Here is a 111,055-nt window from a genome sequence, read left to right as displayed (position 1 = left end):
GCCGGGTGGTGTGGCCACTGCTCGGGTTCGTGGTGTTCGTCGTGCTGCCTGTCGGCTATGCGCTGGACCAGCGGATGAGCGTCGCGGACCTGCGGGAGGACTGGCTGCTCCCGCTGAGCGTCACCCTGGGTCTTTTCGTATCCGTGACGCACCTCGTGCGCTGCCTGCGGACGCGGCTGGAGGTGGTGGTGACCAACGCCCAGGTGTCCTTGCGCGGCGCCGGGGCCCTGAGCGCCTTCACCTGGGATGAGCCCCTGGCGAGCTACACCCGCCTGGACTGCGAGCGCCGCCACCATCCGGACTGGATTGGCGCCCAGGATGAGTACTGCATCGCGATGGCGCACCGGGAGGACCCCGAGCGGAACATCGTCGTGCACTGGGGCCGCGACGCGCGCCGCTTCGAGGACCGGCTCGCGCGCTACGCCCAGCTGCTCCGGCTGCCCATCCGCCGCGAGCAGCGCGCCCTGGCCGAGCAGCCGCGGCGCGCCGCCGCACGGTAGACGCTACGGCCCACGCCACGCGTCGCGGCGGACGACCATCAACAGCGCGGGCCCATCCGGCGTGACGACCCGCGCGACCGGCTGGAACCCGGCCTTCTCGTAGGCGCGAATGGCCCGGGCATTGTCGAGCGACGGGTCGGTCTGCACCTTCGTCACCGCCGGGTCTTCGAACAGCTTCGCGATGAACTGGCCCACCAGCCGGGTGCCCAGGCCCTGCCCCAGCTGCTCCGCGTGCGCGAGGAACTGGTCGATGCCGCGCGCCCCGGGGTCCGTCTCCTCGCGCCACCAGTCCGGGTCCGCGCGCATGACGTCATAGGCCTGGATGAACCCCACCGGCCGGCCGTCGAGCCGCGCGATGTACTGCCAGCTCACGTCCGCCGCGATGTCCACCTCCAGGTCCTGGCGCAGCTCATCCAGCGTGGGCGGTGCACCCCACCACTCCGCGACATGGGGCCGCGCGAGCCACTCCGCCAGCATCGGCAGGTCCGCCTGGGTGAGCCGCAGATAGGTGAAGCGGGGCTCCGTCAGCATGGGGCCCATCACAGCACATCCAGCCCGCGCTTGACGCGTCGGATATTTCCGACGTATTGATTCGAGCCATGAACGACCCGGATGTGTTTTCAGCGCTCTCCAATCCGGTGCGCCGGGAGATCCTGATGCAGCTGCGCAAGGGGCCCCGCGCGGTGAACGACCTGGCGAGCGGCTTCGCGCTGGGGCGTCCCGCCGTCTCCGAACACCTCCAGGTGCTCCGCAAGGCGCGGCTGGTCCGTGAGGAGCCCCGGGGACGCGAGCGCTACTATCACCTGGATCCACGTCCGCTGTCGGAGGTGGGCGACTGGCTCCAGGCCTTCACGCACTACTGGAAGCAGCGGCTTGCCGCGCTCGAGGACGTGCTCGACGAGGAGTCACGCGAATGAGTTCCCCCGCAATCATCCAGTTGGACCAGGTGTATGCCCATCCGCCCGCCGCGGTGTGGAGGGCCCTGACGGACCCGGTGCTCCACGCGAAGTGGTGGGCCGCGGGCGACGTGCGCCCCATCGTGGGCCACCGCTTCACGCTCGACATGGGCGCATGGGGCCAGCAGCCGTGCGAGGTGCTGGAGGTGGAGCCGGAGCGGCTGCTCCGCTACCGCTTCGCGGCGGGCACGCTGGACACGCTCATCACCTGGCGGCTCACGCCGGAGGGCAGCGGGACGCGGCTCACCCTCACGCACGAGGGCTTCAACCTGGACTCGCCCATGGGCCGGCAGGCCTTCGAAGGGATGAAGAAGGGCTGGCCCGGGGTGCTGGAGCGACTGGGCCCCGCGCTGGGGGCCTGAGCGCGGACCGCGAGTGCGGGAGCCCGCTCGCCAGCCCCCCGCTGACGCGACCCGTGGACGAGGGGGGCCATCGCGGGTACAAGGCCGCCGGTATGGAGGCCGTTCCCGTGAAGAAGCCCACCCTCGTCACTGAAATCTCGAAGGAGTTCACCTTCGAGGCCGCCCACCGCCTGCCCCACGTTCCTGAAGGGCACAAGTGCTCGCGGGTGCACGGCCACAGCTATCGCATCGAGCTCACCCTCCGTGGCCCGGTGCATCCCCAGTTCGGGTGGATCGTCGACTTCGCGGAGCTCAACGCCGCGTGGCAGCCGTTCCACGCCCAGCTGGACCACCGGCTGCTCAACGACGTGCCCGGCCTGGAGAACCCCACCAGCGAGCTGCTGGCCGCGTGGCTCTTCGAGCGCGTGAAGGTCCCCGGCGCCCAGGTGGCGCGCGTCCGCGTGGCGGAGACCTGCACGTCGTCGTGCACCGTCTACGCCGCGGAGGACTGACGCGCCCTCAGCGCTCCACCTGTCCCAGATTGGCGTGGAGGACCGCGCCATTCAGGACGGGGGTGGTGGCGCAGGTGTAGAGGACGTCCGCGATCTCGGCGGGTTCGATGAGCCGGCCGAACGTCGTCATCCCCGCCACGCTTGCGCGGACGGCCGTATCCCCGCCGATGTGCTCGCGGAGCATCTCCGTGTCGGTGAAGCCCGGACAGACGCAGGCGGTGTGCACGCGCGTCCCCGCCAGGTCCTGGCAGGTGGCGCGCATCATCCCGACGAGCGCGTGCTTGGTCGTCACGTAGGACGCCACGCCCTTCACGCCCTTCTCCGCCAGCGTGGAGCCCACGTAGAGGATGGACGAGCCGTCCGTCAGCCGGGGCCGCGCCAGGCGGTTGAGCACCAGCGGGGCGACGACGTTGACCTCCAGCACGCGGCGCAGGTGGTCCGCGTCCATGCTCAGCGCGTCGTCGTGCTCGTAGAGGGCGGCGTTGTGCACCAGGCACAGGCGGCCGCCGGAGGGGCCGTCGCGCAGCGCCGCTTCGACCGCGCCCTCCCAGCCCGGCACGGAGAGGTCCACCCGCACGTTGACGACGTCCGGCACGGTGCACGGGCCGCGCGACACGTTCACCACGCGCCAGCCCTCCTTGAGGAAGCGCTCCGCCGCGGCCCGTCCGATGCCCCGGCTGGCGCCGGTGATGAGGAGCTGGTCAGACATCCCGCGTCCACTCCCAGGAGGCCCACTGTCCGGGCCCTGAAGCGCACTTCACCAGCAGGTGCGTGACATGGTCGCGCGCCATCCCGCCGCCATCCCCCACCAGCGCCTCGCCGAAGACGCGCGCCAGCTCCTCCAGCGACACGTTGGCCACGGGCAACACCGTCACGTCGCGGGCGAGGAAGCGCAGCTGCTCGCCGTTGAAGTGCGCCACGTAATCGCCCTTCGCGTCGCGCTCCAGCCGCAGGTGCGGGGAGCGGCCAGGCAGGAAGAAGGTCTCGTTCCAGGCCTTGCAGCGGGCGATCACCGCCTGCTTGAGCGGACCGTAGTCCGAGAGCAGACCGTCGTCGGACACCTCCCCCGTCAGGGCGACGTAGACGGAGAAGTTGTGCCCATGCAGGTTCTCGCGGTGCGTGGCGGAGAAGATGGTGAAGTGCCCCGCGGAGAACTTCATCTCTTCCTTGTGCAACTCAAGGGTCGTGGTGCGCGCCATGGGATGGCCCAGGGCTTAGCACCAAGGGCCGAGGCCGGACTAGAAGAGGAAGTCCGTGGTGAGGAAATCGGACTCACGCCGGGTCAGGATGGATTGGACCAGGGACGTGTTGGCCGGCGTCGTCTTCGTCGCCACCAGCGTGCGGATGGAGAACACCCGAAGCGCGTCCGCGACCGACAGGGTGCCCTCCGCGGAGTCCTTGCGGCCGTTGAACGGGAACGTGTCCGGGCCACGCTGGCACTGGCAGTTCAGGTTGATGCGGCCCACCTGGTTGGAGAACGCGTCGATGAACCGGCCGATGCGCGCCGGGTCGTTCCCGAACAGGCTCAGCTGCTGGCCGAACTGCGACTCCACCACCAGCCGGACGGCCTCCGCGTCGTCGTCGAACACCCGCACCGGAATCACCGGCCCGAACTGCTCCTCGTGCGCCAGCCGCATGCCGTCCGTCACCGGGTACACCACGGTGGGTGAATAGAACGACCGGGCCGCCTGACCGCCCGTCTGGTTCACCACGCGGGCCCCCTTCGCCAGCGCGTCGTCCACCAGCCCCTGGAGGTACGCCGCCTTGCCCGGCTCCGGCAGCGGCGTGATGGCGACGCCCGGGTCCCACGGCATGCCGGGCTTGAGCGCGTCCACCGCGGCGGTGAACTTCGCGAGGAACGCGTCCACGATGTTGCGGTGCACCACCAGCAGCTTGAGCGCCGTGCACCGCTGGCCGTTGAAGGACAGCGTGCCGGTGATGCACTCCTTCACGGCGTTCTCCAGGTCCGCGTCCTCCAGGATGATGGCCGGGTTCTTCGCGTCCAGCCCCAGCACCGACTTCAGGCGGTGTGGCCGGGGGTGCATCCGCTTCAGCTCGCTGGCGCCCTTGTTGGTGCCGATGAAGGCGAACAGGTCCACCTGGCCGCTCTCCATCAGCGCGCCCACCGTCTCCCGGCCGCGGCCGTAGATGATGTTGATGACGCCCGGTGGGAAGCAGTCGCGGAACGCCTCCAGGAGGGGGCGCACCAGCAGCACGCCGAACTTCGCCGGCTTGAACACCACCGTGTTGCCCATCAGCAGCGCGGGGAAGAGCGTGCTGAAGGTCTCGTTGAGCGGGTAGTTGTACGGACCCATGCACAGGGCCACGCCCACGGGCGCCCGGCGGATCTGCGCCATGATGCCCTGGTCCTGGACGAACCGGGACGAGGTGCGATCCAACTCCTTCAGCGCGCGGACGGTCTCCACGATGAGGTCGACGGTGCGGTCGAACTCCTTCTCCGAGTCCGGCTGCGTCTTGCCAATCTCCCACATCAGCAGGTTCACCACCGCCGTGCGCTGGGCGCGCATCGCGGTGAGGAAGCGCTCCACGTGCTCGATGCGCTCGGCGACCTTCAGGGTGGGCCACACGCCCCGGCCCAAGTCGTAGGCCTTCACCGCCGCCGCCAGGGCGTCCAGGGATTCGCGCGAGGTGAGCAGCGGGGTCGCCCCCATCACCTTCTGCTGGAGCCCCTCCGGAGTCCGGACGAACACGGGGCTCAGCACGGGGTTGAGTTCACCCGCCCAGGTGCGCAGTTCTCCCCCCACCAGGTACTCGCGCTGCTCCAGATACGCGGGGAGCCGCACACCGGGGGGAATCTGCTCTTCTGCGGGAAAGAGCCTCTCGAGTGCCGTCATGGGCGCCCTTTCTAACGAAGCCGTCCTCGACCGGCACGGTTTCCCGTCATGATGAAATCATGATGAGGAGACAAGGCTCCCATGCGCTTCGATGCGGGGCGCATCCGGATGATGTCCCCACCCTGATGCCTCAGAGGTGGCCCATGACGAAGCGCGTCCTGCGATGTTCCCTGTCCCTGCTCCTGCTGCTGTTCGCCATGCCCGCGCTGGCCGGGCCCGACACCGTCACCCTTGGGAACAGCGTCATCACCGGCACGGTCATCGACGCCACCACCAAGAGGCCCCTCGCCAGCGTGGTCATCACCGTGACCTCGACAGCCCTGACGGAGGAGCAGACAGCGGTCACGGACTCGCTGGGCTACTACCACGTCCCCGGACTCCCCATGGGGGCCTTCATCCTGCGCTTCGAGAAGGAGGGCTACAAGCCGCACACGCGCTCGGAGGTCTCGCTGGTCATGAACCACACCGTCTGGGTGAACGTGGGGCTGCTCCCGGTTGGCGTCTCGAAAGGGATGGAGGCCTCGGCGTCCGCGCCCACCACCGACGTGGGCGCCTCGAACATGAACGCGAACGTCGACCAGGAGCTCATCAAGCGCATCGCGGCGGCGCGGCCCGCCGAGGAGAAGGTCGAGTCCGGCTACGTCTTGGACGGCCTGAGCACGCGTGACCCCGGATTCGGAGTCAATCCCAGCACAGCCCCACCCGGCGCCCCTTACGCCGTGAGCAGCCGGAGCAACAGCTCCGAATCCCTGGCCGGGGGCGCCGCGAGCAGCAACAGCGACCGGCAACGTGCACCGTCCTGGGCCCTGCCGTACATGCACATCTTCATCGCGGACGGCACGCCGCAGACGACGTACCGCTCCCCCGAGACCCCGCCGCCCGAGCTCGCGTCGGAGCGCACCGTGGCCCCGAAGGGCCCGCCCTCCTTTGATATGTACTTCAAGGGCTACGGGGTGAACCCCACGGTGGACACCGAGGAGGAGCGCTTCTCCACCTTCTCCGTGGACACGGACACCGCCTCGTATTCGCTGACGCGCGCCTACCTGGAGCGGGGGGCGCTCCCGGACGAGCAGGCCGTGCGCGTGGAGGAGTTCGTCAACACCTTCGACTACGGCTACACCAGCGCGAAGGACGCGCCCCTCAGCGTGAACGTGGAGGGCTTCCCCTCCCCCGCGCGCAAGGGCTACCAGGTGGTGCAAATCGGCGTGAAGGCCCGGAACGTGAGCCGTGCCCAGCGCAAACCCAGCCACCTGGTCTTCGTCATCGACGTGTCCAGCTCCATGGACCTGGAGAGCCGGCTGGGCTTGGTGAAGCGCTCCCTGCGGCTGCTGGTGGATGCGCTGGATGAGCGGGACCGGGTGTCGCTCGTGGTGTACGGCAGCGAGGCACGCCAGGTGCTGCCGCCCACCAGCGCCACTCAGAAGGCGCTCATCCTCACCGCCATCGACACGCTCCAGCCGGAGGGCTCCACCCACGCGCAGGCCGGCCTGGAGCTGGGCTACGCGCTGGCGGCGAAACACCTGCTGGAGGGAGGCATCAACCGCGTCATCCTCTGCTCGGACGGCGTGGCCAACAACGGCATCACGCAGGCGGACGGCATCTGGGAGCGCGTGAAGGAGCGCGCGGCGGCGGGCATCACCCTGTCCGCGGTGGGCTTCGGCATGGGCAACTACAACGACGTGCTGATGGAGCGGCTGGCCCAGGTGGGTGAGGGCAACTACGCCTATGTGGACAGGCTGGAGGAGGCCCGCCGCATCTTCGTGCAGAACCTCACCGGCACGCTCCAGGTGGTGGCCAAGGACGTGAAGCTCCAGGTGGAGTTCGACCGCAAGGCCGTGTCCCGCTACCGCCTCATCGGCTACGAGAACCGGATGCTCACCCGGCAGCAGTTCAACGACGACCGCGTGGACGCGGGCGAGGTGGGCGCCGGCCATGCCGTCACCGCCCTCTACGAAGTGAAGCTGCGCGACCCCGCCCAGCCGTCCCTCGGCACGCTGCGCATCCGCTACAAGGCCCCCGAGGGCGGCGGCTCCAAGCTCATCGAGAAGGCGCTGCTCGCATCCCTCCTGCGCCCGGCCTATGCGCAGGCCGCGCCCCCCACCCGCTTGTCGTATGTCGCGGCGGCCTTCGCGGAGAAGCTGCGCGGCTCCTACTGGGCGCGGCCCCTCACCTACGACGCGCTCGTGTCGCTGTGGGAGGAGCTGGGCCCGCCGCTGAAGGCCCGGCAGGACGTGGCGGAGCTGGGCGAGCTCATCCGCCAGGCCCGGACGCTGGACCGCCGTGAGGACCGCTTCGAGTCCATCTCGCCCGTGCGCACCATGGACGCCGACCGCGTCCCGAACCTCAAGTAAGGCCCCTCCGGATGATGCGCAGGCTGCTGCCCACCCTCGCCGCACTCGTGCTCGGCCTCGCCGGACTTGGGGTCGGCCTGGGCTATCTCCACCGCATCTTCACCGCCGAGCGCGAGGACGCGCGGGCCACGCTCCAAGCCCGGCGCGAGGCACTGGAGCAGTACGCCCGCGCGTCGCTGGGGCAGGCCCTGCACGAGGGGCTGGAGGGCGCGCGCGCCATCCTTCAGGCGGCGAAGGCGGACCCGCTGATGGCGGCCCCGGGCCTCTACCTGCGCGAGAAGGAGGAGCAGCTGCTGCCCCGGCTCGCCCTCTTCGACACGGCGGGGGATGCCCCCGCGAAGGAGCGCTACGTCCGGCTGCGCGCCGGCACGGAGACCGCGGAGGAGGACGAGGGACCGTGGCGGGAGCGGCTGGAGCGGATGGCCCTGGTGGAGCGGGCGCTGGCCACGAAGGACCGCCGGGCCACCCTGCTGGCGCTGAGGGCCCTGCTCGACCACCGCGCCCGCTTCCTGCTCGCGTCCACGCGCGACCTGCCCTCGCTGCTGGTGGTGCTGGAGGACGTGGCGGCGCGAGGCGACGCGGTGCCCGACCTGATGCGGGCCCTGGTGCGCGACGGCCTCCTGGAAGGACAAGGCGCTGGACGGATGGAGGGCTTGCAGCGGCTGCTGCTGCTCAAGCGCTCGCGCCTCACGCGCGAGGACTTCGACTTCCTGCGAGACCGGGTGACGGAGCTCTCCACCCGCGTGGGCGCGCCGGTGGCGGACTTCGAAGCGCGCTCGCGGGAGCTGGCCGCCTCCGCGCTGCCGCTGCCCGGCGACCTCCCGGAGCCGGTGCTGGTGCGCTCCGGCTGGTACCTGGAGCCGGTCGCGGAGGGCGACACCCGCGGGATGACCCTGGACCTCCCCGGGCTCATGGAGGGCCTCACCCGGGAGATGCGCGAGCGCGGCCTCCTGGAAGCGGACGGACGCGTGACCCTGCTGGGCGACGCGCCGGTGATGGCGCTCACGTCGCTGCCGGTGGTGGTGGAGTCGTCCACCTGGGCCCGGGGGGAAGCCGCGCTGGAGAGCCGCTATCGGCTCAAGTCGCTGATGCTGACCCTGTGCGCGGCGCTGGCCCTCACCATCGCGGCGCTGGCCTTCGTGGCGCAGCACCGCAAGTACCGCTTCCTGGAGCTGAAGAGCGACTTCGTGGCCACGGTGTCGCACGAGCTGCGCACGCCGCTGGCCTCCATCCGCCTGCTCGCGGAGACGCTGGAGTGGCGGGTGGCGGAGGGCGCGGACGCGAAGGACTACCCCGCGCGCATCATCCGCGAGGCGGACGCCCTGGGCTTCCTGGTGGAGAACCTGCTGTCCTTCAACCGCATCGACAAGGGCCGCTGGGTGCCGAAGCTCGCGCCCGTGCGGCTGGACGAGCTGGTGTCGGGCCTGCGCCGCGACCTGGAGGCCAGCGCCCCGATGCCCGTGGAGCTGACGGCGGACGTGGACACGCGCGAGCTGAACGCGGACGCGCAGCTCTTGCGGTTGCTGCTGGCGAACCTGGCCCGCAACGCGTGCGCGTACAACGAGCGGAGCCCCGTGCGCCTGCACGTGGCGACGCTGCCGCGAGGGCGCGTGCGCTTCACGGACAACGGCACCGGCATCCCGAGGGCGGAGTGGGAGCGCGTCTTCGGAGAGTTCCACCGGCTGTCCGGCCAGGGAGGCCGCGAGGTCCCTGGCAGCGGGCTGGGGCTCGCGCTGTGCCGGAGGATCGCCCGGCTGCATGGGGGAGCGCTGCGCGTGGCGGACTCCAGCCCCGAAGGCACCACGTTCGAGCTGACCCTTCCTGAATACCCACCCGGAGAGCGAAACCCCGCATGAACCCTTCCGCCCCCGCGGTCCTCGTCGTGGAGGACGATCCAAACCTGCGGCTCGCGCTGCGCGACAACCTGGAGCACCAGGGTGGCTACTCGGTGCAGGAGGCCGCCACGGTGAAGGAGGCGCGCGAGCAGCTGACCCGCCGCGACTTCCAGCTCATCCTCCTGGACGTGATGCTGCCGGATGGCGACGGGTACGCGCTCTGCCGCGCGCTGCGCGAGGAGGGCCTGGGCATCCCGGTGCTGATGCTCACCGCGCGCACGCTGGAGGAGGACGTGGTGCGCGGCTTCGAGTCCGGCGCGCAGGACTACCTGGGCAAGCCCTACCGGCTGCGCGAGCTGCTGGCGCGCGTGGGCGCGCACCTGAAGCGCGGGGGCGTGGCGCAGGCGAAGCACCTGCGCTTCGCGGGCTACAGCGTGGACCTGGACCGGCGGCGGGTGGAGTCGCCGGAGGGCGCGGAGGTGGAGCTGACGCGCAAGGAGTTCGACCTGCTGGCCTTCTTCATCCGTGAGCGCGAGCGGGCCCTCCCGCGCGATCAGATCCTGGATGCCGTGTGGGGCACGGACGTGGTGGTGGATCCCCACACGGTGGACAACTTCGTCTCCAGCCTGAAGCGCAAGCTCAAGTGGACCCCCGCGTCCCGCTTCTCCATCCAGACGGTGCGCGGCGTGGGCTACCGGATGGAGGTGGAGCGAGCCTCCTGAGGTCCGGCCGCGCGGCTTGTCACGGCTCCGGGGGCGGGAAAGACTGGCCGCATGGCCTCCGCCCGCCGCGTCCTCGTCCCGCTGCCCGACCATGACTTCGACGTCACCGAGGTGGCCGTGCCCTGGCGCATGCTCACCGACGCGGGCCACGAGGTGGTGTTCGCCACGGAGCGAGGCCACATGCCCGCCGCGGATCCCCTGCTGCTCACCGGGGTGCTCTTCGGGAAGCTGGGCGCGGCTCCAGAGCCCCGGCGCTTCTATGGCGACCTCACCCGGACGGAGGGCTTCCAGAAGCCCCTCGCCTGGGACGCGGTGACGCCGTCGGACTTCGACGCGCTCCTGCTGCCCGGAGGCCACGCGCCGGGCATGCGGCAGTACCTGGGCAGCGCGGCGCTCCAGGCGAAGGTGGCCGCGTTCTGGGCGCTCCAGCGGCCCGTCGCGGCCATCTGCCACGGCGTGCTGGTGCTCGCGCGGGCCAAGGACCCCGCCACGGGCCAGAGCGTGCTCCATGGCGCGCGCACCACGTGCCTGCCCAGGTACATGGAGCGCTCCGCGTACCTGCTGACGGCCTGGAAGCTGGGGCGCTACTACCGCACCTACCCCGCCTACGTGGAGGAGGAGGTCGTCGCCGCGCTCGCGGACCCGGGCCACTTCCAGCGCGGCCCCCGCGTCCTGTCGAAGCGGGGCACCGCGACGGACCACGCGCCCGCCTTCGTGGTGGAGGACGGCCGCTACGTGTCCGCCCGCTGGCCGGGCGACGCGTACCTCTTCACGGAGCGCTTCCTGACGCGCCTATGAGCCGCGCCTGGAGCGGAGCCCGGGTCAGGTCTCCCGAGGCGTGGGCTGGTTGCGCCAGATGATCAACACCTGGTTGATGGTGTTGACCCACCGGCGCGCCGCCGCCGCGTCCTCGTGGATGGCGTCCTTCATCAGCTTGAAGACGAAGTCGTTGCCATCATGGAGGAGCAGCCGGATGCCGTCGCCCTTCCAGAAGCTCTCCCGCACCTCCGCGCGGTCGATGTCCTTGAGGTAGTAGTTGAAGAGGAGGGTGCCGTCGGCGTCCTCGGCGAAGATGCGCCGGCTGGTCATCGTCGCCAGATAGGTGCCGTAGAGCGTGTCGTCGGCCCTGCGCGTCGACACCAGCGACTGCAACTGGATGTCTTCCTTGGGTGCCAGCTGGACCTTGGACTTCATTTCTCCCCCTTCTCGCTGCTGCCGGACTCGAACAGCAGTCCTTCCTTGTACAGCTCCGTATAGCCACACGAGTCACACACCGCGGCGAACAGGGTGAGGACCTCCGGTTTCCCGAAGCCCGCATCCGGCTTCAGGTGGAAGCGGCTGAGGGGCATGTTGAGCAGGGTGTCCGGGCAGTTGACGCACAGGAGCGTCTTCGAGCCCGGCTGGGTGGGATGGGCGCGGATGGGCATGGCGCTCAGTCCTCGGTGAGCTTGTTGTGACCCCGGGGCGTGGTCTGGTTCACCTTGTCCCGCGCCGCCTGGTCCTTCATCCGCGCGATGTCCTTCTGCGTCTGCTCGTGGCGGTTGGCGTCGTCGCGGTCGTAGGCATCGTCGATGACGTTCCCCAACCCACGCCCCACCGTCGCGGCCCCCTTGATGGCCGTCCCGACCCCGGCCACGACCTTTCCCGCCCCCGGGTACACGAAGTCCGCGACAGGCGCCGCGTAGCCCACGTTCCGCCCAATCTTGCCAATGACGTCGTAGGTCTTGTCCCGCTGCTGCTGGTGCGGCTGCCGCGCGTCCCCCACCGCCTCGATGCCGCCCAGCGGGGCCTCTTCATCCTCGGAAGGCTCCTCGGAGCCAGACGCGCCGAAGGGGTCCTCCTCCGGAGGACGCCCGGACTGGTTCCCCCCGAAGAATCCCCCTCCATCATCCGGCGGCATCACGGCCTTGATCTGCGGCTCTGGCCGGGCGCCGGGCCTGTGGATGCGCGGCTGCGCGCCTTCCACCTGAGCCCCGTTGGACGGCGAATCCTCTTCGTCGAAAAAGCCAGACATGTTTCCCCCTCATGGGATTATTCCCACGGCGCTGCACGCGGAATCCTGGGCCAGTCCATGCGACACCGTCAAGGCAGCGAACGGGACTGAACCCAGCAGGTCCTCCGCGAGCCAGGCAACCCCAAAGGGAGCCAGCGCATCTCCACCGCGACCACTTAACAGACTAATCTTTGATTGCTCGTTTTGCTGCGTTCTGTCTTATGGTCCTGGCGCCTCGATTCACGGGAGAGCGCGTCATGACCAACACGCTGATGTTCCGCTGTCTGTCGTTGCTGGGGATGGTGGGTGCGGTGGGGGGCTGTTCGGGACCGGAGATGGGTGGAGAGCCCCCGGAGGCGACCGGGCGGGTGGAGAGCCCCGCCATCGTGTCGACCATCACGGAGGGGGACTACGTCATCCGCTCCGCGCGGACGAACAAGTGCATCGACGTGGCCTCATCCAGCACGGCGGACGGCGCCACGGTGCAGCAGTGGGACTGCAATGGCACCAATGCCCAGAAGTTCCACATCTCGCCCACGTCGGGCGGGTACTTCAAGATCATCAACGTCAACAGCGGCAAGGGGCTGGACATCAAGGAGGTCAGCACCGCGGAGAACGCCCTCGTCCATCAGTGGAGCTACGTCGGCGGCAACAACCAGCAGTTCCGGTTCGTGAACCGGGGCGGCACGCAGTTCAGCTTCCACCCCCGTCACACGGACATGGCGGTGGACCTGTCGTGGGGCTCCCCGGACAACGGCACGCTGCTGGTCCAGTACCCCTACCAGGACCGGGACAACCAGCGCTGGACGTTCGACCTGGTCTCCGGCGGTGGCGGAGGAGGCGGTGGCTCGGGCTTCGCGGGCATCCTCACCCGCGACACGTTCAACGCCATGTTCCCCAGCCGCAACGGCTTCTATACCTACGACGCGCTGATCGCCGCCGCCGCGGGCTTCCCGGGGCTCGCGACCACGGGGGACACCGACACGCGCAAGCGCGAGGTGGCCGCGTTCCTGGCCAACGTGTCGCATGAGACGGGCGGGCTCGTGTACATCGAGGAGATCAACAAGGCGGACTATTGCGACACGTCGTGGGGTCCGCCGGGCTGCGGCTGCGCGCCGGGCAAGCGGTACTACGGGCGCGGTCCCATGCAGCTGTCGTGGAACGGCAACTACTGCGCGGCGGGCAACGCGCTGGGCCTGCCGCTCCAGGCGAACCCGGACCTGCTCGCGCAGGACGCGAACGCCGCGTGGCGCACGGGGTTCTGGTTCTGGACCACGCAGACGGGCGCCGGCTCCATGACGGCCCACAACGCCATCGTGAACGGCGCGGGCTTCGGTGAGACCATCCGCACCATCAACGGCTCGCTGGAGTGCAACGGCCGCAACCCCACGCAGGTGAAGAGCCGCGTCGACGCGTACAAGAACTTCTGCGCCCTGCTCGGCGTGAGCCCCGGCAACAACCTGGAGTGCTGACCCCGGCGCGCGCCGGGGTCGCGGGTCCTCCTGCCGCCCCGGTGCGGCCCCAGGGTCAGGGAATCTGACCCAGCACCTCGAACAGGGCCTCGCGCGTCGGCCCCGAAGCGTCGCGGACCACCGTCTCCAGCATCCCCTTCGCCCGGCCCAGCTGGGACGGATCCGCCTCCTCCAGCGCGGCCACCGCGGCCTCCTGGAGCTCGCGCGACGCGGCCGGCCCCAGCTGCCCCCTCAGCAGGAAGAGGGCCTCCGCCGACGGTGCTCCCGAGCGCACCAGCGCCACGGCCGCACGGGCCGCCACGAAGGCGCTCTCATCCCGGAGGTGCTCGCGCAGCGCCGCGACCGCCACCGGCGACAGGGGCCCCGTCAGCCCCAGCAGCGACGCCGCCTCCTGGCGGATGGGCGGCTCCGGCGCGCTCAGCGTGCGCAGCAGCGCTGGCTCCAACCCCTCCAGCACCGGCGCGGGCCGCGCCTCGCCTTCCATCGCCTCCAACAAGCCGCGCAGCGACACCAGGGACAGGTAGAGGCGAGCCCCCTCCGTCTTGCGCACCTGCTCCAGCAGCCGGGGCGCGGTCCTCTCAGGAGCCAGGGGCGCGAGCGCCGCCAGGGACTCCAGCGCGGAGAGGGCCACCGGCTCCTCGTCCTCCAGCAGGGTCAGCAACCCAGGCAGCAGGGGCAGAGCGGCCCGCCCCACCCGCCCCACGACGCGCGCCATCGCGCTGCGGACCGGGGCGCTGGGGTGCTGGAACATCCCGCCCAGCACGGCGAGCTGGGACGCATCCACCCGGCACACCAGCGAGAGCACCGCCGCAGCGTTCTCCAGCTCCGGCGTCTCGGCCTCCATCCGCGTCAGCGCGGTCAGCACGCTCTGGACGGCGAGCGCGGTGAGGCCCGCCTGGGGAGGCCACCAGCCGCGCTGCAGCAGGAACAGCAAGGGCTCGGCCAGCTTCGTTCCGGGCCGCCCCAGCTCCTCCAACAAGGCCCGGGCCGCCCGCTCACGCGACGCCGCGTCTCCGGACGCCAGCGCCTCCTCCAGCGCGGACAGCGCTTCCTCCCGCGCTCCGCCATCGCGGGAGGACAGCCGGGGAATCCACTCCTCCGCCGTGCGGACACGGCCCCTGTCGCGCTCCGAAGACATGCCCTCGAAGGTAGCAACATCGGGGAGCGGCGGCGCTACGGAGAGGCCTCGGTGACGCGCCCGTCCGCGTCCACGTCGAAGTGGAGCGTTCCCCGGTTCTTGCCCACCACGAACAGCGCGTAGCGTCCCCCGGCCTGGAGCGCCCGGGGCTCCTCGACCACGGCGAAGCCGCTCGGCGCCTCGCCGTACGTCAGGGCCCCCACGCTGGCCAGGTCGCCGAACGGTTCGGCCCGCAGCTGCCAGTAGACCGCCCCCGCCCGGTCCAGCACCTGGACGGTGTTGTAGCGGGGGCGGTCCGCGTGCTCCGGATCCTCCACCTGGAACCGGGGAGCGGGCAGTTTCTGCGCGCCGTCCGCGAGGGACACCTGGAGGACCGGACGGCACGCGGTGAGGACGAGCAGCAGGAGGCCCCAGAGCCAACCCGGCGGAACGAAGCGCGGCGACCTCATGGGCTAGGGGGCTCCTTGTCCGGCGCGGACCTGCGCGATGGCGGCGTTGATCTGCGCCGTGTAGTCCTTGCCATTGTAGTGGAAGCCGGCGGCCGGGTTGGCGAAGTAGCCGGCGAGCTGGGCCTGCTGAAGGAACTCCGCCTGCTGCTCCGGGTTCAGCTCGCTCCAGGCCTTGCCCGCGTCCAGGCCCTTCTCGAAGTCGTAGCCGTCCCCGAGGTACTGGGCGACCAGCGCCTCGCTCATGTAGTCCGTGCCGCCGTTCTGGTGCTGCCAGACGTGCGCCGACTCGTGCACCAGCAGGTCCGGCGTCAGGGGCAGGTTGTCCGGCGGGATGTAGATGGTGTTGCCATGGGTGAACGCGCGGCCGGTGGTGCTGAACAGCCCGGAGCTGCCCTCCTTGATGCGCATCTGCGAGTAGTCGATGGAGTCCCCGTACACGCTCTTCAGCGTGGCGATCTCACTGTCGCTCAGCTTGCGTGCCGGCGGCTCCAGGCCAATCAGCGTCTGGATGGCGCTGACGCCGCGGCCGGCCATCATCAAGATGGCGTCCACGGGGGTCTGCACGACGGTCTTCAGCAGGCCCAGGCCCATCTGCTTGAAGCCCTCGCCGAACTTGCCCTGGAACAGCTTGCCGATGCCGCCGAGGAAGGTGCCCACCCCTTCCCCGATGTTGCGGAACGCGCCCACGACGGTGCTGACCGCGCCTGACAGCAGGCTGCGCACGCCGTCACCCACGCGCGTGGCCACCGTCTTCACGCCGCTCCAGACCGTCTTCGCCGCGGACCCCACCCAGTTCGCCGCGGTCGTCACCGCGCCACCCACCGCCTTCGCCGCGGTCGTCACGGCACCGCCCACGGCCTTGGCCGCCGTGGTGACAGCCCCGCCCACCGCCTTCGCCGCGGTCGTCACGGCACCGCCCACGGCCTTGGCCGCCGTGGTGACGGCGTTGCCCACGGCCTTGGCCGCGTCACCCAGGGCCTTGAAGGGATTCCAGAACTCGACCTCCTTGTCCTTGCCGTCGATGTGGATGATGCCCTTGTCATTCTCCGCGCGGATGTCCGCGATCTGCTTCGGCGACAGCTTCTCCCCGGACAGGATGCGCCGGAACAGCTCGCCCTCGTCGCCCGCGGCGTCCTCGGTGTTGAGCTTCGTGTCCAGGTGGTGGCCCGCCTCCTCCACGTAGGTGGAGGCCGCCAGCGCCGGGTCCAGGGACGCGTTGATGAGCACCGTGCCGGACTCCGCGTCGTAGGCGCCGTTGGCCCCGTTCAGCGTCTCGGCGGGCACCGTCCGCACCGGCGGCAGCCAGCCGAAGTCTCCCTTCAGGGCCTGCTGCCGGAACTGCTCGGCCTTGGCGGAGTCATAGCCCTCGCCGTAGACCGTCTTCATCGTCTCGTGGAACCCCTGCTTGTCCGCCGCCAGCGCCCCGAACTCGCGCTTGAACGTGGACGTCACGTCCGGCTGCTTGGAGATGAAGGCGCTCTGCTCGGAGAACCCCGCCCGGCGCGCCGCCGCCTCCGGTGCGCGCGGCGGCGTTCCCCTCGCCGCGCTCCCCTGCGCCGTGCCCGAAGGCTGACCGCCCGCCGTGAGCGCCTTGCGAGGCTCCTGCGGCGGGACCCTGGTTTGAATCCGCATCGTCATATGTCCCCCTCGATGAAGCATGTTCAATCAGGACTCACAGTAAACACTGACGGACAATGGGTGACATACGACAACTGACCGATGCGGCCTCAGACCTGCGCCATCTGGATGAGGTTGCCGCAGGTGTCCTCGAACACGACGGCGGTGATGGGTCCCATGGCCGTGGGCTTGCCCCGGAACACCACCCCGAGCTTCAGCATGCGCTCATATTCCGCCTGGCAGTCCTCGACGCCGAACGACGCCGCGGGGATGCCCGCGTCGAACAGCGCCTTCTGGTAGACGCGCGCGGGCGCGAAGCCCATGGGCTCCAGGAGGAGCTGGGTGCCCTCCGTCGCGTCCGGCGCGACGACGGTCAGCCACCGGTACTCCCCCACGGGGACGTCCACCTTCATCACGAAGCCCAGGACCTCCGTGTAGAACTTCAGGGCCTTGGCCTGCTCATCCACCATCACGCTCGTCACGTGGATCCGCATCGCATGTCTCCAGGGTCGTGGGTTGCTTCAGTCCAGCCACTGCGCGAAGTGCTTCTCGAACACCGGAGAGGCCGCGTCCACCGCGGCCCAGGTATCCGCCTCCAGCTTCGGGGCGCCTCCCGCGTCCTTTCCGAAGACCTTCAAGAGGTCCGCGTCGATCCACAGACCGTTCATGTTGTGGAACCAGCGGTAGGCCCGGAGGCGCAGGCCCGGCAGGTCGCGCAGGTGCGCATCCCACAAGCCACGGGGCAGCGCGGCCTTCATCAACTCCGAGCCTCGCGCCTCGCGCCGCCGCACGGCCGCCAGCTGTTCCGCATGCGCGGCGAAGCGCGACGGCTCCAGCAGGCCCCGCGTGGCCGCCCAGCCCACGAACAGCGCGGTGCCCACGCTGGAGAAGGGGTCCAGCGCCCGCGCTTCACGCACCTGCAAGGTGATGGTGCGCACCTTGCGCAGGGAGACCACCAGCTCCGTCGTCCCCGTGCTGTCCAGCGGCCGCACCCAGTGCGGCACCGTCAGCGCATCCGTGAGCATGGAGCTGGGACGCAGCTCGGTCGGTGGCCCGAGCTTCTTCGTGATGGCCTCCTCCGTCAGGTCCGTCGCGTCGAGCCCCAGCACGGGCTCCGGGAACTGGGGCCGCACCCACGCCAGCGACAGGTACGGCACGAAGGTGCGGGCCGTCTTCGGAATGGGCGGGAAGGCCTCGTGGAGGACCTCATGCGTGAAGTTCAGCTCCACGCCCGCCTTCGGCGCCTCCAGGTTGATGGAGTCCGTCTGCGGCGTCGTGGACCGGGGCGCCGGCTTGCCCAGGACCTCCTCCGCGTACCTGACGACCTCCGGCGAGTCCGCGCGCTGTCCCAGCAGCGACACCAGCCGGCGCAGCGCCGGCCCCATCGCCTTCACGTCGTCGGTGGGCGTCCCCAGGCCCGCGACGGGCGCCACCTCCGGGGTCGGCGCCTCGCCGTCGAGCCACGCCGAGAAGTCGAAGCGCGGCGCCTTGGGGACCCGAAGGCCCCGGGCCTGGATCCACGCGGCGAGCGCCTCGCGGCCCGAGGACGCGTCGTCGTCATCCAGGTCGTAGATGCCCGTGCTGCCCTCCGACCAGGCGACGAGGAACGCCTCCAGCGAGTCCGCGACGGTGCGCGTCTCCCCTTCGGAGCCCAGCAGCACGACCGCGTTCTTCAGCAGCGCCAGCAGGGACCCATCCGGGAGCTTCAGGAAGGAGAAGCCCGCGGCCTGAAGCCGCTTCGCGTTCTCGGGCGAGTACTCGCTGGGAATCGCATCGAAGCCAAACACGTCGAACCAGCCCAGGGTGCCATGGTCCTGGGTGCCCACGAACGCGCCGACATCGCGGAGCAGCGGGGGGATGGTGTGGCCCTTCGGGGCCTTGGCGATCTGGGTGGTGTATTGGGACATGGAGGCCGGATGCTTCCCCATGCGAACCCTCCCCGTCCACGACGGAAACAGGCCCCCGTGGGGTCATCCATGATGCCCGTCGCCTGCATCCACGCGGACGGCCTCGAGCCCGAGGCGCGCTGTGTTAAAACCGGGTCGCGCCATTCGAGGACCCCATCATGCACGCGCTGGTTCTTGCCCTCTTCTTCGCCTTCCAGGCTCCTGAGCTGAAACAGCCCCCGCGGTACAGCGCCGAGCTCGAGGCCGTGCGCCAACAGGCCGACGCCGCGTTGGACCCCACGGGCGGCAATCCCATCGAGGCGCGGCAGCACATCCAACGACTGCTCAAGGAGGCCCCGGAGAATCCCCAGACACACTTCCTGCTGGGGCGCATGCTCGTGCAGCATGGCGAATACGAGGAGGCCCACCGCGCCATGGAGCGCGCGCTCGAGCTGGGCCTCGACGGGAACGACCGCATCGAGGCCCAGAACTGGCGGGACTCCTTGCAGCGACAGATGGCCGCGTTCGACGAGGCCCAGAGCGCGATGTCCGAGCAGCTCCGGAAGGATCCCAACGACCTCGAGGCGCATAAGGCGCTCGCGCTGTTCGCCTACAGGAAGCGAGACCTCGCGGCCGCCCGGACGCACGCGGCGCGCGTCACCGAGCTGCGGCCCGACGACGGGGACGGCCACGCCCTGCTCGGCGCCATCCTCCTGGACCTGGGCGACGAGGACGGTGCCCGCGAGCAGGCGCGACAGGCCCGCGCCATCGGCGACTCCAACCAGGTGCAGTCCCTCGAGGCCCGCCTCCAGTCGCTGAGCCAGAAGAGGCTCTTCGTCGCCGTGCCCCTCGGACTGGTGGCCGTCCTGGTCCTGGGGCTCGGCGGCTACTGGATGTCCCGCCGCCGCAACCGCCGCGCTTCCAGTGCGGGAGCGGCCTAGGCATTCAGCTCGGCCCCTGGACGAGCACAACGGCACCGCCCAAGCCCCCGAGCCGCCTTCGGCTCAGCGGTGCCGCACGCCGTGCCGGAAGCAGTCCACCGTGTGGTCATCCACGATGCCCGTCGCCTGCATCCACGCGTAGACGATGACCGGCCCCACGAACTTGAAGCCGCGCTGCTTGAAGGCCTTGGAGTACGCCTCCGACAGCTCCGTCTTCGCCGGCACATCCCCCCGGCCCTTCCACGCGTTGCGGAGGGGCTTTCCGCCCGCGAGGTTCCACACGAACGTGGAGAAGTCCTCGCCCTCGTCCTGCATCTTCAAGTAGGCGCGGGCGTTGCCGATGGTCGCTTCGATCTTCGCGCGCGCACGGACGATGCCAGCGTCCCCCATCAGGCGCGTGACGTCCTTCTCCGTGAAGCGCGCCACGACCTTCGGGTCGAAGCCCTTGAACGCCTTCCGGAAGGCCTCGCGCTTGCGCAGGATGACGATCCACGCGAGCCCCGCCTGGAAGCCCTCCAGCATCAACATCTCCCAGAGCGCGCGGCTGTCCCTCACCGGAACGCCCCACTCCTCGTCGTGGTAGGTCTGGTACAGCGGATCACTGCCCACCCACGCGCAACGCTGTTGCATCCGCGCTCCCATGCATTTCGGCCCGCGGCACCGCGGGCGCGCGCCGCAGGGCTACCACAAAGACTGAACAGGCGACCAGTCCCGTTATCGCCTTCCGCCCGGCCGGGTCAGCAGCGCGAACAGCCCGTCGCTCCACCACCGGCCGCGCAGGCCGGGCAGCAATCGCTGCCAGTACACGCTGCTGCGCGGGATGCGCCCGGGCAGCGGGTAGTCGAACGCGATGGACTGGAAGCCCGCTTCGACGGCCATGCGCCGCGCGTCCAATTCAGTGATGGGGGTGATGTGGCCGGAGTCCCGGTAGTCCTGCTCACAGAACGCGGGGAAGTAGCCCCGCACCAGGAAGGACAGGCGCGCCGTCAGGCTGTCGTTGTTCGGCGTGGTGAAGAAGAGGTGTCCTCCGGGCTTGAGCACGCGAAAGGCCTCCTTCACGAAGTGGCGCGGGTTGGCCAGGTGCTCCAGCACCTCGATGGCGAACACCCAGTCCACCGACGCGTCACCCCAGGGCAGTGCGTCGCGGGACACGTCGCGCTGCTGGAACTCCACGCCCGGCAGGCGGCTGGCCCCCGCGTCGTGGATGTCCGTGCTGAGGATGCGCTCGACGGCCGGGTTGCGCTGCAACCGGCGGATCCACCCTCCACTGCCCGAGCCCACGTCGAGCACGACGCCAAAGGCACGCTGCCCCGCCACGCTCCAGGCCGCGTCCCGCAGCGGCTCCGGCGACAGGCCCTCCTGACGCTGCGCGTAGGCAGCGGCGTCATGTCCCAGCGGTCCGGCGTTGCCCTTCACACCCGAGTCCATGCGGCGGACTCTACCCTCCGGAGGGCCGCGGCGCCCGGCCGGCCCCCGGGCCCAAGGCAGGGGCCCCTGACGGACCCGCCCCCGCTCCGTCCCCTGGGTGCTCCGGAATGCGCTTCCTTCAATGAATGCCCGGTCGCGGCTCCATGCTGGGGCTCCGAGGGGGCAGCCCCGGGGTCTCCACGTCGTCCTTGAGCGAGGTGCGGATCATCTCCCGCAGCTCGGGGGTGTCCTGGTGGCCGTGGACGGACACCGCGTGTTGCGTCGCGGCGCGCACCACCTCGTCCTCCTCACCGGCGATGGTGAGCGTGCAGTTCGATTCGCTGGGCGTGTCCCGGCAATCCATCATCTTGCGTGACATGGCTGATTCACCTCCCCGCTTCTGAGGTGCGCATGTGAAGGGCCCTGCGCAATCCACGCGAACGGCTATCATTCGCGCGCTCAGCGCTACCTGGAGGCACGGGATGGGACAGGAAGTGGACGTCATCGTCGTGGGTGGGGGGCTCGCGGGCCTCGTCGCCGCGACCGAGCTCGCGGATGCCGGCAAGCGCGTCGCCGTGGTGGACCAGGAGGCGGAACAGAACCTGGGCGGGCAGGCGTTCTGGTCGTTCGGTGGCCTGTTCCTCGTGGACTCGCCCGAGCAGCGGCGCATGGGCATCAAGGACTCCCACGCCCTGGCGCTGGAGGACTGGATGGGCACCGCGGGCTTCGACCGCGAGGAGGACCGCTGGCCGCGCAAGTGGGCGGAGGCGTTCGTCGGCTTCGCCGCGGGGGAGATGCGCCCCTGGCTGGCCCAGCAGGGCATGCGCTGGTTCCCCGTGGTGGGCTGGGCGGAGCGCGGCGGCTACGGCGCGGTGGGGCACGGCAACTCCGTCCCCCGCTTCCACGTCACCTGGGGCACCGGGCCCGGCGTGCTGGAGCCCTTCGTGCGCCGCGCGAAGGCGGCACAGGCCCAGGGCAAGCTCACCTTCCACTTCCGGCACCGCGTGGACGAGCTGCTCACGCAAGGGGGCGCGGTGGTGGGCGTGCGCGGCATGCGGCTGGAGCCCACGGACGTCCCACGAGGGGCCAGCAGCTCACGCGTCACGGTGGGGGACTTCGAGCTGCGCGCGGGCGCGGTCATCGTCACGTCCGGCGGCATCGGCGGCAACCATGAGCTCGTGCGCAAGGCCTGGCCGACGCGGATGGGCCCCGCGCCGAAGTTCATGATTCAAGGCGTCCCCGACCACGTGGACGGGCGGATGATCGCCATCACGGAGGCCGCGGGCGGCAACCTCATCAACCGCGACCGCATGTGGCACTACACGGAGGGCCTGCGGAACTGGAACCCCATCTGGCCCCGGCACGGCATCCGCATCCTGCCGGGCCCCAGCTCGCTGTGGCTGGACGCCACGGGCAAGCGCCTGCCGCCGCCGCTGTTCCCCGGCTTCGACACGCTGGGCACGCTGGAGCACATCCTGAAGACGGGCCACGAGCACACGTGGTTCATCCTCAACCAGTGGATCATCAAGAAGGAGTTCGCGCTCTCCGGTTCGGAGCAGAACCCGGACCTCACGGGCAAGGACTGGCTGGGCGTGCTCAACCGCGCCGTGGGCAAGAAGGCCATGGGGCCGGTGGAGGCCTTCAAGGAGAAGGGCGAGGACTTCGTCGTCTCCCACGACCTGCGTGAGCTGGTCGCCGGCATGAACGCGAAGACAGACACGCCGCTGCTGGACTTCGCCACGGTGGAGCGCGAGGTGAAGGCCCGCGACATGCAGTTGGACAACCCCTTCAGCAAGGACCTGCAGCTGGCCGCCATCCGGCAGGCGCGCGGCTACCGGGGTGACAAGCTGGTGCGCACCGCGAAGCCGCACCGCATCCTGGACCCCAAGGCGGGACCGCTCATCGGCGTGAAGCTGAACATCCTCACGCGCAAGACGCTGGGCGGCTTCGAGACCGACCTCCAGGGCCGCGTCTTCAACGCCCAGGGGCAGACCATCCCAGGGCTCTATGCGGCAGGCGAGGTGGCGGGCTTCGGAGGCGGTGGCGTCCACGGTTACCGCGCGCTGGAAGGGACGTTCCTCGGCGGCTGCATCTTCTCCGGCCGCGCCGCGGGCCGGGCCGCCGCGGGGACTGTGTAGTCATGGGGAGTGACGGGCAGGGGGCGCTGAAGGGCCCCCGCCCCTCCTGGGGTGCCGTCAGGAGACGGTGGGCTGGAAGGGCCACGGCGTGGAGCGCAGCCCCGCCGCCCAGTTGTCGTGCCGGCCGTCCCAGTACCCGAAGGTGAGCAGCGACGGATCCACGTCATCCAGGGTGTTGACGTAGATGGAGACGAACTTCCCGCCCAGCTCCGGCACGTCGCCGTCGCCAAAGCACACGACGCCGCAGTTCTTGCAGAAGCTACGGGTGTTGGGGCTGCCGTCGCGCCCGTACTTCTTGATGGCCTCCTGGCCCTTCAGGAGCCGGAAGGCGTCCGGCTTCATCCCCGTGCCGCCGCCGTAGCCGTACTTCATGCAGATGGTGCAGTTGCAGCGCGTCACGCGCGCCAGGTCCACGGTGGCCTCGTAACGCACGGCGCCGCACAGGCAGCCGCCCGCGTAGGTCTGCAAGCCGCGCTGGGCAGGGTTCTTCTGCTGGGTGTCGTTCTGGGTCATGGCGTCTTCTCCGGTGCCGCGTTGAGGGAACGCACCCCTTATCCCCCCGGCCAGTGACAGCCTTATGTCAGGTTTGTCCGGCCGCGCCGCGCGCCCCCCAAGCCCCCCAGTCCCTGACCGGGGCGGCTTTACAGTAGCTGCATATACAGCTATTCATGCCGACGTGATGGGTTCCGCGCGCTGGCCGTCCTCCTGTCTGCCCCTCCTGCTGGGCCTGAGCGTCCTGATCGTGGGGTGCGCCGCCGCGCGTCCCCCCGCCGCGGACATCCCGCAGTCGCCGTTCCCGGAGGTGCATGAAGCGGATGCGATCTTCACCGGCCACCGCTTCCAGGACGGGATGGTGCTTCCGGAGGTGCGCATCCACTACGCGACGCTGGGCACACCGCGCAGGGATGCGTCCGGCGCGGTGACGAACGCGGTGCTGATGCTGCACTGGACGGGGGCAAGCGGCGAGGTGTTGCGCGGCAAGCCCTTCCAGGACGCGCTGTTCGCGCCGGGGCGCCCGCTGGACGCGACGAAGTACTTCCTCATCTTCCCGGACAGCGTGGGCCACGGTCGTTCCAGCAAGCCGAGCGACGGCGCGCGCATGAAGTTCCCTGCCTACGGCTACAGGGACATGGTGGCGCTCCAGCACCAGCTCGTCACCGGGACGCTGGGCATTTCGCGCCTGCACGCCATCGTGGGCCTGTCCATGGGAGGCATGAACGCGTGGCTCTGGAGCGAGCTGTATCCAGAGGCGGTGGAGGGCGTGATGCCCATCGTCTCGTTGCCGACGCGCATCGCGGGACGCAACCTGCTGTGGCGCCGCTTCGTGTCGCGCCAGATTCGCGAAGACCCGGAGTGGAGGAACGGTGACTACACCGCGCCGCCCCGAGGCTGGCGGGAGGCGTTCCCGGTCTTCCGGATGATGCTGGATGGGGTGCCGCACCTCCAGGCGACGCTCCCGGACGCGCCGGCGGCGGACGCCTTCATCGCGTCCGCCATGGCGCAGGCCGAAGGCATGGATGCGAATGACATCCTGTACTCGCTGGAGTCTTCCCGGGACTACGACCCGGAGGCGGGGCTCGGGGCCATCCAGGCCCGCGTGTTCGCGCTCAACTTCTCCGACGACGAGTTCAACCCCGTCTCGCTGCGCACGCTGGAGGCGCTGATGCCCCGGGTGAAGCACGGCCGCTTCGTCGTCCAGGCAGGCGATGCGCGCTCCTTCGGCCACTTCACCCAGGCGCACCCGGAGCTGTGGGCGGAGCAGGTCGCCGCGTTCCTCGCGTTCCTCGAGGGGGAATGAAGCCGTGCGGATGCGCTCAGCGACGGCGGCGGGACGCGGCCGTGGGGGCCAGAGGGGCTTCGGCTTCGGCTTCGGCCTCGCCCTGGCCCAGCCCGGTCCGGGCGACGGTGGCCAGCAGGTCCCTCAGCGCGGTCGCCTGGGTGTTGCCCACGGCGCGCTCGAAGTCGGCCTGGGCGCGCAGCCAGAGGGGCCGGGCCTTGCGGTAGACGCCCTGCCCTTCCGGGGTGATGGCGATGGCCCGCTGGCGCCGGTCGGTGCGGCCCACCTCCAGCACCACGAGCCCGTCCTTCAAGAGGGGCCGGAGGTTGTGGGTGAGCGTGGAGGGGTCCATCACGAGCTGGTCCGCCAGCGCGTTCACCGTCAGCGGCCCCTGCGTCTGGGCACGGTGGAGGATGGAGTACTGCGTCGTCCGGATGCCGCTGGGCGCGAGCACCTGGTCATAGAACTGGGTGACATGGCGGCTCGCCTGCCGCAGCGCCAGACAGTTGCAGAGGGTGCGCAGGGGGTCGTCTTGGGACATCGCGGTTCCAGGAAGCGGGCGCGTCACGTCGACACACCGGCGGAAAGTATACGTGGGGCACGGCGTGCCCGTATCGAGGAGACACCGTCATGAGGACCCACCGCGTTCATTATGCCTGGGTGGTGGCCGCGACCATCTTCGCGGTGCTCCTCTGCGCGGCGGGCGTGCGCGCGACACCGAGCGTCTTCATCGTCCCGCTGGAGCGGGAGTTCGGCTGGAGCCGGGCGCTCGTCTCCTCGGCCGTGTCGGTGAACCTGGTGCTCTACGGACTCGTGGGGCCGTTCGCCGCCGCGCTGATGCAGAAGTTCGGCATCCGGCGCACGACGCTGGTCTCGCTCTGCATCATCACCCTGGGCGTCGCGCTGACGAACTTCATCCACGCGCCCTGGCAGTTGATCCTCTTCTGGGGCGTGCTGGTGGGGTTGGGCACGGGAACGACGGCGATGGTGCTGGGCGCCACCGTGGTCCAGCACTGGTTCGTGGCGAGGCGCGGGCTGGTGATGGGCCTGCTCACCGCGAGCACCGCGACGGGGCAGCTCGTCTTCCTGCCGCTGCTCGCGATGCTGGTGGAGCACCACGGCTGGCGCGTCGTGTCCTTCACCGTCGCGGGCGTGGTGGCCTGTGTCATCCCGCTGGTCGCGTGGCTGGTGCGCGACCGTCCGTCGGACGTGGGGCTTGCGCCCTACGGGGCCGCACCGGACGCGGAGGAGGCGAAGGGCTCCAGCGTCAACCCGCTCGCCAACGCGCTGGGGGCGCTGAAGCGAGCGTCAGGCAAGCGCGACTTCTGGCTGCTCGCAGGAAGCTTCTTCATCTGCGGCGCGACGACGAACGGGCTGGTGGGCACGCACCTGATTCCCGCGTGCATGGACCACGGCATCCCGGAGGTGCGGGCCGCGGGGCTGCTCGCGCTGATGGGCATCTTCGACCTGGTGGGCACCACGGCGAGCGGATGGATGTCGGACCGCTTCGACAACCGCTGGCTGCTCTTCTGGTACTACGGCCTGCGGGGGCTGGCGCTGCTCTATCTGCCGAGCGCCTTCGAGCTGTCCGTCTTCGGGCTGCCGCTGTTCGCGGTGTTCTACGGCCTGGATTGGATCGCCACGGTGCCGCCGACGGTGCGGCTAACGACGCAGACGGTGGGCGTGGAGGACGGGCCCATCGCCTTCGGCTGGGTGGTGGCCGCGCACTAGGTGGGCGCGGGCCTGGGGGCCCTGGGCGCGGGCGTCATCCGCACCTCGCTGGAGACGTACACCCCCGCCTGGGTGGTCGCGGGCGTCATCTGCCTCGCGGCGGCGGGAGTGGTGCTGCGCATCGGACGTGGGAGCGTCCAGGCGCCGCCCGTGGTGGGCACGGCGGCGCCGCGCTGAAAGGCTCAGTCCTCCGAGACCAGCACGACCTTGCCCACCGTGCTCCGCCCCTCCAACTGGCGGTGGGCCTCGCCAGCCTGGGACAGCGGCAGCGTCAGGCCCACGACGATGCGCAGTCGCTTCGCCACGACCTCCGCCAGCAGCGCCTCGCGCGCCCGGCGCTGCACCTCCGGGGATACAGGGGTGCGCAGCCAGTACGCGCTCACGGTGAGCGACTTCGCGTAGAGGGACTCCACCTCGACGAGCGGCGGCGGGCCACTGGCGTTGCCATAGCTCACCAGGTGACCGAAGGGCGCCAGCGCGTCCACGCTGGCCTGCCACGTGCTCGCGCCCACCGAATCCAGCACCCACTCCACCCCGCGTCCCTGGGTCAGCGCCTGGACCCGCGCCGCGACGTCCTCCTGGTCGTAGCGGATGACGTCGTCCGCCCCCACCTCCCGCGCGAGCTTCGCCTTCGCCTCGCCCGACACCGTCCCGATGACCCGCGCGCCCGCGGCCTTCGCCAGCTGCACCGCCAGCACTCCCACGCCTCCGGCCGCCGCGTGGATGAGCACCGTCTGCCCCGCCTCCACCCGCCCCACCGTGTGCACCACGTGGTACGCCGTCAGCCCCTGCACCAGCAGCGCGGCGGCCTCCGCGAATGACACCTCCGGTGGGAGCGCCAGCAGCTCGCTCACCGGCGCGAGCGCGGCCTCCGCGTAGGCGCCCTTCGTCAAGGCCACCACCCGGCGTCCCACCCAGGACGGATCCACGCCCGGACCCACCGCGCGCACCACGCCCGCGGCCTCGCTGCCCAGGATGCGCGGCAGGGGAACCTGGGCGTCGTACAGGCCCCGGCGGCGCTCGGTGTCCGCGAAGTTCACGCCCGCGGCATGGACGCGCAACAGGACCTCTCCCGGCCCCGGCACGGGCTCCGGCGTGTCTTCCCATTGGAGGACCTCCGGCCCTCCCACCTGGTGATAGCGGATGGCTTTCATGCGCGGATTCCTAACGACCGCGACGCCTGCTTGTCAGGACTGAATTTCCGCCCGCGTCCCTCGGGAGCGAAAGGAGCGGTCCCCATGCGCACGGCGACGAAGCAGGCCCCGATGAACCTCAAGCACCCGAATCCTTCCGGTCACGGCATCGAAGCGTCCTCGCGTCCCGGCCCGGTCACCGCTCCTTCCCCGTGCCGCTGGCGGGACTTCGCGTCCTATCGCATCGCCTCGCCCGGCTCCTGAAGGCTCCGCGCTCCGTCCCTGACGGCGCACGGCACCTGGAGGCCGGGCTTCCCCCCAAGGGAACCCGGCCTCTTTCGCGTCCGGGCTCCCGCGCACCTTCCGGGGACGTAGAGCGTTACGGAGACGCGCTGGCCTGTAGAGCCAGAGCCCTTGAAAGCCCGCTGGGTTCGACTCCCAGCGTCCCCACTTCCACTCAGAGGCCGTGCACCGGGTGCGGTCTGGACTCCAAATCCAGATGCGCGGGGTTCGACTCCCTGACGGCCTGTCCCGCCCGAAAGGCCCCGTGTCATGGAAACGCTGGTGCTGAGCCAGTCCTATGAACCCGTCGCACGCATCCCGTGGCAACGCGCCGTCATGCTGCTGTTCCAGGGCAAGGTGGAGGTCGTGGAGGAGTACGAGGATCGCGTCATCCGTTCGGTGACGGTCGAGCTGCGCATGCCGTCCGTCATCCGCTTCGTGCGCGCCCTGTGGAAGGGCCCGCGCGGCATCCGCTTCAGCCGGGAGAGCGTCTACCAGCGCGACCACTGCCGCTGCCAGTACTGCGGCCACAAGGTCACCCGCCCGGAAGCCACGTATGACCACGTGCTGCCGCGCGCCCAGGGCGGCCGCACCAGCTGGGAGAACATCGTCATCGCCTGCGTGCCCTGCAATCAGCGCAAGGGGAACCGCACCCCGGCCCAGGCGCGCATGACGCTGCGCACCGTGCCCTCGAAGCCGAAGCGGCTGCCGGAAGCCGTGGCCCTGTCCTTCCTCGTGGAGAAGGGCATGCCGCTGTCCTGGCGCAAGTTCCTGAGGGACGTGGCCTATTGGCACACGGAGCTGGAGGCGTAGTCCCGGGCCAGATGGGCCGGGACTTCGCTTCCGCGCCGCAACGGTTAGAGTGCCGCACGTCGAGGGGGCGTTCCGGACCACACCATGGCGACGAGGAAGAACGAAGATCAGGAGCGGCTCATCGACCGCGACCTCACCGCGATGGCGCGCGAGGGGAAGCTCCCCGCCGCCCACGGCGTGGACACCGCCGTGACGGAGGTGCTGGGCCTGCTGGCTCGGGGCGGCAAGCACCCGCTCCTCGCGGGCGAGCCCGGCGTGGGCAAGAGCGCGCTCGTCCAGGAGGTGGCCCGCCGCATCGCGGAGGGCCGCGTGGACGGCGACCTGGCCCATGCGCGACTCGTGGAGGTGTCCGTCGCCAACATCCTGGCGCGCAGCACCCAGCGTCAGGCGGCGGAGAGCTTCGAGGAGCTGCTCATCCACCTGGGCCGCCACCCCTGCCCCATCGTCTACATCCGGGACCTGCCGGTGGCCCTGGGCGGCCCCCTGGCGCCGGTGGCCGTGCGCGCGCTGCGCACCGGCGGCCTCCGCTTCATCTTCGAGACGGAGCCCAAGCGCGTGCAGGAGCTGCTGCGCGCCGACGAGGCCCTGGCGGAGCGGCTCCACCTGCTGCCCCTCCACGAGCCCCCGCTGGACAAGGCCCGCTGGATCGTCGGCCGCGTGGCGGAGGAGCTGGAGCGCGAGCTGCGGCTGCCCATCGACCCGGCCGCGTGCGACCTGGCGCTCCGGCTGTCCGCGAAGTTCCTCCTGGCGCAGCACATGCCACGCAAGGCGATTGAGCTGCTCAAGGAGACGGCGGCGGAGGCCGCGGGCGTGGCGCGCGACCACGTGGGGCCGGAGGACGTGCTCACGCGCTTCTGCGCCGCCACGCGCCTGCCCCGCTTCGTCGTGGACGACGCGATGCCGCTGGACCTGGAGGAGACGGAGCGCTTCTTCGGGGAGCGGCTGCTCGGCCAGACGGACGCGGTGGCCGCGGTGCTGCGCTCGGTGGCGCTGCTCAAGGCGGGGCTCAACGACCCGCGCCGCCCGCTGGGGGTGTTCCTCTTCGCCGGCCCCACCGGCGTGGGCAAGACGCAGCTGGCGAAGCTGCTCGCGGAGTACCTCTTCGGCTCCGCGGACAGGCTGGTGCGCCTCAACATGGCGGACTACCCCAACGACGGCGACGAGAGCGTCCCCTTCGGCGCGTCGTGGGCCCCCGCGCTGGAGACGCGCCGGGGAGAGCTGTCCGCGCTGCTCGACGGCAAGGTGTTCACCGTGCTGCTGCTGGACGAGTTCGAGAAGGCCGCCCGCAGCGTGCACGACCGCTTCCTCCAGCTCTTCGACGAGGGCACCTTCGTCAACGGCGCGGGCGAAGCGGTGTCCTGCAACAACACGCTCATCGTGGCCACGTCCAACGTGGGCTCGGAGGTGTACCGCGAGGCGGGCCTGGGCTTCGCCGCGCACAAGCGCGCCGACGAGCAGGTGTCGGAGGTGGACCGGCGCATCGCGGAGGCCTTCCGTCCGGAGTTCCTCAACCGCTTCGACGCCATCTGCCACTTCCGCCCGCTGTCGCGCGTGGACATCCGGAAGATCGCCCAGCGCGAGGTGGGCCGCGTGCTGGAGCGCGAGGGCATCCGCGCCCGGGCCCTGGACGTGGAGGTCACGCCGGAGGTGGTGGACCGGCTGGTGGAGCGCGGCTACTCGCCGCAGTTCGGCGCGCGCTACCTGCAGCGCGAAATCGAGAAGACGCTCACCGCGGCGCTCGCGGTGGAGATCGCCCGCAGGCCCCTGCCCCCGGGGACGCCCGTGCGCGTGGAGTCCCGTCCCGGAGGCCGGGTGGTCGCGGTGGCGGAGCCCGTTCCCCCGCCCCGCGAGGTGACGGCGCAGCTGCTGCTGCCCACGCCCAAGGCCGCGGCGGTGAAGCGCCGGCTGGACCGCAAGTCGCTGCTCATCGAGATGGACCGGCTGGTGGGCCGCGCCCGCGCGCTCGCCGTCTCCGCGGGACGGCCGGAGCTGGAGGAGCGCCGCGCCGCGCTGCTCGCGGAGACCCAGGCGCCCAACCTCTGGGACGATCCACTGCGCGCGGCGGACGTCATCCGCGCATTCCGCACGGTGGAGGCGCAGTTGGGCGAGCTGGATCGCCTGGAGGCCGCGTGCCTCTTCGGGCGGCGGCTGGTGCGCGAGGCGAAGAACGAGGTGCAGCTGGGCTCCGCGGCGAAGCAGGTGGAGGAGGTCGCGCGCGAGGTGCAGATGGCGGAGGCGCTCCGGGCCGCGGGGGCCACGCCGCTGGACAACGAGGCGCTGGTGGACATCTGCGCCAGCGATGCCTCCGAGCAGCAGGCCGCGTGGGTGCAGGAGCTGGCCACCATGTACCTGGGCTGGGCGCAGCGCCGGGGCTACGAGGCCATCGCCGTGGCGGAGGCGGAAACGCCCGCGCGCGTGGTGGTGCGCATCGCCGGGCCAGGGGCCTATGGGTTCCTCGCGGGTGAGGCGGGCCTGCACCGCCGCCTGGAGGACGAGAAGCGCCAGCGCGCGTACGTGCGCGTGCACCGGGGCGGGCCGCTGGAAGAGGTGGAGCGGGCGCTGTTGGTGCTGGAGGGCCGGCCGGTGAAGAGCCGCGAGGGCGAGTACCTCCAGCGCGTGCGCAACGAGGTCACCGCGAAGGACGAGGCGACGGGGCGCGTGCTGACGCTCATCGGCGCCGGGGAGTTGGACGAGCTCAAGGGCATCGCCGCGCGCGTCGTCGCCGGCCAGGGCGCCAGCACCGACGAGGCCCGCCGCTACTTCCTGGGCCGGGGCGCCCGCGTGGAGGATCCGCGCACCGGCGCCGGCACCCCGCGAGTGAAGGACGTGATGCGCGGGGAGCTGGACGTGTTCATCGCCGCCTGGATTTCACGGCCGCCGCCGGACGGCTCCACGCCGCTCGTCTGAGGCGTCAGGGCAGCAAGCCCTGCACCACGCCCAGACGCATGGCCTCCGCGAGCACATCCAGGCCCTGCGCGGTGTTGATGCGGGAATGGGACGTGGTGCCGCTGACCACCTGCACCGCCCCGCCCAGCACGAAGGGCAGCGGCCGGCGTCCCAGCCGCAGCAGCCGTTCGTCGTAGAAGGCGGAGGGCGCGCGCTCGCGCACCAGGCGCGACAGGGCGACCATGTTCGCCGTGCGCGAAGGCTGCATCGCGGGGCCCAGGCAGGAGAAGTCGAGCCCCACCTCTGGCAGCACCGCGCCCCGGCCCTCGCGGTCGAAGAGGAAGAGCACCTGCGACGTCTCCTCCTGGGAGCCGCGCACGCTCTTCTCCGTGGTCTTCGTCATCTTCAGGCCGCCGGTGATGAGGGCCGTGCCCAGCGCCACCTGGGTCGACTTCTCCGTGTGCTCGCTCTGCGTGCGCAGGGACGACGCGCCCCGGAGGATGACCGTCACATCCTCCCAGGCCAGGGTGAGCGGAGCGCCCGCGCGAGGGGTGAACGTCCCCTCCGTGGGGCCGAACGTCGCGGTCCGAGCCGTCACGCGCTCCACGACGCCCGCCTCGTCGATGGCGAGCGCCGCGAGCCCCGCGTCCCGGAGCGTCTGGACCAGGACATCCGCCGCCTCGGGAGCCAGCCGCGCGAGCAGGGCGGGAGGCTCCGGTGCCAGCCGCATGCGGGCCTCCGCTGGAGCCATGCCGGCCGCGGCCGCGAGCACCTGGGCTGCTTCCGGCACTTCTCCCGCCGGACGAACGAGCGCGACGATCTTCATGGCGTTTCCCCACCCTTGTGCTGACCGCCGCCATCCTCGCGCGAAAGCAGGGTGGCGTACATCCGAACCCCGGCGCCCCGGCGACATTCCCCAGGGCGCCTGAAGCAGATCCAACAGACCGCGGTGCGAGGGAGGAGCGCACCCTCCCCGCGCGAGCGACGCTCAGTCGAGCAGATGCGGATTGCGCAGCAACAACACCCCCGCCTGCACGGTGGCGGTGTAGCTGTTCAGCTTGCCGGTGCGCGTCAGCTCGCTCACGTCACGCACGCCGGTCTCCGTGACGGCGCGGTCCACCACGGCCTCCCCCTGGTTGTACGCCGCGAGCGCGAGCCGCCAATCGCCATAGCGCGAGTACAACGCCTGGAAGAGCGCCGCGGCGGCCTCCGTCTCACGCGCCACGTCCAGCCGCTCGTCGCGCCCCGCCTCCACCTTCAGCCCGAAGCGTCGCGCCGTCTCCGGAATGAACATCCACACGCCCGCGCCCCGGGGCCCCGGGGCCATCGAGGGCTCGCGCGACGTCTCCGGCAGGTTGCTCACCGCGGACTCCACCATCGCCACGGCGAGCAGCCCCTCCGGAAGCGAGCGCGAGCGCAGCGTGCCCACCATCGCCTCGCGGTGCGCCGCGAGGTTCGCCAGCGCCTTGCGCATGAAGTCGCGCCCCTTCGGCGTCGTGATGAACCGGTTGAGCTGCTCCACCACCGCGGCATCCACCACCACGGGCAGGTCCCCCTCTCGCGGCCCTGCCTCCGCGAGCGCACGGGCCTCCGCGAGCGACACCGCGCGCCCACGCACCGCGCCCTGCGCCCACAGCGCCAGGGGCGCGAGCACCAACGCCAACGAGAGAGACAGGCCCAGCGTGCGCACGGAACTGCGGGGGCGGGGTTCGAACAACATGCGGATCCTCCTGACTGTGGGGTGGGACATGCCGGTGACTCCGGCGGGAAGAGAGAAGGCCGCGGGGATCCGCAGCGAGGCCTGGAGCAGGCAGCGCGCGTACGCCTCCGTGGGCACGTGTTTCGACATGACGAGCGCCTCGTCACAGGCGAGCTCCTGGTACTCCGCCAGCCACCGCGAGAACGACCGCGCGAAGGGATGCCAGAAGAACGCGCTGTCGAAGCCGAGCCGCGCGTACGCGAGCACCGTGTCGCGCTGCCGGTGGTGTTGCAGCTCATGCCGCACCGTCAGCCGCAGCGCCTCCGCGTCCTCCAGCACGTCGGAGGGCACCACCGCCCACGCGCCGCCCCCGGGGAACCAGACCGAGAACGCGCCGCCCGCCACGTCCCCCAACACCACGCGGACGCGGCCCACGCGACGAAGCACCGGCAGCGCCTCCAACTTCCGCCGCAGCCTCGCGTACCGGCGCAGCTCCCACGCCAGGAACGCCAGCGCCCCCACGCCCAGCCCCACCGTCACCCAGGGCATCCCCGTGCGCAGCCCCCCCTCCACCGAAGAAGCCCCCTGCACGGGGCCCCCCAGCGGCCGAGCCACGGCGGGCGCCAGCGGCGCGGCGTAGCGCACCAGCGAGCGCTCGAAGGTGAAGAGGGGCCCCGCCGGCAGGAACTCCCGCGCCACGAGCCCGGCCCACGGCAGCACCACCGCCAGCCCCAGCGTCACCCGGCCCACGCGAAGCGTCTGCCGGGCGCTCAGGCTCCGCTCCACTCCCAGTGCCAGCGCGGCACGCAGCAGCCCGAAGCCCACCGCCACCAACACCGCCGAGATGACGTACGCGGCCAGCACGTCCTGGAACAGGGCGCTCATCCCCGGCCCCCCTTGCGGCCCAGCAGCTTGCGGATCTGCTCCACCTCCTCCGCGGACAGCGGCACCGCCTCCACCAGCCTCGCCACGAGCGACGAAGGCGTCCCGTCGAACACCGTCGCCACCAGGTGGCGCACACTCTGGGCCTCGTACGCCTCGCGCGACAGCCGCGCCGAATACAGGTGCCCCCGCCCCTCCTTGCGGCTGTGCACCACGCCCTTCTGCTCCAGGATGCGCAGCACCGTGGACACCGACGTGTAGGCCAGCTTGCGCTCCGGCGGCAGCGCCGCGAGCACGTCCGCCACGCTCACCTCCCCCAACCTCCACACCCACTGCATCAGCTCCAGCTCCACCGGCGTGAGCGGCTTGGACTCCTCTGCGGACGGCGACCTGGACACGGGGCGGACCTCCACGGCTTCGAACTAAGACCTTAGTTCGAATACAACTAAGCCTTTAGTTTAAATCCGTCAAGCAGGCGGGCGCTGGAGTTCGAAGCGCCGGAGTGCGGATTCCCACGCACGGGACGGGCAGGGCCCTTAGACTCCAGGCCACATGCTCCACGTCATACCTCTGGGCGGCCTCGGCGAAATCGGCCTCAACGCCATGGTGCTCGCCTGTCGAGGGGAGATGCTGCTCATCGACGCCGGCCTGATGTTCCCCTCGTCGGGAATGCCCGGCGTGGACATCATCGTCCCGGACTTCACGCACCTGAAACGCAACGCCGCGCAGCTCAAGGGCGTGCTGCTGACTCACGGGCACGAGGACCACATCGGTGCGCTCCCCTACCTGCTCGGCGACGTGTCGGTTCCCATCTACGGCACGCGCTTCACGCTGGCCCTCGCGCGCCAGCGCCTGGAGGAGCTGGGCGTGGAGGCGGACCTGCGCGAAATCGAGCCGCGCACGCCCTTCCCCGTGGGCAGCGCCTTCCAGGTGGAGGCCACGCGCGTGACGCACACCGTGCCGGACGCGGTGGGCTTCATCGTCCGCACCCCCGAAGGCACCATCATCCACACCGGCGACTTCAAGCTGGACCCCGACCCCATCGACGGCCTGAAGACGGACCTGGAGCGCTGGGGCGAGGCGGGCGACGAGGGCGTGCTGTGCCTGCTGTCGGACTCCACCAACTCCGAGCACACGGAGGAGACCGGCAGCGAGCGCGTGGTGCAGACCACCTTCGAGCGCCTGTTCCACGAGACGAAGGGCCGCATCGTGGTGGCGCAGTTCTCCTCCAACCTCCACCGCGTGCGGCACCTGCTGGACCTGTGCGAGCGCACCGGCCGGCTGGTCGCGCTCCAGGGCCGCAGCATGGTGCGCAACGTGGAGCTGGCGCGGGAGATGGGCTACCTGGACGTGCCCGACTCGCTCTTCGTGCACCTGGACTCCGTGCCCAAGCTCGCGCCCCACCGCGTGGCGGTGCTCACCACGGGCGCCCAGGGCGAACCCCGCGCGGGCCTCACCCAGCTGGCCCAGGGTGACGGGCCCGTGCGCCTGGAGCCCGGCGACACGGTCATCGTCAGCGCCCGTCCCATCCCCGGCAACGAGCGCTCCGTCGGCGCGCTCTTGGATCAGCTCCACTGGCGCGGCGCGCGCATCGTCTACGCCCAGGTGGAGCCCGGCGTGCACGTCTCCGGACACGCCAGCCGGCCCCAGCAACGCCGCGTTCTGGACATCGTGCGCCCCAAGAACTTCATGCCCGTGCATGGGGAAGTCCGGCACCTGCACCGACACCTGACCACCGCGCGCGAGGCGGGCATGGCCCCGGAAGGGCTGCTCCTGGCGCACGACGGCGACGTGGTGGCCTTCGAGGACGGGCAGGGTCGCTTCACCGGCAGCGTGACCTCCGGACGCATCCTGCGTGAGCGCTCCGGGGATGGGGTGGTGACGCCGGAGACGCTGGCGGAGCGCAACCGCCTGGCGGAGACGGGCGTGGTGGCCGCGGCGGTGGTGCTGCGGCGGGACACCCAGGCCCTGGTGGCGGGGCCCCAGCTGTCCGGACAGGGGCTGAACCCGGACGAGCAGGGCGTGCTGTCCCGGGTGGCCCAGGATGCGCGGGCCTTCTTCGAGGAGCTCAACCCCCAGCTGCGCGGGGACGACGCCCTGGCGCGCGAGGAGCTGGTCCGGGCGGTGAAGCGGGCCTTCAAACAACACACCTCCCGGCGGCCCCTGGTGGTGCCCTTGGTCGTCCGGGTGTAGGTATGGTAAGGGCGCGAAAAGGTCCCCCCCATGCCCTCCTTCGACGTCGTCTCCAAAATCGATCTGGCTGAGCTCGACAACGCGGTCAATCAGACCAAGAAGGAGCTCAGCACGCGGTATGACTTCCAGGGCGTCAATGCCGACATCGTCATCGCCCCGGACCACACCTCGCTGACCGTGAAGGCCAACAGCGAGGACAAGGTCCAGGCCGCCAAGGAGGTGCTCCTGGCGAGGCTGGCCAAGCGCAACATCAGCCTGCGCACCCTGGAGTTCGGCGACATCGAGAAGACGGGCCTCCACAACGTGAAGCAGCCCATCAAGCTCCAGCAGGGCATCCCGGTGGAGAAGTCGAAGGAGCTCATCAAGATCCTCAAGGAGTCCAAGCTCAAGGTGCAGGGCTCCATCCAGGCGGATCAGCTCCGAGTCACGGGCAAGAACCGCGACGACCTGCAGGCCGCCATGGCGCTGTTCCGCAAGGAGCAGGACCGGCTGAGCCTGGACATGCAGTTCACCAACTTCCGCGACTAGAGACACCCTCCGCCATGCACGCTGCCCGTCTGGCCCTCCTGCCCCTCTGTCTGCTGTTCGCCCCTCCCGCGCTCGCGCAGGACCCGGCGCCCAGGCCCAGCAAGCCGGTGCCCGTGCTCAAGAAGGCACCGCAACCGGAGAAGGGGCTCAAGGACTTCGGTTCGCCGCTGATCATCAAGCCGCTGTCCGTCGAGGGCGCCACCGCGAACTTCTCCGCCCGGGTGGGCTGGCGCAAGGACACGCTCTTCGTGGGCGTGGAGGCCACGGACAACCAGCTGCTGGCGGGCGACCTCATCACCCTCACCCTCCACTTCCCGGATGCGGGCCCCACCTCCCCTGGCTACACCTACCGCTTCGCCTTCGACGGCCAGCGCACCTCCGGGGCCGACAGCGGCACGCCCCAGTTCGCGCAGTCGCTGGTGAACGCCGCGGTGCACCGCCAGGGCGACACGCTGTCGGTGGTGGCGCTGATCCCGGTGCGCGCCCTGCCGCGCTTCCCCGCGGTGGATCCGCTCGTCATGGACCTGTGCATCACCTACGAGGACCAGGACCAGGTGGGCGCCAAGGCGGTGCCGGTGTCCAACTGCAAGGGCGGCACGCCCCCGGAGGGAGAGGCGCTGCGCCTGCCGGACGAGGCGCGCAAGAACCTCAAGCTCAAGCCCCCCGCGAACGTCACCACCCTGGAGGCCGCGCCCACGGGCTGGCTCGGGTGGGGCGTGCTGAGCTACCCCGAGTGGGCCCAGGGCGACGCGCCGCTCACGCCCGCCTCGTTGCGCGCGCTGGTGGCGCCCAACGCCGTGGACGCGTCGAAGATGGGCGTGAACCTGCCGGAGACGTTGAGCCTGCCGGACGGGCGACCGGTCGTGACCGTGCTCACCGGGAAGAATCCTTATGCCGTCGAGGGTCAATGCGACTCCGACGACGAGCTCCGGATGGGGCTCTACGTGGTGTCGGGCAAGACGGCACAGCGGGTGCTTGATTGGCCGGCCGCCACCTGTGCGCTGGGGCGCGCCACGTCCGTTGAACTGGATGAACAGGGGGCGCTGGACATCGGTTACTCGAACGGCGCCATCATCAACTTCGTTTGGAGTGCGGACCACTTCGAGCGGACGCAACTGGGAAAGCGGTAGACGCGAGTGGAAGACACCAAGAGCCTGTACATGATGACCCTCGGCTGCCCGAAGAACCGGGTGGACTCCGAGGTGATGCTGGGCACGCTTCGCACCCGCGGCTACTCGCTCGTGCAGGACCCCACCGAAGCCCAGGTCATCGTCGTCAACACGTGTGCCTTCATCGGCCCGGCGAAGCAGGAGTCGGTGGACTCCATCCTGGAGATGGCGGAGCTGAAGAAGACGGGCGCGTGCAAGACGCTCGTCGTCACCGGCTGCCTGTCCCAGCGCTACGGCCACGACCTGGCGCAGGAGATGCCGGAGGTGGACCACTTCCTGGGCACCAGCGCGTACGCCCAGATTGGCGACCTGCTGGCCGCGGAGGCCTCGCCTCGCCAGGTCATCCCGGATCCGGACTACATCCACAACGCGGAGACGCCGCGCATCAACTCGATGCCGAAGTACACGGCGTACCTCAAGATCTCCGAGGGCTGCGACAACGCCTGTGCGTTCTGCATCATCCCCACGCTGCGCGGCGGCCAGCGCTCGCGCACGGTGGAAGACATCATGGCGGAGGCGCGCAAGCTGGCGGACAGCGGCGTGCAGGAGCTGAACCTCGTCGCGCAGGACCTGACGGCGTACGGGCATGACCTGCCCGGCAAGCCCAAGCTCCACGAGCTGCTCAAGGAGCTGGTGAAGGTGGACGTGAAGTGGATCCGCCTGCACTACGCCTACCCGCGCGTGTTCCCGGACGAGCTCATCGACGTCATCGCGTCCGAGCCGAAGATCGCCAACTACCTGGACATGCCGGTGCAGCACGCCAGCGACAAGCTGCTCCTGTCCATGAAGCGCGGCCGCAACTCCAAGTTCCTCAAGGAGCTGCTCACCAAGCTGCGTGAGCGCGTGCCGAACCTGGTGATGCGCACCTCGCTCATCGTCGGCCTGCCGGGGGAGACGGAGGAGGACTTCGAGCTGCTGAAGGAGTTCGTGAAGGAGCAGCGCTTCCAGCGCCTGGGCGTCTTCCAGTACTCCGACGAGGAAGGCACCTCCGCGTTCGACCTGCCGAACAAGGTCCCGGCGAAGACCATCGAGCGCCGCTGGCGCGAGGTGATGGCCATCCAGAAGCGCATCAACCGCGAGCAGAACAAGAAGCTCGTGGGCCAGAAGCTCACCGTCCTGGTGGAGGGCCCCAGCGAGGAGTCCGAGCACCTGCTGGTGGGCCGCCACGAGGGCCAGGCGCCGGAGATCGACGGGCTGGTCTACATCAACGACGGCCTGGCGTACCCGGGCGAGTTCGTCACCGTGGAGGTGACGGAGGCGCACGACTACGACCTCATCGCCCGCGTGGTGGAGCGTCCGGATCCGAAGCAGCGCGCGCACACCCCGCGCGAGGCCCCGCCCGCGCCCGTGCCGATGAAGGCGCTGGTGCGTCCGCCGGAGCCGCGGCCGGAGTAGCCCTCCCGGCGACAGCGCGCTTCAGCCTCACGGGCCCCGGCCCGCCCTCCTCGCCGAGGGCGACCGCGGGCCCGAGTCATTGCGGGGCGACGCCGCGCTTCCGCGCCACGGACCGTGGAGCGCCCGCAGTCGCGCCAGAGCCACCAGTTCGTCACGGCGGGGCGATGCCGCGCTTCCGCGCCACGGACCGTGGAGCGCCCCTTGTCCCAGCAGCGACAGGCTTGGGTCCGGCCCGGACCGTGAAGCGCCCCTGCCCAGCGGAGGAGGTGGACAGCGCTACTTCGGATCCTCGGGCTCCAGCTCGCGCTCTTCCACTGGCGGAGGCCGCGGGCCTGTCCCCTGGGTCGGGACCGCCACGCCCTCGCCCAGCGGCGTCGGCTGGCACTCGCACACGGTGCGCCGCGACGCGGTCTCCGTGACGAAGGCGCAGGTGGTGGGGCACTCGGGCTGGCGCCCCTCCTCCACCAGCGACACCGCGTAGCTCCGGGCGCCCTGGAGCGCGGCGTGGCAGGCGGGCAGGCTCTTCGCCAACGACCCCCACGGCAACCGATGCTGCGTGTTGGCGCCGCGCGTGGCGGTGGGGAAGCTCAGGCCCACCTGACAGCCCGTCTCCAGGCGCTGGCCCTCCGCGCCCCGAGGCTCCACGTACAGGCGCACGCCTTCCGGCAGGTCCCGGTACACCGCGCCGGAGAGGGCCACCGCGCCATCGGGCTCCGCGCGCACGAAGACGCCGTAACAGGCCTCTTCGCTGAAGGCTCCGCCCTCGCCCGCGCACTCCTGCCGTCCGCCGCCCTCGGGCATGCGCACGTGAGGCCTGCGCAGCACCAACGCCCCGCCCTGCGCGTCCACGGTGGCGGTGAAGCGGCCCCACACGTCCGGGCCCAGCCGGCCCAGGCTGCTCTGTGACGGCCAGCGTCCCGCCGCCTCCATCACCAGCGGCCGCACGCCCAGGCCGTCCGCCACCTCCACCGCGTCCACGGCGAAGGTTCGCGGCGGCAGGCCCGCGGCGGTCTCCAACGGCTGCAGTCCCTGCCCCAGCGCGGGCTCCACCGCCAGCCGGGAGAAGGGCTCGCGCGTGCCCAGCACGAAGGGCCCCGTGAGGCTCGCCTCGCCCTGTGACACCTGCACGGCCAGCAGCGGCCAGTCCCCCTGCGGCTCCCGGCTGAGCTCCACCACATGGGACTCGCGCACCGCGTCCGTCGCGCGCAGCTCCGCGTCGTAGGCCTCACGGGGACGCGAGGCGGTGAACGTCACTTCGCGGCGCAGCGGATCCACCGTGAGGGCGTACGGGGCCAGCACGTCCTGCCCCAGCGTCACCGAGCAGCCCTGCTCGCCCGACAGCAACAACGTGCGCAGCGGCGGCGCGACAGGGCCCACCGTCAACAACGGGGCGGGGACCTCGGGCCAGGAGCGGTGGCCTCCGGAGGGCTCGGGTACTCGCGCCGTGCCGGCGGGCGCGGGCGGTGCGCCGTCGAAGCATGGAGTGGAGACGAGGGACAGCGGCCGAGTGACATCCAGCACCACCGGCACGACCCGGCCCCCGAGCCTCCCCGCCACCGTCAGCCGCAGCGCGGGCGACGACAGGAGCGGCAGTGTCTGTCCCACGAGGCTCGTGGGACGTGAAGGGCCCGCGGGCGCGGAGGAGTGACACCCGGCGCCCATGAGCACGCATCCCGCCAGCAGCACGCCACGCATGGGAGGTGGCGGCTCCTACTGCGCCTTCTTGGTGAAGTCGTCCACGCGGGTGCCCTCGGGCGGGTTCAGCTTGAAGCTGTCCGCCGCGATGCCCACGTTCGTCTTCAGGTCCAGGAAGGCGATGGTGTTCTCGCTGCCGTCGGGATCCACCACGGTGCTCTTGAGCACCTGCGCCGTCGCCGGGTCCACCTCCAGGCGCACCTGGCGGAAGCGCGGCTCGTTCTTCAAGGGGTCGAGCACCAGCAGCGTGCCCTTGCAGTCCTTGCAGTCCCCCTTGGAGATGGCGAACTCGTCCGCGAGCTTGCCCTGGCCGAAGAGGAACGTCACCGACGCGGACAGCTGGCTGGTGTCCACGGCGGCCACCGTGAGCGTCTGCGCGTCCGGGTCGTACGCGTACACCTTGTTGCCCGCGAGCACGAACGTGCGCGTGGACGGGTTCGTGTACTCCCAGCGCATCAGGCCCGGCTTCTTGTACGTCACCGTGCCCGACGACGACTGCGTGCGGCGGAAGGTCTTGTACTTGTAGTCCTGCTTGAAGCCCGCCTTGAAGTCGCCCGTCTTCTCGTAGAACGCCTGCATCCGGTCCACGAGCGCCTTCACCTCGGGCGTCATCTTCGGCGCGGGCTTCGTGGCGCTGGAGGCCGTGCCCGTGTCGGGCGGCTTCGCGGCGGCGGGCGCGGCGGCCACGCCAGCATCCGAGGGGGCCGAGGGCTTCGGCGCGGCGGCGGTGGCCGCGGGCTTCGGCGTGGGGGCGGCGGTGGTGGGGGCCTGCGGCACGGCGAGCAGCGTGAAGAGCAGGGATTCCAGCAACATGGCGTGCGCCTCCGGAGCGGGCACCCGAGGTGCCCGCAGGGTCCATCTACCGCATCCGGACGGCCCCCGGGGGGCCGGCATTCACCGCTGTGTGGCTTTGACCAGACGCTTCCGCTGCTTCACGCCCAGCAGGTAGAAGCGCTCCCGCAGGGCCTGGGCCTCGTCGGGAGACAAGTCCCCGGAGCTCCCCAGGTGCTCGTCCCGCCAGGCGATCGCCCGGGTGATGCTGGCGGACGCCGCCGCGGAGATGTTCAGGCTCTGGCTGAAGCCCTTCATCGGGACCCAGAAGGTGCCGTCCACGCCGGTGAGCACGTCGTCACTCACCCCGTAGCGCTCGTTGCCGAACACCATGGCGAACTTCGTATCGAAGCGCAGGCTGTAGAGGTTCGTGGCCCCCTCGCGCAGCGCCGACGCGTAGAGGCTGAAGCCGCGCTCCTTCAGGTGCGCGCGGCACTCCGCGAACGTCTTGTAGAGGTGCACGTCCAACCACTTGTCGCAGCCCTGGGCCACCCGCGAGTTCGGGATGAAGGGCGCTTCCGGGTTGATGACGACGTGCACCTCCTGCACGCCCATGGACTCGCAGGTGCGCAGCACCGCGGCCATGTTGAAGTTGTCCTCCAACCGGTCGAGCACCACCGTGAAGTTGCGCGTGCGCTGGCTGACGACGCGGTCGATCTTCTCCTTCCGCACGTCGAGCAGGAACTGCTCCGGCTCGACGACGTCGCGCTCGAACTTCTCGTAGCGGGGTCCTCCACCAGCCATCGACTCAGCGCCTCCCGCCGGACTTCTTCGTGGCGGACTTCTTCGCCGGGGCCTTGCGCGCGGACTTTCGCGAAGCCGCCTGCTTCACCGGGGCCTTGCGCGCGGGCTTCTTCGCCACCGGCGTGCGCGAGGAGGCCTTCTTCTTCGCCACGGGCTTGCCAGCGGCCTTCTTCGCCAGGGCCTTGCGAGCCACCTTCTTCGCCGGAGCCTTGCGCGCCGCCTTCTTCGCCGAGGCCCTGCCCGCGGATTTCTTCGCCGGAGCCTTCGTCGCCGAGGCCTTGCCCGCGGCCTGCTTCGCCGGAGCCTTGCGCGCCGCCTTCGTCGCGGCCTGCTTCGCCGGAGCCTTGCGCGCCGCCTGCTTCGCCGGAGCCTCCACATGGAGCTTGTCGGTGCGCCCCGTGAAGAGCACCTCCGCCACCGCATCCATCAGGGCCTGCATGCCTTCGCCCGTGGCGCAGGACACCGGGTACACGCGGATCCCCCGGCGGCGCAGCGCCTCCGTGAAGGGCCCCAGCCGCTCGCGGGCCTCCGTCAGGTCCTGCTTGTTGGCGGCCACCACCTGCGGCTTGCTGGCCAGCTCCGCGCTGTACTTCTTCAGCTCCGTGTTGAGGATGTTGAAGTCGTCCAGCGGCTTGCGGCCCTCGCCCTCGGCGCCCATGTCGATGAGGTGCACCAGCACCTTGCAGCGCTCCACGTGGCGCAGGAACTGGTGCCCCAGGCCCACGCCCTCGCTGGCGCCCTCGATGATGCCGGGGATGTCCGCCATGACGAAGGACAGGTTGTCCTTGTACTGGACCATGCCCAGGTTCGGCACCAGCGTGGTGAACGGGTAGTCCGCCACCTTGGGACGCGCGCGGCTCACCCGCGAGATGAACGTGCTCTTGCCCGCGTTGGGGAAGCCCAGCAGGCCCACGTCCGCCAGCAGCTTCAGCTCCAGCCGCAGCGTGATCTCCTCGCCCTGCGTGCCGTCCTGCGCGAAGCGCGGCGTCTGGCGCGTGGAGGTGGCGAAGTTCATGTTGCCCAGGCCGCCCCGGCCGCCCTTGGCCGCGACGAACTCCTGGCCCGGGTCGCTCAGGTCCACCAGCAGCTCGCCCGTGGCCTCGTTGCGGATCAGCGTGCCCACCGGCACCTGGAGCACCAGATCCTCGGCCCCGTGACCGTTGCAGTCACTGCCCATGCCGTGCTCGCCGCTCTTGGCCCGGTGGTGCTGCTGGTAGCGGTAGTCCAGGAGCGTGGTCAGCTGCGGGTTCGCCACGAACAGCACGGAACCCCCGTTGCCGCCGTCGCCGCCGTTGGGGCCGCCCCGCTCGATGAACTTCTCACGCCGGAAGGACACGGCGCCGTTCCCGCCATCTCCCGCCTTCACGTAGATGCGTACTTCGTCGACGAACTTCATGGGGCGACCGCCCTCCTGGAAAAACACAGAGCGGGCCGTCCTCGCATCCGACCGTTCGCGAGGAACGGGAGGACCGGGAACGACCCGCTCGGGGATGCCCGTGCCCGGGGTTTCCCCCAGGGCAACCGACTAGGCGCTCGCCTGCGCGGCGGCCGGGTACACCGACACCTTCTTCTTGTCGCGACCGAGGCGCTCGTACTTCACCACGCCGTCCACCACCGAGTAGAGGGTGAAGTCGCGGCCGAGCTTCACGTTCGTGCCCGCGTGGATCACCGTGCCCACCTGGCGCACGAGGATGCTGCCCGCGGAGACGGCTTCGCCGCCGTAAACCTTCACGCCACGGTACTGCGGGTTGGAATCACGCCCGTTGCGCGAAGAACCCTGTCCCTTTTTATGGGCCATGACACCTTGCTCCTTGGAAGTTCGTGAGTGGAATGACCGGGACGACTAGCCGGAAATCGAGGTGACCTTCACCTCGGTGTACGGCTGACGGTGGCCACGGCGACGGGTCCAGCCTTCCTTCTCCTTCCGGAAGTGCAGAACACGGCGGTGCTTGTCCTGCGCCAGCACCTTGCCCACGACCTTCGCGCCCGCCACCGTCGGCTGGCCCACCTTCGGGCTCTCCGAGCCACCCAGCAGGAGAACCTCGGTGAACGAGACCTCGGCGCCGATGTCACCGGCGATCTTCTCGATCCGGACAACGTCGCCCTCGGCGACGCGGTACTGCTTTCCGCCCGTACGAATGACTGCGTACATCGTCGAACCCCTGTCAGCTTCGGGTTGGGTCAACCCATGGAATCCAACGCGCATTTCGGACGGCAGGCCGTCCGGCGCGCTAAAAGACGGCGGGACTTACGGGAAACCCGGGGGGGAGTCAAGGCAGTTGGCGGATCAGCCCGCCACCCGCGCCCCTATTTACTTTTGAATAGAATTCCCGGAATAAAGTCCACTGGACCGCAAGCGACGCCGCGTTAGGATGCGCGCCGTTTGCGATCCACCTGTACCTCATCCCTGAGGGGGAGTACCACCATGAAGAAGATCCTGTTCGGCCTCGCGGCCATGGCTTCGCTCACGCTCACCGCTTGCGGTGGCAACTACTGCGACGACGCCGAGAGCGCGTCGAAGGACCTGGTCAAGAAGGCCAAGGAGTGTGGCCTGGAGATCACCGACCCCGGCGAGGCCACCGACGCGGAGCGCGACGCCTGCAAGAAGAGCCTGGACAGCTGCTCGGACGCCGACAAGGACAAGCTCGACTCCTACGTTACCTGCGTGAACGACGTGAAGAGCTGTTCTGACAAGTCGTCCAGCCAGCAGCAGGCCTTCTCGGCCGCCCTCGTGGCGTGCTCGGCCCACCTGTCGGGCCTGAGCACCGCCTGCACCTTCGCGGACTGAGCGCGAACGCGGCCTCCGCCGCACTCAGGGCCCGGTTCCCTCCCCAGGGAATCGGGCTCGTTCATTGCGGGGCGCCATCAACCGCGCGCCCAGCGCCCGGTCCACCACGCGGCGGCGCTGCTGGAACTCCCATTCCAGCGGGTCCAGCTGGAGCCCCCGCTCATAGGCCTCCAGGGCCCGCTTGAGCTGGCCGTCGCGCTCCAGCGCGCTGCCGGTGAGGAAGTGCACCCGCGCGGTGCCCACCGACCGGGGATGCTCGGCCAGGTATTCGCGGCGCAGGGCATCCGCCTGGATGGCGGTGAGCCCCGCCTCCAGGCACCGCGCCACGCCCCGGGGATTGCCCAGCCGGGCGTCGTAGCGCGCCCGGCGCAGCGGCACCCCCAGGGTGTCGCCGGCGTCCCGCACGCGGATCAGCATGGCCTCCAGGCGTGCGCGCTGCCCGCGCGACAGCGACCGTTGCCGCAGCGCGGACAAGAGGGTCCACAGCTCGCGCGCCCGCTCCCGGGCGGACTCCAGCTCCACGTCCGGAGCCAGTCCCAGCACCGCGTAGTGGGTTCCCTCCCCGCCCAGCTGCTCTCGGTAGGTCCCCAGGACGCGCTCGGCCTCGGCGTCCTCCGGGAGCTCCCGGGGACCCGGCGGCGGCGAGGCCTGGGCGCCCGAAAGGTGATGCTCCACCCGGGCCTTCAGCGTGGCCGAGGGCGCGAGGAACTGGACGCCAAAGCCCGGGCGCATGCTCCAGGCATGGGCCTGCTCGGGGGAGACGTGGCGCACCACCTCGCACGTGACGACCAGCGGCCCCGTGGACAGCGGCAGCACCACCTGGACGCGGGCGAACAGGGGGGGCAGGTCCCCCGTCGCGTGGAGGAACACCCCGCCGCGCGACAGGTCGGAGCCCGTGAAGGACCGGGGCTGCGTGCCGGGCTGGAGGATCACCTGCACGGGCACCGGCAGGGTCCTGCCCCCCATGGCGCCGGGCGGACCGGGAGGGGCCAGGAGCTGCGTCCGCCGGAGGCCGCTCGGATCAGCGGTGGCGGCGGGACGGGGGCTGCCCACGGCCGCGCGCGGCGGCGGCGTGCGCCCGACCAGGGCCTGCTCCAGCGCGGTGCGCAAGGCGAGCGCGTTCGCGTAGCGATCCTCCGGGCTCTTCGCCAGCGCGCGCAACACCACCGCCTCCAGGGCGGGCGGCACCGAGGGGCAGATGGTTCGAGGAGCCGGCGGCCACCGCGTCTGGTGCGCCACGAGCTGGGCGGTGAGGCCCTCGTCGGGAAAGGGCAGCCGCCCCGTGAGCAGCTGGTAGGCGATGACGCCCACCGCGTACAGGTCCGCGCGGCCGTCCAGGCGCCGGCTCAGGGACTGCTCCGGGGCCATGTACTCCGGCGTCCCCACGATGATGCCCGCCACCGTCTCCGGCATGCTCGCGTCCACCAGCTTCGCGATGCCGAAATCGAGCACCTTCACGAACGGCATCCCCCGCCCGCGCTTCACCAGGAAGATGTTGTCCGGCTTCAGGTCGCGGTGGACGATGCCCCGTGCGTGCGCCGCATGCAGCGCGTCACACACCTGGGCCAGCATGGGCACCACCGCCCCCGCCGACAGGGGCGTCCCCACCCAGGCCGACAGCGGCGCGCCCTCCAGGAACTCCATGATGAGGTACGGCCTGGGCGCCGCGGCGTTGAGGTCGAAGATGCTGACGATGTTCTCGTGCCCGATGAGGTTCACCGCGCGGGCCTCGGCGTGGAAGCGCTGCACCAGCTCCGGGTAGCGCGTCAGGTGCTCATGCAGCACCTTCACCGCCACCCGGCTGCCAATGGACACGTGCTCGCCCAGGTAGACAGAGCCCATCCCGCCCCGGCCCACCCGGCGCACCAGCCGGAAACTGCCCATCTGCGTCCCCAGCAGCGGATCCACCTCCTCCACCATCGACGGGGCCACCGGCTCCGCCCCAGCACCGCCCACGCCGTCACCCGCCTCCCGGACGAGCGTGTCGCACGACGTCTCCTCGCCATGTCTCCGCCCGCACGCAGAACACGTGCGCTCGCTCCTCACGACCTCGGCCATACCGCCCCCCTGGCCTAATTCCCTGTCCAATCTGCACATCCGGTAAGCCCCGCATCCACTGCCGACAAGGGTGGTTGTCGCAAAGTGAGGAGGGTCCCCCGCCCCGGGGCCGGGGTGACGGTTGGGCGGCGGACTGCGACGTGTCAGGAAGGTGTCACGCGGATAGGATGCGCGCATGTCCCGCTCGGCCCGACGCATTCCCACCGTGAACCTGTCCCACTACCGCTCCGGAACTCCCGAGGAGCGGGCCCGCTTCGTCCAGGTCTTTGGCGACGCGCTCAAGGAGTTCGGCTTCGTGACCGTGGAAGGACACGGCATCGAAGACGCGCTCATCCGCCGCACGTACGCGGACGTGGAGCGCTTCTTCCAACTGCCGGAGTCCACCAAGACTCGCTACGCGGTGCCGGAGCGCCCGGGCCAGCGCGGCTTCATGGCGTTCGGCCAGGAGCACGCGAAGAACCGCAAGGTGGGGGACATGAAGGAGTTCTGGCACGTGGGCCGCGAGCTGCCCGCGGGCCACCCCTACCGCGACGACTACGGCGCCAACGTCTGGCCGGAGGAGGTGCCCACCTTCCGCGACCACACGCTGACGCTCTACCGCGAGCTGGACGACGCGGCGACGGTGATGCTCCAGGCGCTCGCTGACTATCTGGGCATCGCGCGAAACACGTTCAGCGACATGACGGTGGACGGCAACTCCGTGCTGCGGCTCATCCACTACCCGCCGCTGAAGGACCGCTTCATCCCGGGCGCGGTGCGTGCCGCGGAGCACGAGGACATCAACTTCATCACGCTCCTGTGCGAGGGCACGTCCGGCGGCCTGGAGCTGCTCACGCGCGACGGCGAGTGGATCCCCGTGGACACGCTGCGTGGGCAGATCGTCGTGGACTCGGGCGACATGCTCAGCCGCGTGATGAACGGCACCATTCCGTCCACGACGCACCGGGTGGTGAACCCGCCCAGCACGGAGCAGGACACCGTGCGCTACTCGATGCCCTTCTTCGTGCACCCGTTCTCCGACTGTGTGCTGAAGCCGCTGCCGCAGACGGAGACGCCGGACAACCCCGCGCGCCATCCGCCCATCACCGCGGACGCGTTCCTCAAGCAGCGCCTGCGCGAGCTGGGCTTCCTCAAGTAGCCGCTGCCCGGGCCATCAACTCCGGCAGGTCCACGCGGAAGTGGCGCGTCCCTTCCGCGCCGTGGAGCCAGGCGCCTCGCCCCTTGAGCCACGTGGGCCGCCACGGACGTCCCGTCTCGTCCGTGAGCACGACGCTGGCCACGGGCCCCAGGCGCTGGTGGCCCCGGTCATACAGCGTGAAGAGCTGGAGCGAGTGCGCGTCCTCGTAGCCGCCCCCGAACAGCACGTGCGTGTCGCTGACGACGATGACGTGCGCCCCTCTCACTGGCGACCGCCAGACCGTGGACGGGCGCCCCGGCCGCATGCGCACGAGCGGGAAGTCCGTGTAGCTGTAGAACCAGGTCTCCTGCTCCGACGCGACGTTGAGCGCGTAGCAGTCCACGATGCGCTCTTCCAGGCCCAGCGCCATCGACACGCCGCTCTCCTGCCGCTGCCCCATCGCATCGAAGCGCACCAGACCGTCCGCGCCGATGGGCACCCGTGAAGCGTCGCCGCCCCAACCCCGGTTGCCGAAGACGCCTTCGTCGAAGTAGCTGACCCAGACCTGCCCGTCGGCCGTCGTCTGCACGTCCGCGATACCGTCCCCCAGGGTCAGCTCCCGAAGCCACGTGCCGTCCCGCGAATAGACGTGCGCGTTGCGCTCGTGCTGCTTGTCGGAGCGGTAGCGGCACCGCGCGTTCACGAGCAGCACGTCGTCCCCGGGAAGCGGTTGGATGTAATGGAAGGCCGGTGCCCCGCGAGGCAGCGCGAACCGCTCCCAGGTGTCCCACGCGTCCGCGTAGTGGAGGACCTCCTCCTCATCCTCCGTGAGCCACCAGAGGCTGTTGTCCGGCCCCACGCCCCGGGCCGTCACCTCCCGTCCCGCGAGCGCGTCGCCCACATCGACGAATGGGCGCACTTCGATGCCGAGGGTCCTCTGCCTGGATGTCACGGGCTCCTCCTCCGCGCTGACGGGCAGCGCCCCGACGCCGGCACTCCCGGAACCTGACGGTCCATGGCCACGAGGCTCGCTCCTTCCAAGGGCCGATGCCATCCTCCCCCCACCGTGGCCACCTCCCTCGACCTGTTCGCCATCCAGCCGCGCGTCACGCTCGACGACTACGCCACGCCGGAGACGTTCGCCTCGCACCACCGGGCGCTCGCCGCTCGCGCGGACGCGCTGCGCGCCCGGGACGCTTCCGGCCGCCCGCTGAACCCCGCGCTCGCGGTGTGGCCGGAGATGGTGGGCGCCGCGCTGGGGCTGATGGGCCACCTGTCGCGCGTGCGCCGCCGCAAGACGACCCACGGCGCGATGACGCGCGTGGCGCTCGCGGAGTGGCGGGAGATGTTCCGCACGTGGCGCGCCTTTCGCCCACCGACGCTGGAGGAGTGCCTCTACGCCACGGTGGCGCCCCGCGTGCACCGGGCCATGTTCGAGACCTTCTCCGGCATCGCACGCGACTTCGGGCTGTGGGTGGTGGCGGGCAGCGCGTTGCTCCCCACCAACCGCCTGGGCCCGGACACGCCCGAGTACGAACCCGCGGGCGCGCGCACCTTCAACACCAGCTACACGTTCTCACCGGAGGGGCTCTGCGTGGGCGTCACGCGCAAGGTGAACCTGGTGCCCACGCAGGAGGACGTGCTGCACCTGAGCCCTGGCCGTCCGGAGGACCTTCCCGTGCTGGACACGCCCTTCGGCAGGCTGGGCACGCTCGTCTGCTACGACGGCTTCCGGGAGCCGCACACGTCGGGCGAGCCGTGGTTCGTGCCGTGCGCGCAGTACCTGGACGCGCTGGGCGTGGACGTGCTCGCGCAGCCGTCCGCCAACGCGTGGGCCTGGGACGCGCCCTGGGCGTTCAACGCGCCGGGCGAGTCGCAGCTGCGCCGTGAGCAGTGGTTCAACGAGGGCCTCTTCACGCAGCTGCGAACCCTGAAGCGCGTGCGCTACGCGGTGAACCCGCAGCTCACCGGAGGCTTCTTCGACAACACCTTCGAAGCCCCCTCCCTCATCCTGGAGCGACGGGGACCGGACGACGTGCACGTGCTCGCCCAGGCCGCGGATCCACGCGGCGAGGACGTGCTCCACGTCACCGTCCCCCGCTAGTCCCCCAGCTTCTTCTTGAGCAGCTCGTTGACGAGGCCAGGGTTGCCCTTGCCCTTCATCGCCTTCATCACCTGGCCCACGAAGAAGCCATACACGCTCTTCTTGCCGGCCTTGTACTTCTCCACCTCGCCCGCGTTCTTCGCGAGGATGTCGTCCACCACCGCCTCCACCGCGCCCACGTCGCTCACCTGCGCGAGGCCCTTCTCCGCGATGATGTCCGCTGGCGCCCGGCCGGTGCGGAACATCTCCCCGAGCACGTCCTTCGCCGCGTTCGCGGACACCGTGCCCTTCTCCACCGTGGCCAGCAGCTCCCCCAACTGCGCCGGCGTGAAGCGCAGCGCGGACAGCGGCGTGCCCTCTTCCTTGAGCAGGCGGCTCAGCTCGCCCAGGAACCAGTTGGAGAGCTTCTTCGCGTCCGACACGTGCGCGGCGCAGGCCTCGAAGAAGTCGGCCAGCGGGCGCTCGGCGGTGAGGATGCGCGCGTCGTAGGCCGGCAGCCCGTACTCGCTGATGAACCGCGTGCGCTTGGCGCGCGGCAGCTCCGGCAGGGACTGACGCTGCGAATCCCGCAGCGCGTCCGACACGCGCAGCGGCGGCAGGTCCGGCTCCGGGAAGTAGCGGTAGTCGTGCGCGTCCTCCTTGGAGCGCATCGACCGGGTGACGCCCTTGTTCACGTCCCAGAGGCGCGTCTCCTGCTGCACCTTGCCGCCGGACTCGAGGACGTCCACCTGCCGCGCCGCCTCGTACTCGATGGCCTGCTTGAGGAAGCGGAACGAGTTGAGGTTCTTCAGCTCGCAGCGCTGCCCGTAGGTGGTGGAGCCCTTCGGCATCACCGACACGTTGGCGTCGCAGCGGAAGCTGCCCTCCTCCAGGTTGCCGTCGTTGACGCCCAGGTACACCAGCACGTCGCGCAGCGCCTTGAGGTACTCCACCGCCTCGTCCGCGTCGCGCAGGTCCGGCTCGCTGACGATCTCCATCAGCGGCACGCCCGCGCGGTTCAGGTCCACCAGGCTCTGGCCCGCGGACGCGGACGCGTCGTGCACGCTCTTGCCCGCGTCCTCCTCCAGGTGGATGCGCCGCACGCGCACCGTCTTCTCCCCGGAGGGCGTGTCGATGACCAGCTCGCCCCACTCGCAGATGGGCTGGTCGTACTGGGTGATCTGGTAGCCCTTGGGCAGGTCCGGGTAGAAGTAGTTCTTCCGGCTCCACACGCTCGTCGGCTTCACCGAGCACCCGAGCGCCAGCCCCGCGCGCACCGCGTACTCCACCACGCGCTGGTTGAGCACCGGCAGCACGCCGGGCATGCCCAGGCACACCGGGCAGGTGTGGTGGTTGGGTTCGGCGCCGAACGCGGTGGAGCAGCCGCAGAAGATCTTCGACTGCGTGAGCAGCTGCGCGTGGACCTCGAGCCCGATGACCGTCTGGAAATCACTCAGGGGCATGGCGATGTCACCCTTGCCTCGCGCCCGCTAGACGGGGACGGCGCGGCGGAAGAAGTCATGCTCGCGCTCGAAGGCGCGGGCGATGCGGAGCAGGCGGGCCTCGTCGAACGGGCGCCCCAGGAGCTGCATCCCCACCGGCAGCCCGCCCTGCGTGAAGCCGCACGGCACGGACAGGCCGGGCAGGCCCGCCAGGTTGCATGGCAGCGTGTAGACGTCCATCAGGTACATGGACAGCGGGTCGCCCACCTTGTCGCCCAACTTGAACGCGGGCACCGGGGACGTGGGCGACACGATGGCGTCCACCTGTCCGAAGGCCCGCGTGAAGTCCTCGCGGATGAGCGTGCGGACCTTCTGCGCGCGCAGGTAGTAGGCGTCGTAGTAGCCGGCGGACAGCGCGTAGGTGCCCAGCATGATGCGCAGCTTCACCTCCGCGCCAAAGCCCTGCCCCCGCGTCTGCGTGTACAGCTCCTTGAGCCCCCGCGCGTCCTTCGCCCGCTGCCCGTAGCGGATGCCGTCGTAGCGGGCCAGGTTGCTGGAGGCCTCCGAGGAGGCCAGCAGGTAGTACGTGGCCAGCGCGTACTTCGTGTGCGGCAGGGAGATGTCCACCAGCGTCGCGCCCAGCTTCTCCAGCTCCTCCAGCGACGCGCGCAGCGTGCCCGCCACCTCCGGGTCCATGCCGTCGGAGAAGTACTCGCGCGGCACGCCCAGCCTGAGGCCGCGCACCCCGTCCTCCAGGCCCGTGAGGCAGTCCGGCGTCTCCACGTCCGCGGAGGTGGAGTCCAGCGGATCATGCCGCGCGATGAGCTGGAAGAGCGCCGCGGTGTCCCCCACCGTGCGCGCCATGGGGCCGGGCTGATCCAACGACGAGGCGTAGGCGATGACGCCGTAGCGCGACACCCGGCCATAGGTGGGCTTGAGCCCCACGGTGTTGGTGAACCCCGCGGGCTGGCGGATGGAGCCGCCGGTGTCCGTGCCCAGCGCGCCGAACACCTCGCGCGCCGCCACCGCCGCGGCGGACCCTCCGGAGGACCCTCCCGGCGTGCGCGTCAGGTCCCAGGGGTTGTGCGTAGGAAAGTAGGCGCTCGACTCGTTGGACGAGCCCATCGCGAACTCGTCCATGTTCAGCTTGCCCAGCAGCGGCAGCCCCGCCTCCTTCAACAGGCGCACCACGGTGGCGTCGTAGGGCGGGACGAAGCCCTCCAGCAGGCGCGAGCCACAGGTGGTCTCCAGGCCCTCCGTGAGGAAGATGTCCTTGAGCCCTACGGGCACGCCGTCGAGCGCGCTCAGCGGGCTGCCCGCCTGACGGCGCGCGTCGCTGGCCTCGGCGGCCTTGAGCGCCCCGGCCTCGTCCACGCGCAGGAAGGCGCGCACCTTCGGATCGACCTGGGCGATGCGCGCGAGGCTGGCGCGGGTGGCCTCCACGGAGGACACCTCACGGGCGGCCAGCTTCGCCCCGAGCTCCAGCATCGACAGGTCGGTGAGCGTCGACGACATGGCGGGCTACTCCAGGATCTTCGGGACGGCGAAGGCGCTGCCCACCTTCGCGGGCGCGTTGGCGAGCCCGGCTTCCGGGGGCAGCGACGGCCGCAGCACGTCCTCGCGCAGCAGCGAGGACGCGAGCGTCGCGTGGGAGGTAGGCTCCACCTGGCTCACATCGAGCGCTTCCAGCTCCGCCACCGCGTCCAGGACCCGGGACAGCTGGGTGGCGTAGCGCTCCTCCTCTTGCGGCGTCAGCGACAGCCGCGCCAGGGTGGCCACGTGCCGGACCTGCTCGAGCGTGAGGGCCATGGGGAAGCCTCCTCCCAAAAAGGGCGGGACTACGAACGCTTGAACAGGTTGAGGATGGCGCCCATCACCTTGCCGCCGCCATCGTGGCCGTGGTTCTTCACGATCTGCTCCAGCTCGCCCGCGTCCAGCCAGACGCCGTGGCAGTTGAAGCAGCTCTCCAGCTCCACGTTGCCCTGCTTGAGCGTCTGCAGGTCCATGCCGCACTTGGGGCACTTCATGTAGTGCAGCTGCTTGAGCGCCTCGCGCTGCTGGGCCGCCGTCTCCTGGGCCTGCTGGAGGGCGAGCTTGCGCTTCACTTCGATCTCCTCACGCGCGAAGTAGTCGTCTTCGTTGTGGGAGGGCTTGTCAGGGTGCAGGTCGGACATGGTCTTGGGTTCTCCTTGGCGGCAGGCACCATAACCCTGTCGCCAGGGGGGTGCGCCCGAAATGTAGGCCCTGTCCCGCCCTCTCGGATGCCTGCCGGAAAATTGACCCCGCCTCCTCCCTCCCTATTCTCGCCGGGCGGATTGCTACAGCTCGCTACGCGGCTGGAATCGGGCAGAGGGAACCAGGGGTCCATGACAGCGGCCAAGAAGGGTGGTCGGGCGGAGAAGACAGTCCTGTCCCGACAGGAGATCGCGAGCCGCCGCAAGGCACTCGCGAACAAGAAGATGAAGGCGCCGGGCGCGGCCAGTCCGGCCAAGCGGGCGCTCGTGGGCGTCTTCATCCTGGCCGCCTCGCTGCTGGCCTTGCTGGCGGTCGCCACGTTCGACGCGCACGACCGGGTCGGGCCCGGCTTCCACAACGCGGTGGGCCCCATGGGGCACCTCATCGCGGAGACCCTGCGCGGCGCGCTGGGCGTGTGCGCGTACCTCATCCCCGTGGGCGGCATCTACACCGCCGTGGTGCTCTTCGTGGGCAACCGCGAGCGCCGCCGCCTGCCGCAGGTCATCTCCCTGGCGCTGCTCACGTGCAGCGTGTCCGTGCTCGCGCAGCTCATGTTCGCCAAGGACCGGGGCTGGGCCCACCCGCCCGGCGGCGCCCTGGGCGCGGGCCTGGGCGGCCTGATGGAGGGGATGTTCTCCACCGTCGGCACCATCATCCTCGTCACCGCCATCAGCGCGGCGGCGCTCATCGTGGGCACGCAGTACACGTTCTTCAAGCTGTGCTCGCTGGTGTGGGCCGGCCTCACCGTGCTGGGCCGCCGCCTCTCCGAGGCCGCGCACGTGTTCTGGGAGCAGCAGAAGGTCAACTACGCGGCCCGCCAGGAGCGGCTCGCGCAGGAGAAGGAAGAGGAGGCCGCGTTCCTCGCGGAGCTGGAGGCCGAGGAGGAGGAGCTCTCCGAGGCCGAGCGGCTGGCCGAGGAAGCCGAAGCCGCCGAGGCCGAGAGCCTGGCCGAGGAGGCCGTCCGCCTGGCCCGGCAGAACGAGAAGGAGCAGGCCGCCAACGCGAAGAAGGCGCTCAAGGAGCAGCGCGAGCGCGAGAAGCTGGAGAAGAAGACCGCCCGCGACGAGCTGCCGGAAGAGGACGACGCGCCGGAAGAGCAGCCCTCCCTGCCCCCGGAGCGCGCCGAGCGCCGCTCGCCGGGCGCGGATCCCGCCTGGGCCGCGTCCTTCCTCGCGCCCCAGCCGCAGCTGCCCGCGAACGCGGAGGCCGCCGAGCCGCCGCGCCGTCCGCGCAAGACCCCGCAGATCGTCACCCCGCCCTCCGCCCCGTCCACCCCGCCCGTGCCCGCCGCGGCGCTCGCGCCCCCGGTGGCCGAGCCCGTCCAGAAGCCCGTGGTGGCGGAGAAGCCCTCGGCCGCCGCGCCGGGCAATGCCCTCATCCCCGCGCCCCCCGCCGCGCTGGCGCGCATGCCGCTCATCGTGGAGCCCAAGGCGCCGCCCAAGCCCACCGCCGTGAAGCGGCCGCAGGACCAGTTCGAGTTCGTGGGGGACCGCAAGAGCTTCTCGCTGCCGCCCCTGGACGTGCTGGAGGCGGACAAGAAGGAGCGCTCCGCGCTGGACAAGGACGCCTTCCTCGTCACGGCGGAGAAGCTGCGCGCGAAGCTCGCGGACTTCGGCATCGTGGGCGAGGTGGTGGAGATCCGCCCCGGCCCCGTCGTCACCATGTACGAGTTCCTGCCCGGGCCCGGCATCAAGGTCAGCAAGATCGCCGCGCTCCAGGACGACCTGGCCATGGCGATGGAGGCCATGCGCGTGCGCATCGTCGCCCCCATCCCCGGCAAGGGCGTGGTGGGCATCGAGGTCCCCAACCGCGACCGCGAGACGGTGTTCCTCAAGGAGATCGCCGAACAGGACACGTTCCAGAAGAGCAGCAGCAAGCTCACCATGTGCGTGGGCAAGGACATCGAAGGCATGCCGTACGTCTTCGACCTGGTGAAGGCCCCCCACCTGCTCATCGCGGGCACCACCGGCTCCGGCAAGTCCGTGGCGGTGAACTCGATGATCATGAGCATCCTCCTCAAGGCCACGCCCGAGGAGGTCCGCTTCATCATGGTGGACCCGAAGATGCTGGAGCTCTCCGTGTACGAGGGCATCCCGCACCTGCTGCTCCCCGTCGTCACCGACCCCAAGAAGGCCGCGCTCGCGCTGCGCTGGGCGGTGGAGGAGATGGAGCGCCGCTACCAGATGCTGTCCGAGGCGGGCGTGCGCAACATCGCCGGCTTCAACAAGCTGGTGGAGACCCAGGCGGCGGAGGAGAAGCCCGCCGCCGCGCCCGCCGCGAAGAAGAAGGCGAAGCCCAAGAAGATGTTCGTCGTGGACGTGGAAGGCAGCACGGCGCAGGCCTCCGCTTCCGCCAGCGACGGCCTGGGCGTGGCCGCGCCGCGCGAGGATGACGAGGACCTGCGCGAAGCCATCGTCTCCGACGCCGCCTCCGGCCTGGACGCCGACGGCGAGGTGGACGCGGAGTTCGAGGAGGATGACGCCGACGGGGCCCCGCAGGCCGAGGCGGCGCCCGCCGACAAGAAGGAGCTCAAGAAGCTGCCCTACATCGTGGTCATCATCGACGAGCTCGCGGACCTGATGATGGTCGCCAGCCGCGAGGTGGAGACGTACGTGGCGCGCCTCGCGCAGATGGCGCGCGCGGCGGGCATCCACCTGATGGTCGCGACGCAGCGTCCGTCCACGGACGTCGTCACCGGCATCATCAAGGCCAACTTCCCCACGCGCATCAGCTTCATGCTGCGCTCGAAGCCGGACTCGATGACGATCCTCGGCACGGTGGGCGCGGAGGCCCTGCTGGGCATGGGCGACATGCTCATCATGCCGCCGACGAGCGCCCACCTGCAGCGCGTGCACGGCGCCTACGTCTCCGAGCACGAAATCAAGAAGGCGGTGGACCACCTCAAGGCCCAGGGCAAGCCCGTCTTCGACGAGTCCATCCTCAAGCCGCGAGACGAGGACGTGGAGGGCGGGGGCGAGGAGGACGAGCTGTCCGACGAGCTCTACGACCAGGCGCTCGCGGCGGTCAGCGAGATGCGCTCCGTCTCCATCTCCATGCTCCAGCGCAAGATGCGCATCGGCTACAACCGCGCGGCGCGCATGATTGAGCGCATGGAGCGCGACGGCGTGGTGGGCCCCGCGGACGGCGCCAAGCCCCGCGAGGTGCTGCTGCGCGGCCTGGGCGACATGCCCGGCGCCGGGGCGATGTAGCCCGTCAGGGCGAAGCCGGGGAACGGGCACCCGTCCCCGGAGGTTTTCCCCTCGGGGGCGTTCCGGAGCAGCTCCGGGCGCCCCCGCTCTCCTTCCCGGGCCCCCCGAATGATTGTCGCCATCTCCCGCTTCCGGACGTCGCCCCAGGACGCGGAGGGCTGGGTCCACCGCCTCCAGGAGCGCTCGCGGCGCGTGGACGGCTACCCGGGCTTCCTGGGCCTGGAGGTGCTGCGCTCGTTCGAGCCCTCGCCTGAAATCCTGCTCGTCACCCGCTGGAGGGACCGCGAGGCCATGAAGGCCTATTTCCAGTCGGAGGACTTCCAGCGGGCGAAGGGGGCCAGCGCGTCCCAGGAGGGCGCCACCTTCACGTTGTACGAGGTCGTGGGCACCTGAAGGCCGTGTTGCCAGTTCCCAATCGCCCCGGGGTCGTCTAAGGGCGGTGCACCATGGCTGAACGTCTTGCCCTATTCGCCACCGCCGCTCGCGGCACCGAGGACCTGCTGGCCGAGGAGCTGAAGGAGCTCGGCGCGAAGCGCATCCGCCAGGACCGGGGCGGCGTGCGCTTCATGGCCGCGCTCGACGAGGCCCTCAACGTCTGCCTCTGGTCCCGCATCGCCATGCGCGTCCTCTACCCGCTGGGCGAGTTCGACGCCCCCGGCGCCCAGGGCCTCTACGACGCCGTCGCCAGCGTGCCGTGGGAGGAGCACCTCACGACGAACGTGACGTTCGCGGTGGACGCGAACCTGAAGGACACCGAGCACGCGCACTCGGGCTTCGTGGCGCTGAAGGTGAAGGACGCCATCGTGGACCGCCTGCGCGGCAAGCTGGGCTCGCGGCCGGACGTGGACACGCGCAACCCGGACGTGTCCGTGGTGGCGCACCTGGTGAAGGAGAAGCTGTCCCTCTCCCTGGACCTGTGCGGTGAGCCGCTGCACCGGCGCGGCTACCGCGTGCGCCCCACCCCCGCGCCCCTGAAGGAGAACCTGGCGGCGGCCCTGCTGCGCGCGGCGGGCTACACCGGCACGGAGGCCCTGGTGGATCCGATGTGCGGCTCGGGCACGCTCGTCATCGAGGGCGGCCTCATCGCGCGCAAGCGCGCCCCGGGCATCAACCGGAGCTTCGCGGTGGAGCGCTGGCCGCACCTGGGCCTCCGCGCGAAGGAGCTGCTCGCGGACCTGCGCGCGGACGCGCGGCGCAACGAGCGCAAGGTGGAGGTCCCCATCCTCGGCTTCGACAAGAGCGACGAGGCCCTGGAGGCCGCGGACCGCAACGTGAAGGCGGCGCGGCTGGGCGAGGAGATCACCCTCGCGGAAGGGGACGCGACGAAGCTGCCGCCCCTGCCGGACGGGGGCGGGCTCATCCTCACCAACCCGCCCTACGGCGACCGGCTCGGCTCCGGCGGCCAGAAGGGCATGAAGACCTTCTACTTCAAGCTGGGTGACTCGCTGCGCGCGCTGCCGGGCTGGCGCGTGTGGGTGCTGTCCGGCAACCCCGCCTTCGAGAGCGCCTTCCACGCGCGCCCCATGGCCCGGCGCGACGTGTGGAATGGCCCCATCCCGTGCACGCTCCTGGGCTACCGCGCCCCGCCCCTGCCCCCCGGCTCAAAGCCGGTGCTCGGTGCGCCGGGCGAGTCGCTGGAGGTTGCTCCGGTGCGTCCAGAGCATCAGGACGAATAGGCCCGCGGTGAGCAGCACGTACTCGCGGGCGTGCGCGGTGAGGAACGCGGTCACGATGGCGACGACCGCGGCGGACAGCGAGCCCACGGAGCTCACCCGCCACCGCGCCACCACCAGGCCGTAGATGATGGCTCCGGCGAGCGCCGCCTCGGGCACCAGCACGACCAGCACGCCCAGCGCGGAGGCCACGCCCTTGCCGCCCTGGAGCTTGAGCCACACCGGGTACACGTGGCCCAGCACCGCGGCCAGCCCCACCAGCACATGCGCCCGCGCATCCCCGGGCATCCAGTACACGGCGAGCGCCACGGGCAGCACGGCCTTGAGCGCGTCCAGCAGCAGCACCACCGCGCCCAGCTTCTTGCCGGCGACGCGCGTGACGTTGGTCGCGCCGATGTTGCCGCTGCCGCTGGCGCGCACGTCCACCCCGCGCACCCACCGCGTCAGCAGCACGCCAAAGGGGACGGAGCCGCAGAGGTAGCCCAGCAGGAGGAAGGCGGAGAGCACGGAGGAGAAGGGAGCGCGGTCCTACGACAGCAGGTGCGGGAAACGGGTGTGCACCACGACGTAGGCGTAATTGGCGAGCAACACCAGCGGGAACGCGATGCGCACCCACCGCCACTCGCGCTCTTCCAGCGTCACCTCCGGAATGGGCAGCGCGAAGAGGAAGTGCAGCACCGTCGCCACGGCGGCCAGCGCGAACAACAGCGCGCACACGGTGCCCAGGGGATTGGCCTCCCAGGCGCCCGGGATGTTGAAGTGCGCGACGCGGTCCGCCACCCGGGTGAGCCCACAGCCCAGGCAGGGCCAGCCTGTATGCTGGCGCAGCACACAGCCCCAGAACGGGATGAGCCGGGCCACGGGGATGTAGCGCCCCACCAGGAGTCCCCCGAGCCCTACGAGCCCGAGCCATTCGAATGTACCCAACCGGCGGTTGGGAGCGGGGATGGTGACCTTCATGCGCACCTCGCGCCGAGTGTGCGGGACAAGCCGGAAGGATGGAAGGGGTGCCTTGCCCGGGCGCGGAAACCTGGGCTAAGCGAACGGGCATGCACATGCTCCGCACCGCCCTCGTGACGTTGGTCGCCGTTCCCCTCGTGGCCCTCGCCGCGGAGAAGACGCCCGCGCCCGCCAAGGCCGCCGCCGCGTCGAGCGACTGCCATCACCCCGCCGAGGCCAAGGCGCCCGAGGCCACCCAGGCCGCGAACACCGGCTGGACGCTCACCCGGGGCGAGGCCCTGAAGGGCGAGCCGACGGTGAAGCTGTCGGAGCTGCTCGCGAAGCCCCAGGCCCACGACGGGAAGGTCGTGCGCGTGGAGGGCCAGGTGCGCAAGGCCTGCGAGAAGAAGGGCTGCTGGATGGAGCTGGCGCAGGACGCCAAGAGCCCCGGCGTGCGCGTGACGTTCAAGGACTACGGCTTCTTCGTCCCGCTGGACTCCGCGGGTTCTCAGGCGCGCGTGGAGGGCGTGGTGAAGGTCGCGGAGCTGAGCGACGCCCACGCGAAGCACTACGAGGCGGAGGGCGCCATCGTCCCGCGCGGCACCGACGGCAAGCCGCGCGAGGTCCAGCTCGTGGCCTCCGGCGTCGAGCTGCGCCGCTAGCCGCGATGGGAGGCCGCAGCTTCAGCATGCGCGGAGTGCAGGGCGCGGCCGACCGCGCCGTGCAGCACGCCCGCGCGTGGCTCCTGGAGACGGAGCCCGGCTCGCGCGTGCACGACGTGCAGTTGGATCCCCGCTTCCAGCACCGTGGCGTGGATCTGCTCTGGGAGCTGCCCTCCGGAGAGGTGCGCGGCATCGAGGTGAAGGGAGACCGTCAGGCCACCCGCCGCCGCTACTTCTTCGAGCTGGTCTCCAACCTGGAGAAGGACACCCCGGGCTGCTTCCTCTACAGCGGCGCGGACCTGATGCTGTACGTGTTCCTCACGCAGGGCGAGCTGCACGCGCTGCCGCTGCCCCGGGTGCGGGAGTGGTTCCTCCCCCGCGCCCGCGAGTACGCCCTCAAGCACGCCTTCACCCAGACCGGCGCCATCCGCTACACCACGGTGGGCGCCGTGGTGCCGGTGCGGGACGTGGCGGAAGGAGTGCCCGGCGTGACGACCGTGAAGCTCAAGCGCCCGAGCGCCGAGCGGCCCGCGACGCCGGACGCGGAAGGTCCGAAGGCCTCCGAAGCCAGGCCCCCCGAAGCGCCCGAGGCCCCGGGGTCCCAGGGCCCCCAGCGCACGGGGACGTGAGCCCGCGCGCCTAGCGACGGCGCTGGGGCTGCGCGTGCTGGTGACGGTGCGCCCGGTGGCCCGGGTGCATCTTGTCGTGCAGCGCCTCCAGCCGCTCCTGCGTGCCCATCAGCTCCAGGAGCGCGGACCGGTCGTTCTGCTGCTTGAAGACGTGCTCCAGGCGGGGCACCAGGTCGAGCGCCAGGTGGATGTCGCTGGCCTTCTCCGCCTCCGCCAGCAGGCCGCGGCCCTCGACGGACGCGTCAATCCACGCCTGCAGGTGGATGAGGCCATCCACCGCCAGCAGCCGCGAGATGGGCGCGCGCGCCGTGTCGTGGATGAGGTTCTTCAGGTCCTGGATGGCCGGCTCGCGCTCGCCCTTCGCGGCGCGGACCACCGCCTGGGAGATGCCGCGGCGGTCGGGCAGCAGGAACTCCTCCACGTCTGCGAACGCCGCCGCGTCGTCCAGGTGGCCCTGGGCGGCCAGCGACTCCGCCAGGCTGTCGAACAGCTCGGCGTCCTTCTCGGAGAAGGGCGCCAGCGCCTCCTGGAGGAACGGCGCGGGCAGCACGCCCTTGTCATCCACCGTCAGCTTCGAGCGCAGGGACTTCACGTGCTCGAAGGCGGAGGCCGCCGGGGCCTCCTTGGCGCCGTTGAGCTTGTGGACCAGCACCTGCATCAGCGTCGCCAGCCCCTGGGTGAAGTCCTGGGGGGACACGCGGTCCGGCATCCACCGGCGCCACAGCTCCACGGCCGCGGCCACGACGTAGTCCTTGAAGGGGCCGGTGCCCTTCCACTTGCCCGCCCACTGCTGGGCGATGCCGAGCGGGTAGGCCGACTCCGCCAGCTTGCGGTAGTCCTCCTCGCTCACGGGGACGCCGTAGTGCCCCAGCGTGCCCAGCAGGGCCTCCGTCGAGTAGTCCTTGAGGCCCGTCTTCTGCCACGACTTTTCCACGCGCTGCGTGCTCACCAGATGCTCTCCGAGGCCATGCGAGTGCCGGCCATCGGCCCCGCTGGCCGTCTTCTAGCGGAAAGCGGGGCCCGGCGAATACGGCCTTCGCGGGCCCCGTCAGGCGGCGGACGGCTGGAGCGGGGGGCGGCCCGGGACGATGGGCCACACCGTGGGCTGGCGCCGTCCGTCCTCCACCCGGCGGGCCATGTACGGCTCGCACCCTCGCTCCTGGAAGGCCCGCTTCCACGCGGCGAAGCTCCCTCCAGCACGCCAGGCGTCCATCGCCGCGAGCCCCGCCTCCGGGCCGCACTGCGCCAGCATGTACTCCACCCAGGCCCAGCGCGCGGACGTGGGCCGGACCTCCGCCCTCCCGCGCAACCCCTTGCGCAGCCGCTCCAGCTTGTTCTCCACCTCGCGCAGGCCCGCGAAGGGCGCTCCGTCCAGCGGCGTGTTGCGCTTGGCCACGAAGGGCGCGACCCCCAGGGCCACCGGGAGGATCCGCGACAGCTCCGTGGTGAAGCGGATCAGCTCGTCGATGTCCGCGTCCTCCTCGTGCGGCAGGCCCACCACGTTGTAGACCTTGAGCTGCTTCATGCCCGCCGTGCGGGCGAACTGGGCCGCGCGGACGATCTGCTCCTCGGAGTGCTTGCGGTCCACCAGGTCACGCATCTTCTGGGATGCGCCGTCCGCGGCCACCGTGAGGTTGGTCGCCCCACCCCGCCGGAGCTGATCCACCAGCTCCTGCGTGAGCCGGTCCGCGCGCAGGGACGACACCCCCACCTCGCGCCCCGAGTCCACCAGGGTGCGCAGCAACTCCACGATGCGCGGATGATCCGTCACCGCCGCCCCCACCAACCCCACGCGCTTGGCGTGCTCGGGGATGAGCGACAGGATGCGCTCCGGGGGCACGGTGCGCATGCCACCGTTCGTCGTGCGGCGCATGACGCAGTAGTGGCAGCCGCGCGAACATCCCCGCTCCGGCTCGATGAGGAACATCGAGCGCAGCTCCGTGTGCGGCGTGATGATCTGCGTGCGCGCCGGCAGCCGGGCATCCGTCGCCTTCGCGACATGGTAGCGCGCCCCACCGCCCCGTCCGGGCACCCGGAAGCCAGGGATCCGCGACAGGTGATCCAACAGGGCCTCGCGCTCCATGGAGGCCGCGGCCTCCAGCAGCACGTGGATCAGATCCTCCGCCTCCCCTTGGACCAGCACGTCCACGAAGGGCTCCAGCGGATCCGGGTTGGAGAACGTCAGCGGGCCCCCCGCCACCACCAGCGGATGTCTGGCATCTCGCTCGGAAGAAAGAACCGGCAAACCAGACAACTCCAACATTGTAAACAGCCCTGTGAGCTCCAACTCATACGCGACAGAGAATGCCAGCATTTCAAAGGCAGACACCGAAGCCTGGGATTCCCAGGTAAACAATGGCGTCCTTGTTCTCTTGTATGTCTCGACATCATCGGGAAGAAACACACGCTCGGCGGTCGCCCCTGGGTGTGAATGGACCTCCCGGTAGATGGCCTGGTAGCCGAGCGAGCTCATGCCCACGTGGTAGGGGCTCGGGTAGCAGAGCGCGACCCGGTAGGGCGCCTCCTTGCGGAGCGTCCCGACTTCGTCCGCCAGAAGCGAGCAGACGTGCTCGATGAGTTCGTAACGGCCCTCCATGGTCCTCCCGACTGTGGAATCCAGACTCCAACAACACCGCGGCCCCGGACCGCCACTCCCACGTGGGGGAGAGGCTGCCGGGGCCGCAATGGACCTTCAGGGTCGCTCAGTGACGACTACTTGAACGACGGGATGGCCTTCGCCGGCGTGCAGAACTCGGTCTCCGCGTCGCAGACGAGCGCGAAGTCCGGGTTGATGCCGGAGCCAGGACCGCACGTGTCGACGAAGTTCGCCTCGTCGCTCGGGTCCAGGGTGGGGTCGCACGGGGTGGCGGGCCACACCGCACGCACCACGTACTTCGAGGTGCAGTTGTTGTTCGTGTAGGTCAGCTCGCCCGTCAGCTGCGTGCCAGGAGCGCCCGGGTTCGAGTACACCCGGACATTGGCGAACTGATAGGTGATCTTCTCCGGAGCGCTCGCGAAGACGCCCTGGTTCGCGTTGACCCCGGCCGTGTTGAACTCGCTCGCCGTGCAGAAGTCGTTCGCGTCCGTGGTCGTCGTCAGGTTGCCCGTCGCCTGCAGCCCGTCGAAGGTGTTGGTCGCGTCGTACTGGCCCAGCGCCGCCAGGCCCAGCGGACGAATCACCAGCTTCGCCGTGTTCGCCACGGGGTCCGCGAACTTCCAGATCCCCATCCGGTCGCCAACCAGCGGCTCGGAAGCCGCGCAGTCAGTGCCCGTGGGCGCCTCGGTCATGTCGTACTTCGCCCACCAGAGGGCGAAGGACGCGTCCTGAACGATGCACCCAGCGCTCGGCTGCTCGAAGTTGCAGGCGGTGAGGCTGCCGGCAAGGCCTACCGCAACCACCGTTGAAAGAATGCTCTTGCGCATGTTGCTTATCTTCCTCACGTGGTCGGGTGGACTAGAACGTGTACCGAACACCGAAGCGGACCTGCCGCGGCGCCTGGTAACGATCCGGGTTCTTGAAGTTCTTGTTCACGTCGTCAGCGGACAGGTAGCCCGAGCCATCCGCGAGCGGGACCTTGTCCAGGTCAGCCACGGAGCCAGAGGTCTTGGTCTTCGGATCGTAGATCGGCAGCACTTCCGCGAAGGTGTACGAGCTGTCGACGCGGTCCGCCGTCTGGAAGTTGAAGAGGTTGAACACGTCCAGGGTGAAGGACACGACGCTGTCCTTGCTCACGCGGTAGTTGACGCCCACGTTGGAGTCGACGCTGTTGACCCACGGGGTGCGACCGCCGCTGCCGCGCGGCAGGATGAACGTCTCATCCTGGCCGTAGCCCGGGTAGGCGCCGAGGTAGTTGATCGGCGTACCGGAGTTGCCGCGGTAGGACAGACCGATGCTCGCCGACAGCGCGTTGGAGATGTTGAACTCCTTGGCGCCGAACACCTTGACGGCGTGCGTACGGTCGAAGGGCAGCAGACCCGTGCGGTTGTTGAGGAGGGCGATCAGGTCGAAGTCCGCGAGGATGTTCGGGTCGAGCTGATTGTTCTCCGGGCGGAACAGACCGGGGTAGTTGCCGTACAGGCGGGACCACGTGTAGCTCGCCTGAGCCAGCCAGCCGTCCGAGAACGTACGGTTCAGGTAGACGGTGACCGCGTCGTAGTCACGCTGCGGGGTCGGGAACTCCTTGGCGAAGCCGCTGCCGGGGTTGCCGAGGAAGTACGTGTTGCCGTCATCGCGGCTCATGTCCTCGATGACCTTGTTCATGTCGCGGTGCGTGTAGCTCGCGCCCAGGCGGGTGTTCGCCAGGAGCTCGTACTCGCCGCCGACCACCAGTTCGTCGGAGGACTGGGGCTTGATGTCCGGATCGACCGGCTCGCTCTGCACCAGACCGCCGCTGTAGAGCTGGTTCGCGTTGGAGGTGTTCTCCGCGCGCGGCGCGATGAACGCCGTGTCCGCGCAGTTGCCGCGCTGACCTTCCAGCGTGGAAGGGTCGCAGCCACCCGCCTGGCCGGGCTCCGCCAGGTAGCGACGCGCGCTGAAGCGGCGCTCACCCGGGAAGGCGCGGTCCATCATGTTGAGCGGAACCTGCTCGTAGTAGCGGGCGAAGTTCACGTACAGCTTCGCGCGGCCGTTGGCGAACGGATCCACCACGGCGCCCACGCGGGGCGACCACTGGTTGCCGAGCTTCAGGGCCAGGTTGCCGTCGCCGCCGTACATGGACTGCACGTCGTAGCGCACGCCCAGGTTCAGGGTGACGCGGTTGGCGATGGACCAGCTGTCCTGGAGGAAACCACCGATGGTGGTGCCGCTCGTCGAGGACTGCTGCAGGGTCTCGAACACCGGCGTGTCCGGGGCCGTCTGGTAGCCGTAGCGACGGCTGTCCGTCCAGATGCGGCGGCCGTTCACCAGCGAGCTGCTCTCCGCCAGGAACACGCTGCCGGAGTAGGCCTTCTTCTGGTCGAAGGTCAGGAACTCCGTGTCCACGCCCGCCTTGAAGACGTGCGTGCCCAGCGCGTTCAGCAGGTACGTGGCCTTCGCGTTGATCTGGTAGCGGTCCAGCGTGGCCTCGGACATGAAGCCAGGGCCGCCGACGAGGTAGTTCGTCGCCGGGCAGCGCAGGAGCTGCTCACCCACGGACTCGCCGCAGAACTCCGACGCGTTCGGCACGGTCTCGAACGTCGACAGAGGACGCGTCCGGGTGTACTGCGCCATCGCGTAGCCCGCGATGCCCGTCGTCGATCCGATGGCGGTGCCGTCCGCGGGGGTCGTCCCGGCGGTCTGGTGGAACCAACCGAGGTTGGCGTCGACCAGGATCTTCTTCTCCATGAACGCGCCCGCGTACTTGAGGGCGAGCGCCGTGCTGTTCGCGCGCTGCTCGGTCTGGCCGATGTCCTCAGGACGCCGAGCCTGGGCCGCCGGCAGACCGCCCGAACGGGGGTCGATCCGCAGCTTGCCCAGACCACCCGACACGGTCGGGGTGCCGTTCAGGGCGAACGACACGTTGTGATCCTGGTTGATGAGGTAGGTCAACTTACCCATGAACTGGATCGTGCGAGAGTCCGCGAAGTAGTTCTGCTGCGACCCCGGGATCTGCTGGACCTTGCTGAAGCCGTTCGCGTCCGTCGCGATCTCGTTGTCGCCACCCTCGACGTACGGGGCGGTCAGATCGAAGGCGTTGAGCGAACGCGTGTGCTTGTAGCGCTGGAACGACGGCGCGAAGCCGGCGAAGAACCAGAGCTTGTCCTTCAGGATGGGGCCGCCGAGGGTGGCGCCGAAGTCGCCCAGGTTGCTCAGGGCGTTCAGGCCGCTGACCGTGGAGCCGTCCTCGATGATCAGCTTCCGGTTGCCTTCCAGGGCGCCCGGCGTCCAGTTGGCGAACACGGAACCGTGGAACTCGTTGGAACCCGAACGGGTCACCGCGTTGATCACACCGCCCGTGGAGCGACCGAACTCCGGCATGTAACCGCCGGTGATGATGTTCACGTCCTGCACGAACTCGATGCTCAGCGGGCTGGCGTTCACGCCGAAGGCCGGATCGTTCGTGGACAGACCGTCCACCACGTAGCCGTTCTCAGGCGAGGTCGTCCCGTTGATGGACACGCCGTACTGGTCGTTCTGGGCGCCCGGGGCGAGCTCGGCCAGGGACTCGAACGAGCGCGTGCCGCCCGCCTTACCGCCAGGACGGGCCACCGCGATGCGCTTGATGAACTCCTGATCGACGTTGACGCCCTGGCTCGTGGAGCCGACGTCGATCGTCGGCGGCGTGCCAATGACGTCCACCGTCTGCGTGAAGGAGTCCGGCAGGAGCTCCACGTTCACGCGGATGGTGCGGTTGAGGAGCAACTGGATTTCGGGACGGGCGTAAGGCTTGAACGTCTCCTTCTCGAACCGCAGCGTATACGTGCCCGGCGGCAGCTGGGGAATACGGTAGTTACCCTGAGCGTCGGTAACCACGGTCTGCTCGCCCTGCAGGTTGGGCGAGGTGGCCGTCACAACGACATCGGCTGCCGGCTTCTTATCCTCAGTGTTGAGGACAGTGCCGATGATGACGCTGGACTGCGCGAAAGCCGCGGATCCGTACAACAGACCCGCAGCAAGGACGACTCCGGTTTCCCGAAGTACTTGTTTCACTTGCATACCAAACCCCTCCAAGGTGGGCTGCAACCGAAAATGACTTGGGAAAATATCCGAGGTCAAGCAGTTGTCAATAGACCGTTGCTTTTTGGTGACCAGTGGGGCATTGGCCGATCACATCGGTCGGCGGTGCCAGACACGGTTGCTTGAACCCGGAACCCTTTTCTGTATGGTGCCGGCCTTCGATCGGGCAGGGCGGGGACGGGCAGTCCACTGGTGAAGAGGAGTTAAGTGCATGTTCGATTCAGTCCTTGACCGCGGGCAAGGACCCAGGTCGCGCTTCGGCGTTGGTGCTGGCATTTCCACGCTGCTCCACGTCGGCCTGCTGGGTCTTGTGGCCTATCTCTCCACGCGCCCACCTCCCGTGGAGGAGAAGGAGGTCGAGGTCACGCTGAAGGCGACCATGGCGCCGCCGCCGCCCCCGCCGCCTCCTCCCCCTCCGGCGTCGAAGCCGAAGACGGAGAAGAAGGTCACGCCCAAGAAGCCGAAGGACGTGATCGTGCAGCCGAAGGAGATCCCCCAGCAGAAGCCCCAGGAGACCGAGACCGCGCCCGAGCCCGAGCATGAAGAGGCGAGCGAGGCGGAGGTCGAGGGTGGCGTCGAGGGTGGCGTGGCGGGTGGTGTCGTTGGAGGCGTGGTCGGCGGTGTGATCGGCGGCGTGGTGGGCGGCCAGCTGGGCGGAACGGGCACGGACGTGCTCGCGTTCGGTCAGGGCATGACGCGTCCGGAGAAGGTCGCGGGTCCAGAGGTGTCCTATACGCGTGAGGCCATCGAGGCCCGCGTGCAGGGTTTGATGATCGTGAAGTGCGTCATCACGACCGAGGGAAAGGTCGAGCGCTGCCGCGTCATCAAGCCGCTCCCTCACATGGAGCAGGCCGTGATGGACGTACTGGCCGCCTCACGCTACAAGCCGGTCACGTTCCAAGGCAGGCCGGTCGAAGTCCAGTACACCTTCAACTTCAACCTGAAGCTGCCGCGCTGATCCAGCCAGGCAGCACCCGCTTGAGCAGTCCGCTGAACATCACCTCGCGCTCGTGAGGAGGAGCGCTCCACAGCCATGCAATTCACCCTGCTTGATATCTGGCAACACACGGGCCTCTTCGCCCGCATGATCATCTTCACCCTCGCCATCATGTCGGTGGCGTCGCTGGTCGTCATGGCGGAGCGGATCATCGTCTTCCGCAAGACCCGCTCGGACAGCCGCAACTTCGCCGCCAAGATGGGCGCGATCCTCGCGAAGGGCGACCTGACCACCGCCGCGAGCACCAACCTGGGCAAGGACGTGGGCCACCTGGGCCGCGTGATCAACTCGGGCCTGACGGCGTACCGCATCAGCCCCGGGAACAAGGACCTGGCCGTTGAGTCCGTCGCCCGCGCGTTGGAGCGCCAGGCGCAGCGCGAGGTGCAGAGCCTCAAGCGCGGACTGGGCCTGCTGGCCACCGTGGGTTCCACGGCGCCGTTCGTCGGTCTGCTCGGCACCACGATGGGTATCGTGAACGCCTTCCAGCTGATGGCGGCCGCGGGCTCCGGCGGTCTGGCGACCATCTCCGCGGGTATCTCCGAGGCGCTCATCACGACCGCGTTCGGCCTCCTGGTGGCGATCCCCGCCGTGATGGCCTACAACTTCCTGCAGGGCTGGGTGGATGCCCGTTCCGTGGACATCTCCGAGTCCTCCAACGAGTTCCTGGACGTGGTGGCGCGGCACGTGGGCGGCGGTTCGTCGCACGCGGCTTAGTCGAAGCCTCCCATCCCTGGGACATCTCCACCCATGAGGGCGGCCCGGCTGTGAAGCCGCGCTGCCCCAGGGTGGACGTCCCATCCAGGAAACAGGTGCACGCATGGGAATGTCAGCAGGCCCCAAAGGGGGCATCAAGAGCGAGATCAACGTCACGCCCCTGGTGGACGTGGTGTTGGTGCTCCTCATCATCTTCATGGTCGTGACGCCCATGCTCCAGCGCGGCAAGTCCGTGGAGCTGCCCAAGGCCACGGAGATCGAGAAGGAAGGCAAGGAAGCAGACCCCCTGATCCTCTCCATCACCCCGGACAAGAAGATGTTCGTGGAGAACGATGAGGTCGACGAGAAGGGGCTCCAGGAGAAGATCGCCGCGGAGCTGGTGAAGGATCCAGGCAAGAAGATCCTGCTGAAGGGCGACAACGCCCTGAACGTGGGCGACGTGCGCAAGGTGCTGGACACGGCCCGCAAGGCGAAGGCGAAGCAGATCGCCCTGGGTGTCGAGGAGAAGAAGTAATGTCCCGAGGACACAAGCAGCGTCAGTGGGTCAAGCCCGCGTCCGCACCGAACTCGGAGATCAACGTCACGCCCCTGGTGGACGTGGTGCTGGTGCTCCTCATCATCTTCATGGTGGTGACGCCCCTCCTGGAGAAGGACATCCTCGTCCGGGTCCCGGAGACAGAGGTGGAGGAGAACCAGCCTCCGCCGGAGCCTGATGATCAGCAGATCGTCGTGCAAGTGGACAAGAGCGGTGCCTACTCCATCAACACGGAGCAGATCCCCGCGTCGGACTACGTCGCGCGCCTCAAGCGGATGCTGAACGCCAAGAAGCCGGACGAGAAGGTCGTCTTCTTCATGGCGGACGATGCGGCGAACTACGGCAAGCTCGTGGTGGCGCTCGACGGAGCGCGCGCCGCGGGTGCGAAGATCCTGGGCATGGCCACCGAGCTTCCCCAGAACGCCGTCATCCAGGGCACGCAGACGACGCCTGAGGGCGCGCCCGCGCCGACGCCCTGATCCGTTCCTCCCATCAGGGCTGACGCGGCGAAAGCCCGTCACCGAATCATTCGAGGCCCGCTGGCGTTCCGACGCCAGCGGGCTTCTGCTTTTGGGGCTCCTGGGTCCCCGCGCGGGACTCGGCGTCTGATCCGGCGGATGGCCAGCCCAGTGGCGGCTCGCAAGGCCAGCGGCCCGGTACGGGGATTGCTTTTCCGTTCTCCGGAGCAGGTGGGGAGGGGGTAACGATGCTGGCGCGGGTTCGGTCGGGGGCGTTGATGGGCATCGACGCGGTGGTGGTGGAGTGCGAGGTCGACATGGCCCTCGGCCTGCCCTACTTCAACGTCGTGGGGCTGCCAGAGGGCGCGGCACGGGAGTCGAAGGTCCGGGTTGTCTCCGCGCTGAAGAACGCGGGCTTCGACCTTCCGCAGAAGCGGATCACGGTGAACCTGGCGCCCGCTGATCTCCGCAAGGAAGGAGCCGCCTTCGAACTGCCCATCGCCCTGGGGGTCCTGGCCGCGGCGCGCCTGATGGAGGAGGAGCCGCTGGGCGAGTACCTCTTTGGTGGAGAGCTGTCGCTGGATGGATCCATCAAGGCCATCAAGGGAGTGCTCCCTCTGGCCGTGGCGGCCCGGAGTGGTGGCTTCAAGGGGGTGATGGTGCCCTCCGCCAACGCGGCGGAGGCCGCGCTGGTGGAGGGACTCCAGGTGTTGCCGGTCACCCATCTGAGAGAGGCCGTGGGCCACCTCACCGGCAGTGCCCCTCTGGCGCCGCTGACACGCACGGGAGCGTCCCCGAGGGGCCCTCGCAAGGCAGGCGCGGACATGGCTGACGTACGCGGGCAGCCGGAGCTGAAGCTGGCGCTGGAGCTCGCGGCGGCAGGTGGGCACAACGTCCTGATGGCCGGCCCTCCTGGTTCAGGCAAGACGATGCTGGCTCGACGGCTGCCGGGCATCCTCCCGGAGATGACCTTCGACGAGGCCTTGGAGGTCACGAAGGTCTACTCCATCCAAGGCCTCTTGGGAGACGAACAGGCGCTGATGCGCGAGCGCCCGTTCCGCGCGCCCCATCACACGCTGTCCGACGCGGGGCTCGTGGGTGGTGGACCCGCCGCGCGTCCGGGCGAGCTGTCCCTCGCCCACCACGGCGTGCTGTTTCTCGACGAACTCCCCGAGTTCCGGAAGAACGTCTTGGAGGTGCTGCGCCAGCCCCTGGAGGAGGGCGCCATCCATCTGGCGCGAGCGAACCAACACATCACCTATCCCTGCCGGGTCATGCTGGTGGCTGCGATGAACCCCTGCCCGTGTGGCTACTTCAACGTCCCCGGGCGGACATGCACCTGCGCGGAGCACCGCGTCTTCGACTACCACGCGCGCGTCAGTGGGCCGCTCCTGGACCGCATCGACATCACCGTGCAGACACGGCCCGTGGAGTACCACCAGCTCGCGGCGAAGACCCAGGAGCCGCCGAGCCAGTACTACCGGCAACGTGTGGAGGCCGCGCGAGCGCGGCAACGTGCTCGCTTCCACGACGCTCCCGGGGTGCACTGCAACGCCCAGATGCCTTCGCATCTGCTGCGCCGCTACTGCGCCCTGTCACCGCGCGCGGAGCAGATGCTGGAGCTCGCGGTTCGCCACCACGGCCTCTCCGCCCGGGCACATGACCGCATCCTCAAGCTGGCGCTGACGCGCGCGGACCTGGAAGGGCACGGACGCATCGAGGATGTGGACATGCAGCTCGCGGTCGACTGCCGGATGCTGGACCGCCGGGGGTGGCTGCACGCCAACACCCACGGGACGGCGAACACTTCACGCCTCCCCTCCCCTTCCTGGCGTCAGGGCGTCGAGGGCTTCGGGGGACGAGAGTCCCCGTTCGAGAAGGACTGACGTCCCACCCATGGGTAACGCCCCCGCGACGCGGGCATCCAAGCGGGGCGCGGGACCGGTGATGATGCGCGCCGAGCTGCCGAACGTCAGGTAGGCGTAGGCCCAGTTGAGCAGCACGGCCAGCTTGCTGCGAAAGCCAATGAGGAAGGTGAGGTGGATGAAGAGCCAGGCCAGCCAGGCGACGAATCCGGATTGCTGGACGCGGCGGAAGGCCACGCCCACGGCACGGCCTCTTCCGATGACCGCATAGGTGCCTCGATCCCAGTAGCGGAAGGGCTGCATCGGCTGGCCCTCGAGCTGGCGGCGGAGGTTGAGGACGGCGTGCTTGCCCTCTTGCATCGCCGCGGGCGCCACTCCTGGAACCGCGCTCCCATCGTCCAGCTTCACGAGCGCCAGGTCCCCCACGACGAAGATGTCGGGATGCCCCGGCACGGTCAGCTCGGGCGTCACCGGGACGCGCCCCGCCCTGTCCAGCGTCACGCCCAGCGAACGGGCCACGGGAGAAGCCTCCACACCCGCGGCCCAAAGCACCGTGCGGGCCGCCAGATGCTCGGGGCCCATGTCCACGCCTCTCGCGTCGATGTTCGTCACCCGGGTGCCAGTGCGGATCTCGACCCCAAGCTTCTGCAGTGACCGGCGGGCCTCGCCCGAGAGGCTCTCTGGATAGGTGGGGAGCACTCGATCCATTCCCTCGATGAGGATGACGCGCGCGTCCCTCGGGTCGATGTTCTGGAAGTCGCCTGACAATGACTTGCGGCTGATCTCCGCCAGCGCGCCCGCCAGCTCCACTCCCGTGGGGCCCGCGCCAATGATGGCGAAGGTGAGCAGCGCGCGGCGGCGCTCGGGATCAGGTTCGCGCTCGGCCTGCTCGAAGGCGAGCAGCACGCGGCGGCGGATCTCCAGGGCGTCCTCGACCGTCTTCAGCCCCATCGAGTGCCGCGACCAGGCATCGTTGCCGAAGTACGAGTGCGTCGCACCGGTGGCGACGATGAGGAAGTCATACGTCAGCTCACCATCTGACAGGAGGACGTGCTTGCGCGCGGTGTCCACGCCAGTCACCTCCGCGAGCAGCACCTGGACCTGATCGCGTCCGAGCATCGCCCGCAGCGGCGCGGCGATGTCGCTTGGGCTGAGCGTCGCCGTGGCCACCTGGTACAGCAGGGGCTGGAAGAGGTGGTGGTTGTGACGATCCACCATCGTGACGCGGACCCCTGCCTTTCGCAGGTAGCGGGCCGCGTAGAGGCCGCCGAAGCCGCCTCCCAGGATGACCACATGGGGAAGGTTCTCACGGGTCGTTTTCACGTGAGGACACATCACGCCGAGGTGCTCAGGATTCAATGCAAAGCCTTCCATCCCACCAAGGTGGGCTGTCACGTGCCCCCGTGTCTGCTTATGCGGATACGTCCTCACCTCAAGCTTTCTCAACGTGCGGGAGACAGCCACGCCGCTCCGCCATTTCGGACGGACCGGGCGAACCTGGACGCCCTTGCAGGGTCCGCGCGCTGGAAACCGCGCGGCATGTCCGTTGCTGTGTCCATACGCCAGAGGCATCCAGCCCGCAGGGCGGCGAGGGAGTCAGGCGAGATGAGCAAGCTGACGGAGAAGTTGAAGGCAGTGGCGGCGGCGGTGGCGTCCATCGAGAAGCAGTTCGGCCGGGGCGCGGTGATGACGCTCGGCGCGGATGCACCGGAGCAGAAGGTGGCGGTCATCCCCACCGGCTCGGTGGGTTTGGACCGGGCGCTGGGCGTGGGCGGCTATCCACGAGGCCGCGTGGTGGAGCTGTTCGGCAATGAGTCCTCCGGCAAGACGACGCTCACCTTGCATGCCATCGCCCAGGTGCAGGCCGTGGGGGGCGTGGCGGCCTTCATTGATGCGGAGCACGCACTGGACCTGTCCTATGCGCGCAAGCTGGGGGTGCGCACGGATGAACTGCTCGTGGCGCAGCCGGACACCGGGGAGCAGGCGCTCGAAATCACCGAGCAGCTCGTGCGCTCGGGCGCGGTGGATCTCATCGTGGTGGACTCGGTGGCCGCGCTGGTGCCTCGCGCGGAAATCGAAGGGGAGATGGGGGACGCGCACATGGGCGTCCAGGCGCGCCTGATGAGCCAGGCCCTGCGCAAGCTCACGGGCGCGGTAAGCCGCTCCGGTACCTGCATCATCTTCATCAATCAGATCCGCATGAAGATTGGCGTGATGTTCGGCAACCCGGAGACGACGACGGGTGGCAACGCGCTGAAGTTCTACGCATCGGTGCGGATGGAGATCCGCCGCACGGGCAACCTGAAGGAGGGCGAGGCGGTGGTGGGCTCGCGTGCCCGTGTGAAAGTGGTGAAGAACAAGCTGGCGCCTCCGTTCCAGGAAGCGGAGTTCGACGTGCTCTATGGCACGGGTATCCACCGCGCCGCCGAGGTGCTGGACCTGGCCGTGAGCGCGGGCGTGGTGGAGAAGTCCGGCAGCCACTTCAGCCTGCGGGGAGAGCGCATCGGACAGGGCCGCGAGCGGGCCTGCGAATGGCTGCGGGCACACCCGGACGTCCTGGAGACCCTCGCCCGAGAGCAGGTGGGCGCCACGGCGCCTCCGATGCCCCCCGCCTCCGTCGAGGCGGCCTAGGACACAGCCCGTAGCGCATCCAGCGAGAGGGGGACCTCCCATTGGTGTCGACCCGCGTGAAGCACCAGCTGTCCCTTGGGGCCTTCTTCCAGCAGCTCGCCGAACTGATACTGCGCGTCGCGGGAGAAGCGCGCCTTCGCCCTGCCCTGCTTCACGCGGCAGGTGAGGACACCGTCGGGCGTGAGCTGGAGCGCCCCCAGGTCCAGCGCCTCCGCCGTGCGGTCGCTCAAGCGCAAGGACACACGCTCGTCCGGCGTGACGTCCACGGTGCGCACCTCGTAGGCCGCGTCCTCCACGTGGACGTAGCACCAGTCCGAAGCGATGCGGAGCTGGTAGCGCCCGTCCTCGTCCAGGACCAGCGAGGCGTTGAAGAGTTCGATGATCTTCGGGTGCTCGATGGGCTCGTCGTCGTGCCACCAGCGCAACGCGGCATCGAGGCGGATGCCGCTGTCCTCACGCGTATGCCAACGCTTGCCTGGAGGGGGCTGACCGGTAGGAGGTTGCATGTCGCCCTTGATGTGCGGGGGAAGTCCGGAGAATTCAAGCCACCAGAACCTGGAGGACTACCAATTCCGCACGAACTCCGTATAGCCACGGAAGGCCACGGCCCCCCAGAAGTTCACCAGCACGCCAAGCGCCAGCACGGCCACCACCGCGCGGTTGCGCAGCGACCATCCACCAATGGCGAAGAGCAGCAACAGATAGGGCGTGTAGTCCAGGCTGAATCGGAAGCCGAACTGCATGTAACCGGTGTTCTGGTAGAAGAGCCCCGGCAGCGCGCACACCGCCACGGTCAGCCACAAGGGCCAGTGCAGACGGGGCCGCGTCCTGGGCATCAGCAGGAACACCAGCAGGGGCAGCGTGAGCAGCAGCGTCAGCCCATGCGGGTCGTACGACAACCGCGGCGGAGACAGCGACACCTGGGGCAGCTTGAGAAACGCGGCCTGAAGGTTGCGCGACAGGTACTCGAGGTTGAAGAGCCCGAAGCGGTCGATGTCCGCGTTCACACGGTTGTTGTAGAGATACGAGTGACCGAACTCGCCCAGCTTGCCAAAGCGGTAGACGTTGTAGGCCGCCGCGAGCGACGCCAGGGGCGCGGCCCCCACGCCGAAGAGCCCGAGCTTGCGGAGCGCGGGCTTCCACGTGGTGGGAAGCGCCTTGAGCTGAGCCAGCCGGTCCGGCCCCGGGCAGAGCGCTTCCAGGACGAAGAAGAGGCCCGCGAACACCAGCGGCGTGCGGGTGAGCACCGCCATGGAGAAGAAGAGCCCCGCGAGCAAGGGGCGCCGTGCCTTCACGGCGTTGCGCACGTACAGGCACGTGAGCGCCACCCCCATCACCTGTGCGCTGAACCAGACCTCCCCCCGGATGGAGCAGTAGAAGAACAGCGTGCCGAAGGCGAGCACGAGCGACAGCGCTACGTTGTCGCCGCGGTTGCGCTCCGTCTCCCCTTCCTGGGCGAGAAAGCGCAGCAGCGAATAGAACAGCGCCACCGCGAGCGCCCCCACGAAGACGCCGAAGGACGTGTCGTTGAACTGGTAGCCGTGCAGCGCGACGAAGGGGAGCATCACCACGGCGGGGAAGGACGGGAAGCTGACGAACCAGGTGTCGTCGCGGAGCGGGCGGCCCTCGCAGCGCACCTTGTGCCCATCCAGCACCCGCACACAGGCCCAGTCCTCCAGGTTGGGCAACACCTGGGGATCCACGTCGAGCCGTCCATCCAGCCAGGATTGCGCCTGGTAGATGAAGTGCGGCGCGGCGCTCTGCCGGAGGAAGCGCTGAGAGCTGAAGCTGGACAGCACCGCGAACGCCACGAGGAACAGCACCACCTCCACCCGGTAGGCCGACAACCACAGGCGCACCGCGCCCAGCACCGGATGCGCTCTGGCTGGCGCCGGGGGCGAGGGAACACCCGTGGTCTCCGCCACCGCCATGGGGCTGGAGTGCGGTGGGGGAGAATCGGGCATGGCCTGGACGGGCTCACCCGCCATGACGGGGGCGGGGGGAGCTTCCGGGGTGGACGGACGGGGATGCTTTGATTTGGAGCGACTCATGGAGACACGGGGGCGGCGAGCAGGTGCAACCTCAACATTTCCAGCACATGGGACGCGGCGAACAGGCGCACACGGTCCCGGTCACCCGCGATCGAAATCCGCTCACAGCGGGGCTCCATGTCCGGGCCCGCCAACGCGCAGTACACGGTTCCCACGGGATCCTCGGGGGTGCCTCCGCCGGGACCGGCGTAGCCCGTCACCGACAGGCCAAACGTGGCGCCGCAGGCAGTGCGGACTCCTTCGGCCATCGCGAGGGCCGTCTGCGGGGACACCGCGCTGTGCCTCGCGAGGATCTCCGGCGCGACCCCCACCCAGGCGGACTTCATCTTCTCCGAGTAGACGACCGCACCGCCGAGGAACACCTGGCTGGCGCCCGGGATGGCGGTGAGGTCCTGCGCGATGAGGCCCCCGGTGCAGCTCTCCGCCACCGCGAGGGTATGACCGGCGCGCGCCAGCAGGTCCAGCAGGACCGGGACGTATTCGTTGCCATCCGCGCCGTACACATGCGTGCCCAGCACCTGCCGGCATGCTGCCTCCGCGGCGGCGAGCACGACATCTGCTTCCGCCTGCGTGGGCGCTTCGGCCATCAGCTTCAAGTGGTTCTCCGGCGCGTGCGTGCGGAAGCCGAACACCACCCGCGGATGGTGGGGAGCCAGGGGCATCACCTGTTCGTTCAGCACCGATTCCGGCAGGCGCACCGTGCGCAGCAGGCGGAAGGCGCGGAACGTGCGGTTCGGTTCGGAGGCGAGCCAGTCCCGCACGCGCGGCAGCACCTCGCCGTCCACCAGGGCGCGGTATTCGCGTGGGACCCCTGGCAGGAAGAACAGGTGGGCACGGCCGAGCCGCTGGATGACCATCGGCGCGGAGCCCTGGGGGTTGCGCACCGGCTGGGAGCCCGCGGGGATGCGTGCCATGCGCAGGGCCCCCGGGTTCATGGGCATGCCCCGTGCGGCGTAGCGCTCCCTCAGCCAGCCGAGCACCGTCGCGTCCTCTTCCATGGACACGCCCGCGGCCGCCGCGGCGCACTCCAGGGTGAAGTCGTCCGCCGTCGGCCCCAGCCCCCCCGAGACGATGACGACGTCCGCGCGCGCCGAGGCCTCCAACAGCGCGCCCGTGATGTCCGGGCGCACGTCACCCACCACCGTGACCCGTTCGACCTTCACACCCAGGTCGAAGAGGCGGGCCTCCAGGTACGTGCTGTTGGTGTCCGTGATGAGGCCGGTGACGAGTTCATCACCGGTGCACAGCAGCTCGACGCGCATGGGGCGGACATCCTAGCGGTCCCGGGCCGGGAGGGCACGGTCCGCGTCCTGCCTCCCACGCCTGGTTGCTCAGAGGTACGCGGGGCCGTCGTCGGGGGCGTTGGCTTCGGAGTCCTCGTCGTCGTCCTCGTCGAGCCCCGAGGCCACGGCCACCGCCGCGACAGCGCCCGCGCCCACCTTGCGCGACGCCAACCGGCTGCGCACCGAGACCGCCGACTCCACCAACCCCATCAGCAGGTACGCGAAGAAGTACGTCACCAGGACCCAGGCCGGGTGGAACTGCTGGGCGATGAAGGCCCCCGCGAGCGCCATGACCATGAAGACGAGCGCCGTCTTGCGGCTCGGGCGCGCGTCCTTGAAGGTGCGGTAGCGCACCGTGGACACCATCAACAGCGAGAGGGCGCCGACCGCCACCGCCACCGGCACACGAGCGCCATCCCCCAGCGCCTCACCGTCGGAGGCCACGTGATGGGAGATGATGAGGGAGACCAACACGCCCGCGGCCAGCGGAATGGGCAGCCCCACGAAGAAGCCACCACCACCGCCGTGCGGGTTGCGCATGGCGAGCACGTTGAAGCGCGCCAGCCGCATGGCGCCACACGCCATGAACGCGAAGGAGATGAACAGGCCCCAGAAGCCCATGGGCGCCAACGCCCACTTGTAGACGAGGAGCGCCGGCGCTGCGCCGAAGGACATGACGTCCGCCAGGCTGTCGAGTTGCATGCCGAAGTCGCTCTGCGTCTTCGTCAGCCGGGCCACCCGCCCGTCGAACCCGTCGAAGAACATGGCGAAGAGGATGGCCAGGGCCGCCTGGTACAGCTGCACCGGCTCCGCCTCACCCGAGCACAGGGTGATGGCGTAAAAGCCACAGAAGATGGAGGTGACGGTGAAGAGGTTCGGGAGCACGAACATCAGTTTCCGCAGCTTCATCGTTCCCTCGACTTCCCCAGGTGGTCGGCTGCCCATGTGGCAGAAACGGCGAGGGAACGGACCTTAGCAGGGTTTTATTCGCGCCGGAGTCAGTCCCGGGTCGCAGGGGAGGAGAAATGCCGTACGGGCAATGGGCCCTCTGGGGATTGGCCTTGGCGGCCGTCCTGCTGCTGGTCAACGTCGGGTGGGTGCTGCTGGTGCGGCGCTGGTACCGCCTCAAGGGGCCCCAGCCCGAGATGCTGCGCGCGCGTTGCGCGGATGGGTGGGAGCTGGCCGTGCACGTCCGACGGGCCCCGGTGCGCCGCTTCGCGGAGCCCGTCCTGCTGTGCCACGGGCTGGCGGCCAACCGCTTCACCTTCGACTTCGAGCCCCCCTACTCCGTGGCCCACGCGCTCACCGAAGCCGGCTTCGACTGCTTCAGCGTGGAGTGGCGTGGCACCGGGCACTCGCGGCGCCCGCCCCGGGGACGGCGGCCCACGGACTTCACCGTCGATGACCACATCACCCACGACGGCCCAGCACTGCTGGAGCTGGCGCTGAAGGAGACTGATGCGAAGCAGGCCTTCTGGCTCGGCCATTCGCTGGGGGGACTGGTGGGCTACGGCGTGGCCCAAGGCCCCGAAGGCGGCAGGCTGGCGGGCCTGCTGGAGCTGGGGGCGCCGGTGTACTTCAAGTCGGAGCCGCTCCTGCGGACGCTCATCTCGCTCGGGGTGAGGGCCGCGTGGCCCGGGAGCATCCGCCAGTCGTGGGTGAGCGCCAGCATGGCCCCCTTCCTGGGCTACCTCGCCCTGCCCCTATCGGACATCGTGGTGAATCCCCGCCACATCCCGCCGCGCGTCCTGCGGCAGCTCTCCGTCAACATGATGGCGGCGATGAGCCGCAAGGTGCTGCTGCAGTTCCAGGATTGGATCTCCCACGACACGTTCCGCTCGTACGACCGCAAGACCGATTGGCGCGCGGGCATCGCGAAGCTCCAACAGCCCGTGCTGGTGATGGGCGGCAGCGCGGACCGGCTGGCCACCGCGGCCAACGTGGAGGCGCAATACGCGCTGCTGACGTCCCCGGACCGAACCCTGCACGTGTTCGGGCGGGACCGCGGGGACAAGATGGACTACGGGCACGGCGACCTCATCTTCGGCACCGGCGCGCCAATAGAGGTCTACCCCGTCATCCGCGAATGGCTGGAGCGACGCGCCACCCCCCTGCCGCCCACGCCTGCCTCCTCCCCCACCCAGGGATGATTCGCGCCTCCCGTGTTCAGGGGCTCCGGGCTGGCGGCTCGAGCTGGACACAGGGGGAGGACACGCCTCGCGTGTTGCTTGCCTCGACGTGGCGGAGCTGGACGCGCGTCCGGCCCTCGCAGTCCGCGGAGATCAGCTCCCCCTGGACCTCCCTCGCGGTGAGGTCCTGGACTCGCAACTGGCCCCCCTCGATGGCCAGCAGGACGGCGCTGGCGGTGTCGCGCACCTCGATGTTCCGGGATTCCAGGGTGGCCTGCGTGTCCACCGCCAGCGCCGCGAGCCCGCACGTGGAGAGCCGGGCATTCCGGAGCGTCACTCGCGCCCGCTGCGTCGCCAGCACGCAGGAGCCCTTCGCGCCATGCACCGTCACGGTGTCGACGTCCGCCTCCACCTGGCGCAGGTGGAGCCCATCTCCCGCGACGCCGTCCGCCATGCTCACGCCCGTGAGGACGCCGTCCCGCAGGCGCACGCGGCCCTGCACCGCCACGACGCCGTACTCCCGCGAGCCCTCCAGCCGGAAGCGCCGGACCTCCAGGTCCGAGTTCGTGAGCTGCAGGGCCCCGTAGTCGCCCGCGTCCCTCACGACCACGTCCTCCAACAGGCCGCGTGTCGCCGTGAGTCCCAGGCCCGCGCGCGTGGCGTGCTCCGAGGTGAACCCCCGCACCGACAGCCGGGACTGGTTCGTCGCCACGCCGTACTCGTACCCTCGCACCCGCACGTCCACGAGCTTCAACGTGCCCGCCATCGTGGAGAACGCCGTGCCCGTCCCTCCCGAGGCCCAGGCCCGTTCGACCTCCGCAACACCCCCCTCCTGGCTCAGCGCCACCCGGGGCCCCTGGAAGCACACTCCCGCCAGGTGGACCGTGGCCCCGCCCCGGCCCCGCACCGCTCGCTCGAAGGCGCCCGCGAACGTGCTGTCCCGCAGGAGCAGCGAGGGCGCGGAGGTCTCCCCTTCCCGGGCTTCCACGAGCACCCCGACCGCGACCGTCGGCGCGGACGCGCCGGTGGAGGGATGTGCCCCCTCCTCCGCCGTCAGCGTCCCATGCCCTCCGGGCTCCGGCGCTTCGCGAGGACGGACCTGGCGAACCGCGAGCACGGGCTCGGTGGGAGGCTCGCGGGCGGCCCCGATGGACTCGGGACACGAGGCCTCCGGCCGAACCGGCCCGGCGCCTCGCGCCTCGAAGCGCAGTCCTCTTCCGTCGAGGCTCCCGGCTCCAAGCCGGATCGCCCCCAGGGCCTGATTCCGGAAGATGACGCCCTCGATTCGTAGCGCGCCGCCCTCACCGGCCAGCCCCCAGCCGCCCCCTTCCACCGTCAGGGCTTCCAGGCCAACCTCCCCTCGGGCCCCCACCACGGCGGCGCCGGGGTCGCTGGCTCTCAGGACCGTCGAGGAGCCCTGGCCCACCAGCCTCGTCCCCGACAGCATGCGAAAGGGGCCCTCGTAGCGCCCGGACGCCAGGTGGACGAGCAGCGGGCCGGGACGGGCCAGGGCCTCGGACAGGGAGCGCAGGGGGCGCTCCCGGGTGCCGTCGCCCCCCGCCGACGCCCCGTCCACCCAGAGTTCGCCCCTGGCAGGCCGCCCCAGCGACGGCCGTGAGCAGGCGCACAGCAGGGCCAGCAGCCATGGCAGCAGTCGGGAGGGCACGCAGGCAGGCACTCTAGCCCCTTGATGGCGCCCCGCCGGAACTGGATCAGCCCTGGCGGCCAAGTGATCGATTTTTCAAAGACTTTCATCCGCAATCGATCACTTGTGGATCATTTCCCCCATCTGAAAAAGAAGGGGTGTGAGGATGTATCAAAAGATGCGATCCTCCCTCTCTCTACAGGGTGTATTTCCAGAGGCCAGTTTTCATCCGGAGGCCGATTTTCCGGCCCGGGAGCGGGTGGCGCATTGACAGTCGAAACCTCGATTTGTTACCTCCGCCATCCGCTCGTTCAACGCCAGACAACGCAAGAGGGAGGGGTGTCATGACCAAGGCAGAGCTCGTGGAAGTGGTGGCTGCGCAGTCGAAGCTCACGAAGAAGTCCGCCGCCCAGATCCTCGACATCGTCTTCAACAACATCGGCAAGGCGGTGAAGAAGGACACGCGCTTCAGCTACCCCGGGTTCGGCACGTGGTCGCTGCGCTCGCGCAAGGCGCGGAAGATTCGCAACCCGCAGACCAACGAGATGATGAAGCTCAAGGCGTCGAAGACGGTCGGTTTCCGTCCCGCCAAGGAGCTGAAGAACTCGCTGTAGGCAGCAGAGAAGGGCCTCTGTCCCCCTCAGGGGCGCGAACCCGCGTTCGGGTGGCGCCCCTGGGACGTGAGGACGGGGGACTCCGCCGGCATGCGAGCCACGGGGCGCTCCTCGTCGGAGGCGTCCGGGGCCGCCTCGGGGGCAACGAGCGCCTCCAGCGGATCCAGCGAGTTTCCGTCGTGCCAGAGCTCGAAGTGGACGTGGACACCGGTCGCCAGCCCCGTGTCCCCCGCGAGCCCCACGACGTCGCCTCGCGCCAGCACCTCGCCGGTCGTCACCAGGACCTCGGACAGGTGGCTGTAGCGCGTCACCCACTGGCCGTCGTGCTGGACCTCCACCATCTTCCCGTGGTCGCCGTTCCAGCCGGCCCGCAGGACGACGCCCTTCTCCGCGACGCCGACGGACTGTCCGCGCCGGGCCGCCAGGTCCACGCCCGAGTGACGGCGGAGCTGTCCGGTGATGGGGTGCCAGCGGTCGCCATAGAGGCTGGTGATGGTGACCGGCTCCACGGGCCAGGCGAGGCGCGGTGGACCGGAGGGCTCCTCCGAGGGCAGTTCCCAGCGGCGCAGCGTGGACGCGCGCACGATGAGGCGGCCGACCCGCACCACCACGGCCTCCGCGAGCGGGCCCGGCATGTCGCCGTAGAGGCGCGCGTCCTGCTCCAGTTCGGCCTCCATCACGCCCCGGGCGCGCGTCAGGTCGCGGGTGTCGGTGTGCTCCACCGGCCGGGACAGGAAGGCGTCCAGGGCGGCGTTCATCGATTCCCAGTTCCGAACCTGGTCGACGGGCATCACGCTGCCGCGCTGGACCTTCTCGCGGTAGGCCCGGGCCTTCTCCGTGAACACGGTGAGCGCGGCGTCGAGTTCGGGGGAACGCTCGGGAGTCAGCGGGCCCCGGGCGCGGTCCGGTTCGCGGGGGAGGAAAGGCGAGGAGTCGCTGGTGGGGCCGCTGTCGCCCGAGGTCGCGTACAGTTCCTCAAAGCTCATCTTGCCCGGACGCGGCGTCGCGCAGGCGGAGAGGGCCAGTAGGGCGAGGACGGCGGATCGGCGCACGGCGCGAGGAGCCTACCACGCACCGGCCCGTTCACCTGTTCCAGGCCGTGGATCATCCCGCGACGCCCAGGTGCGTGCTGCCCGCACCCGCCACGACGGGGACAGCGTGGCAGGAGTCACCCCAGGGTCATGGGCGACCGTCCACGAACGTACAGGGACGTTCCGTCACGGGCCCTGCGGCCCTGTGCGGGTGGCGGCTGCGGATTCGGGCCCCCCGGCTCCGCGTCAGGATGGGCACCCGGGGCGCCTCGCCTGCGGGCTCCGCCTCCTGATTCGAGGCGAACCGCTGCGTGCCTCGTGCGGTGCGCTTCGCTGGCCTCGCTCGGGGGGCATCCGCGTTCGGGACGTCCGTCATCGAGGCCGCCGCTGTCAGGGGTTCGAGGCGAACCGCCCCTTCGTGCGGAGTGTGGCCGCGGAGGCGTCCGTGTTCGGGACGCGGACACCTGTCATCGATGCCCCTGCTGTCAGCGTTTCGAGGCGAACCACCGCACGCCCCTCGTGCGGCGTGCTTCGCTGGCATCGAGGGCGTCCGCGTTCGGGACGTGGACACCCGTCATCGAGGCCCCTGCTGTCAGCGTTTCGAGGCGAACCGCCGCACGCCCTTCGTGCTGCGTGTGACCTCGGAGGCATCCGCGTTCGGGACGCCCGTCATCGAGGCCGTTGATGTCATCGTTTCGAGGCGGACCTTTGCGCGCTCCTCGTGCGGCGTGCTTCCTGGCATCGAGGGCGTCCGTGTTCGGGACGCGGGCGCCCGTCATCGATGCCCTTGCCGTCAGCTCGCGAAGGCGGTGCGGACTCGTGCCAGGGCGTCGTCGATGTCCGCCCTGGACACGTCCAGGTGGCACACGAGGCGGATGGAGTGCGGACCGGTGGGGTTGGCCAGCACGCCCTGCTTCAAGAGCAGCGCGGAGGCCTCCGCCGCGGGACGCACGAGGTCCGCGAACACCATGTTCGTCTCCACCCGCGACAGGTCCACCTTCACTCCCGGCACCTGGGCCAGGCCCTCCGCGAGCCGGCGCGCGTTGGCGTGGTCCTCGGCCAGACGCTCCACGTGGTGCTCCAACGCGTACAACGCCGCCGCCGCGAGGATGCCTGCCTGCCGCATGCCTCCCCCCAACCGCTTGCGCAGCCGCCGCGCCTCGCGGATGACGTCCGCCCTGCCCGCCAGCGCCGAGCCCACTGGCGCCCCCAGGCCCTTCGAGAAGCACACCGACGTCGAATCCGTCAGCGATGCCCACTCGGATGCCGGCCTCCCCGCCGCCACCTCCGCGTTGAACAGCCGCGCGCCATCCAGGTGCACCGCGAGGCCCGCCTTCCGTCCCGCCTCCACCACCGCCCGGAAGCGCTCCAGCGGCCACACCGTGCCGCCCCCTCGGTTGTGCGTGTTCTCCAGCGACAACAGCCGCGTGCGCGGGTTGTGCACATTGTCCTCGCGCACCGCCGCCGCCACCGTCTCCGGCTTCAACAGGCCCCGCTCCCCGGGCAGCGCCGCCGGCTGCACGCCCCACAGCGCGGGCACCGCGCCGCCCTCGTAGTGCAGGATGTGGCTGCCCTCCTCCGTCAGCACCTCGTCACCCGAGCGGCAGTGCGCGCCGATGGCGATCTGATTCGCCTGCGTGCCGGACGGGACGAAGACGGCCGCCTCCAGTCCAAGCCGCTCGGCCACCCGTTCCTCCAACCGGCGCACCGTGGGGTCCTCGCCGTAGACGTCGTCCCCGACCTCCGCGTCGGCGATGAGGCGCCGCATGGCCGGGGTGGGCTTCGTCACGGTGTCGGAGCGGAAGTCGATGGGCTTCATGGTTCTCCTCGCGGCAAGAAAGGGGGGCCGCCGTGGCGCTTGGGCCGGGCCCTCCCGTGACATACAACGCCCGCGTGGCCCGGCGAGAGACAGTGGCGGAGAAGCGGAGTCGCGCGGTGGCGGTCCTGGACGGTCTGGAGGCGGCCATGCCGGACGCCCGCATCGAGCTGGACTACCGCACCCCCCTGGAACTGCTGGTCGCCGTCATCCTGTCCGCGCAGTGCACCGACAAGCGCGTCAACCTGGTGACCCCCGCCTTGTTCGCCCGCTTCCCGGACGCCCAGGCCTACGCCCGCGTCGAGGCCGCCGACGTGGAGCCCTACATCCGCACCTGCGGGCTGTACCGCGCGAAGGCGAAGAACATCGTCGCCACGGCGCGCGCGCTCGTCGCCGAGCACGGCGGACAGGTGCCCCTGGCGCGCGACACCCTGGCGCAGCTGCCGGGCGTGGGGCTGAAGACGGCGGGCGTGGTGTGCATCCACCTGGGCGGTGACGCGGCCTTCCCCGTGGACACGCACGTGAAGCGGCTGGCCTACCGGCTGGGCTTCACGACCCACGAGGATCCGGACAAGGTGGAGAAGGACCTGCAGGCGCTGCTGCCCCGCGAGCGGTGGACGCTGGGACACCAGCTCCTGGTGTGGCACGGGCGGCGCACGTGCTTCGCGCGCTCGCCCGCTTGCGACACCTGCGTGGTGGCGGCGCGGTGCCCGAAGAAGGGCGTGCGCGCCACCGCGAAGGCCTAAGCGGACGCCGGGGCGCCCTGGTCGCGCGACGTCTTGAGCTTCTTCATCCGCTTGCGGATGAGCTCGCGCTTCAGCGTGGAGACGTGGTCCACGAAGACGGTGCCGTCCAGGTGGTCCGTCTCGTGTTGCACGGCGATGGCCAGGAGGCCGTCACAGCGCAGCAGCTGCTCCTGGCCGTCCTCATCCAGGTAGCGCACGGTGGCCACGGCGGCGCGGTCCACGTCCTCGGCCTCGCCGGGGATGGAGAGGCAGCCCTCCGTGTAGGTCGTCTCCCCCTCGAGCGAGACGAACTCCGGGTTGATCATCGCCAGGGGCTTGGACTCCGGCTGCTGCGGCCGGGTGTCCAGGACGATGATGCGCTGGAGGACACCCACCTGCGGTGCCGCGAGGCCCACGCCCTCGGCGGCGTACATCGTCTCGAACATGTCCTTCACCAGCGCACGGACCTTGTCGTCCACCTTCGCCACGGGCCGGGCCTTCTGCTTCAGGATGGGATCGGGCCAGATGAGAATCTCGCGAACCATAGGGGGACTCTTAACCCCTCCGGACCGCACCGGGCAACCGTTCCACCGGGCATCAGTCGAGCAGGTTACGGGCGTACTCGCCCCGCAGCCGGTCATCCCCGAGCGCCCGAGCGGCCTCGGTCAACACCGCGCGGATCTGCTGTGCGCGGTGCTGGAGCGCGGGGTCCGGGTGGCCCGCGAAACGCAGGGGGTGGAATTCGGCCGCGAGCAGCGCGTACGCCCGCTTGACCTCCTCGCTGCCCGCCGAGCGGGCCAGCCCCAGCACGGTGAAGTAGTCCGCTTCCTGGATCTCCTCGAACTTGGCCTCCAGGCGGTGAACATCCAACTCCGGAGGTAGGTCGCCCTGGGCGTCCTCCAGGGGAGGATGCAGGGTGATGAGGCCCAGCGTCCTCGCCACCGCGAGCGTCTTGAGCGCTCCGTCCTGGGGCAGTCCCGCGCTCAACAGCAGCGCCTCCAGTGTGCGCTCGCCATCCACGCCTTGCAGGAGCTGAAGCTCTCGGGTGGACAGTCCGAAGTCCGACGGGGCCACGTGCGCGTCGCCTCGCGACACCTGGGCGCGCAGGGAGCCGGCCGCGTCCAGGAGCGACTCCGCGGTGAGGGTGTTGCGCAGCCCCTCCGCCAGCAGGTGCAGCGGTGGGCGCGTGGCGGCGGCGAGCGCCACCTCGTGCGGCGCGGGCTCCGGAACCAGGCGGTAGAGCGTGGACGGCTCCGCGAGCGCGTCCAGGAAGACCTGTTCGGTGTAGCGCTGCACCAGCGGGACGGACTCGGCTTCGCGCACGTAGCCCCGGCCCCGCAGGGCTTCCAGCAGCGTGCCCGTGGTGGCGCTGCGCACGAGCCGAAGCTCGGCTTCCTGTCGCGCGTCGATGAGGCCGTCCGCGCGGGCCCGGTCGATGAGGGATTCGCCCTGCGCCGAGGACGCGGCGCCCACCAGCACGCCGTCGCGCAGCCACAACACGCGCAAGGCGTTCATCACCTTGAGCTCCAGGCGCACTTCCATGCGCGCGTCGCACAGCCGCAGCACGAGGCGCGCAAGGCCCTCCTGCGTGAGGCTGCCGCTGCGGGCCACGGCCATCTCCGGACGCCCCGGCGATTCGAGGGGGATGAGCGTGGCGCGGGCCTGCGCCGCGGCCTCCTCCGCGTCCCGCTGCGCGCGGGCCTCGAGTTGTTCGCGCTCGCGTTCGGACTGGAGGCGCTGTTCGACGGCTTCGGCTTCGACCTTCGCTCGGGCTTCGCGCTCGCGGGCGAGCTCCTGGTGGAGCGCTTCGAGCTGCGCTTGCAGGGCGTCTCGCGCCTGCGTGAGGGTCGTGGCTTCGGACTGGGTGCGCGCTTCGGCTTCGGCGCGGGCCTGGGTCTCGGAGGCGAGGCGGGACTCCGCGGCGGCGCGGGCCTGGGCCTCGGTTTCGATGCGTTCCTCGAGGCCCTGGCGGGCGCGGGACTCCGAGTCGAGGCGGACTTCCAGCACGGTGCGCAGGCGGCTCTCCGACGCGGCCTTCGCGGTGGCTTCGGCGGCCTTCTGCTCCGCCTGGAGGGCGCGAGCCTCCGCGGCGGTGCGCGCCTGGAGCTGCTGTTCGGCGTTCGCCGCGGCTTCGGCGCGGGCCTGCTCGGCCTGGTGCCCGCGGGCCTGCGCGAGTTCATCCGCGCGGCGCTGGGCCTGGGTCAGGTCCTGGGCGAGCTGTTCAATCCGGGCCTGCGCCTGGGTGAGCTGTTCGTCGCGGCTTCCCGCGGCGGACTGGGACTGGTTGAGCTGATCCGCGAGGCGCGCTGTTCCGGCCCGTGCCTGCTCGAGCTGTTCGCCGTTGCTCTTCGCCTCCGTTTGGAGCTGCCTCAGCTGCTCCGCTCGGGCTTCCGCTTCGGCCCGCGCCTGTTCGAGCTGTTCAGCGTTGTTCTTCGCCTCCGCCTGGAGCTGCTTCAGCTGCTCCGCTCGGGCTTCCGCTTCGGCCTGGACGTGCGCGAGCTGTTCCTTCGCTTCGGCCTGGAGCTGCGTCAGCTGCTCCGCTCGGGCTTCCGCTTCGGCCTGGGCGTGCTTGCGCTGTTCGGCGCTCTTCTTCGCTTCCGCCTGGGTCTGCTTGAGCTCTTCGACGAGCTTCTTCGCCTCGGACTGGAGCTGCTTGAGCTGCTCGCCTTGCTTCGCGGCCTGAGCCTGGAGGTGGCTCAGCTGTCCGGCGTTGGCATCGCGGGCCTGTTCGGCCGCGGTGGCCCGCGCCTCGGCTCGCTTCACGGCTTCAGACAGTTCCCTGGCGCGGGCTTCGGCCTGGAGCAGCGCTTCCGCGGGCTGGGCGGCCTTCGCTTCCGCGCGCTGGCGGGCCTGCTTGAGCTGCTCCATCCGGGCGTTGGCCTGACCCAAGGTCTCCGCGAACCGCGACTCGGTTCCCTTCCGGATCTCCTCGGCCTGCTCCGCCTGGGCGTGGGCCTCGGCCAGGGCTTCTTCCGCCTTCACGGCCCGGGCTTCCGCCTCCGCCAGCCGCTCCGCGTTCCGCTCGGCGGTGGCTTCTGCGCTGGCGCGGGACTCCTCGGCCTGCGTGGCCCGCTGCTCCGCCTGACTCACCGCCTGCGAGGACTGCTTCGCCTTCGCCTCGCCCTGGAGCAGGACCTGGGCCAGTTGCTGCGCTCGGGCTTCGACCTGCGCCAAGGACTGCGCGGACTGCTTCGCCTTCGCCTCCGATTGCGCCAGCGCCTGCGTCGCCTGCTGCACCCGCGTTTCCGCCTGGGCCAGGGCCTGCGCGGACTGCCTTCCCTTGGCTTCGGACTCGGCCAGCGATTGGGCCAGTTGGTGCGCTCGCACCTCCACCAGCGACAACGCCTGCGCGGAGTGCTTCACCTTCGCATCCGCGACGGTTCGGGCCTTCGCCTCCGCTTCGGCCCGGGCTTCGGCCTCGGCGCGCCGGGCCTCCAGGTCCGCACGGAGCGCGGCCTCCTTGCCGTCACGGCTTTCGATCCGCTGACGCGCCTGGGCCTCGGACTCGGCGCTCCGGCGCGCCTCCTCACGGGCCTGGGATTCGGACTCCGCCCTGGCTTCGGCCGCGCGCCTTGCTTCAGCCTCGGTCGCCACTTGGGCCTCGGCCGCGCGCCTTGCTTCGGCCTCGGCCTCCAGGCGTGCTTCCACGTCGGCCCGCGCCGCCTGCTCCAGTTCGGCGCGAGCTTCGGCCTCCTCGCGCGTCTGGGATTCCTGCCGGGCCTGGAGCTCCGCCTGCTCGCGCGCCTGGACCTCCGCCGCGATGCGCTTCTCGAGCTCCGCCAACTCGAGCCGCGCCATCTCCGCGACGGCCTCGGCTTCGCGGCGAGCGCGCGTCTCCGCGTCCGCCCGGGCCTCCGCCTCCACCCGGTCTCCCGCCTCGGATGCGAGCCGGGCCTCCACTTCCGCCAACGCCTGCGTCGCGGATACAGCCCGGACTTCCGAGTCCGCGTGGGCCGCCGACGCCTGCTTCAACAGGGACTCGGCGCGGGCGCGGGCGTGGACCTCCGCTTCGGCCCGCACCTCCACGGCGCTCCGGGCCTCGACCTCCGCCTCCGCTTCGAACCGCGCGTCTTCTCTTGCTCGGGCCTCGCCCTCAACTCGCTCTTCCAGCTCGACTCGGAGCGCCTGCTCCGATTCGGCCAGGGCTTCCGCCTCCGCGGCCCGGGTCTCCGCCTCCTCGATGGCGGTGTACGCCAGGGCGAGCTCCTCGCGCAGCGCCTCCAGCTCCGCGGCCAGGTCCGACCGCGGCTCGGCCGCGTCCGCGCGCGGCGCCTGCTCCTGGGTTGTGGTCGCGGTCCGCGACTTGTTCGCCCGCTGCAGTCCGCCGGGCACTGGCAGCGGCGAGGCGTTCGCCTGGACTTCCAGCCGGGCCGAGGCCTGTGCATCCACGCCTCCCGGCGGTGAAGCACCACCACTCGAAGCCGACGCTTCGGTGGATGCAGCCGCATCGCTCGGGCGCGCGGATCCGCCACCTGCCTCAGCCGCTCCGCCTGCCGCGGACTTGTCGCTCGGGCGCGCGGATCCGCCACCTGCCTCAGCCGCTCCGCCTGCCGCGGACTTGTCGCTCGGGCGCGCGGAGTTGCCCTCGGAGCCTGCCGCATCGGCTGCTCCGGACTTGCTCCCCGTCCGCAGCGGGACGCGCGCGGCCACGCGCAGTTCCTTCCTTGCGCCCGCGCGGCCGGAGGTGCTGTCCGCGGACGTGGCTTCGCTCGATTCCGGCGCTTCGCCGGGGCGGGCCGTGACCTGGCTCGCGGAGGACTCCTGGCCCGACTTCGCCGTGTCGCCCGGCCTCGCCGAGCTACCGCTCGCAGGGCCCGCATCCCGGGACTCCAGCGCGCCACTCGCGCCTCCGGGACGCGCGGACTGACGGCTCGCGAAGCCGCCCGACGCCGTGCCGCCCGCGCCCGGCGCGTCCGGCCACTGGAGCGGCTTGGAGCCTTCCGACTTCGCGTCGTCGACGGTCTCGGAATCGAACCAGTCCGAGCCCACTGGCTTCTCGGCGTCTCCGGACGCCTCTCGCTCGCGCGCGTCCACGGAGGCCTTGAGCTCCGCCTCCAACACATCCCAGTTCGACAGGCCCGCGGCCGCCAGCTCCTCCGCGGTCGGCTCCGACGACGAGGCATCGTCCTCCGTCTCGGAGGAAGCACCGGACGCCGGTTCCTCCTCGGTCGGCTCCGACGACGCGGCACCGTCCTCCATCCCAGCGGAAGCAGCGGCCGCGGCGGCCCGCTCCTCCGCCGCCACGTCGTCCGCGACCGAGCCGAAGTCCGTCTCGTCGGAGTCCTCCACCACCGTGGCCGCATGGCCCTTCTGGCGGGCTTCCAGCTCCGGATCCGGCGGCAGCTCCGTCCAGGCCAGCGGCTCCGATGCCTCACGTTCGGGAGCCTTCGCGGCGCCCCCATCCTCTTCTGAATCAACGTCGAAGAAGCCCTCGTCCCCCAGCTTCGGCGCGGCCTTCACCGGCTTCAGCCCAGGAGGCGTCAGCCGCTCCTCACGGAACGCGAGCCTCCCCGGCGGCAGCTCCGACTCCACGTCTCCCGCGACCTCCGCCGACGCCCCGCCCGCCCGCGGCGCGACCTCGTTCGGGAAGGGAAAGCGCAGCGTGGTGCGCGCTCCCGGAGGGCGCACGTCGGACGCGTCGTCCGCGCGCGGCGGCTCCGCGTCCCACTCGTCCCCCACGCTCGCGTCCGGATCCTCGCCGCTCCAGTCCCCTCCGGAGTCCGCGCCCTCCCCTCCACCGGTCCACTCCGACTTCGGGCCCACCGACAGCGCCGAGTCGATGGACGCCATCGCCTCCGCTTCCACCTCCAGGTGCGCCTGCTCCAGCGCGATGTTCATCGCTAGGTGCGTGCTGCGCTCGCGCTGCTGGTGCACGACGTGCGCGCTGCGCTCCTCGCGCGTCATCGCCGCCACTTCCCAGTCCGTCTGGTTCAGCGGCGCCAGGTCCCCGAACAGCGCGTTGGCCAGCGCCGGGTCGCCCCCCACCGCGTGCGGCGCCGTCGCATGCCACGCCTCGTCCGCCCCAGGCCCGCTCCCCCGCACCGGCTCCGGCAGCGTCCGGTTCTCCACCACACGCCAGCCGTCCGCCTCCGCCGGGGCACGGATCAACGTGTCCACCAGCGTCACGAAGCTGGGGCCATCCAGGGGCAGCGGCGCCACCGGCGCGGTGAAGCCCTCGATGGCCTCGCTCAGCAGCAGCACCCGCGCCTTGTGGCCCTCCGGGTGCTGCACCAGCTCCTCCAGCACCACGCGCCCGCGCCCGCTCTCCACGCCCGGTGCGAGCACGATGAGCTCTGGCAGGTGATGCCCGAAGGCGATGAGCGCATCCGCGGCGGAGGTCGCGAGGATGACCTCGTGCCCTTCGCGGGACAGCAATCGCCGGACGGCGGCGATGGTGGCGATGTCGTCGTGTACGAGGAGGACCGAGGCGCCCATGGGGGAGCCGCGGAGTCTACAGCATGGCCCCGGGATCCACGTCGATCACGACCTTCACCCCGTTGGGCACATCCGCCAACGCCGCCTCCAGCCGGGCGAGCAATGGGGCGAGCGCCGCATGCGTCGGCGCCTTCAGGAGCAGCTGCCAGCGCGTCTTCCCCCGGATGCGGGCGATGGGCGCCAGGGCCGGCCCCAGCAACCGCACCCCCGCCGAGGCCGGCGGCATGTGCCGCCCCACCAGGTTGCCCAGGAAGCGCGCCACGCCCGCGGTCTGCTCGGGGTGCTCCCCCTCCAGCCGGACGGCCGCCATCCTCGCGAAGGGCGGATAGGCCAACGCCTTGCGCCACTCCAGCTCCTGATTCGAGAACCCGTCGAAGTCGTGCGCCAGCACCCGCTTCACCGGCTCCGCGTCTGGATTGTAGGTCTGCACCAACACCCGCCCCGGGTCCTTCCCCCGCCCCGCCCGCCCCGCCACCTGGGTCAACAAATGGAAGGTCCGCTCAGCGGCTCGGAAATCGGGAATCGCCAGCGACGTGTCCGCCATCACGACGCACACCAGCGTCACGCCCGGGAAGTCGTGCCCCTTGGCGACCATCTGCGTGCCCACCAGCACGTCGATTTCCCGGCGCGCGAACGACGCCAGGAGCTCCGTCAGCCGCTCCGCGCTCGTGGCCGAGTCCCGGTCCAGCCGCGCCACGCGTGCGTGCGGCATCCGCTCCAGGACCTCCGCCTCCACGCGCTCGGTGCCGATGCCCAGCTTGAGCAACGGACCCGTGCACTCGCGGCAGCGGTCCGGCACGGGGAACGCGACGCCGCAGTAGTGGCACACCACCCGGTTCTGCGAGCGGTGGTGCGTCAAGCACACGTCACAGTCGTGGCACTTGAGCGACAGGCCGCACACCTCGCACAGCAGGATGGTGCTGTGGCCCCGGCGGTTGAGGAACAGGATGACCTGCTGCCCCTTGGCCACCGTCTCCTCCATGGCCTGGAGCATCTGCGGGCTCAGGATGGGCGCCTCTTCCGTCACCTGGCCCTCGCGCGGACGCTCCACGCGCAGGTCGACCAGGTTGATGGTGGGCATGGGCCGGTCATCCACCCGGTTTCGCAGCTCCAGCAGCTTGTAGCGCCCGGAGCGGGTGTTCTGGAGCGTCTCCAGCGAGGGCGTGGCCGAGCCCAGCACCACCACCGCCGAGGCCTGCTTGCCGCGCACCACGGCGAGGTCGCGCGCCTGGTAGCGCAGCTTCTCATCCTGCTTGAAGGACGGGTCGTGCTCCTCGTCCACGACGATGAGTCCCAGGTGCTCCACCGGCGCGAACACGGCCGAGCGGACGCCCACGGCGATCTTCACCGTGCCCTTGCGCAGCGCCTGCCAGTGGAACAGCCGCTCCCGGTCCTTCAGCCCCGAGTGCAGCACCGCCACGTCCCCGCCGAAGCGGCTGCGGAAGCGCCCTACGAGCTGCGGCGTCAGCGCGATTTCAGGAACCAGCACCAGGCTGCCCAGGCCCCGCGCGAGCGTGTGCTCCACCGCGCGCAGATACACCTCCGTCTTGCCGCTGCCGGTGACGCCGTGCAGGAGGTACGGCTGGAAGCCGCCCACGTCGACGGCGGCCTGGAGCTCCCGCACCGCCGTGTCCTGCTCCGGGGTGAGCCGGTCCGGGCGGTTCTGCACCAGCCCCTCGCGCACGCCAGGCTCCAGCGTCACCTCCACCCACTTCACCATCTTGCGCGTCGCCAGCTTCTTGAGCGTCTCGCGCGCGCCGGGGATGGCGTGCGTCACCTCCTCCAGCGGCGCGCGTCCTCCCACCGCCAGGAGGTACTGGAGCACGGCGGCCTGGGCCGGGGCCCGGGCGAGCAGCGGAGGCACCTCCGTGACGAGCGCTTCGACGAAGAACTGCACGTCCGCCTTCGCCGCCTTCTCATCCACCGCGGTGGAGAGGCCCGGCGGCAGCGCGCCCCGGATGACCTCCCCCAGCGGGTAGCGGTAGTGCTCGGCGGCGAAGCGCAGCAGCGCGATGAGGTCCTTGGGCAGCGAGGGCGAGTCCTCCAGCACGCGCTGGATGGGCTTGAGCCGCACGCCGCCCTCCACCGGCGCCTGGGCCGGCCCCAGGTAGAAGCCCAGCGCCATGCCGCGGCCGAAGGGCACGAGCACGCGCTGGCCGGGGGCCAGCTGGCCCGCGAGCGCCTCTGGGACCAGGTAGGTGAACTCCCCGCGCACGGGGCGGCCCACGGCGACGGACGCAAGGAGGGCGGGGGTGGCACTCACGACGGGGCGCACTGTAGCGGCGTGCTCCCGCTGCGACAGTTCCCTTCCCACTTCCGTACGGCGCGTCCGCAAGGGGATGGAACCGCGAGAGGAAACCTCTCCCTGCGTCCGCGTGAAACCGCCCAGCGCGAAGTGCTCCTGCTCCATGACCGCACCCTCTTGCCGCCTGCTCCCCGACCCCGTCCGTCCTGCACCCGGGATCCACTGTGCCCGGGGCGTCTGACATGCAGGGGCCTTTGGGAAACGCGAAGGGCCCCTCCCGCCCCTGGAACCAGGGAGGCGGAAGAGGCCCGGTCGCCTGCCGCTGGAGCGCGGCGGAAGGCAGACGGTCGCGCGGCTACTTGCCGAAGGCCTTCTTCACCGACGGCCGGCTGGACACGCGGTCCCACCAGGCCATCACGTTCTTGTGCGGGGCGATGAGGCCCTGCTCGCCCATGGCGAAGAGGTAGTCCACGTACGGCGCCCAACAGATCTCCGCGAGCGAGAAGTCCTTGCCCGCGAGGAACGGCTGCTTCGCGAGCACCGCGTCGATGACCTCCAGGGGCTTCAGCACACCTTCGCGGCCCTTGGCGATGTTCGCCTCGTCGTTGGTGCCCCGGAAGCGCTCCATGACGATCTTCATCGCCGGGGGGGAGAAGTAGGACTGCTCCACGCCCATGAACTGCTCCATGAGCGCATAGCTCTTGGGGTCCGCGGGCGTCAGCGCCGGACCCGGCAGGGTGCGGTCCAGGAAGCGGATGATGGCGCGCGACTCGTACATCACGAAGCCGTCGTCCGTCTCCAGCGCGGGCACCACGCCGAAGGGCTGGCGCGCCAGGTGCGCGGGCGTCTTCTGCTCGCCCTTCATCAGGTCGATGTGGATGAACTCGACCTCGTGGCCCTTCTCCCCCAGCGCCACGAGGACCTTGCGGGTGCAGGTGCTGAACGGGCTGCCATAGAGCTTCATGTGAATCGCCTCCGCACCGGAAGCCAGGGGAATCCGAGCTTCGGGGCGGGCGGGACTTTCAACCGCGAGTCCCGCCCACGGCAAGCGATTCGAAGCGGCGCCGCTACGGCGTGAAGAGCTTGTCCGACACCGCCGAGCGGTTGTCCGCCTTGAGCGCGGTGAAGCGCAGCACGCGCTGTCCCGCGCGCCAGACCTCCACCGTGCGGGGCATCCAGTCCCCGGTGGCCGGCGACGCGTAGTCCACGAAGCGCACATCCCAGGCCGTGCCCGCCGGGTCCGCGTAGCGCAGGCGCGCGGGCCGGAAGGCGTCCTTGTAGACCCAGAACTGGGGCTTGCCTTCAGCGGGGTCGCCCAGGACGAAGGCCACCTCGCCGCTGAAGCGCGCGAGCGAGGTGAGCTTCGTGTTGACGCCCAGTCCCTGGAGGTACGCCTCCTGGGCGAGCCGGGTCTCCTGCACGCTGCCGGAGTCCTGCGCGAGGATGGCGCACACCTGGGTGACGAGCACGGAGATGGCGGCCACCTCCTTGCCCTCCACGCGCTTCCTGCCGGAGGCCAGCACCGACGCGGCCTTGTTGCTGCTTTCGGGCGAGGTGGCGTCGAAGCGGCAGCGGCCGGGAATCTTCACGCTCAGCACGCCGTCGCCCTGGAGCTCCGGGCGGTCGGAGGTGACGTTGAGGGCGGCCCCCGCCTCTGGCACGGCGGTGGAGGAGAAGATGACGGAGCCCTCCACCCGGAAGGCCGACAGGTGCTTCTCCTCCCGCGCGGCGACCATGCGCCGCAGGATGGAGCCACCGGGCAGCACGTAGGCGCCGGCGGCGAGAGAGACGAGGACTGCGGACACGGCGATGAGACGCTTCACGGCTTCTCCGTCTTGACGACCTCGCGCATGTACTCCAGGAGTCCTCCGCGCAGGTCGGGGCGCTTGAGCGCATAGGCGATGTTCGCCTTGAGGTAACCCACCTTGTCACCGGCGTCGTAGCGCTGGCCCTGGAACTTGTAGCCCAGCAGACCTTCGGTCTTCTGGAGCGTGGCCAGACCGTCGGTGAGCTGGATTTCACCGCCCACGCCGGTGGTCTGCTTCTCCAGGATGGGGAAGATGGACGGGGGCAGGACATACCGCCCGATGACGGCCAGGTTCGACGGGGCGGTGCCCTTCTTGGGCTTCTCCACCACGTGGTCGATTTGAATCACGCCGTTGCCCAGGTCCCTGCCGGCGGCGATGCCGTACAGGTGCGTCTCGCTGTCGGGGACCTCCATCAGCGCGATGACGGCCTTCTGGTGCTGCTGGTAGACGCGCGCGAGCTGCCCGATGCCGGGCTCCTCCGCGTCGATCATGTCGTCTCCCAGGAGGACGCCGAAGGGCTCGTCGCCGATGACGCTCCGAGCGCACAGCACCGCGTGGCCCAGGCCCAGCGGCTCCTTCTGGCGGATGCTGATGATGCGCACCAGGTTCGCGATGGCGCGCAGCTTGTCCGCGTCCGCCGTCTTCCCGCGCGCGCGCATCGTGGTCTCCAGCTCGAACCCGATGTCGAAGTGGTCCTCGATGGCGCCCTTGCCGCGGCCGTTGATGACGACGACGTCCTCGATGCCGGCGCTGACGGCCTCCTCCACGATGTACTGGAGGGTGGGCGTGTCGACGATGGGCAGCATTTCCTTGGGAACGGCCTTGGTGGCCGGGAGGAAACGGGTGCCCAGGCCGGCGGCGGGAATGACGCACTTGCGGATGAGCTTCGCTGCCTTCGTGTCAGGAGAGGACATGGGGCGAGGAATCTATTGGTGGCCCAGAACCCCAGCAAGCCGGATAGATTCCCTGGCGCCATGCCGCTCCGTGCCATCCTTGCCGCCCTGTCGTTGACGCTGTCCGTGCTCCCCGTCGTCGCCCGGGCCGCTGGCGAACCCGCCGACGAGCTGCGCAACATCGCGAATGCACGGTCCCTGGGCATGGGCAGCGCCTTTCGGGCCACGGGCCTGGGTGCGGATGCACTCCTGGGTAATCCGGCGGCCATGGCGCTGTTTCCGGCCTACCGCATCGAGGGCACGGGGGCGTACGACCCGCGCAACAAGCAGGGCTTCCTGGGCGTCACCCTGGCGGACTCCAGCAGCGGCCGGCTGGCGTTGGGGGTGGACTACCACTGGCTGTCCCTGGGGCGCGGCGGGACGCGGACGACGGCGAACCTGAGCACGTTGGGCGCGGCGCTGCCGCTGGGACAGTCGCTGCTCATCGGCATGTCGGGGCACTACCTGCGGTTGAACGGTCAGTCGCGCTTCGCGAACTCCATCACGCTGGACGCGGGGGTGCTGATGCGGTTGACCGAACAGCTGACGCTGGGCGTGGCGGGGTACAACCTCATCGACACGGACAACGTGGAGCTGACGCGCTACTTCTCCGCGCACGCGGGCTACGTGGGGCAGGCCACGGTGGTGGCGCTGGACGTGCGAGGGGACTTCGAGTCGCGTGACTCGGCGGTGCTCACGTACAACGCGGGCGTCGAGTACATCCTGAACGAGGTCGTTCCGGTGCGGGTGGGCTACACGTACGACGGCTTCCAGAAGGTCTCGCGGGTGACCGCGGGCCTGGGCTTCCTGTCACCCGGCGGCGGCGGCGTGGACCTCGCGTACCAGCACGACCTGGGCGGGCTGAACGGGCGGCTGCTGGCGCTCACGCTGCGCGTCTCGGTGAACTGAGGGGCGCGGGCGGCGCCCCGCGCGCTCAGGCTCCGGAGCGGCCCGCTTCCGCGGGGTCTCGCAGGGCGAGGTAGCGCTCGGAGGCGGCGAAGCGGACCAGCTCCTCCAGCTCCGAGTCGTGCGGACGGCGGGCGCGCAGCACGGTGAGCGCGGGCCCGGGGCCTCCGCAGGCGACGAGCCCCGCGCGATTGGCGGAGTCGCGCGCGGCGGCGACGAGCAGGGTCGCGTCGAAGTCGCGCGTGCCGGGCTCCATCAGCAGGGCGGCGCGCTCCAGGGCTCGGGGGGAGAGGGATTCGCGCACCACGCGGGCGTCGTCGCCGGCGTCCTTGGGGTTGCGGAGGACGGAGGACAGCAGCGCGAGCGCGCGCAGCAGGTGGTCCTTGCGCAGGGCGCGCAGCGCGAGCAGGTCCGGCGACAGCGAGAACAGGGCGCGGCCGGCGTGGAAGCGCAGCTCCGCGGTGGACGGAGGCTGCTGGACGAGGAGCCGGCCGACGACGAGGCGCGGGACGGTGGTGTGCACCGGGGTGATGTGGGCGGTGTCGTCGTCGCCCGCGACGAGTTCGGGCAGCGGCACGCCCAGCAACCGCGCGACGGTGTGGAGCGCGTCCAGGACGGCGGAGGCGCCCGGGCCCGCGGAGGCGCGCAGGGGCTCCGAGGTGCTGGCGATGCGCGCGGGCGACGGGAACAGCCGGCACAGGGCGATGCCCACGCACGCGAGCAGCTCACCGGACGGGGTGCGCAGGCCCGGGTGACGCAGGCCCGCGCGCTCCTGGTTGGTCAGGGGGCCGCGTTGGACGCGGGGCGCGGAGACGTCGCGGGCATCGAGCGCGTCGGCGAGCTCGCGCATGAGCGCGGCGCGGGTGGTGTCGCCGCGCTGGTCGAAGTGGTCCACGAGGCCGCGGTAGGGCTTCGGGTCGAGCGGACGCTCGCGCACGAGCTTGAAGACCAGCGGCTCCGCGGAGGTGGCCTCGGCGGGCGGCGCGGCGGCGGCGTCCGGGACGGCGGGCGTTTCGCGGGTCTCGGCGGCGCCGACGATGGTGCGGCCTCCGCTCGGGGGGCGCGTGGGGGCCGGGCCGGAGACGGTGCCTTCGGGACGGCCGGCGCGGTGGATGCGGCGCACGGGGTCCATGCGGCCGGGAGGCGCTTCCCAGGCGATGACGCTCGTGGCCTCCACGGGCCCGCCGCCAAGTTCCTCCGAGTCCTCGTCCTCGTCCGGAATCTGGTCGAGGGTGGGAATGAAGGGCGGTGCTTCAGGGGCGCCTCTGCCGCGGGCCGGTGGCGCGGCGGGACGCGAGGCGCCAGCGATGGCGCGGGGCGCGGCGGCCGGGGGTTCCACGCCGCTGGCGGACAGCGGAGCACGGGCCGCGGCGGCCGGGGGCTCCACGCCGCTGGCGGACAGCGGGGCGCGGGGCGCGTGACCGGCGCGGGGGGCGCGCTCCACGCGGGGGTTGGGCAGGGCCTCGCGGACCTGGGTGCCCGCTGCGTTCCTGGCGGCTCCGGAGGAACGGGCGGACGGCCCGGAGGGCGGGGCGCCTTCGTCTGGGGCGGACGCGCGATCCGCGGCGGCCGTGGGGCTCGGGGCGGACGCCTTTCGCGGCGTGGGCGGGAACGCGGCTGGCGGTGGCGACTCGCGTTCCGCCTCTGGCGAAAGGGAGGCTCCGAATCCCGTCGTGCTTTCCCGGGGCGAGGCGGGGGCGCGGGATTGGTGGTCGGGTGTATCTGCTTCCGAGGCGTGCCCCGTGCTTGCCGAGGTCCCGCGCGAGGGCTTCGAGGCCCGGGCCATGGTGCTCGGTCCCGGCACGGCCTCCGCGAGCGAGGGAGGGCTCTCCGTGGGGGCCTTCGCGGATGGGGCGCGACGGGGGGCCTCCGCCTTCGGAGTGGGGCTCGCCACCGAGGCGGGCCGCCCCGCCGTGGCCTGGGGCTCGTGCTGTGCTTCTGGATTCTGTGACGGGGCACCTGCTGGCGCGTGCCGTCCGGACGGCGACTTCGGCTGGCGTGGGGCGGCCGTCCCCGCAGACGCGGTTCCCACGGGAGCATGGCTCCCCGACGGGGACTTCGGCTGGCGCGGGTCGGGCGTCCCTGCCGAGGCTGCTCCCACGGGAGCATGGCTCCCCGACGGGGACTTCGGCTGACGCGAGGCTTCCGCCCCCCGCGAGGGTTCCGACACCGAGTCATGACGTCCTGAGGGCGTCTTCGGTCGTCGAGCTGCTTCCGCACCCAGCGACGCATCCGCGACTGGGGGCTGGCTTGCCTGCGAGGCTTTCGATGGAGCGGCGACCCCGGTGCCAGCTGCGGCGGCTCCCACGGGAGCCTGGCTCCCCGACGGTGCCTTCGCGGACGCGGCCTTGCCCCGCCCCTTGGGCGATGCGGCGGCCCCCGACGCCTCCGGAGATTCACCCGTCGCCCGTGCCTTCCGCGCCTTGGCGGCGGTGGGCGACGCCGTGCCTGCGTCCGCGGACTTCCGGGCCGAACCCTCCTTTGTCCGGGACGAACGCTTCGCCGGCGCCTCCGCGGGCGGCGCCTCTTCAGCGCCCATCAAGGATTGGACGTCCGTGTTGGACGTCACTTCGTCGGACAGGTCCTTGCGATTCGCGGGCGCGCGCCCCGTGGCGACCGGCGGCGCCACGAGCACCGACGGCGGAGGCATACCGCTGGCCTGTGGCGGCGCGGGGCGCGGAGGCTCAGGAGGCGGCGGACGGGCCCGCTGCTCGCGGGATTTGCGCAGGCTCTCCGCGCGGCGCGCGTAGGTGCGAGCACGGTCGGTGTTGTGCAACACCTCTCGGCAGAAGAGCGCGAGCCGCTCCCACGTGTGCTGGCGCTCCTCGTCGTCCTCCGTCGCGGTGGCCGCGTTCTCCAACGCCCAGGCGGCCTCCCCCATCTGCTCGCGCTCGGTGCAGCGGTCCGCGAGCAACAGCCAGGCCTCCTTGTGCCCCGGCTCGAAGCGCACCGCCTGGCGCAGCTCCGCCAGCGCCGCGCCCGCGTCCCCCATGGCCTCCAGCGTGGCCACGCGCTCCAGGTGCGCCTTGCGCGCGGCTGGTCCCCGAGGCTCGCGGGCGAGCTGCGCGTGCAGCAACTGGCTGAGCGCGGGCAGGTCCCCCAGCCGGCGTGCGAGCGCGAGCAGGTGCTCCCGGGGCTGCTCGTTGTCGGGGCTCTCCGCGAGCACCTCGGCCCAGGCCCACTGCGCGATGCGCAGGTCGCCCAACGACTCCTCCGCGACCTGCGCGAGCACTCGCAACGCATCCAGGCGGTCCGGTGCGCGGCGCGGCGCGGCGGCGCAGGCGGCGCGCAGCCGCTCGACCTGGGCGAAGCGCTCCTCGTCGGAGACACAGCGCACGAGCCCCGCGAGCACGGGCAACATGCCCGGCACGAGCGCATCCGCCGCCTCGAAGTCCACGCGCGCCTTGGCGGGCGCGCCCATGTTCAGTTGCCGCTCGCCTCGCGTCAGCAGCGCGACGGCCCGGGCCCGCGACGTTCGCGCTCGAGAGATCGCGTCATCGAGCGCTCGGCGCACCAGCGATGCGTCCTCGCGCTGGGACAGCAGCCGCACCTGTTCGCGCAAGGCCGTGCGCTCACCCGTCAGCTCGACGATCTCCCGGTACATGCGCGCGGCGCCCGCGGAGTCCTGGAGCTCGTTCTCCATCACCTCCGCGAGCCGCGTCAGGGCCTCGGCGCGCTCTGGCGCGTCCTTCGCCCGGTCCGCGCGCTTGAGATAGAGCTGGGCCAGTTCTCGCCACGCACGGCGCGCGATGAGTTGCGCCTCCTGGCGCTGCGACTGCGCCCGCTCCGAGCCCTCTTCCGCGGTGCGCACGGAGGATGACGCTTCCGGATTCGTCCCCCGCTCAGCGGGCGTTCCCGAGGCGATGTGGCTGGAATCGCGTTCGGGGCCTGACGGGCTTCGAGGCGTGTCCGATTCAACCTGAGGGGGGACTCCCTCCGAGGTCGATTCCTCCTCCTCGAAAGCCGGGTTCGAGGCAGCAGGAACCAGCACGGTGGCCCGGCGCGCGGAGGCAGGAGGCTGTGCGCGCGGCTTCTCGTCACGGGACAGGGCGGACGCGGAAGGAGCCTTCTCCGACTCGACACGTTCGGGCGGAGTGATCTCCGAGGTCGCTTCGTCCTCGTCGAACGCCGTCGAGGGTGCTCCGGGCACCAGCACCGCACCGGGCGCGCGCGGCGCCTGCGTCTTCGACGTCGATGCATCCTCGCCCGACACCTTCGGAGTCGACTCCGACGTCGACCCGTCCTCGCCCAACGCCTTGGAAGACTCGCCCGGCACCCGCACCGCATCCGGCGCGGCAGGGACGTGGCTGGGGCCGAGGGTCGCGGCGCCCGGTGTTTCAGCGGAGGCCTTCGGTTCGCCGGTGAAGGGAGCGGCACTTGATGCCGCCTCGGAATTGCCGTCGGAGGCAGGCAACTCTCCGACCGGTGAAGCTCCGGTCGCGGCCATCATGGGCTTCTCGTCGAGAGCCCGCGCGCCATCCGTTGACAGCGGCTCCTCCGCCGCCACCACGAGTTTCTTGCCGAAGGCCTGCGTCACCTCGAAGACCCGCGGCTCGGCCGCCGCCGCTGCGGGCTTCACCTCGGGTGCGGACACCCCATCGACTGGCGATGACACGTTCGAGGTCGGAACGGCGTGCTTCTCAGAGGCTGCCGCGCCATCGAACGGCGACGGCTCGCCTAGCGCCTGTGGAACATGCACAGGCGACGATGCATCCGCTGCCGTGGCGGTCCTGACGTCAGAGAGCAGCGCCGCGTCAGACGACGCACTTCCGCCCGATGCGGCGGAGACGTTCTCTCCAGCCGTCCGCTCCACGGGCGCATGCATCCCCTTCGACGATGCATCCTGGCTTGAGGCTGTCGCCACCTGCACAGAGGCCTGCGCCACATCCACTGGCGAGGACACGGAGGCATCGGCGAACGGCGTCCCAACGTCAGACGGCATGTCCGCCGACAACGGCTCGCTCGATGCGATGACGGACTTCCCGGGCAACGGCTCTGCATCGGCGGACACCGGCTCACGCAGGCGCGACGTGGCCGCTTCTTCCGATGCCGCCGTCGCATGGGTGGACGAGGGTCCATCCGACTGAGCCACGGGCATCTCTTCGGGCGCCGGCACCCCATCGACGGGCGATGAGACGCCCGAACTCCCAGGGCGCGTTCCTTCGGACACCCGCGCCGTATCGGACAGGAACGACTCGCTGGACTTCGCGACGGGCTCCACTTCAGGCGCCCGCGCCGTATCGGCCAGGGACGACTCAACGGACTTCGCGGCGGTCCCCACTTCGGACGCCCGCGCCGTATCGGCCAGGGACGACTCAACGGACTTCGCGGCGGTCCCCACTTCGGACGCCCGCGCCGTATCGGCCAGGGACGACTCAACGGACTTCGCGGCGGTCCCCACTTCGGACGCCCGCGCCGTATCGGCCAGGGACGACTCAACGGACTTCGCGGCGGTCCCCACTTCGGACGCCCGCGCCGTATCGGCCAGGGACGACTCAACGGACTTCGCGGCGGTCCCCACTTCGGACGCCCGCGCCGTATCGGCCAGGGACGACTCAACGGACTTCGCGGCGGTCCCCACTTCGGACGCCTGTGCCGCACTGGCCAGGGACGACTCGCCGGACTTCGCGGCGGTCCCCACTTCGGACGCCCGCGCCATATCGGCCAGGGACGACTCGCCGGACTTCACCCCGGGCTCCGCTTCCCACGCCCGCGCCGCGGCAGCCAAGGCCACCTCGCCCGAGTTCACCCCGGGCTCCGCTTCCCACGCCCGCGCCGCATCCGCCGACGTGGGCTTGTGCGAAGCCGCTGCCTCCCGGCCCACCATCACCTGCACCCCATCCGCGGGAAGTGACGTGCCCGATGAAGCAACGGCCCTTGCACGCGACGCCAACTCCGCGTCCGGCACAGGCGACGTGCTCGATGGCGCAGCGGACCGCCCAGCGTCGGGTGACGACTCCACGGACCGCGCCAGGACGGGCGGCAACGACCCCTGCCCTCCCAAGGCCCCAGCCGTCGCCCCACCGCCCGAAACCCGCGCCCGCGCCGCTTCTGGTGGCGTCACCACCCGCGCCCGGCCCGGCCCGTCGTCCTCCCAGGGGAACTCCGGTCCTCGCGCCGCGGCCCTTTCGAGTCCCGCCCACTCCCCCAGCGGGACCTGCACCGTGACGGCTCGCGGAGCCTTCACGGGCGAGACCGGCACCGCGACCACCGGCATCTCCACCACCGGCATCTCCACCACCGTGTTCCCAAGCTCCGGATCCGACAGCGCCAGGGCGGACACCTCCACGGTCTTCGTCCGGGACTCCTCGTCCTCCCCGGGATGCTGCCGCGCCGCCTCCTCCTTCGCCTTCGCGACCCGCTCACGCAGCACGTCGAGCACGAAGCGCGCCCGAGCGTCGTCCGGCGCGTCCATCAGCAACCCGTTGAGCACCGCCGCCGCGCGCGCCTCCTGTCCCGTGCGCCGCAACACCCGCGACAGCTGACGGCGCACCTCGCGGCGCACCACGCCCCGCTCGGACACCATCGCCGCGTCCAACAGGGTGACGACCGCGCGCTCCGTGCCCGCCTTCAACGCGCACCGCACCAACACCGCCGCGAGCCGCGGCGTCATCGGCAACGAACGGCTGGCGGCCACCAACCCGGAGTACGCCCGGGCCGCCTGCCCCTCCCGGACCAACCGGGCGGCATCCCGGCAGACCTGGGCCACCGCGCCTCGCACGTCTTCCCCTCGCGAGGCCATCCCCGGTCCGCGAAGCGAAGGCTCCGGCGTCCCAGGGCCCTTGCCGTGTCTCCCGCCACCCATGAAGTCTCCAGTCTACACACGATGCGAAGCATGGGGGGACCCCTCTCCACCCCCACCCCGTGGGAAGGCCCGAACCGGCCATCCCAGGTGTCAGGGCGCGGCCGCGGCCACGATGGGGCCCTCCGGCACCCGCACGCCCGCCGCGGCGAAGAACGCCCGCAGGTCCTCCGGCACCTCCGCCTCCCATCGCATCGGCCGGCCCGTGCGCGGATGGCCCAGCTCCAGCGCGTGCGCATGCAACAGACAGCGCGGCGCCGCATGGCCTCCCGCGCTCGCCGCGCCTCCGTAGCGCGCGTCCCCGAGGATGGGCGCGCCCAGCGCCGTCAGGTGCGCTCGGAGCTGGTGCGTGCGCCCCGTCCGGGGCAGCAGCTCCACCAGGCAGAACGCATCGCTCGCGAACAGCGTGCGGTAGTCCGTCCACGCGGGCACGCCGTTGGCCGCGCGGGACGCCCGCCAGCGCCCGGGCCTCGAGGGGTCCTTCGACAGGGGCAGGTCCACCGTCCCCGCCGCCGGCAGCCCCGGCCCCGTCGCCGCCAGGTAGCGCTTGCGCGCGGTGCCCTCGCGGAAGGCCTCCGCCAGCGCCGAGGTGGCGGGCGCGGACTTGCCGAACACCGTCACCCCGGAGGTCTCCCGGTCCAGCCGGTGCACGAGTCCCGCCGGCCGCCCCAGGTGCTCACCCACGAGGTCCACGAGGCTTCCCCCCACGCGCCCCTCCGTGGGCTGCGCGTTCAGGCCCGCCGGCTTGTCCACCGCGATGACGTCCGCGTCCTCGAACAGCACGCGCAGGGGCGCCGCCGGCTTCGCGGCCTCCAGGGGACTCTGGCCCGCCTCCTCCAGGACCACCGTCACCACCTGCTCGGGCTGGAGCCGGACCGCCCCATCCCGCGCGCGGCGCCCGGCGACGTACACCGCGCCCACCTCCACCAGCCGCCGCGCATCCGCCACCGGCAGGCCCAGCTCCGCCTCCACCGCCTCCACCAGCGTGCGGCCCTGGTTCGCGCCCTCCACCCGGAACGTCCGGCGCTTCATGGCGCCCCCCTCCCTTCCCGAAGCACAAGGGGGGCATGCAGCCAGGCGGCGGACGCGGAGGACATGGCGCGACACTCTATGCGCGCGGTCCCTGCCCTGACGCGGGCTTCCTGTTACCTTCCGCGCCGCCATGGACCGCCCCCTGCTTTCCGTCCGGTCGCGGCTGGATGACTTCCTCGCCGAGCTGGCCACCCTCCAGTACCGCTACGGCGCCGGACTCGCCCCGGACCTCCCCGTCGCCCCCCTGTATTCCTCCTTCCCGGAGCTGTCCTCGCCAGAGACCTTCGCCGCCGCCAACGAGGCGCTGGCCCGGGCTCGCGGCAAGGACGACCCCGTGGCCCTGCTCCGCATCACGCGGGTGCGCGAGCTCATCGCCACCCAGGTGGAGGAGGCCCTCGCCGTGCGCGCGGCGGACGCCGTCGTCGCGCTGGAGGCCCGGTCCCACATCCCCGCCGACGACCAGACGCTGTCGCTCGCGCAGGCCCTGGCCCAGATTCCCCGCGAACCCCACCGCGCCCGCCGCGCCCTCCTGGAGCGCGGCGCCGGCAACTTCCTCTGGGAACACCGCGGCCCGTACGGAGACCGGCGCGACGCCACCCTCCAGGCCGCGGAGGTGCTGGGCTTCGCGGACTACCCCGCGCTGCGCCAGGACGTCACCGGCATCGACGCGGCGAAGCTCGCCGAGGCCGCCGAGGAGACCCTCCGCCGCACCGAGGACGCCTACCGCGACGTGCTCGCCTACGTGCTGCGCAAGCTGGAGCCCACCCTGCGCCCGCTGCCCGGCGGCGAGGCCCGGCGCCACGACGTCCAGGCCGCCATGCGCGCCCCCTGGATGGACGCCTTCTTCCGCCGCGAGGACACCGTCCCCGCCGTGATGCGCTGGCTGTCCGACTGGGGCCTCCACCCCGAGGCCGGCGGCCGCATCCGCCTGGACGACGAGGCCCGCCCCGGCAAGGCGTCACGCCCCTTCGTGGCCGCGGTGCGCGTGCCCCAGGACATCCGGCTGGTCCTCCAGCCCCGGAGCGGCATGGACGCGCTGGGCGACCTGCTCCACGAGCTGGGCCACGCGTGGCACCTGGCCCACGTGGACGCGGACGCCCCCATGGAGCTGCGCCGGCTGGGAGATGCCTCCGTGACGGAGGCCTTCGCGGCCACCTTCGAGCGGCTGCTCCTGTCCCCCGCCTGGCTCAAGCGCTACCTGCACCTGCCGTCCAGCACGACGAAGGACGCCGTGCGGCTTGGCGCCTTCCAGGCCCTGGCCGTGCTGCGCCGCCACTGCGCGAAGCTGTCCTACGAGCTGTCCCTGTCCACCAAGGGCGCCTCCGCCGACCGCGCGGACGAATATGCCGACGGCCAGCGCCGCGCCCTCTTCGCGCAGCCGCACCCGGGCTTCTTCCTGCATGACGTGGATTCGCAGCTCTACGTCACCCGCTACCTGCGGGCCTGGGCCCTGGAGACCCGGCTCACCGCGCACCTCCTGGAGCGGTTCAACGAGGACTTCTGGCGCAACCCCGCCGCCTTCACCTGGCTCCGGGGGCTGTTCGCGCGGGGCGGCGCCGCCGACGCGGAGGGACTGGCCACGGAGGTCTCGGGCACGCCGCTGGCGCTGCCCGAGGCGGGAGCGCGCCTCGTGGCCATCCTCAACCAGTAGGGACGAACGGCCCCTACTTCTTCTTGGCGCGAAGCGCGCGGACGATCTTGTCCTTCGCCGCGTTGGCCGGGGCCTCGCGGGTACGGACCGGAGCGGCGGGCGCCTTCGCGGCGGTGGCCGCCGTGCGCGTCTGGCCGGTGCGCGCGCGCAGGGCCTTCATCAGCTGCATCTCGATGACGAGCAGCTCGTCGGCCAGCTCCGCGTTGGCGCCGGCGGCGCGGGGCAGCGGCGCGTTCTGGCTGGGGGCACCCGCGCCGTGGCGCATGCGCAGGGCCTTCTCCTCCTCGGCCGTCAGCGTGGTGGACTTCTCCAGCGCCGCCTTGACCTCTTTCGCGGTCAACGTGCTACTTCCGACCTTGCGCTCCATCTCCGCTCCCTTCGTTGTGCACGCCTGAACACCCGAGCATGTCAGATGCGTCTGGGCCGCAACCGACGAGGATTGTAGAGGACGCAAGAGGGCCGTCAAAATTTCTTCCAACAGGCCGCTGCCAGTCTGTAGCGACCCGCCCCACTCGCTACAGCTACAGGCGCATCCCCATGCCCAGGAACGTGGAGCGCAGGTGCTGCCGGTCGCTGGAGAAGGGGTTCGCCCGGGCGGAGAAGTTCTGGTAGCGCGCCTCGGCGGACAGGAAGAAGTCCCGGCTCAGCTCCACGCCCACGCCGCCGCAGAGCTCGAAGCCCACCTGGAGCACCCGGCTGCCCAGCGCGTCCGGGGCCGCCGGGAGGGGCCTCGAGTGGGGCACCAGCAGGCTGGCCCCCACGCCCAGGAAGGGCCGCACCCGGGTGTCCCCCAGCGGCACCATCCGCACCGACATGGGCGTCACCTCCGTCAGGTGCCGGCTGGACGCCAGGTGACCGCCCACCTCCAGCACCGCCCCCGCCTTGCGGTACGCCCAGCCCAGCCCCGCGCTGTAGCCCACGGAGCGCCCCACCCCATCGCCCCCCTGGAGCATGTAGGCCCCGAGCGGCGCCACGGTGACGCCCAGGCTCCGGGCGGGTTCGGCGAGGGCGGGGGCCGCCATGAGCGTCAGCCCACAGCCAGCCAGGGTGAGGAGGGAACGCGACATGCCCCTCCCCCAGAGCAAGGCCAGGGCCAGGGGGTGCCCCCAGGCGCTTCAGGCACTTGCGGGAGGGCTCCCGGCCGGACGGCGGCCCACACAGGACACGGCCGTCACAGCCCGGAGGGGTGGGGCCCCGAAGCCGGAAACCCAGGGCTTCCAACGACTTAGGGGCGCCCGGGGGACGTCAGTTGCCTTCGCCCTCGTCCTCGGGGTCGGGGGCGCCGGAGCCGGCCGCGGCCCCAGGGGCGGCGGGCGAGTCCCCCGCCTTGCCGCGCGGGATGCCGAAGTGGTCCAGCGCGTCCGCGATGCCCTGGGGCTTGTCCGCGTCCGGCAGGAAGTCCTGGGGCGGCTGGAGCTGGGGGTCCCTGCCAATCTCCGTCAGGGACGACTCCAGCGTCATGCGCAGCTCGGCCGCCTCCGGGGTCTTCTCCTGGGGCACGCCGATGCGCCCGTCCAGCCGGGCCTTGAGGACGACGGACGTAGCCGAGTCCACCAGCACCTCGCCCTCCAGCGAGCGGGGCAGCCGGTGGGTGAAGAAGCTGGCGCGGCGCTTCGTGGTCTCATCCGCGTTCTTGGGAGAGAAGGCGGCGGGCAGCTTCCGGGCGGCGGCGTCCTGGGCCGGACCCAGGGAGACGTTGTACTTCCACGCGGTCCGCCCCTCGTGGGTGACGGTGCCGGCGGGGGTGAGCTTGATGCGGCCCTGGAAGAGGGCGTCGAAGTCGCGGATGGCGCCCGTCAGCTCCGTGCGGGTGCGCTCGGCCATGCCGCGGTCGCGCAGGCGCTGGCGGTACGGGCCGTAGCGGTTGCGCGCGAACACCTGCCCCTTCACGCGCATGACCTCCAGGCCCTGGTCGCGGGAGTTCTCCAGGATGCCGTGGAAGTCGCCGTTGACGCCCCCGGGGCCGGCCTTGAAGGAGCGCGTCTCCGTGAGCTTCACCGGGTTGTTCCCGTTGGGGCCGGCCCACTCGTAGCTGAGGGTGGACTGGAAGGAGTGCGGGCCCAGCCGCTCGGTCACCTCCGCGGCGTCCATGCCGAGGATGCGGCGGGACACCTGGGGGTTGTCCGCGACGTCCTCCGGCGGCAGCTTCTCCTTCGCCGAGGCCACCACCTTCGGCGGGTCCTCCGGCGAGAAGATGCGGGCCTTGGCCGCCTTGTCGACGGGGTCCGAGCAGCCGGCGGCTGCCAGGACCAGGGCGAGGGCGGCGGACTTCGTCAGGCTTCTCACGGAACCTCCACGACCAGGACGGCGGGGGCGGCAAGTTACGTGGGGGGCACAGGAGCGGCAAGCGGTGGCTTGCGTGCAGCCGTGCAAGGGATAGAACGCCCAA

98 protein-coding genes and 2 tRNA genes (1 of these 100 only partly in view) are annotated in these 111,055 nt (G+C 70.7%); 42 read left to right on the top strand and 58 right to left on the bottom strand.

Annotated features, from left to right (window positions below; genetic code table 11):
- Positions 1–500: the 3' portion of a hypothetical protein gene (locus GTY96_RS02950; RefSeq protein ID WP_161663770.1), read on the top strand. The gene continues 91 nt to the left of window position 1, outside the view; 500 of the gene's 591 nt are visible here — the last part of the coding sequence; its start codon lies off the left edge, out of view; its stop codon occupies positions 498–500.
- A 3-nt stretch (positions 501–503) separates the two neighbouring features.
- Here GTY96_RS02950 and GTY96_RS02945 read toward each other — a convergent pair whose 3' ends face one another.
- The gene (locus GTY96_RS02945) at positions 504–1,031 is read right to left on the bottom strand and encodes a GNAT family N-acetyltransferase (RefSeq protein ID WP_201755856.1); all 528 of its coding nucleotides are present in this window, start codon (positions 1,029–1,031) and stop codon (positions 504–506) included.
- Between the two features lie 68 nt (positions 1,032–1,099).
- Here GTY96_RS02945 and GTY96_RS02940 point away from each other — a divergent pair, with 68 nt between their 5' ends.
- From GTY96_RS02940 to queD, 3 genes are all read left to right on the top strand, one after another.
- The gene (locus tag GTY96_RS02940) at positions 1,100–1,417 is read left to right on the top strand and encodes an ArsR/SmtB family transcription factor (RefSeq protein WP_143898291.1); all 318 of its coding nucleotides are present in this window, start codon (positions 1,100–1,102) and stop codon (positions 1,415–1,417) included.
- Positions 1,414–1,818, top strand: coding sequence for an SRPBCC family protein (locus GTY96_RS02935; protein ID WP_143898289.1), 405 nt, complete (start codon positions 1,414–1,416; stop codon positions 1,816–1,818). The genes GTY96_RS02940 and GTY96_RS02935 overlap by 4 nt, the downstream gene beginning before the upstream one ends.
- Positions 1,819–1,910: 92 nt before the next feature.
- Positions 1,911–2,309, top strand: a complete 399-nt coding sequence (gene queD, locus GTY96_RS02930) for a 6-carboxytetrahydropterin synthase QueD (RefSeq protein WP_143898287.1) — start codon at positions 1,911–1,913, stop codon at positions 2,307–2,309.
- A gap of 7 nt (positions 2,310–2,316) precedes the next feature.
- Here queD and GTY96_RS02925 read toward each other — a convergent pair whose 3' ends face one another.
- The 3 genes from GTY96_RS02925 to GTY96_RS02915 are packed head-to-tail and all read right to left on the bottom strand — an operon-like array spanning position 2,317 to position 5,164.
- Positions 2,317–3,018 carry an SDR family NAD(P)-dependent oxidoreductase gene (locus GTY96_RS02925; protein WP_161663768.1) on the bottom strand — a complete coding sequence of 234 codons (702 nt, stop codon included), beginning with the start codon at positions 3,016–3,018 and terminating at the stop codon, positions 2,317–2,319.
- Positions 3,011–3,508 (bottom strand): 6-pyruvoyl trahydropterin synthase family protein, encoded by a 498-nt coding sequence (locus tag GTY96_RS02920; RefSeq protein WP_143898283.1) that lies wholly within the window; start codon positions 3,506–3,508, stop codon positions 3,011–3,013. The genes GTY96_RS02925 and GTY96_RS02920 overlap by 8 nt, the downstream gene beginning before the upstream one ends.
- A 39-nt stretch (positions 3,509–3,547) precedes the next feature.
- The gene (locus GTY96_RS02915) at positions 3,548–5,164 is read right to left on the bottom strand and encodes an NADP-dependent glyceraldehyde-3-phosphate dehydrogenase (RefSeq protein WP_161663767.1); all 1,617 of its coding nucleotides are present in this window, start codon (positions 5,162–5,164) and stop codon (positions 3,548–3,550) included.
- Between the two features lie 143 nt (positions 5,165–5,307).
- Here GTY96_RS02915 and GTY96_RS02910 point away from each other — a divergent pair, with 143 nt between their 5' ends.
- From GTY96_RS02910 to GTY96_RS02895, 4 genes are read left to right on the top strand one after another with little or no spacing between them, the layout of a single operon-like run.
- Complete coding sequence (locus GTY96_RS02910) at positions 5,308–7,515, top strand: YfbK domain-containing protein (protein WP_161663766.1); 2,208 nt, start codon at positions 5,308–5,310, stop codon at positions 7,513–7,515.
- A gap of 11 nt (positions 7,516–7,526) precedes the next feature.
- Positions 7,527–9,371 (top strand): sensor histidine kinase, encoded by a 1,845-nt coding sequence (locus GTY96_RS02905; RefSeq protein ID WP_161663765.1) that lies wholly within the window; start codon positions 7,527–7,529, stop codon positions 9,369–9,371.
- Positions 9,368–10,072: a response regulator transcription factor gene (locus GTY96_RS02900; protein WP_143898276.1), complete on the top strand. Its 705-nt coding sequence runs from the start codon at positions 9,368–9,370 to the stop codon at positions 10,070–10,072. Before GTY96_RS02905 ends, GTY96_RS02900 begins: the two co-directional genes overlap by 4 nt.
- Before the next feature lie 51 nt (positions 10,073–10,123).
- On the top strand, positions 10,124–10,870 hold the full coding sequence (locus GTY96_RS02895) for a type 1 glutamine amidotransferase domain-containing protein (RefSeq protein WP_143898274.1): 747 nt from the start codon (positions 10,124–10,126) through the stop codon (positions 10,868–10,870).
- 24 nt (positions 10,871–10,894) lie between these two features.
- On the opposite strand, the gene GTY96_RS02890 is transcribed toward GTY96_RS02895, so the two are convergent.
- From GTY96_RS02890 to GTY96_RS02880, 3 genes are read right to left on the bottom strand one after another with little or no spacing between them, the layout of a single operon-like run.
- Positions 10,895–11,266 (bottom strand): hypothetical protein, encoded by a 372-nt coding sequence (locus GTY96_RS02890; protein WP_143898272.1) that lies wholly within the window; start codon positions 11,264–11,266, stop codon positions 10,895–10,897.
- Complete coding sequence (locus tag GTY96_RS02885) at positions 11,263–11,499, bottom strand: hypothetical protein (RefSeq protein ID WP_161663764.1); 237 nt, start codon at positions 11,497–11,499, stop codon at positions 11,263–11,265. Before GTY96_RS02885 ends, GTY96_RS02890 begins: the two co-directional genes overlap by 4 nt.
- 5 nt (positions 11,500–11,504) lie before the next feature.
- Positions 11,505–12,086 (bottom strand): hypothetical protein, encoded by a 582-nt coding sequence (locus GTY96_RS02880; RefSeq protein ID WP_143898268.1) that lies wholly within the window; start codon positions 12,084–12,086, stop codon positions 11,505–11,507.
- A gap of 236 nt (positions 12,087–12,322) precedes the next feature.
- Here GTY96_RS02880 and GTY96_RS02875 point away from each other — a divergent pair, with 236 nt between their 5' ends.
- On the top strand, positions 12,323–13,537 hold the full coding sequence (locus GTY96_RS02875) for a glycoside hydrolase family 19 protein (protein ID WP_143898266.1): 1,215 nt from the start codon (positions 12,323–12,325) through the stop codon (positions 13,535–13,537).
- Between the two features lie 55 nt (positions 13,538–13,592).
- Here GTY96_RS02875 and GTY96_RS02870 read toward each other — a convergent pair whose 3' ends face one another.
- The 5 genes from GTY96_RS02870 to GTY96_RS02850 form a co-directional block, all read right to left on the bottom strand.
- Entirely contained in the window at positions 13,593–14,675 is a 1,083-nt protein-coding gene (locus tag GTY96_RS02870; RefSeq protein ID WP_161663763.1) for a hypothetical protein, read from the bottom strand.
- A 35-nt stretch (positions 14,676–14,710) separates the two neighbouring features.
- Positions 14,711–15,124 (bottom strand): hypothetical protein, encoded by a 414-nt coding sequence (locus GTY96_RS02865; RefSeq protein ID WP_143898260.1) that lies wholly within the window; start codon positions 15,122–15,124, stop codon positions 14,711–14,713.
- 3 nt (positions 15,125–15,127) lie between these two features.
- Complete coding sequence (locus GTY96_RS37095) at positions 15,128–16,756, bottom strand: hypothetical protein (RefSeq protein WP_143898258.1); 1,629 nt, start codon at positions 16,754–16,756, stop codon at positions 15,128–15,130.
- A gap of 95 nt (positions 16,757–16,851) precedes the next feature.
- On the bottom strand, positions 16,852–17,235 hold the full coding sequence (locus tag GTY96_RS02855) for a VOC family protein (protein ID WP_143898256.1): 384 nt from the start codon (positions 17,233–17,235) through the stop codon (positions 16,852–16,854).
- A gap of 27 nt (positions 17,236–17,262) precedes the next feature.
- Positions 17,263–18,669, bottom strand: a complete 1,407-nt coding sequence (locus GTY96_RS02850) for a hypothetical protein (RefSeq protein WP_161663762.1) — start codon at positions 18,667–18,669, stop codon at positions 17,263–17,265.
- Positions 18,670–18,806: 137 nt separating this feature from the next.
- On the opposite strand from GTY96_RS02850, the gene GTY96_RS02845 reads away from it, so the two are divergent.
- Positions 18,807–19,568, top strand: a complete 762-nt coding sequence (locus GTY96_RS02845) for a tetratricopeptide repeat protein (RefSeq protein WP_143898252.1) — start codon at positions 18,807–18,809, stop codon at positions 19,566–19,568.
- A 63-nt stretch (positions 19,569–19,631) separates the two neighbouring features.
- Here GTY96_RS02845 and GTY96_RS02840 read toward each other — a convergent pair whose 3' ends face one another.
- The 3 genes from GTY96_RS02840 to GTY96_RS02830 all read right to left on the bottom strand — a co-directional run bounded on the left by GTY96_RS02840 (position 19,632) and on the right by GTY96_RS02830 (position 21,354).
- Positions 19,632–20,198, bottom strand: a complete 567-nt coding sequence (locus GTY96_RS02840; protein ID WP_143898250.1) for a DNA-3-methyladenine glycosylase I — start codon at positions 20,196–20,198, stop codon at positions 19,632–19,634.
- An 84-nt stretch (positions 20,199–20,282) separates the two neighbouring features.
- The gene (locus tag GTY96_RS02835) at positions 20,283–20,996 is read right to left on the bottom strand and encodes a class I SAM-dependent methyltransferase (protein WP_161663761.1); all 714 of its coding nucleotides are present in this window, start codon (positions 20,994–20,996) and stop codon (positions 20,283–20,285) included.
- Between the two features lie 118 nt (positions 20,997–21,114).
- Positions 21,115–21,354, bottom strand: a complete 240-nt coding sequence (locus GTY96_RS02830) for a DUF1059 domain-containing protein (protein WP_143898246.1) — start codon at positions 21,352–21,354, stop codon at positions 21,115–21,117.
- 103 nt (positions 21,355–21,457) lie between these two features.
- Between GTY96_RS02830 and GTY96_RS02825 the strand changes: the two genes are divergently transcribed.
- Positions 21,458–23,113: an FAD-binding dehydrogenase gene (locus GTY96_RS02825; RefSeq protein ID WP_161663760.1), complete on the top strand. Its 1,656-nt coding sequence runs from the start codon at positions 21,458–21,460 to the stop codon at positions 23,111–23,113.
- A 57-nt stretch (positions 23,114–23,170) separates the two neighbouring features.
- Here the strand turns inward: GTY96_RS02825 and GTY96_RS02820 are convergent, their stop codons facing one another.
- Entirely contained in the window at positions 23,171–23,626 is a 456-nt protein-coding gene (locus tag GTY96_RS02820; RefSeq protein ID WP_161663759.1) for a GFA family protein, read from the bottom strand.
- Between the two features lie 166 nt (positions 23,627–23,792).
- Between GTY96_RS02820 and GTY96_RS02815 the strand changes: the two genes are divergently transcribed.
- Positions 23,793–24,911 carry an alpha/beta fold hydrolase gene (locus tag GTY96_RS02815; RefSeq protein ID WP_161664124.1) on the top strand — a complete coding sequence of 373 codons (1,119 nt, stop codon included), beginning with the start codon at positions 23,793–23,795 and terminating at the stop codon, positions 24,909–24,911.
- 16 nt (positions 24,912–24,927) lie between these two features.
- On the opposite strand, the gene GTY96_RS02810 is transcribed toward GTY96_RS02815, so the two are convergent.
- Positions 24,928–25,431 carry a MarR family winged helix-turn-helix transcriptional regulator gene (locus GTY96_RS02810; RefSeq protein ID WP_161663758.1) on the bottom strand — a complete coding sequence of 168 codons (504 nt, stop codon included), beginning with the start codon at positions 25,429–25,431 and terminating at the stop codon, positions 24,928–24,930.
- Positions 25,432–25,520: 89 nt separating this feature from the next.
- On the opposite strand from GTY96_RS02810, the gene GTY96_RS02805 reads away from it, so the two are divergent.
- On the top strand, positions 25,521–26,621 hold the full coding sequence (locus GTY96_RS02805) for an MFS transporter (RefSeq protein WP_235685295.1): 1,101 nt from the start codon (positions 25,521–25,523) through the stop codon (positions 26,619–26,621).
- Positions 26,622–26,798 (top strand): hypothetical protein, encoded by a 177-nt coding sequence (locus GTY96_RS37405; protein WP_235685294.1) that lies wholly within the window; start codon positions 26,622–26,624, stop codon positions 26,796–26,798. It abuts the gene before it with no gap.
- A gap of 5 nt (positions 26,799–26,803) precedes the next feature.
- Here the strand turns inward: GTY96_RS37405 and GTY96_RS02800 are convergent, their stop codons facing one another.
- Entirely contained in the window at positions 26,804–27,775 is a 972-nt protein-coding gene (locus GTY96_RS02800) for a quinone oxidoreductase family protein (protein ID WP_161663757.1), read from the bottom strand.
- 84 nt (positions 27,776–27,859) lie between these two features.
- Between GTY96_RS02800 and GTY96_RS02795 the strand changes: the two genes are divergently transcribed.
- The 5 genes from GTY96_RS02795 (at position 27,860) to GTY96_RS02775 (ending at position 31,756) form a co-directional block, all read left to right on the top strand.
- Complete coding sequence (locus GTY96_RS02795; protein ID WP_161663756.1) at positions 27,860–28,018, top strand: hypothetical protein; 159 nt, start codon at positions 27,860–27,862, stop codon at positions 28,016–28,018.
- Positions 28,019–28,119: 101 nt separating this feature from the next.
- A tRNA-Tyr gene (locus GTY96_RS02790) sits at positions 28,120–28,204 on the top strand.
- 11 nt (positions 28,205–28,215) lie between these two features.
- Positions 28,216–28,283 (top strand) — tRNA-Trp (locus GTY96_RS02785).
- Between the two features lie 23 nt (positions 28,284–28,306).
- Complete coding sequence (locus GTY96_RS02780; RefSeq protein WP_161663755.1) at positions 28,307–28,849, top strand: HNH endonuclease; 543 nt, start codon at positions 28,307–28,309, stop codon at positions 28,847–28,849.
- An 84-nt stretch (positions 28,850–28,933) separates the two neighbouring features.
- Entirely contained in the window at positions 28,934–31,756 is a 2,823-nt protein-coding gene (locus tag GTY96_RS02775; RefSeq protein WP_143898233.1) for an AAA family ATPase, read from the top strand.
- A gap of 4 nt (positions 31,757–31,760) precedes the next feature.
- Here GTY96_RS02775 and GTY96_RS02770 read toward each other — a convergent pair whose 3' ends face one another.
- From GTY96_RS02770 to GTY96_RS02760, 3 genes are all read right to left on the bottom strand, one after another.
- Positions 31,761–32,561 (bottom strand): hypothetical protein, encoded by an 801-nt coding sequence (locus tag GTY96_RS02770; RefSeq protein WP_143898230.1) that lies wholly within the window; start codon positions 32,559–32,561, stop codon positions 31,761–31,763.
- A 162-nt stretch (positions 32,562–32,723) separates the two neighbouring features.
- Complete coding sequence (locus GTY96_RS02765; protein ID WP_143898228.1) at positions 32,724–34,319, bottom strand: M56 and MltD domain-containing protein; 1,596 nt, start codon at positions 34,317–34,319, stop codon at positions 32,724–32,726.
- A complete protein-coding gene (locus GTY96_RS02760; RefSeq protein WP_143898226.1) occupies positions 34,316–34,714 on the bottom strand; it encodes a BlaI/MecI/CopY family transcriptional regulator in 399 nt (132 codons plus the stop codon). The genes GTY96_RS02765 and GTY96_RS02760 overlap by 4 nt, the downstream gene beginning before the upstream one ends.
- A gap of 154 nt (positions 34,715–34,868) precedes the next feature.
- Here GTY96_RS02760 and GTY96_RS02755 point away from each other — a divergent pair, with 154 nt between their 5' ends.
- Genes GTY96_RS02755 through rimO form a run of 4 tightly spaced genes read left to right on the top strand, consistent with a single transcriptional unit; the run spans position 34,869 to position 39,601 of the window.
- Positions 34,869–36,509 (top strand): ribonuclease J, encoded by a 1,641-nt coding sequence (locus GTY96_RS02755; RefSeq protein ID WP_143898224.1) that lies wholly within the window; start codon positions 34,869–34,871, stop codon positions 36,507–36,509.
- Positions 36,510–36,539: 30 nt separating this feature from the next.
- A complete protein-coding gene (locus GTY96_RS02750) occupies positions 36,540–37,037 on the top strand; it encodes a YajQ family cyclic di-GMP-binding protein (RefSeq protein WP_143898222.1) in 498 nt (165 codons plus the stop codon).
- Between the two features lie 14 nt (positions 37,038–37,051).
- Positions 37,052–38,167, top strand: a complete 1,116-nt coding sequence (locus GTY96_RS02745) for a hypothetical protein (RefSeq protein WP_143898220.1) — start codon at positions 37,052–37,054, stop codon at positions 38,165–38,167.
- A gap of 33 nt (positions 38,168–38,200) precedes the next feature.
- Positions 38,201–39,601 (top strand): 30S ribosomal protein S12 methylthiotransferase RimO, encoded by a 1,401-nt coding sequence (gene rimO / locus GTY96_RS02740; protein ID WP_235685390.1) that lies wholly within the window; start codon positions 38,201–38,203, stop codon positions 39,599–39,601.
- Positions 39,602–39,877: 276 nt separating this feature from the next.
- On the opposite strand, the gene GTY96_RS02735 is transcribed toward rimO, so the two are convergent.
- The 6 genes from GTY96_RS02735 to rplU form a co-directional block, all read right to left on the bottom strand.
- Positions 39,878–41,296 (bottom strand): hypothetical protein, encoded by a 1,419-nt coding sequence (locus tag GTY96_RS02735; protein ID WP_143898215.1) that lies wholly within the window; start codon positions 41,294–41,296, stop codon positions 39,878–39,880.
- Between the two features lie 15 nt (positions 41,297–41,311).
- Positions 41,312–42,109, bottom strand: a complete 798-nt coding sequence (locus GTY96_RS02730; RefSeq protein WP_143898213.1) for a LolA family protein — start codon at positions 42,107–42,109, stop codon at positions 41,312–41,314.
- Positions 42,110–42,190: 81 nt separating this feature from the next.
- The gene (locus GTY96_RS02725; protein WP_143898211.1) at positions 42,191–42,871 is read right to left on the bottom strand and encodes a TrmH family RNA methyltransferase; all 681 of its coding nucleotides are present in this window, start codon (positions 42,869–42,871) and stop codon (positions 42,191–42,193) included.
- Positions 42,872–42,875: 4 nt separating this feature from the next.
- A complete protein-coding gene (obgE, locus tag GTY96_RS02720) occupies positions 42,876–44,267 on the bottom strand; it encodes a GTPase ObgE (protein WP_143898209.1) in 1,392 nt (463 codons plus the stop codon).
- 129 nt (positions 44,268–44,396) lie between these two features.
- Entirely contained in the window at positions 44,397–44,669 is a 273-nt protein-coding gene (gene rpmA / locus GTY96_RS02715; protein ID WP_143898207.1) for a 50S ribosomal protein L27, read from the bottom strand.
- A gap of 45 nt (positions 44,670–44,714) precedes the next feature.
- Entirely contained in the window at positions 44,715–45,023 is a 309-nt protein-coding gene (gene rplU, locus GTY96_RS02710) for a 50S ribosomal protein L21 (protein ID WP_014394222.1), read from the bottom strand.
- Between the two features lie 273 nt (positions 45,024–45,296).
- Here rplU and GTY96_RS02705 point away from each other — a divergent pair, with 273 nt between their 5' ends.
- Positions 45,297–45,659, top strand: a complete 363-nt coding sequence (locus GTY96_RS02705; RefSeq protein WP_143898205.1) for a hypothetical protein — start codon at positions 45,297–45,299, stop codon at positions 45,657–45,659.
- Between the two features lie 24 nt (positions 45,660–45,683).
- Here the strand turns inward: GTY96_RS02705 and GTY96_RS02700 are convergent, their stop codons facing one another.
- A complete protein-coding gene (locus GTY96_RS02700; protein WP_143898203.1) occupies positions 45,684–47,717 on the bottom strand; it encodes a serine/threonine-protein kinase in 2,034 nt (677 codons plus the stop codon).
- A gap of 175 nt (positions 47,718–47,892) precedes the next feature.
- Between GTY96_RS02700 and GTY96_RS02695 the strand changes: the two genes are divergently transcribed.
- Positions 47,893–48,855, top strand: coding sequence for an isopenicillin N synthase family dioxygenase (locus GTY96_RS02695; RefSeq protein WP_143898201.1), 963 nt, complete (start codon positions 47,893–47,895; stop codon positions 48,853–48,855).
- Here the strand turns inward: GTY96_RS02695 and GTY96_RS02690 are convergent.
- Positions 48,848–49,786 (bottom strand): hypothetical protein, encoded by a 939-nt coding sequence (locus GTY96_RS02690; protein WP_161663754.1) that lies wholly within the window; start codon positions 49,784–49,786, stop codon positions 48,848–48,850. The two genes, GTY96_RS02695 and GTY96_RS02690, sit on opposite strands and share 8 nt — an antisense overlap.
- Before the next feature lie 114 nt (positions 49,787–49,900).
- Between GTY96_RS02690 and GTY96_RS02685 the strand changes: the two genes are divergently transcribed.
- Positions 49,901–50,938, top strand: a complete 1,038-nt coding sequence (locus GTY96_RS02685) for a carbon-nitrogen hydrolase family protein (RefSeq protein WP_161663753.1) — start codon at positions 49,901–49,903, stop codon at positions 50,936–50,938.
- Here GTY96_RS02685 and gatB read toward each other — a convergent pair.
- The 4 genes from gatB to GTY96_RS02665 are packed head-to-tail and all read right to left on the bottom strand — an operon-like array spanning position 50,935 to position 54,533.
- Positions 50,935–52,380 (bottom strand): Asp-tRNA(Asn)/Glu-tRNA(Gln) amidotransferase subunit GatB, encoded by a 1,446-nt coding sequence (gene gatB, locus GTY96_RS02680; protein WP_143898195.1) that lies wholly within the window; start codon positions 52,378–52,380, stop codon positions 50,935–50,937. The two genes, GTY96_RS02685 and gatB, sit on opposite strands and share 4 nt — an antisense overlap.
- Before the next feature lie 27 nt (positions 52,381–52,407).
- On the bottom strand, positions 52,408–53,874 hold the full coding sequence (gene gatA / locus GTY96_RS02675) for an Asp-tRNA(Asn)/Glu-tRNA(Gln) amidotransferase subunit GatA (RefSeq protein ID WP_143898193.1): 1,467 nt from the start codon (positions 53,872–53,874) through the stop codon (positions 52,408–52,410).
- Between the two features lie 6 nt (positions 53,875–53,880).
- Complete coding sequence (gene gatC, locus GTY96_RS02670; RefSeq protein WP_143898191.1) at positions 53,881–54,168, bottom strand: Asp-tRNA(Asn)/Glu-tRNA(Gln) amidotransferase subunit GatC; 288 nt, start codon at positions 54,166–54,168, stop codon at positions 53,881–53,883.
- Between the two features lie 29 nt (positions 54,169–54,197).
- Positions 54,198–54,533 carry a TFIIB-type zinc ribbon-containing protein gene (locus tag GTY96_RS02665; RefSeq protein WP_143898189.1) on the bottom strand — a complete coding sequence of 112 codons (336 nt, stop codon included), beginning with the start codon at positions 54,531–54,533 and terminating at the stop codon, positions 54,198–54,200.
- Between the two features lie 192 nt (positions 54,534–54,725).
- Here GTY96_RS02665 and GTY96_RS02660 point away from each other — a divergent pair, with 192 nt between their 5' ends.
- The 3 genes from GTY96_RS02660 to GTY96_RS02650 all read left to right on the top strand — a co-directional run bounded on the left by GTY96_RS02660 (position 54,726) and on the right by GTY96_RS02650 (position 59,479).
- A complete protein-coding gene (locus tag GTY96_RS02660; protein ID WP_161663752.1) occupies positions 54,726–57,803 on the top strand; it encodes an FtsK/SpoIIIE family DNA translocase in 3,078 nt (1,025 codons plus the stop codon).
- A gap of 108 nt (positions 57,804–57,911) precedes the next feature.
- Entirely contained in the window at positions 57,912–58,196 is a 285-nt protein-coding gene (locus GTY96_RS02655) for an antibiotic biosynthesis monooxygenase family protein (protein WP_143898186.1), read from the top strand.
- Between the two features lie 53 nt (positions 58,197–58,249).
- Complete coding sequence (locus tag GTY96_RS02650; RefSeq protein WP_143898184.1) at positions 58,250–59,479, top strand: THUMP domain-containing class I SAM-dependent RNA methyltransferase; 1,230 nt, start codon at positions 58,250–58,252, stop codon at positions 59,477–59,479.
- Here GTY96_RS02650 and plsY read toward each other — a convergent pair.
- Positions 59,405–59,983 (bottom strand): glycerol-3-phosphate 1-O-acyltransferase PlsY, encoded by a 579-nt coding sequence (plsY, locus tag GTY96_RS02645; protein WP_143898182.1) that lies wholly within the window; start codon positions 59,981–59,983, stop codon positions 59,405–59,407. The genes GTY96_RS02650 and plsY overlap by 75 nt on opposite strands.
- Before the next feature lie 21 nt (positions 59,984–60,004).
- Entirely contained in the window at positions 60,005–60,436 is a 432-nt protein-coding gene (locus GTY96_RS02640; RefSeq protein ID WP_143898180.1) for a DUF2752 domain-containing protein, read from the bottom strand.
- An 89-nt stretch (positions 60,437–60,525) separates the two neighbouring features.
- On the opposite strand from GTY96_RS02640, the gene GTY96_RS02635 reads away from it, so the two are divergent.
- Together GTY96_RS02635 and GTY96_RS02630 are read left to right on the top strand one after the other, a co-directional pair.
- Positions 60,526–61,077: a DUF4920 domain-containing protein gene (locus GTY96_RS02635; RefSeq protein WP_186001729.1), complete on the top strand. Its 552-nt coding sequence runs from the start codon at positions 60,526–60,528 to the stop codon at positions 61,075–61,077.
- Positions 61,078–61,103: 26 nt separating this feature from the next.
- Positions 61,104–61,706, top strand: a complete 603-nt coding sequence (locus GTY96_RS02630; protein WP_235685293.1) for a hypothetical protein — start codon at positions 61,104–61,106, stop codon at positions 61,704–61,706.
- A 10-nt stretch (positions 61,707–61,716) separates the two neighbouring features.
- On the opposite strand, the gene GTY96_RS02625 is transcribed toward GTY96_RS02630, so the two are convergent.
- From GTY96_RS02625 to GTY96_RS02610, 4 genes are all read right to left on the bottom strand, one after another.
- Positions 61,717–62,655 carry a hypothetical protein gene (locus GTY96_RS02625; RefSeq protein ID WP_143898174.1) on the bottom strand — a complete coding sequence of 313 codons (939 nt, stop codon included), beginning with the start codon at positions 62,653–62,655 and terminating at the stop codon, positions 61,717–61,719.
- A gap of 99 nt (positions 62,656–62,754) precedes the next feature.
- Complete coding sequence (locus GTY96_RS02620) at positions 62,755–64,302, bottom strand: radical SAM protein (RefSeq protein WP_161663751.1); 1,548 nt, start codon at positions 64,300–64,302, stop codon at positions 62,755–62,757.
- A 116-nt stretch (positions 64,303–64,418) separates the two neighbouring features.
- On the bottom strand, positions 64,419–65,129 hold the full coding sequence (locus GTY96_RS02615; RefSeq protein ID WP_161663750.1) for a hypothetical protein: 711 nt from the start codon (positions 65,127–65,129) through the stop codon (positions 64,419–64,421).
- 31 nt (positions 65,130–65,160) lie between these two features.
- Positions 65,161–68,340, bottom strand: a complete 3,180-nt coding sequence (locus GTY96_RS02610) for a TonB-dependent receptor (protein ID WP_161663749.1) — start codon at positions 68,338–68,340, stop codon at positions 65,161–65,163.
- 232 nt (positions 68,341–68,572) lie between these two features.
- On the opposite strand from GTY96_RS02610, the gene GTY96_RS02605 reads away from it, so the two are divergent.
- From GTY96_RS02605 to GTY96_RS02585, 5 genes are all read left to right on the top strand, one after another.
- Complete coding sequence (locus GTY96_RS02605; RefSeq protein WP_143898166.1) at positions 68,573–69,319, top strand: energy transducer TonB; 747 nt, start codon at positions 68,573–68,575, stop codon at positions 69,317–69,319.
- 75 nt (positions 69,320–69,394) lie between these two features.
- Entirely contained in the window at positions 69,395–70,072 is a 678-nt protein-coding gene (locus GTY96_RS02600) for a MotA/TolQ/ExbB proton channel family protein (protein WP_143898164.1), read from the top strand.
- 103 nt (positions 70,073–70,175) lie between these two features.
- On the top strand, positions 70,176–70,586 hold the full coding sequence (locus GTY96_RS02595) for an ExbD/TolR family protein (RefSeq protein ID WP_120523783.1): 411 nt from the start codon (positions 70,176–70,178) through the stop codon (positions 70,584–70,586).
- A complete protein-coding gene (locus GTY96_RS02590; RefSeq protein ID WP_143898162.1) occupies positions 70,586–71,086 on the top strand; it encodes an ExbD/TolR family protein in 501 nt (166 codons plus the stop codon). Before GTY96_RS02595 ends, GTY96_RS02590 begins: the two co-directional genes overlap by 1 nt.
- Positions 71,087–71,313: 227 nt before the next feature.
- A complete protein-coding gene (locus tag GTY96_RS02585) occupies positions 71,314–72,951 on the top strand; it encodes a YifB family Mg chelatase-like AAA ATPase (RefSeq protein ID WP_235685292.1) in 1,638 nt (545 codons plus the stop codon).
- Here the strand turns inward: GTY96_RS02585 and GTY96_RS02580 are convergent.
- Positions 72,874–74,253 carry an NAD(P)/FAD-dependent oxidoreductase gene (locus GTY96_RS02580; RefSeq protein WP_255441814.1) on the bottom strand — a complete coding sequence of 460 codons (1,380 nt, stop codon included), beginning with the start codon at positions 74,251–74,253 and terminating at the stop codon, positions 72,874–72,876. The genes GTY96_RS02585 and GTY96_RS02580 overlap by 78 nt on opposite strands.
- A 282-nt stretch (positions 74,254–74,535) precedes the next feature.
- Between GTY96_RS02580 and recA the strand changes: the two genes are divergently transcribed.
- Positions 74,536–75,561: a recombinase RecA gene (gene recA / locus GTY96_RS02575; RefSeq protein WP_143898160.1), complete on the top strand. Its 1,026-nt coding sequence runs from the start codon at positions 74,536–74,538 to the stop codon at positions 75,559–75,561.
- On the opposite strand, the gene GTY96_RS02570 is transcribed toward recA, so the two are convergent.
- The 4 genes from GTY96_RS02570 to pssA form a co-directional block, all read right to left on the bottom strand.
- Positions 75,558–76,067 carry a DUF1285 domain-containing protein gene (locus GTY96_RS02570; protein WP_201755762.1) on the bottom strand — a complete coding sequence of 170 codons (510 nt, stop codon included), beginning with the start codon at positions 76,065–76,067 and terminating at the stop codon, positions 75,558–75,560. The two genes, recA and GTY96_RS02570, sit on opposite strands and share 4 nt — an antisense overlap.
- A gap of 57 nt (positions 76,068–76,124) precedes the next feature.
- Positions 76,125–77,612 carry a hypothetical protein gene (locus GTY96_RS02565; protein WP_161663748.1) on the bottom strand — a complete coding sequence of 496 codons (1,488 nt, stop codon included), beginning with the start codon at positions 77,610–77,612 and terminating at the stop codon, positions 76,125–76,127.
- A complete protein-coding gene (locus tag GTY96_RS02560) occupies positions 77,609–78,874 on the bottom strand; it encodes a CinA family nicotinamide mononucleotide deamidase-related protein (protein ID WP_161663747.1) in 1,266 nt (421 codons plus the stop codon). The genes GTY96_RS02565 and GTY96_RS02560 overlap by 4 nt, the downstream gene beginning before the upstream one ends.
- A gap of 69 nt (positions 78,875–78,943) precedes the next feature.
- Positions 78,944–79,804, bottom strand: a complete 861-nt coding sequence (gene pssA / locus GTY96_RS02555; RefSeq protein WP_143898153.1) for a CDP-diacylglycerol--serine O-phosphatidyltransferase — start codon at positions 79,802–79,804, stop codon at positions 78,944–78,946.
- Positions 79,805–79,920: 116 nt separating this feature from the next.
- On the opposite strand from pssA, the gene GTY96_RS02550 reads away from it, so the two are divergent.
- Positions 79,921–81,045: an alpha/beta fold hydrolase gene (locus GTY96_RS02550; protein ID WP_143898151.1), complete on the top strand. Its 1,125-nt coding sequence runs from the start codon at positions 79,921–79,923 to the stop codon at positions 81,043–81,045.
- Between the two features lie 16 nt (positions 81,046–81,061).
- Here GTY96_RS02550 and GTY96_RS02545 read toward each other — a convergent pair whose 3' ends face one another.
- Positions 81,062–82,690 (bottom strand): hypothetical protein, encoded by a 1,629-nt coding sequence (locus GTY96_RS02545; protein ID WP_161663746.1) that lies wholly within the window; start codon positions 82,688–82,690, stop codon positions 81,062–81,064.
- Between the two features lie 323 nt (positions 82,691–83,013).
- On the opposite strand from GTY96_RS02545, the gene GTY96_RS02540 reads away from it, so the two are divergent.
- Positions 83,014–83,283, top strand: a complete 270-nt coding sequence (locus tag GTY96_RS02540; RefSeq protein ID WP_143898148.1) for an HU family DNA-binding protein — start codon at positions 83,014–83,016, stop codon at positions 83,281–83,283.
- Between the two features lie 26 nt (positions 83,284–83,309).
- Here the strand turns inward: GTY96_RS02540 and GTY96_RS02535 are convergent, their stop codons facing one another.
- Together GTY96_RS02535 and ltaE are read right to left on the bottom strand one after the other, a co-directional pair.
- On the bottom strand, positions 83,310–84,269 hold the full coding sequence (locus GTY96_RS02535; protein ID WP_235685291.1) for a M23 family metallopeptidase: 960 nt from the start codon (positions 84,267–84,269) through the stop codon (positions 83,310–83,312).
- A gap of 838 nt (positions 84,270–85,107) precedes the next feature.
- Positions 85,108–86,133, bottom strand: coding sequence for a low-specificity L-threonine aldolase (gene ltaE / locus GTY96_RS02530; protein WP_143898144.1), 1,026 nt, complete (start codon positions 86,131–86,133; stop codon positions 85,108–85,110).
- A 56-nt stretch (positions 86,134–86,189) separates the two neighbouring features.
- Between ltaE and nth the strand changes: the two genes are divergently transcribed.
- A complete protein-coding gene (nth, locus tag GTY96_RS02525; RefSeq protein ID WP_143898142.1) occupies positions 86,190–86,876 on the top strand; it encodes an endonuclease III in 687 nt (228 codons plus the stop codon).
- Here nth and def read toward each other — a convergent pair.
- From def to galU, 6 genes are all read right to left on the bottom strand, one after another.
- Positions 86,873–87,400 (bottom strand): peptide deformylase, encoded by a 528-nt coding sequence (def, locus tag GTY96_RS02520; protein WP_143898140.1) that lies wholly within the window; start codon positions 87,398–87,400, stop codon positions 86,873–86,875. The genes nth and def overlap by 4 nt on opposite strands.
- A 52-nt stretch (positions 87,401–87,452) precedes the next feature.
- Entirely contained in the window at positions 87,453–93,290 is a 5,838-nt protein-coding gene (locus tag GTY96_RS02515; protein WP_161663745.1) for a response regulator receiver protein, read from the bottom strand.
- A 16-nt stretch (positions 93,291–93,306) separates the two neighbouring features.
- A complete protein-coding gene (gene priA, locus GTY96_RS02510; RefSeq protein ID WP_235685290.1) occupies positions 93,307–95,700 on the bottom strand; it encodes a replication restart helicase PriA in 2,394 nt (797 codons plus the stop codon).
- 190 nt (positions 95,701–95,890) lie between these two features.
- Positions 95,891–96,499: a glutathione S-transferase family protein gene (locus tag GTY96_RS02505; RefSeq protein WP_143898134.1), complete on the bottom strand. Its 609-nt coding sequence runs from the start codon at positions 96,497–96,499 to the stop codon at positions 95,891–95,893.
- Between the two features lie 103 nt (positions 96,500–96,602).
- Positions 96,603–97,358, bottom strand: a complete 756-nt coding sequence (locus GTY96_RS02500; RefSeq protein WP_161663743.1) for a hypothetical protein — start codon at positions 97,356–97,358, stop codon at positions 96,603–96,605.
- Entirely contained in the window at positions 97,355–98,257 is a 903-nt protein-coding gene (gene galU / locus GTY96_RS02495; protein WP_143898130.1) for a UTP--glucose-1-phosphate uridylyltransferase GalU, read from the bottom strand. Before galU ends, GTY96_RS02500 begins: the two co-directional genes overlap by 4 nt.
- Positions 98,258–98,317: 60 nt before the next feature.
- Here galU and GTY96_RS02490 point away from each other — a divergent pair, with 60 nt between their 5' ends.
- A complete protein-coding gene (locus tag GTY96_RS02490; protein WP_235685289.1) occupies positions 98,318–99,184 on the top strand; it encodes a PorV/PorQ family protein in 867 nt (288 codons plus the stop codon).
- Between the two features lie 25 nt (positions 99,185–99,209).
- Here GTY96_RS02490 and GTY96_RS02485 read toward each other — a convergent pair whose 3' ends face one another.
- Both GTY96_RS02485 and GTY96_RS02480 read right to left on the bottom strand, forming a co-directional pair.
- Positions 99,210–105,923, bottom strand: a complete 6,714-nt coding sequence (locus tag GTY96_RS02485; RefSeq protein ID WP_161663742.1) for a hypothetical protein — start codon at positions 105,921–105,923, stop codon at positions 99,210–99,212.
- A gap of 153 nt (positions 105,924–106,076) precedes the next feature.
- Positions 106,077–107,015 carry an RluA family pseudouridine synthase gene (locus GTY96_RS02480; protein WP_143898124.1) on the bottom strand — a complete coding sequence of 313 codons (939 nt, stop codon included), beginning with the start codon at positions 107,013–107,015 and terminating at the stop codon, positions 106,077–106,079.
- Between the two features lie 130 nt (positions 107,016–107,145).
- Between GTY96_RS02480 and GTY96_RS02475 the strand changes: the two genes are divergently transcribed.
- The gene (locus tag GTY96_RS02475) at positions 107,146–108,666 is read left to right on the top strand and encodes a peptidase M3 (protein WP_143898122.1); all 1,521 of its coding nucleotides are present in this window, start codon (positions 107,146–107,148) and stop codon (positions 108,664–108,666) included.
- A 13-nt stretch (positions 108,667–108,679) separates the two neighbouring features.
- Here GTY96_RS02475 and GTY96_RS02470 read toward each other — a convergent pair whose 3' ends face one another.
- The 3 genes from GTY96_RS02470 to GTY96_RS02460 all read right to left on the bottom strand — a co-directional run bounded on the left by GTY96_RS02470 (position 108,680) and on the right by GTY96_RS02460 (position 110,952).
- Positions 108,680–109,033, bottom strand: a complete 354-nt coding sequence (locus tag GTY96_RS02470) for a hypothetical protein (protein WP_143898120.1) — start codon at positions 109,031–109,033, stop codon at positions 108,680–108,682.
- 154 nt (positions 109,034–109,187) lie between these two features.
- Positions 109,188–109,733, bottom strand: a complete 546-nt coding sequence (locus GTY96_RS02465) for an acyloxyacyl hydrolase (RefSeq protein WP_143898118.1) — start codon at positions 109,731–109,733, stop codon at positions 109,188–109,190.
- A 178-nt stretch (positions 109,734–109,911) separates the two neighbouring features.
- Positions 109,912–110,952 carry a hypothetical protein gene (locus GTY96_RS02460; RefSeq protein WP_186001727.1) on the bottom strand — a complete coding sequence of 347 codons (1,041 nt, stop codon included), beginning with the start codon at positions 110,950–110,952 and terminating at the stop codon, positions 109,912–109,914.
- Positions 110,953–111,055: the final 103 nt, after the last annotated feature.

Origin of the sequence: Corallococcus silvisoli, assembly GCF_009909145.1 — a bacterium.
In the GTDB taxonomy this organism is placed as follows: Bacteria; Myxococcota; Myxococcia; order Myxococcales; family Myxococcaceae; genus Corallococcus; species Corallococcus silvisoli.
Note: the sequence above shows the minus strand (reverse complement) of the source record. Positions and strands in the feature narration are given on the sequence as shown.

Coding starts and splice junctions, on each gene's coding strand:
- GTY96_RS02755 (WP_143898224.1), top strand. CDS start 34,869: ATGCTCCACGTCATACCTCTGGGCGGCCTCGGCGAAATCGGCCTCAAC.
- GTY96_RS02615 (WP_161663750.1), bottom strand. CDS start 65,129: ATGCGCAAGAGCATTCTTTCAACGGTGGTTGCGGTAGGCCTTGCCGGC.
- GTY96_RS02835 (WP_161663761.1), bottom strand. CDS start 20,996: ATGGACTCGGGTGTGAAGGGCAACGCCGGACCGCTGGGACATGACGCC.
- ltaE (WP_143898144.1), bottom strand. CDS start 86,133: ATGAAGCCCATCGACTTCCGCTCCGACACCGTGACGAAGCCCACCCCG.
- GTY96_RS02665 (WP_143898189.1), bottom strand. CDS start 54,533: ATGTCCGACCTGCACCCTGACAAGCCCTCCCACAACGAAGACGACTAC.
- GTY96_RS02585 (WP_235685292.1), top strand. CDS start 71,314: ATGCTGGCGCGGGTTCGGTCGGGGGCGTTGATGGGCATCGACGCGGTG.
- gatA (WP_143898193.1), bottom strand. CDS start 53,874: ATGTCGTCGACGCTCACCGACCTGTCGATGCTGGAGCTCGGGGCGAAG.
- GTY96_RS02605 (WP_143898166.1), top strand. CDS start 68,573: ATGTTCGATTCAGTCCTTGACCGCGGGCAAGGACCCAGGTCGCGCTTC.
- GTY96_RS02935 (WP_143898289.1), top strand. CDS start 1,414: ATGAGTTCCCCCGCAATCATCCAGTTGGACCAGGTGTATGCCCATCCG.
- GTY96_RS02490 (WP_235685289.1), top strand. CDS start 98,318: ATGCCGCTCCGTGCCATCCTTGCCGCCCTGTCGTTGACGCTGTCCGTG.
- GTY96_RS02655 (WP_143898186.1), top strand. CDS start 57,912: ATGATTGTCGCCATCTCCCGCTTCCGGACGTCGCCCCAGGACGCGGAG.
- GTY96_RS02480 (WP_143898124.1), bottom strand. CDS start 107,015: ATGAAGCGCCGGACGTTCCGGGTGGAGGGCGCGAACCAGGGCCGCACG.
- GTY96_RS02805 (WP_235685295.1), top strand. CDS start 25,521: ATGAGGACCCACCGCGTTCATTATGCCTGGGTGGTGGCCGCGACCATC.
- GTY96_RS02745 (WP_143898220.1), top strand. CDS start 37,052: ATGCACGCTGCCCGTCTGGCCCTCCTGCCCCTCTGTCTGCTGTTCGCC.
- GTY96_RS02595 (WP_120523783.1), top strand. CDS start 70,176: ATGGGAATGTCAGCAGGCCCCAAAGGGGGCATCAAGAGCGAGATCAAC.
- GTY96_RS02890 (WP_143898272.1), bottom strand. CDS start 11,266: ATGAAGTCCAAGGTCCAGCTGGCACCCAAGGAAGACATCCAGTTGCAG.
- rplU (WP_014394222.1), bottom strand. CDS start 45,023: ATGTACGCAGTCATTCGTACGGGCGGAAAGCAGTACCGCGTCGCCGAG.
- GTY96_RS02750 (WP_143898222.1), top strand. CDS start 36,540: ATGCCCTCCTTCGACGTCGTCTCCAAAATCGATCTGGCTGAGCTCGAC.
- GTY96_RS02725 (WP_143898211.1), bottom strand. CDS start 42,871: ATGGCTGGTGGAGGACCCCGCTACGAGAAGTTCGAGCGCGACGTCGTC.
- GTY96_RS02550 (WP_143898151.1), top strand. CDS start 79,921: ATGCCGTACGGGCAATGGGCCCTCTGGGGATTGGCCTTGGCGGCCGTC.
- GTY96_RS02570 (WP_201755762.1), bottom strand. CDS start 76,067: ATGCAACCTCCTACCGGTCAGCCCCCTCCAGGCAAGCGTTGGCATACG.
- GTY96_RS02885 (WP_161663764.1), bottom strand. CDS start 11,499: ATGCCCATCCGCGCCCATCCCACCCAGCCGGGCTCGAAGACGCTCCTG.
- GTY96_RS02855 (WP_143898256.1), bottom strand. CDS start 17,235: ATGCGGATCCACGTGACGAGCGTGATGGTGGATGAGCAGGCCAAGGCC.
- GTY96_RS02650 (WP_143898184.1), top strand. CDS start 58,250: ATGGCTGAACGTCTTGCCCTATTCGCCACCGCCGCTCGCGGCACCGAG.
- GTY96_RS02765 (WP_143898228.1), bottom strand. CDS start 34,319: ATGAGCGCCCTGTTCCAGGACGTGCTGGCCGCGTACGTCATCTCGGCG.
- GTY96_RS02465 (WP_143898118.1), bottom strand. CDS start 109,733: ATGTCGCGTTCCCTCCTCACCCTGGCTGGCTGTGGGCTGACGCTCATG.
- GTY96_RS02780 (WP_161663755.1), top strand. CDS start 28,307: ATGGAAACGCTGGTGCTGAGCCAGTCCTATGAACCCGTCGCACGCATC.
- GTY96_RS02920 (WP_143898283.1), bottom strand. CDS start 3,508: ATGGCGCGCACCACGACCCTTGAGTTGCACAAGGAAGAGATGAAGTTC.
- GTY96_RS02620 (WP_161663751.1), bottom strand. CDS start 64,302: ATGGAGGGCCGTTACGAACTCATCGAGCACGTCTGCTCGCTTCTGGCG.
- GTY96_RS02770 (WP_143898230.1), bottom strand. CDS start 32,561: ATGAAGATCGTCGCGCTCGTTCGTCCGGCGGGAGAAGTGCCGGAAGCA.
- GTY96_RS02630 (WP_235685293.1), top strand. CDS start 61,104: ATGCGCGGAGTGCAGGGCGCGGCCGACCGCGCCGTGCAGCACGCCCGC.
- GTY96_RS02640 (WP_143898180.1), bottom strand. CDS start 60,436: ATGAAGGTCACCATCCCCGCTCCCAACCGCCGGTTGGGTACATTCGAA.
- GTY96_RS02695 (WP_143898201.1), top strand. CDS start 47,893: ATGTCCCGCTCGGCCCGACGCATTCCCACCGTGAACCTGTCCCACTAC.
- GTY96_RS02635 (WP_186001729.1), top strand. CDS start 60,526: ATGCACATGCTCCGCACCGCCCTCGTGACGTTGGTCGCCGTTCCCCTC.
- GTY96_RS02850 (WP_161663762.1), bottom strand. CDS start 18,669: ATGGGGAAGCATCCGGCCTCCATGTCCCAATACACCACCCAGATCGCC.
- GTY96_RS02485 (WP_161663742.1), bottom strand. CDS start 105,923: ATGGCCTCGCGAGGGGAAGACGTGCGAGGCGCGGTGGCCCAGGTCTGC.
- GTY96_RS02825 (WP_161663760.1), top strand. CDS start 21,458: ATGGGACAGGAAGTGGACGTCATCGTCGTGGGTGGGGGGCTCGCGGGC.
- GTY96_RS02915 (WP_161663767.1), bottom strand. CDS start 5,164: ATGACGGCACTCGAGAGGCTCTTTCCCGCAGAAGAGCAGATTCCCCCC.
- GTY96_RS02925 (WP_161663768.1), bottom strand. CDS start 3,018: ATGTCTGACCAGCTCCTCATCACCGGCGCCAGCCGGGGCATCGGACGG.
- GTY96_RS02910 (WP_161663766.1), top strand. CDS start 5,308: ATGACGAAGCGCGTCCTGCGATGTTCCCTGTCCCTGCTCCTGCTGCTG.
- GTY96_RS02565 (WP_161663748.1), bottom strand. CDS start 77,612: ATGAGTCGCTCCAAATCAAAGCATCCCCGTCCGTCCACCCCGGAAGCT.
- GTY96_RS02800 (WP_161663757.1), bottom strand. CDS start 27,775: ATGAAAGCCATCCGCTATCACCAGGTGGGAGGGCCGGAGGTCCTCCAA.
- GTY96_RS02840 (WP_143898250.1), bottom strand. CDS start 20,198: ATGCAACAGCGTTGCGCGTGGGTGGGCAGTGATCCGCTGTACCAGACC.
- GTY96_RS02795 (WP_161663756.1), top strand. CDS start 27,860: ATGCGCACGGCGACGAAGCAGGCCCCGATGAACCTCAAGCACCCGAAT.
- GTY96_RS02535 (WP_235685291.1), bottom strand. CDS start 84,269: ATGAGCTTTGAGGAACTGTACGCGACCTCGGGCGACAGCGGCCCCACC.
- GTY96_RS02505 (WP_143898134.1), bottom strand. CDS start 96,499: ATGAAGCTCTATGGCAGCCCGTTCAGCACCTGCACCCGCAAGGTCCTC.
- def (WP_143898140.1), bottom strand. CDS start 87,400: ATGGTTCGCGAGATTCTCATCTGGCCCGATCCCATCCTGAAGCAGAAG.
- GTY96_RS02730 (WP_143898213.1), bottom strand. CDS start 42,109: ATGTTGCTGGAATCCCTGCTCTTCACGCTGCTCGCCGTGCCGCAGGCC.
- galU (WP_143898130.1), bottom strand. CDS start 98,257: ATGTCCTCTCCTGACACGAAGGCAGCGAAGCTCATCCGCAAGTGCGTC.
- GTY96_RS02940 (WP_143898291.1), top strand. CDS start 1,100: ATGAACGACCCGGATGTGTTTTCAGCGCTCTCCAATCCGGTGCGCCGG.
- GTY96_RS02905 (WP_161663765.1), top strand. CDS start 7,527: ATGATGCGCAGGCTGCTGCCCACCCTCGCCGCACTCGTGCTCGGCCTC.
- GTY96_RS02820 (WP_161663759.1), bottom strand. CDS start 23,626: ATGACCCAGAACGACACCCAGCAGAAGAACCCTGCCCAGCGCGGCTTG.
- gatC (WP_143898191.1), bottom strand. CDS start 54,168: ATGGCCCTCACGCTCGAGCAGGTCCGGCACGTGGCCACCCTGGCGCGG.
- GTY96_RS02735 (WP_143898215.1), bottom strand. CDS start 41,296: ATGCGTGGCGTGCTGCTGGCGGGATGCGTGCTCATGGGCGCCGGGTGT.
- GTY96_RS02560 (WP_161663747.1), bottom strand. CDS start 78,874: ATGCGCGTCGAGCTGCTGTGCACCGGTGATGAACTCGTCACCGGCCTC.
- obgE (WP_143898209.1), bottom strand. CDS start 44,267: ATGAAGTTCGTCGACGAAGTACGCATCTACGTGAAGGCGGGAGATGGC.
- GTY96_RS02775 (WP_143898233.1), top strand. CDS start 28,934: ATGGCGACGAGGAAGAACGAAGATCAGGAGCGGCTCATCGACCGCGAC.
- GTY96_RS02895 (WP_143898274.1), top strand. CDS start 10,124: ATGGCCTCCGCCCGCCGCGTCCTCGTCCCGCTGCCCGACCATGACTTC.
- GTY96_RS02900 (WP_143898276.1), top strand. CDS start 9,368: ATGAACCCTTCCGCCCCCGCGGTCCTCGTCGTGGAGGACGATCCAAAC.
- pssA (WP_143898153.1), bottom strand. CDS start 79,804: ATGAAGCTGCGGAAACTGATGTTCGTGCTCCCGAACCTCTTCACCGTC.
- GTY96_RS02830 (WP_143898246.1), bottom strand. CDS start 21,354: ATGTCACGCAAGATGATGGATTGCCGGGACACGCCCAGCGAATCGAAC.
- GTY96_RS02870 (WP_161663763.1), bottom strand. CDS start 14,675: ATGTCTTCGGAGCGCGACAGGGGCCGTGTCCGCACGGCGGAGGAGTGG.
- GTY96_RS02470 (WP_143898120.1), bottom strand. CDS start 109,033: ATGGAGCGCAAGGTCGGAAGTAGCACGTTGACCGCGAAAGAGGTCAAG.
- GTY96_RS02880 (WP_143898268.1), bottom strand. CDS start 12,086: ATGTCTGGCTTTTTCGACGAAGAGGATTCGCCGTCCAACGGGGCTCAG.
- GTY96_RS02540 (WP_143898148.1), top strand. CDS start 83,014: ATGACCAAGGCAGAGCTCGTGGAAGTGGTGGCTGCGCAGTCGAAGCTC.
- GTY96_RS02845 (WP_143898252.1), top strand. CDS start 18,807: ATGCACGCGCTGGTTCTTGCCCTCTTCTTCGCCTTCCAGGCTCCTGAG.
- GTY96_RS02875 (WP_143898266.1), top strand. CDS start 12,323: ATGACCAACACGCTGATGTTCCGCTGTCTGTCGTTGCTGGGGATGGTG.
- gatB (WP_143898195.1), bottom strand. CDS start 52,380: ATGCCCCTGAGTGATTTCCAGACGGTCATCGGGCTCGAGGTCCACGCG.
- GTY96_RS02945 (WP_201755856.1), bottom strand. CDS start 1,031: ATGCTGACGGAGCCCCGCTTCACCTATCTGCGGCTCACCCAGGCGGAC.
- recA (WP_143898160.1), top strand. CDS start 74,536: ATGAGCAAGCTGACGGAGAAGTTGAAGGCAGTGGCGGCGGCGGTGGCG.
- GTY96_RS02810 (WP_161663758.1), bottom strand. CDS start 25,431: ATGTCCCAAGACGACCCCCTGCGCACCCTCTGCAACTGTCTGGCGCTG.
- GTY96_RS02865 (WP_143898260.1), bottom strand. CDS start 15,124: ATGAGGTCGCCGCGCTTCGTTCCGCCGGGTTGGCTCTGGGGCCTCCTG.
- GTY96_RS02475 (WP_143898122.1), top strand. CDS start 107,146: ATGGACCGCCCCCTGCTTTCCGTCCGGTCGCGGCTGGATGACTTCCTC.
- GTY96_RS02610 (WP_161663749.1), bottom strand. CDS start 68,340: ATGCAAGTGAAACAAGTACTTCGGGAAACCGGAGTCGTCCTTGCTGCG.
- rimO (WP_235685390.1), top strand. CDS start 38,201: ATGACCCTCGGCTGCCCGAAGAACCGGGTGGACTCCGAGGTGATGCTG.
- GTY96_RS37095 (WP_143898258.1), bottom strand. CDS start 16,756: ATGCGGATTCAAACCAGGGTCCCGCCGCAGGAGCCTCGCAAGGCGCTC.
- queD (WP_143898287.1), top strand. CDS start 1,911: ATGGAGGCCGTTCCCGTGAAGAAGCCCACCCTCGTCACTGAAATCTCG.
- GTY96_RS02815 (WP_161664124.1), top strand. CDS start 23,793: ATGGGTTCCGCGCGCTGGCCGTCCTCCTGTCTGCCCCTCCTGCTGGGC.
- priA (WP_235685290.1), bottom strand. CDS start 95,700: ATGGAGCAGGAGCACTTCGCGCTGGGCGGTTTCACGCGGACGCAGGGA.
- GTY96_RS02700 (WP_143898203.1), bottom strand. CDS start 47,717: ATGGCCGAGGTCGTGAGGAGCGAGCGCACGTGTTCTGCGTGCGGGCGG.
- GTY96_RS02590 (WP_143898162.1), top strand. CDS start 70,586: ATGTCCCGAGGACACAAGCAGCGTCAGTGGGTCAAGCCCGCGTCCGCA.
- GTY96_RS02705 (WP_143898205.1), top strand. CDS start 45,297: ATGAAGAAGATCCTGTTCGGCCTCGCGGCCATGGCTTCGCTCACGCTC.
- GTY96_RS02515 (WP_161663745.1), bottom strand. CDS start 93,290: ATGGGCGCCTCGGTCCTCCTCGTACACGACGACATCGCCACCATCGCC.
- rpmA (WP_143898207.1), bottom strand. CDS start 44,669: ATGGCCCATAAAAAGGGACAGGGTTCTTCGCGCAACGGGCGTGATTCC.
- GTY96_RS02660 (WP_161663752.1), top strand. CDS start 54,726: ATGACAGCGGCCAAGAAGGGTGGTCGGGCGGAGAAGACAGTCCTGTCC.
- GTY96_RS02600 (WP_143898164.1), top strand. CDS start 69,395: ATGCAATTCACCCTGCTTGATATCTGGCAACACACGGGCCTCTTCGCC.